Below are 115,343 nucleotides of genomic sequence, written 5' to 3' on the forward strand. Positions count from 1 at the left end.
GCAGGTGAAAGCCTGGTATTGTATCCACAGCGCAGGCATCGGGGTGTGGGGGTGTTTCCGCCAGATTTAAAATTCTACTGGGTACATTTTGATGTCCATGATGTGCCCGCTTCTGTGGGGTTGCCTCAGGCGAAAATTTCGCTGCCCCAGCACAGCAAGGTTCCCGACCCTGAACAAGTGATAACCTTGTTTCGCCAGTTTCTCACTGAGCAGGAAAATATCACCCGCAGTTGTGCGCTGGAGTTGTTATTACTGCTGATTTTGCAAAAAATCTCCCTGACTGCACCGGCCCGGGATGCACAGACCCGCAGTGGTATTGCTCTGGCCTGGCGGGCACAGCAATGCATCCGTACCCAGTACCATCAGGCAATTTCTACTTCATCACTGGCGCAAAACCTGCACTGTAGCGCGGATTACCTGGGGCGGGTTTACCGGCGCGTGTTCCACCTGACAATTACTGATGCCATCCATCGCCAGCGGGTGGTCGCCGCGCAGAAACTTCTGCTCAGTGATTCACTGGCGCTGGTAGAGGTGGCAGCGCGCTGTGGGTTTCAGGATGTGGGCTATTTCCGGCAAATTTTTCGTAAACAAACGGGCCTGACTCCTGCGGCCTGGCAGCGACGTTACTGCAAAGAACATATCAATTCAGACTAATTTCCCGGCATTCAGACAATTGCCTGAATTTCACGGCCATTCTCAGGAAATCATGCCGTTACCTTGTGGGATCAAAGCTGTTGGCCGCCGGTTCGCATAGGCTGTTACTTCCGCGCCTGGCGGGTAACGCATTATTAAGGGAAATCTCATGCACCGTTTTATTCTGGCCGATGCCACCCAATGTATTGGTTGCCGTACCTGCGAAGTGGCCTGTGCCGTTTCTCACCAGGCGCAGGCAGATTGCGCAGCGTTGTCGCCAGCAACGTTTCAGGCGCGGCTACAGGTGGAGAAAACCGCCAGTGTGTCTGTACCAGTGATGTGCCGGCAATGTGAAGATGCGCCCTGTGCCCGTGTTTGCCCGACCGGAACGCTGGTGCATGGTACGGATTATGTTGCAGTTACCCAGGCGGCGTGTATTGGCTGCAAAACCTGTATGGTGGTGTGCCCTTACGGTGCGATACGTATTGCTACGGGCGAAGAGAGCCGGGTGAACCCACAAGTGTTGAAATGTGACTTATGCCAGGGGCGTGACGCCGGTCCTGCCTGCGTGGAAGCTTGCCCAACGGGAGCATTACGGTGTGTGAGTGGTGAAGCGCTGGAAGCGTTAACTCGCCAGCGCCGTTTACAGGCGGCCGCCAGCCCACTGTCCTGGTAAGTGTGGCTCTGGCGGTTACACCGGGTAACGCTTTACTGTACTTCGTGCCAGGCGCGTTCCACTTCTTCCGCCAGGATTTTTACCCCGGCTTCAATTTTTTCTGGTTCCGGTACATAGTTCATCCGCATGCACTGCTGGGTATGCGGCCAGGGTTTATCCAGCCCCGGGAAGAAAAAGTGCCCGGGCACCATCAGAACTCCGCGTTTTTTCAGGCGCTGGTACAGTACTTCGGTGCTGATGGGCAGGTCCTTAAACCACAACCACAGGAAAATAGCCCCTTCTGGTTTATGGATTAGGCAGCGTTCTTCCGGCAAATAGCGGCGAATTGTGGCGATAGTTTCAGTAACGCGTTGCAAATAGAACGGGCGAATAACGGTTTCAGACAGGCGCAGCAAGTCGTTGCGTTTAATCATTTCACTTGCGATAGCCGGGCCGGTACCGCCTGGCGCGAGGCTGATAATGCCGTTCATATTGCTGATAGCAGAGATTATTTTTTCGTTGGCAATGATAATACCGCAACGGCTGCCGGGCAGGCCCAGTTTAGACAGGCTCATGCACAACACAATATTGGGGTTCCATAACGGGCGGGCTTCACTGAAGATAATACCCGGGAAAGGAACACCGTAAGCGTTATCAATAACCAGTGGAATACCGTGCTGGTTTGCCAGCACATCGAGCTTCATCAGCTCGTCATCTGTAATGACATTCCCGGTGGGGTTAGTAGGGCGCGACACACAAATCATGCCGGTATCTTCGCCAATATGCAGGTGTTCGAAGTCTACATGGTATTTAAACTGCCCTTCCGGGAGCAGTTCTATATTTGGGCGGGCAGAGACAAACAGTGATTCTTCCAGCCCTGCGTCAGCGTAGCCCAGGTATTCTGGTGCCAGCGGGAAAAGCACCTTTTTGGTGCGCCCGTCAGCACGACGCCCTGCGAATAAATTGAATAAGTAGAAAAATGCACTCTGGCTACCGTTTGTCAGTGCAATATTCTGTGGCTCAATATCCCAGCCAAATTCATCGTGCAGCATGCCTGCCAGCGCATCAAGTAGCTCGCTTTTGCCCTGCGGGCCATCATAATTACAAAGCGCATCAGTGAGTTTGCCACTTTTCAGCATATCCGCGAGGAGTTGTTGAAAGTAATCCTGCATAGCGGGGATTTGTGCCGGGTTCCCGCCCCCTAACATAATGGCTCCAGGCGTTCTCAGGCCATCGTTAAGGTCCTCCATCAGGCGTGTAATGCCGGAATGGCGGGTAAATTTGTCGCCGAAAAGTGAAAACGTCATAGCAGTAAAAGTGTTGTAGGTCTGTTAAAGATGCTAACCATAGCGCCACAGATATCGATGTGCAAACCAGATAACTCTGTTGTCAGGTGAAATAAATGCCAGGGAAGTGTAAACAGGCAGCATAATATATTGCTGCCCATTTTTTTTAACAAATTTGCTATATCTTTTCTGGTGTCTGTTTGGTGGCTCTGACTCGGGGAAAAAAACCGGGACGGGTACTTGCCAGCCCGGGTATCGCCTTGCACCAGGTTATTGATTACCGGCCCAAACCACCATCACTTTGTCATCACCCAGAACACGGTTAAAACTGTAACCCTGCGCCTGGTGGAGGGTGGTTTGCACTCCTGCGCCAATTGCCGGGTGGCGGGCGCGAAATTGCCCCAGTTTTTGCCAGTGCGCCAGGGTCAGCGCCTCTTTGCCGTTAATATCCTGCCAGTTCATTTGTGAACGCGTGCCCTGCAGTGGGTCTGAACCGGTCGGGCCGAAGGGGCGCTCGGTTTCATCGCCATAGAAAATTTGTACGGCACCCGGCGCCAGCAGTAGCAGTTCTGCATTGCGCTGGCCTGCTTCACGGAACAGGCGAGTGTCATGGGAAGACAGATAACTCAGCACATTAAAGTTCTGCAGTTTTGCGGCCATGTTCTGCCAGGTCATATCCATAAATGCCAGGCAGTCTTTGGCACTGGATGCCTGATCCTGGTAGTCGAAGTTGATCATGGCATCGAAGCCGTGGCGGTAATAATCACTTTGCATGACGCCGTGACCCCAGGCTTCACCAGTCATCCAGAAAGGTGCGTCATCGATTTTTTTCGTCGGGTTAGCCTGTTTCCAGGCCTTGAGCGCGTTGGTCGCCTGGTCTTTAAGTTGCTGCCAGGCGGCCATCTCTACGTGTTTGGCGGTATCGACCCGGAAACCATCAATACCATAATCACGTACCCACTGGCTGAGCCAGTGGGTCAGGTAGTCGCGTGGTGTATAACCGGCAATGGCTTTGGCGTGGGTATCCGGTTTATGTGCATAGAAAACGGGTAACCCGGAAGGCGTGGTGGATTCCGTCTTGATATCGGGTAGAAAAGCCAGTGACATGGTCAGGTCGTCATAACCCGGGCTGTCGTAATCGCCAATATCTGTACGCACCCAGGCTTTTCCCCACCATTTTTGCCAGGCAGTTTTATCGCTGAAATTGATGTAGTCATTAAAGCTGTGCCAGGTCTGCCCGGGGCCGGGCGTCCAGTCGGTCCAGTTTTTACCCAGAATTTTATCCCGCTCCGCTCCTTTCAGATACAGTGCGCCGAACTGGTATTGCTGCATATCCGCAAGAGTTGCATAGCCAGTGTGATTCATCACCACATCAAACAGCACCCGAATACCACGCCGATGGGCACCGTCGACCAGGCGGCGTAAGTCCTCTTCTGTGCCCATATTGGCATCCAGCCTGGTCCAGTCCATGGTGTAGTAGCCATGATAGGCATAATGCGGGAAATCGCCTTTGGTTCCACCACCCACCCAGCCATGGATTTGCTCCAGCGGTGAGCTTATCCACAGTGCATTCACACCCAGTTTTTGTAAATAATCGAGCTTGCTGGTCAACCCTTTCAGGTCGCCGCCGTGGAAGGTGCCAATTTCCTGCATGCCATCGGATTTGCGCCCGTAGCTGTGATCATTGCTGGGGTCACCATTAACATAGCGGTCAGTCAGCACAAAGTAGACAGTTGCGTTATGCCAGGAAAAAGGCGCTGCATGGCGTGTTTCTGCGCTTTCCAGCAGAAGCAGGCCGTTACTGTTTGCTGCAGGCATCAGGGTGATATGCCCCTGGTGTACAATAGCTGTGTCGCCACTATAGAAATCTCGCACGGTTGAGCCTTCCGGGAACGTACTGCTGACATCAACGGTGAGTGGCTTACCATCCCAGCGCGGGCATTGCCGGGTGACATTCTGTGGCGCAGCGGTGGTGCTGTCGACACTGAGCAACAGGGTGGGTGTGCCAGAGCGAGTATCTATCTGCACATGATAAGTACCGTCACGAAACAGACGCCATTGTGGTGGCGTGCCTTTGCAGGGCTCCAGCGACAGGGTTTGGTTGAGCTTGATACTTTCAGCCGGTTGCCAGCACTGGTCCCCCAGGTGCAGGGCAAGAGGCAGCGCGCCTTTTTTCAACGCGCCCTGGCTCTGAAACTGGCCTGGGTGTGTTTCCTTAAATTCAGGCAAGCCGGGGGCATTCCAGCCTGCCAGAGCACTGGTGGCCGGGAAAAGCAGTAGGGCAAGGTATTTTATGTTCATCGGAATGTCCTGGTTTTTTCTGCTCAGTCTGGCATGGCGAAAAAAACGACGGTTCATCCTGAAGTAAACGTGAAGGGGGAGGAGAAGGAGGGGGGAGAACAACAGACACAATTTTTTGCTATTTCTGCGAACTGCCGCCATTTTTTCCCTATTTTTTTCTGCGATAAGATTATTCCTCATAATAACCTTTCGGATTTGTACTATTCCCGGAAGGTGCAAAATTGCGCTATTTTTGCTAAAATTCGCTGCTGATTGTTTATTTATTTTAAAAAATAAGGTGTTGGGAAAATGATATCCGACCTGGAGACCTGATGATGTCGACACGTATACGACGATACGGGGCGACGATTCTGATGTGTTTCACCCTGGGATTTTCCGGCGGGGTTCTGGCAAAGAAACATGAAACAACAACGAATCATAAGCCTCATGTAACAAAGGTTCATGGCAGTAAGCAGGCGGTTAGTAGTAAACAAGAGTATTCTCGCAATAGTGCAAGCAGTTCACTTCCTGATTTGCGAAAATACCCTTCCGGAGCAGCAAGAAAAAAAGCATTTCTCCGGACTGTAATGCCGTATATCAACCGCCAGAATGACGTAATTCTTGCTGACCGTGAATGGTTGCAGCAAAAACGCTATGCCGGGCACTGGACGGCTGCTGAGCGTGCTCGCCTGAAAGGGCTGCTTCGCCAGTACAATGTGTCCTGGCGTGGCGATACGCGCCATGTGCCGTGGAACACATTGCTGGAACGCGTTGATATTATTCCGACCAACATGGTGGCAACGATGGCTGCGGCGGAAAGCGGCTGGGGTACATCAAAGCTGGCGCGTGTGAACAATAACCTGTTTGGTATGAAGTGTGGGCGTAGTTGCTCAGGCAGCAACGGTAAAGTAAAAGGGTATTCACAATTTTCGTCTGTAGGCGAATCTGTGCAGGCTTATGTCCATAACCTGAATACGCACCCGGCTTATGCCTCATTCCGCGAGTCGCGTTCGCAGTTACGCCGGGCCGACCAGGAGTTAACCGCAGCGAACATGATTCACAAGCTGGAAGGTTACTCCACGAAAGGCAGTCATTATAACAACTACCTGTTTGCTATGTTCCAGAGTAACAAGCAGTTGCTGAATACTTACTGATAACCGGTAAAAACAGCACTGGTGTGTGACAATGCCAGCCTCACTGTAATGTAGGCTGGCATTTTCTTTATGTTCACCCGTTAAGCCCCGTTCAGCATATTTCGCTGTGCACATCCCGGTACTCTTTAGGCGTGGTGTCGTAGCCCTTTTTAAATACGGAATAAAAATACTGCAGCGATGGGTAACCACATACCTGGGAAATTTCGTTAATCGACAGGCTGGTCGAGATCAGCAATGTCCGGGCCTTTTCCAGCTTTTCACTGTGAATCACCGAGTGGATAGTTTCCCCCACTTCTTCTTTAAAGCGTTTTTCCAGGTTCGAACGGGAAATGCCGACTGCATCCAGCACCTGTTCAACTTTAATGCCCTTGCAGGCATGGTTACGAATGTAATGCATGGCCTGAATGACGGCCGGGTCGTGCAGTGAACGGAAATCGGTTGACCGCCGGGCAATAACCCGCACCGGAGGTACCAGGATACGTTGCAGAGGCGGTGTTTCGTGGTCGAGCAGGCGGTGCAGTACCCGGGCTGCCTGGTAACCCATTTGCCGGGTTCCCTGGGCAACGGATGACAATCCCACGCGCGACAAATAACGTGTCAGCTCTTCGTTATCAATGCCAATCACACACAATTTTTCCGGTACCGGAATATGCAGGTGTTCACAGGCCTGGAGCAGGTGGCGGGCGCGGGCGTCGGTAACGGCAATAATCCCGGTTTGTGGCGGCAGAGTTTGTAACCAGTCTGCCAGCCTGTTTTGCGCGTGTTGCCAGTTTTCGGGTGCGGTTTCCAGCCCCTGGTATATGACACCGCGGTATTGCTCTTTTTGCACTAACTGGCGAAAGGCATATTCCCGTTCACTGGCCCAGCGTTTACCGCTGGATGCAGGTAAACCATAAAAAGCAAAACGGTTCACTCCGCGCTCTTTAAGGTGCAGAAAGGCCTGTTCCACCAGAGCGTAGTTATCTGTGGCAATATAGTGTACCGGAGGGTATTGCGCCGGGTCATGGTAAGAGCCGCCCACACCCACAATGGGCACCGTGGTGCCCGCCAGTAATGTTTCAATTTCCGGGTCGTCGAAGTCAGCGATGACACCATCGCCCAGCCAGTCTTTAATGTTATCGATGCGGGTACGGAAATCCTCTTCGATAAAAATATCCCATTCAGATTGAGAGGCCTGCAGATATTCACCCACACCTTCGACAACCTGGCGGTCGTAGGCTTTATTGGCATTGAATAACAGCGTAATGCGATGACGTTTCTCAAACATTTTCGTTGTTCCTGATGATAAGTCTTTCCCTGAATATCATAAGACACACAAAGCCGGGGTGAATGCCCTGGCTTTGTGTGATCCTTTGCAGATTAATAAAGTTATGCGCGGCGTTTCGTTGCTGAATCCATCCATACAGCCAGCAGTAAAATGGCGCCTTTAACGATGTACTGCCAGAATGTCGGTACATCCATCATACTCATGCCGTTATCCAGTGCAGACATAATAAATGCCCCCATCACCGCGCCTGCCACACTGCCAATCCCGCCAGCCAGACTGGTACCGCCAATAACGCAGGCCGCAATGGCATCGAGCTCAGCAATATTCCCGGCGGAAGGTGAACCTGCCCCGAGCCTGGCGCTCAGAATCAGGCCTGCAACCGCAACCATCAGGCCATTAATGGCAAACACGGCCATTTTGGTGCGCTCGACATTGATGCCAGACAGGCGCGCGGCTTCCAGGTTGCCACCAATTGCGTAAATCCGGCGACCAAAAGCGGTGCGGGTAGCCATGAACATGCCCGCCAGTAGTAGCAGGGCAAGCAACAGCACGGGTGTTGGCACACCACGGTAATCATTGAGCAGCCAGATAGCCCCCAACACAATAATTGCGGTGAACGCCTGGCGGCCCACCGCAGACGCCGATGCTGGTACACCGAGGCCCATAGACTGGCGACGCATACGCCCACGCCATTGCCAGGCGATAAATACCATCAGACCCAGGGTGCCGCAGATAAAGCCAATACCGTCGGGTAAATAGCTCTGGCCGATTTGTGACATAGCATGGCTGGTGGGTGCAACCGTTGTCCCGTTAGTGATCCCAATCAGGATGCCGCGAAAAGCCAGCATACCGGCCAGGGTGACAATAAACGACGGCACTTTGCGGTAGGCAACCCACCACCCGTTCCATGCCCCCAGCAGCAGACCCAGCACCAGTGTGGTGATAATCGTCAGTGGCAGAGGCCAGCCCAGCCAGACATCGCAAATTGCCGCCACACCGCCCAGTAAACCCATCATAGAGCCGACGGATAAATCAATTTCCGCCGAGATAATCACAAACACCATGCCAACCGCCAGAATACCGGTGATGGCGGTCTGGCGCAGCAGGTTAGAGATATTACGGGCGCTCATATATGCGCCATCCGTCATGGCAGTAAAGAACAGCATGATGACGATAATGGCGGCAATCATGACAAAGACTTGCAGGTTCAGTGATTTCAGCCCGGAGAAAGGGGATGAGCCCGGCGCCGTGAGTTTCATTTCAGACGAGTTGCTTTTCGACATGGTGGTCGCTCCTCAGTGCGGCTTCCATCACCTGTTCCTGTGTCAGGTTATGGTTAACCAGGTTTGCTTTGAGTTGCCCTTCATGCATGACCAGAACCCGGTCACTGAGACCGAGTACTTCAGGCAGTTCAGATGAGATAACAATGACGGCGATACCCTGTTGCACCAGATGATTAATCAGCTTGTAGATTTCATATTTGGCCCCGATATCAATGCCACGGGTGGGTTCATCCAGTATCAGAATGCGCGGATTGAGCAGCAGGCAGCGGGCAATAATCGCTTTTTGCTGGTTGCCGCCACTTAGCCGGCCAATAGCGAGTTCCACAGAAGAGGTTTTCACCTTCAGGCGTTTGATTGATTGTTCAACACAGTGCTGCTCTGCGGCGTCATTCAGGGTGGTAAGGGCGCCAGAAAACTGGCTGAGTGCTGCCAGGGTAATGTTTTGTCCTACCGCCATGACTGGCACGATGCCATCTTTTTTCCGGTCTTCCGGCACCATTGCAATGCCGTGGGCAATGGCCTGCTCGCAGCGGCGGATCGCCACTTTTTCCCCTTCAATATATATATCGCCCTGCCAGCGGCCAGGCCAGACGCCAAACAAACACTGCACGGCTTCTGTTCGCCCGGCACCAACCAGCCCGGCAATCCCTAATATTTCGCCTTTGTGCAGGCTGAAGGAAATATCATTCACCCGCTTAATATGGCGGTTTACCGGGTGCCAGGCAGTAAGGTGTTCAACCCTTAAAACTTCGTCACCGGTCTGGTGTGGCTCACTGGGATAAAGTGCGGTGAGTTCCCGGCCAACCATCATGGCGATAATGTCGTTTTCTTCTACCTGGTCGGCATCACGGGTGGCAATATGCTGCCCGTCGCGAATCACACAAATAGTATCGGATATCGCTTTGACTTCATTCAGTTTGTGGGAAATATAAATACAGGCAATACCGTGGTTTTGCAGGTCGCGAATTATCTCCAGCAAAATGGCAGTTTCCTGCTCGGTCAGTGACGCTGTAGGTTCGTCCAGGATCAGCAGGCGCACTTGTTTATTCAGGGCCTTGGCAATTTCGACCAGTTGCTGCTGGCCTAACCCCAAATCCCCTACCCGGGTGTCAGGTGAAATAGCCAGGCTCACCTGGTTGAGTAATTTTTCACATTTGACCGTCATCGTGTCGTAATCCATTACGCCATGCTGTGTGATTTCATTACCCAAAAAGATGTTTTCCAGAACGGTCAGGTGTTTTACCAGCGCCAGTTCCTGGTGAATGATGGCAATCCCTTTCTGCTCAGTGTCGCGGATATGCGCTGGTTTGAGTTGCTCGCCAGCAAACCAGATTTCACCCTGCCAGGTGGGATGAGGATAAATACCGCACAGTACTTTCATTAATGTGGATTTCCCGGAGCCGTTTTCCCCACATAACGACATGATTTCGCCCGCATTGAGTGCCAGGCTGACGTTATCCACGGCTTTTACCGTACCGAACGCCTTGGTAATATTTTTCATTTCCAGCAAATAAGGCATAACGCTGTTCCTCAATATGCTTCCTCAGGCAAGAGCGGTTACCCGCGCATGCGCGGGCCCGGCGTTCAGAGATCGCTTTGTTTGTGGAAACCATCTTTTATAACTGTGTCTTCAATATTGCTTTTATTTACTGGAATTGGTGTTAATAAACGGGAAGGGACATCTTTCATGCCGTTGTTTAATGTGGCGTTTGATTGAGGTTGTTTACCATTACCCAGTTCGACGGCAATTTCTGCAGCGGTATTTGCCAGTTGCTTGATGGGTTTGTAAACCGTCATGGTTTGTGTGCCCGCCATTATACGTTTAACTGCGGCCAGGTCTGCATCCTGCCCGGAAATGGCAACTTTACCTGCCAGCCCTTGTGCAGCCAGTGCCTGAATGGCACCACCTGCAGTAGCGTCATTAGAAGCAACCACCGCGTCAATGTTATTTTTGTTGGCTGTCAGCGCATTTTCCATAATTTTCAGCGCGTTTTCCGGCAGCCAGCCATCTGCCCACTGGTCGCCAACAATGTGAATTTTCCCACTGTCAATAAAGGGTTTTAATACCTTCATCTGCCCGGCACGGAACATTTTGGCATTATTGTCTACCGGGGAGCCACCCATCAGGAAATAATTACCTTGGGGCACTTTATCCACCAGACTCTGTGCCTGTAATTCTCCTACTTTTTCATTATCAAAAGAGATGTAGAAATCAATATCGGCATTATTAATCATGCGGTCATAGGCTAAAACTTTAATGCCTTCTTGTTTCGCTTCGGCAACAACGTTGCTTAAGACTTTTCCGTTGTAGGGAATAATAACCAGTACGTCAACGCCACGATTTATCATGTTTTCAATTTGTGACATCTGTGTTTCTTCATTTCCGTTAGCGGATTGAACAAATACAGATGCACCAAGAGATTCTGCTTTTTTAACAAAGATATCGCGATCTTTTTGCCAGCGCTCCAGACGCAAATCGTCAATAGCCATGCCGATTTTTATCTCTTTCGCCAGGCTGTTAAGGCTGGTGGCCAGCAGTGCAGAAGCACAGATTGTTAGTAAAATGTTCTTTATCTTCATGGTCTTAATGCCTGTTTATGTATGTAGGTTTGAGGGATTTAAAGAATAATTAACATCTGCAGACGAAGGGAATTGTTATCGTGGAGGCACAAGCTTGCAATTATCTATTTTTATCTTGCTATTATGTTTTTTGGTTTAATTGTTGGTTTTATGATGGAGATCCTGTTTCATATATTCGCCATAATTATGTTTTCATTTGGAAATAAAAAATGGCTGGCAGGTGTTAATAAAATAGTGTTTTGAGAGCTGGCGCACAGTTGGGTATTCTCTTAATCGCAGTGTGAAATAACGTAATTGAGGAAGCTGTCTGGAGTAACCAGGATGAATGCATGGTTGTTAATACCTCCTTTACTTGATTACGGAGTCCACTATGCAGGCTTATTTCGACCAACTTGAACGAGTACGTTACGAAGGCCCTAAAACCACTAATCCTCTGGCTTTTCGCCACTATAACCCTGATGAGCTTGTATTAGGTAAGCGCATGGAAGACCACTTGCGTTTTGCTGCCTGCTACTGGCACACCTTCTGCTGGAATGGTGCAGATATGTTCGGTGTGGGGGCGTTTGACCGCCCATGGCAGCATCCCGGCGATGCACTGGCTGTGGCGCGCCAGAAAGCCGATGTCGCCTTCGAGTTTTTCCAAAAACTGGGTGTGCCTTACTACTGCTTCCATGATGTGGATGTGGTGTCGGAAGGTGATTCGCTCAAGACTTACCAGAGCAATTTCCAGCAAATGGTTGACGTGCTGGCGGAAAAACAGCAACAGAGCGGTGTGAAACTGCTGTGGGGCACTGCCAACTGCTTTACCAACCCGCGTTATGGTGCCGGTGCTGCCACCAACCCGGACCCGGAAGTCTTCGCCTGGGCAGCCACACAGGTTGTTAATGCCATGAACGCCACACACAAACTGGGCGGCGAAAACTATGTGTTGTGGGGCGGGCGTGAAGGCTACGAAACCCTGCTCAACACAGACTTACGCCAGGAGCGTGAACAAATTGGCCGTTTCATGCAACTGGTGGTGGAACATAAACATAAAATTGGTTTCCAGGGCACGTTGCTGATTGAACCTAAACCACAGGAACCCACCAAACACCAGTACGATTACGACGTGGCGACGGTATATGGCTTCCTCAAACAGTTTGGTCTGGAAAAAGAGATCAAAGTTAACATTGAAGCGAACCACGCCACACTGGCAGGCCACAGTTTCCACCATGAAATCGCGTCTGCCATTGCACTGGGTATTTTTGGCTCGGTGGATGCTAACCGTGGCGACGCGCAACTGGGCTGGGATACCGATCAGTTCCCGAACAGCGTGGAAGAGAATGCGCTGGTGATGTATGAAATTATCAAAGCGGGTGGCTTTACCACCGGTGGGCTGAACTTTGATGCCAAGGTACGCCGCCAGAGTACCGATAAATATGATTTGTTCTATGGACATATCGGCGCAATGGATACCATGGCGCTGGCGCTGAAAGTAGCGGCACGCATGGTTGAAGATGGTGAGCTGGATAAACGAGTTGCGAAACGTTATGCAGGCTGGAACAGTGAATTTGGCCAGCAAGTGCTGAAAGGCCAGCTCAGCCTGGAGCAAATTGCACAATATGCAGCACAGCATAACCTGGCACCACAACACCAGAGCGGCCACCAGGAACTGCTGGAAAACCTGGTGAATACCTGGTTGTTTGACCGTTAAGGGCCAGGGTGGCCAGAAAGCGCCCCGATAAAATCAGGCAGGAGGATACGCGGTTTATGTGCTGGCGTATCCTCTGTGCTATCTGCCTGGCGGGGATATGCACGTTGTTTATTGCCGGGAGGGTGTGGCGGAAATGTATATTGGTATTGATTTAGGTACATCCGGCGTTAAAGCCATTTTATTAAGTGAAGAAGGGACGCTGTTAGCAACCCAAACCGAGTCGCTGACAGTGTCGCGGCCACACCCGTTGTGGTCGGAACAGGATCCTCTGCAATGGTGGGCGGCAACCGACCGGGCGATGAAGATGCTGGCCAGGCAGCACGCTTTGCAGGGTGTAAAAGCAATCGGCCTGACAGGGCAAATGCACGGTGCAACCCTGCTGGATAACCAGCAAAACATTCTGCGCCCGGCAATTTTGTGGAACGATGGGCGCTGTGCCGCAGAGTGCGCGCAACTGGAGCAGGCGGTACCAGCTTCCCGCAAAATTACCGGCAACCTGATGATGCCGGGGTTTACTGCACCCAAGCTGTTGTGGGTGAAAAACCATGAACCAGAAATTTTTCGTCAGATAGACAAGGTACTGTTGCCCAAAGACTATTTACGCCTGTGTATGACAGGTGATTATGCCAGCGATATGTCTGACGCAGCAGGGACCATGTGGCTGGATGTCGCACGGCGTGACTGGAGTGATGAACTGCTGGCAGCCTGTGGCCTGACGCGCGATAACATGCCCGCATTGTATGAAGGCAATGAGATTACCGGGCAACTCCATGCCGGGCTGGCTGATGCCTGGCAAATGCCGGTAGTCCCCGTTATTGCGGGTGGTGGTGACAATGCCGCAGGGGCTGTCGGTGTCGGTATGGTGGATGCCGGGCAGGCGATGCTGTCATTAGGCACGTCGGGGGTTTACTTTGCTGTCAGTGAAGGTTTCCTGAGTAAACCAGAAAGCGCAGTGCACAGCTTTTGCCATGCCTTGCCGGAACGCTGGCACTTAATGTCAGTTATGCTGAGTGCTGCTTCCTGCCTTGACTGGGCGGCAAAACTAACCGGGCAGCCTTCAGTACCTGCTTTACTGGCTGCGGCAGAACAGGCCGATGATACGGCCGGCGCGCTGTGGTTTTTACCTTACCTTTCCGGCGAACGTACTCCACATAATAATCCTGCTGCCAAAGGTGTCTTTTTTGGCCTGACGCACCAGCATGGCCCGGAGGAACTGGCGCGGGCAGTGCTGGAAGGTGTGGGATATGCCCTGGCTGATGGTATGGATGTGGTGCACAGTTGTGGGCTGAGCCCGGAAAGCATCACCCTGATTGGCGGTGGTGCGCGCAGTCCTTACTGGCGGCAGATGCTGGCAGATATCAGTGGTCAGGTGCTGGATTACCGCACCGGGGGTGATGTTGGCCCGGCTTTGGGTGCAGCAAGGCTGGCACAGGTGGCGTTAAACCCGCATGTGCCGTTATCCGCATTATTGCCGCAGTTACCCCTGGAGCAGCGCCACCACCCGGATGTAACGCGTAACCGGCAGTATGCAGCACGCAGAGAAACTTTCCGCCAGATTTACCGGCAACTTGCACCACTGATGGTGTGACTATGTCAGACTTCTGAGCATAACCGGCGGTGCCGGGCGAATTCAGCCCTGTGCCGCCGTTTTTTCATGCGGGTTTCGCTGTTGTATCCGCCTTGTCCGCCCGTATCCCTGTTCTGTCCGTTTTTGGTATTCGCCAGGCCATTTTTTCTTGCCAGAATGGCTTCAGGTTTCCACATGAGGCGAATCACCATGGCACGTAGCGCATTACTGAATATCGATACCCAATGTTCCTTTTTCCAGCGTGATTTCTGGGAAGACAGTAATTTTGCTGATTTTTCCCGGAACATGAATACCCTGATTTCGGGTTGCTCCGAGCGCCAGATCCCGGTGGTGGATATTTTCCATGTCGATGAAAGCGGGCCGTTCTCAATTGCGTCCGGTTTTGTCACACCGATGCCGTTTTTAACCCATAAACCCACCACAACTTTTCATAAACATGTGCATAATGCTTTTACTGATACCGGGCTGGATAACTGGCTGCGTCGCCAGAATATCGACCATGTGATTATCTGCGGCATGCGTACCGAACAGTGCTGTGAAACTACGGCCCGGGTAGCATCCGACCTTGGCTATCAAGTGACCTTTGTCAGTGAAGCTACGCTGACATTTGCTATGACCTGGCAAGGGGTTACGCTGGACAGCGATGCGTTACACCACCGTACGGAGACGGTGTTAACCGGGCGTTTTGCCACAATAAGCACAGTTGCAGAGTGTCTCGCGGGTTTAACTATGCAGGAGTAATGACAATGGCGGTGGATGTCTGGTTTGTGGTGCTGCCCGGGGTACTGGCGTTAGATTTAACTGGCCCGGCGGAAACCTTTGGGCTGGCAGGGGATGCGTTTCGTCTGCACTATATTGGGCCGCAACCGGAAGTGGTCAGTTCTATAGGGTTGACACTGGGTGGTATCGCGCCATTGCCAGATGCCCTGCCGCCTGGCAGCCTGCTGGTTATTCCCGGCGTGACGGACTCCTCACAGCATTTCGCCACCCCGGAGGCAGAGCAGGTCCGGCGCTGGCTGACTCGCCTGCAACCCGCCATTCATCACCAGCAACTGGCGCTGTTATGTATTTGTTCCGGGGCATTAATGGCCGCCAGGGCCGGGTTATTACACCAGCGCCAGTGCACCACTCATCATGACGTGATAGCGCGCCTGAAACAGGCGGCACCGGACGCACAGGTGAAAACCAACCGGATTTTTGTTGCAGACCGGGGTATCTGGACCAGTGCCGGCATTACTTCGGGTATTGATGTCAGCCTGCATTTAATCAGCCACCTGTGCGGCCCACATCAGGCGCTGGAAGTTGCCCGTGAAATGGTGGTGTGGTTCCGGCGCGCCGGAGATGACCCGCAACTCTCGCCCTGGCTGCGTTACCGCAACCACCTTCACCCGGCATTGCACCAGGCTCAGGATTTGTTGTCTTCTGCGCCACAACAGCCGTGGTCGGTTCCTGCCCTTGCGCAACAGGTTCATGTCAGCGCTCGCCATCTGGCTCGCCTGTTTCAACTGCATCTTGGCGTAACGGTACGGGATTATATTGAACAGTTGCGCCTGGCGCTGGCAGAACAATACCTGCGCCAGGGGTTGCATGGTGAGCAGGTGGCGCTCAAAGCGGGTTTTTCATCCCGCCGCCAGTGGCAGCGGGCATTACTTCGTGTACCGGCTAACTCACCCATCGTTTACGATCCACCCACTGGGTAACTGTTGCCAGAGCCAGGCTGCCGGCAAGTGTCGCGCTGAATATCCACAACATGTCCAGCAGTGGATAGCGGGTAATTTCGATACCCCGGGTGCGCAGAAAATGGATGAAAAAGGCGTGGAAACCATAAATGCCCAGTGAATAGCGTGCAATGGTGGCAAGGCCGGGTACCGGACCACTGCCCAGCGTATTTTTTACCAGGATAAACAGGCTGATTGCGGCGAGCAGCACCAGCGGGCTGGCATAACGATACCAGGTGTCCGCGAAATTGCCATGGGTATGTAAGGCATGTTGCGTCCCTTTAATAATCCCCACCACACAGGCGATAAAACCTGCCAGTGCCAGCAAAGTAACCCAGCCCCGTTCAGTTTGTAGCTGCCCCAGTGAATAACCCAGCACACCGTACAAAATGTAGTAGAACACATCGCCCTGAATATAGAGGTCGACAGGCAACAGGCGGGTATGCCAGCCATAAACGGACAGCATATTGGGGTTGGCAATGACACCTAACACAGCAATCAGCAGAAGCAGAGCCGGCGCACTGATTTGCCGGGCGTTGATTAATGGTGACAGCAGGTAGAGAACGAACAGCGCGTAGAAAAACCACAGATGATAAAACACGGGTTTTTGCAGAATATGCAGCCATGCCTGCCAGGCGTTAATACGTGTGAGTGTGCTCATGTAAAGCAGCGCAATGGCACTGTAAAACACCAGACACAAGAATAAACGAACGATATGCCGGGGCTGGGCGCTTCGTTCACCAAAGAACAGGTAACCTGAAATCATGAAGAATAGCGGCACACAGACCCTTGATGCAGAGTTCAGGACATTGGCAACATCCCAGGTCATCAGGCTGACTTTATCGACATTGGTGAGATACCAGGTTGTGGTGTGAATAACGATAACCATCAGGCAGGCAATACCGCGCAAGTTGTCAATCCAGGCGACTTTTTGGTTCATCCGGTCCTCAGTTTCTGTGAATGTACAGCCAGTGTGTTGGTTGAAGCCAGTTTTGCCTCCAGGAAAAAACTGAGTTTCCTGTGGGTGGCTTGCATCAGTCAACCTCGCCCTGCACACTGGTGAACTATTACTGACATAGTGATGCGACTGGGCAGAAAACCCGGCCTGTGGTTACCTGCGCTCCATACCCTTTCGCGGCTGGCCGTGTGTAGTTTGTTGGCACGAGGCGCGTCGCATGAACCAACCGTTTTGATAAAGAATTTATGATGACTGCGCTTTTTAGACGGCCCGTGGCCGGGTTGCTATTGCCCGTTTGCCTGCTTCTGGCAGGATGCCAGAGTGCTTCCCGGCCTGACCACACATCGTCTCGCCACTTTACGCCAGTTCCGGTTGAAATGATGGCGGCACAATGCCTGGGTCAGGTCACCAGGCGTTACAACACACGGCCCGACACTGTTATATTCGATGCTCCGGAAGCTTTCCAGCGTAGTTATGAGATTCGTGGCGCTACTCAACGCCATGAGCGTTTTACCTGCACTTTTGACGATACCGGGAAGTTTGTGTCGTTATCTATGCGTTGATCGCCCGGTTAAGCAGGAAAAGTGCGCATAACGCGTTGTTCTTTGTACGGTACAGATGATGTGTAAGGTTTTGTCGGAGGATTTGGGCTGTATATCTTGCGCCCAACGGGTATACTGACCGCTTCTTTATAAACCCACTCGTATCGCGTGCGAAATCAACATGCAAAAGTTTGATACCAGGACCTTTCAGGGCCTTATCCTTACATTACAGGATTACTGGGCTCGCCAGGGCTGTACCATTGTTCAACCGTTGGACATGGAAGTTGGTGCAGGCACTTCTCACCCAATGACTTGCCTGCGGGCACTGGGGCCAGAGCCCATTGCCGCCGCTTACGTACAGCCTTCTCGTCGTCCTACTGATGGGCGTTATGGCGAAAACCCGAACCGCTTACAGCACTATTATCAGTTCCAGGTGATAATCAAACCGTCACCGGACAACATTCAGGAACTCTACCTTGGCTCGCTGAAAGAGCTGGGCATGGATCCCACTATTCACGATATCCGCTTTGTTGAAGATAACTGGGAAAACCCGACACTGGGTGCCTGGGGGCTGGGCTGGGAAGTTTGGCTCAATGGGATGGAAGTGACTCAGTTCACTTACTTCCAGCAAGTGGGTGGCCTTGAGTGTAAACCGGTTACCGGGGAAATTACTTACGGCCTGGAACGCCTGGCGATGTATATCCAGGGCGTTGACAGCGTATATGACCTGGTGTGGAGCGATGGCCCGCTGGGGAAAACCACTTACGGCGATGTATTCCATCAGAACGAAGTAGAACAATCTACCTACAACTTTGAATACGCCGATGTGGATTTCCTGTTTACCTGCTTCGAGCAGTATGAAAAAGAAGCGCAGCAACTGCTGGCACTGGAAAAACCGCTGCCATTACCTGCCTATGAACGTATTCTCAAAGCGGCTCACAGTTTTAACCTGCTGGATGCCCGTAAGGCCATCTCGGTGACGGAGCGCCAGCGCTATATTCTGCGTATCCGTACTCTGACTAAAGCTGTGGCTGAAGCCTACTACGCTTCTCGTGAAGCGCTGGGTTTCCCTATGTGTAACAAGGACAAGTAAGAGGCTGCCATGTCTGAAAAAACCTTTCTGGTGGAACTTGGCACTGAAGAGTTGCCACCAAAAGCCCTGCGCAGCCTGGCCGAGTCTTTTGCTGCGAATTTTACCGCTGAACTGGATGCGGCTAATTTAGCCCATGGTGAAGTTCAGTGGTTTGCTGCACCGCGCCGCCTGGCGCTAAAAGTTGTGGCCCTTGCGGCGACACAACCCGATCGCGAGCTGGAAAAACGCGGCCCGGCAATTGCTCAGGCCTTTGATGCCGAAGGTAAGCCGAGTAAAGCGGCTGAAGGCTGGGCCCGGGGTTGTGGTATTACGGTTGATCAGGCTGAACGCCTGGTGACTGATAAAGGCGAGTGGTTGTTATACCGTGCTCATGTGAAAGGCGAAACCGCAGAGAAATTATTGCCTGCGATGGTCAGCAATGCGCTGTCTAAGCTGCCTATCCCTAAACTGATGCGTTGGGGTGCTTCTGACGTGCAGTTTGTGCGCCCGGTGCATACGCTTACGCTGCTGTTGGGCGATACCGTGGTGCCTGCCACCATTTTGGGTATCGACTCTGGCCGAGTGATTCGTGGTCACCGCTTTATGGGCGAGCCAGAATTCACTATTGATAATGCCGACCAGTATCCGCAAATTCTGTTGGAGCGCGGCAAAGTCATGGCGGATTACGCAATGCGTAAGGCCAAAATTAAGCAAGATGCCCAGGCTGCAGCCAGCCAGATTGGCGGTAACGCCGACCTGAGCGAAAGCCTGTTGGAAGAAGTGGCTTCTCTGGTGGAATGGCCGGTTGTGCTGACCGCGAAATTTGAAGAAAAATTCCTCGCGGTGCCTGCCGAAGCGCTGGTTTACACCATGAAAGGCGACCAGAAGTATTTCCCGGTGTATGACAACGACGGGAAACTGTTGCCCAATTTCATTTTCGTGGCAAACATTGAATCCAAAGACCCGCAGCAAATTATCGCCGGTAACGAGAAGGTAGTTCGTCCTCGCCTGGCGGATGCGGAGTTCTTCTTCAATACTGACCGCAAAAAACGCCTTGAAGATAACCTGCCACGCCTTGAAACCGTGCTGTTCCAGAAACAATTGGGTACGCTGCGTGACAAAACTGACCGTATTGAAGCGTTATCTGGCTGGATTGCTCGCCAGATTGGCGCGGATGTCACCCATGCTACGCGTGCGGGTTTGCTGTCCAAGTGTGACCTGATGACCAACATGGTGTTCGAATTCACCGATACGCAGGGCGTAATGGGGATGCACTATGCGCGTCATGACGGTGAAGCGGAAGATGTGGCTGTTGCCCTGAACGAACAGTATATGCCGCGGTTTGCCGGTGATGACCTGCCGTCAAGCCTGGTTGCCTGTGCTGTGGCTATCGCCGACAAAATGGACACACTGGCTGGTATTTTCGGTATTGGTCAGCACCCGAAAGGTGATAAAGACCCGTTTGCTCTGCGCCGTGCTGCACTGGGCGTACTGCGCATTATCGTTGAGAAAAACCTGCCTCTTGATCTGCAAACACTGGCTGAAGAAGCGGTACGTTTGTATGGCGATAAACTCACCAACGCGCAAGTGGTGGATGATGTTATCGACTTTATGCTGGGCCGTTTCCGCGCCTGGTATCAGGAAGAAGGCCATGCGGTTGATACCATTCAGGCTGTTCTGGCGCGCCGCCCGACACGCCCTGCTGATTTCGATGCCCGCATGAAAGCTGTTTCTCACTTCCGAACGCTGGATGCGGCACAAAGCCTGGCTGCGGCCAACAAGCGTGTGTCCAATATTCTGGCAAAAACCGATGAGCCGCTGAATGAGCGGGTGAATGCATCGGTGCTGAAAGAAGATGAAGAAATTCGTCTGGCTATGCAGGTAACTGTATTGCGTGACAAGCTGGAACCCTATTTCGCAGAAGGCCGTTACCAGGAAGCGCTGGTGGAGCTGGCTGAACTGCGTGACACCGTGGATGCTTTCTTTGACAAAGTCATGGTCATGGATGAAGACCCGGCGCTACGCGTTAACCGTTTGACACTGTTAGAGAAATTGCGTGAGCTTTTCCTTCAGGTTGCGGATATTTCCTTACTGCAGTAAGGTTCTGGTCTGTTAAAAAACAAAAACCCGCCTCAAATATGGCGGGTTTTTTGTCACAGTTCAGGGTTTACAGGGAAAGGTAAAACAACACGTAATGTTTTATTGCAGTAGCGTTTTTTTTGCCTGAATCAGGCGCATTAATTTTAACTCGGTTGCGGTAGGTTGTGTACGCCGCTCTTCCCACTCCAGCACATGGGCAAGGGTAACTCCCATTGCACTGGCAAAATCATCAAGTTGCAGACCTGTGCCCTGACGTAATTGTTCGTATTCAGAAAAAATGCTGTTCCGGGTTGTCAGGCTGGCCTGAGGCATATCTTTAAAAATCATTTGCTCAAGGCTTGTTAGCAGTTCAGCTCCAGGGTCTTTTAATTCCATTGAGAACTCCTCAAATCTCATAGCGGAAATGGCATGCCTGTGGCACAGGGAATGAGCAAAAACAACGTGCATTTTCCGGGGCCGCATTTTTAATAATAGACGGAAAATTGCGTTCAACAGCACAATTCATGAACGAAAAATGCGTATCGGTTTTGTGGCTCTCAATGCGTCTGTCTGGCGAAGAAATTCGTCTGATTCATAAGGAAAGGCTATTCAGTGCGCGCTGTCTGGACTATCCTTGTGAACGTTGAATTTACGGTCGCGCTTGCGCGTTTTTAGGGTGTAAGGAGTAGAAAATGGCGACAGGAAAGTCCTGCTCTCGCTGGTTTGCGCCGTTTCTGGCGTTATTGATGGTGGTCAGTTTGAGTGGGTGTTTTGATAAAGAAGCTGATCAGCGTAAGGCATTCATTGATTTTCTGCAGAATACAGTGATGCGTAGTGGTGAGCACTTACCTACATTAACCACTGATCAGAAAAAACAGTTTGGTAACTTTGTTTCTGACTACGCCATTCTGTATGGCTTTTCCCAGCAGATGAACCAGGCGATGGATTCCGGTATTAAACCGCTGGTGGACAGCATCAATGGAATTCGTGCGCCGCAGGATTACATGACGAATCGCGATACGTTGCGCCAGATTAACGGTTCTCTTGGTGTATTAAGCCAGCAAATTCAGAATGCAAAAATGCAGGCTGACTCAGCACGTTCCGGATTGCAATTGGCTGATGACCTGAGACCGGTGTTTGACCAGGCGTACCAGAAAGTGGTTACGGCACCATCCAGTGCGGTCGCGGCACTCATTCCGGCGGCACAGGTCTTGTCTCAGCAACTGGTTCAGGTGGGGGATTTTGTGCAGCAGCAGGGCGAAAAAGTGAGCTTTGTGGCGAACGGTATTCAGTTCCCAACCACAGAGCAGGCCAACCAGTATAATTCATTGATTGGGCCGCTTACCGCACAACACCAGGCATTCAGCCAGGCATATTCCAGCGCGATGAGCGCAATGCAGTAAATTGCTTTTCCGCTCTGTGCCATAAACACAGAGCGGTTATTCCTGCCTTGTTTTCCTCAGGCCTGTTTTGCAACAGCCGGGTTCACGCAGTTTTTCTCAACCTTACCTTCCAGCGCATTAAGCAGGTTTTCCACTGCGGTGGCCGCCATATTGTAACGTGTTTCATGGGTGGCCGAACCAATATGTGGCAGGGCGACAACATTGGGCAGGCTCAGAAGTGGGGAATCCACCGGCAGAGGCTCCTGTTCGAACACATCCAACCCGGCTGCATGAATTTTGCCACTTTTCAGGGCATCAACCAGTGCAGGTTCGTCAATGACCGGGCCACGACCCGCGTTGATCAAAATGGCGGAAGGCTTCATCAGCGCCAGTTTTTCTGCATTCAGCACATGGTAAGTTTCATCGGTTAGCGGCAGGATACTGCACACAAAATCTGCTTCACTCAGCAGTGTATCAAGGTCGCAATAGCGGGCGCCAAAGCGCGATTCTGCTTCTGTGTGATGGCGGCGTGCGTTATACAACACCGGCATACCAAACCCAAAGTGCGCGCGTTGTGCCAGCGCCATACCAATGCGACCCATGCCAATAATACCGATAGTTTTATGGTGCACATCCACGCCGTACCAGTCTGGCCCAATACTGCTGGTCCATTCACCTTTTTTTACCCGCTCAGCCACTTCCAGTACCCGACGGGCCGTTGCCAGAACCAGTGTCATCAGCGTATCTGCCACAGTTTCGGTCAACTCGGTTGGTGTGTGCATCAGCAGGACATTACGTTGAGTGAGCGCATCGACATCAAAGTTATCGTAACCCACTGAAACAGTTGAAGCTGCGCGTAAAGCAGGCATGGCAGTCAACAGTGCTCCGTCCACTTTTCCCCCTGCACCTAACAAACCTGCAGCGCTGGCAAAAGCATCAGCATTGGCCTGAACAGTTTCCGGGCTCAGGTTCTTCACCTGGATAACGTCCACTTTTTCTTTCAGGCGGGCAACCAGGTTTTCGGGCAGTGTTTTATAGAGAATAATGGACGGCTTCATACAGGTCTCCGTGTTAATTGGGAATACAATCAGGCATGTTTCGCGCCAACGGGCAGTGGCTGAGGTTGCTCAGGCTTTACTATAAGAGTTAGCCATACTGAAACGAAAAGTGCCACTGCCATAAAGATGAATGAGGCTGACGGGCCACCAGTTACTCCATTGAGGTAACCCACAAACCATGAGCCACAGAAAGAGCCCAGTGCGCCCATGCTGTTAATCAGAGCCATTGCTCCGCCTGCGACATTGCGTGGCAACATTTCTGGAATAATGGCGAAGAACGGTCCATAAGGTGCGTACATGGCAGCACCTGCAACAACCAATAATCCCCAGGATACCCAGAAGTGATGGGAGCCAACAGCCCAGGAGCCGAGAAATGCCAGTCCGCCAATCAGCAGCAATGGCCAGACAAATAATTTCCGGTTACGCAGTTTGTCAGAGGCCCATGAGACAGCGATCATTGCCAGTGTCGCAGCCAGGTAAGGTACGGCAGACAACCAGCCAACTTCGACCATGCCCATATTTGTGCCAGCACTACGAATAATGGATGGCAGCCACAATACAAAACCATACACCCCAATACTCCAGGTGAAGTATTGCATGCACAGCAGAATGACATTGCGGGAACGGAAGGCTTCACTATAGTTACGAACTGCTTTGATATTCCGTTGTTCTTTATCTAACTGTGCCTGGAGTGCCTGTTTTTCATTATTTGTTAACCAGGTTACCTGGGCAGGTTTATCTTTTGCCAGCACCCACCAACAGAAGGCCCAGATAACCGCAGGGATCCCTTCAAGAATAAACATTTCACGCCAGCCGAATGACTGAATCAAATAGCCGGAGACCACAGACATCCACAGAACGGTTACCGGGTTCCCGAGGATTAAAAACGTATTAGCCCGTGAGCGCTCAGACTGAGTAAACCAGTTACTGATGTATATCAGCATGGCGGGCATCACCGCAGCTTCCACCACACCAAGAATAAAGCGAATGGCGGCCAGGGCTGGAATATTGGTAATGATGCCAGTGAGTGAAGCGCATACGCCCCAGAGAACCAGACAGGTGAAGATTAATTTGCGGACACTACGCCGTTCAGCGTAGATAGCGCCCGGAATTTGAAAGAAAAAATATCCGAGGAAAAACAGTGCGCCCAGTAATGACGAGATCCCTTTGGTGATACCCAGATCTTCAGTGATCCCGGCGGCAGACGCAAAGCTGAAGTTTGCCCGGTCCAGATAGGCCAGGCTGTAGGTAATAAATACTACTGGCATGATACAGAGCCAGCGTTTGGTTGCATTTGTCGGGCTGTTCATACGCGTTCCTCTTCGGTTTTACGCTGAGACATATTCACCCTGTTGTGTAGGGTACAGGGTGGCAGGGTTTGACGACTAAATTACGGCTCCCTGAGCTGATTTCGGGTTGGCAATCCTTCACTGTCTCCCTGAACCTGTATTGCCATTGCACCAATACGATTACCACGCAATACCGCCTGAGCTACCTCTTTTCCTTCCAGTAGTGCGCTTACGGCACCTGTTGCGAAGCCATCTCCGGCACCTACCGTATCAACGACTTTTTCTACAAATACTGGCGGAACAGCACCCTGCTCATCGTTAGCTGTTTTGTACCAGGCGCCGTCTGCCCCGGTTTTAATCATGACTATTTTGACGCCATGATTGAGATAAAAATCGGCAATGGCTTCCGGTGAGGTGGCACCCGTGAGGCAAATACCCTCTTTCAGCCCGGGTAAAAACCAGTCGGACTGAAATGCCAGTTGATTAATTTGCTTTACCATTTCAGCTTTGTTGGGCCACAGTACCGGGCGCAGGTTCGGGTCGAAGGAGACTGTTTTTCCAGCCTCTTTCATGACGCGGGAGGCGTGATGTAGCAGTTCCAGTGAACTTACAGATAGCGCCGCAGCAACGCCGGTAAGGTGAAGGTGGCGGGCACTGAGAAAATAGTCTGGCGAGAAGTCAGCCAGGCTCAGGTGGCTTGCGGCGGAATTTTTGCGAAAATATTCCACGATGGGATCGGTTCCATTTTCGGCCAGCGATTTCACCTGAAACCCTGTAGCATGAGATGCGTCCTGAGTGACATGCTGGCTGTCGATACCTTCTTTAGCCAGTTGCTGCAGGATAAAACGCCCAAAACTGTCAGCGCCCACCCGGCTGACCCAGCCAACACGCAAACCGAGGCGAGCCAGGCCCGTTGCGACATTAAGTTCAGCTCCAGCCACGCGTTTGATAAAGTGTTCTGCTGTGGATAAATCTCCGGCCTCGCGGGCCACAAACATCGCCATCGCTTCACCGATAGTGACCACATCCAGTGCAGTATTCATTTAAACCTCCCGTAATTGCGCGACATAGTGGCGTGTTACAGCAGCCAGATCTTTCCCGGCAAGTGGGAACTCAATACCGCGTGGTACATCTGACGGTAGTTGGCGCAGCAGAGCCATCCAGTCTGGTGAAGCTTCATCCGGCGCGATAGCACGATACCGGTTGTGATGGAGAATGGCTGCTTTGACATGGATATAACTCACGCCATTTGCCAGGAACTGTGCTGCTATTGCAGGCGTTTCACCTGTCCATAACCAGTTGGCCATATCGAAAGTCAGGCGGACAGGAAGATGTTCTGCCTGAGCGGCTTGCCAGAATGATTGCATTGGTGCGAGCTTACCTGCACTTGTCTGGTCATTTTCAACAACAACAGGGACTGGCGAGCCTGCCAGTTGGCTGTTGAGCCCGCTAAGAGATATGCCGGGTTGGTACTCACCCAGTGAAAATTTGATCCAGCGAGCCTGTAATTGCCGGGCTTCGAGTAAAAATGTAGGAAGTTGTGGATTAACTTGCCCACCAGAAGTGAACAGGCCGTGCGGAACGGAATAACAGGCAAACAGGCCTTGTGCGGTAATCGAATGAGCTAACTGGCTTAATGTATCCAGTTCCTGAGGGGAGAGTAATTCCCGGCGTATTTCAATGCCGTCTGCACCCGCTGCGGCGATAGTAGGTAATAACCCGCTTTGCCCTCCGGCTTGCCTGACCTGGTCCTGACCGTAGGCTGAGGCCACTACGATTATCTCTCTTGCCATTGTGTTGTCCCATTCCAGCGTGTTCTGTTGTTATAACGCTAAATGGAACCGGTTCCATATGGAAGTTTGTGACTGCTAATTTATGATCTCAGTCACGAACAAAATTTCAGCAGGAGGTGGACCCCCGGATGATAAGTACGCCATCAAAGGTGCTTTCTTTGATGGATGATTTATCGCCTTCGATGCGGCTAATAACTTGATTTAACGCACAATACCCCATGTCCCAGGTGGGTTGTTTGAGGGTGGAGATCCCGACACCTGCCAGTTCTGCCCACTCCAGTTCATCAAAGCCTAACAGGCCGATATCACTGCCCCAGTTTAACCCTACGCGCCGAAGTGAGCGCGCAACCTGAAGAGTAAGTGAGCCATTCGCGGAAATAATGGCTTTGCGCATTCCCCGGTAGCGGGAATGGAAATTACGCAGTATGTCATCGATTTGGCTGGCATCATGTAGTGGTGCCTGGGCATTTTCAGCGGCCACGCCCTGGTGCTGGCTGGTGGTTTGGCGAAAAGCATCAAGGCGTTCCCGGCGGGTATTGACTGTACCTGTAGGCTCACTGATAAATAAAATAGCTTCAAAGCCTTGCTGGATGAGGTGTTCGGTTGCCTCTTTGGTAGCTTTTGCGTTATTCAGACCCACAACATCACAGGCAAAACCGGGAATTTTTCTGTCGATTAATACCATGGGCAGGGCCGATTGCTGCAGGCGGTTAAGCCCTTCTTCGTTCATACCCACCGCATTAACTACAATTCCTTCAACCTGGTAGCTTTGCAGTAAGTCGAGATAATGCTGCTCCTGGTCCAGTTCATTGTTGGTATTACACATCAGCAGGGTAAACCCTTTTTCCCGGCAGGCTGCTTCAATTCCGCTGAGAATATCTACTGAATAAGGATTAGTAATATCTGCAATGATCAACCCAATTAACCGGGTACGCCCGCGTTTAAGGCCGCGTGCCATTTGGCTGGGGCGGTAATCGAGCTGTTTTATTGCAAATTCGATGCGTGCTTTCAGGTCGTCAGACAAGAGGTGTTGTTCGCCATTGAGGTAACGCGACACACTGGTTTTCCCTGTTTTGGCCGCTTTTGCTACATCGCTAATGGTTGCCCGCGCCACCCTGGTATTCATACAAACGCATCCTCGTTGAGGTGAAAACACTGATGATGGCACAACGACCGGGTTTGGGGGGAGAGAAAATGAAGGTTGTGAACCACTTACCAGAATTTATTGCGGCACACATTTCTTACTTCATGCCTGTAACCCCAGGAGAAACCACAGTGTTCTCCTGGGGGTTAACGCCAACAGAATCACTGCAACGGCGACAACGTAATTTCTACCCGGCGGTTTTGTGCTTTACCTTCCGCGGTTGTGTTGCTGGCGACAGGGTTGGCCGGACCCATACCCGATGTATGCACCCGGTTACCTGCAACACCCTGTGTAATCAGCGCACTGCCAACACTGTCTGCGCGCTGCTGGGAAAGGCGCATATTCAGGTCATGCCCACCTGTACTGTCTGTATAACCGACTACATTAACGGCAGTTTTCGGGTACTCTTTCAGCACCATAGCGACGCCCGTTAGCGTATTAGCCCCGGCAGGTTTCAATACAGCACTGTTACTGTCAAAGGTGACATTATTGGGCATATTCAGCACAATGTTATCGCCCTGGCGCGTAACGCTCACCCCGGTTCCCTGCATTTTTTGCCGCAGTTTTGCTTCCTGGGCATCCATGTAGTAGCCAATACCGCCGCCCAGTGCAGCACCTGCGGCAGCGCCAATCAACGCGCCTTTACCCCGGTCACTTTTTGATGACGATAATACACCCACACCGGCACCGACCAGCGAGCCAATACCTGCACCAATGCCCGATTTCGCGGCCTGACTTTCACCGGTATAAGGGTTTGTTGTACAACCGGAAATGACGAGTATGGCGCATACTAAACTGGCTAGCATAACCTGATGTTTTTTCATGTTATATCCTTATGCCGAAATTGAATTGCCGTAATGCAGATGGCGGTAGATTATGGCGGTTTTACCGAAAGAAAAATTCGTTGAATAGTCTGATTTTTGTAAAATGCGCCCACAGAGCGCGGCAAAACAATAACACTTAACACCTGCAAAGATTCCGGAGCCCATAGTGGATAAAAAAAGATACCAGGTACTGACAGCAGCCCACTGGGGGCCGGTGTTGGTCGAAACTGATGGCGAAACGGTATTTTCGTCTCGCGGTGCCCTCGACACCTTGCACGAAAATACGCTCCAGACCGTTGTGGCAGACCAGGTTCACAGCCCAACCCGGGTGCGTTACCCCATGGTGCGGAAAGGCTTCCTGGCATCACCGGACAATCCTCAGGGGGTGCGTGGGCAGGATGAATTTGTCCGGGTCACCTGGGAGGAAGCGCTGGCACTGATTGACCGCCAGCACCGCCGCATTCGCCAAACCTGGGGAGCGTCGTCAATTTTTGCCGGTTCATATGGCTGGCGTTCTAATGGCGTAATGCACAAAGCCGCCACACTGTTACAGCGCTACATGAGTCTGGCAGGCGGATATACCGGGCATCTTGGCGATTACTCTACCGGAGCAGCCCAGGTGATAATGCCGTATGTTGTGGGTGGCAATGAAGTTTACCAGCAGCAAACCAGCTGGCCTCTGGTTCTGGAATACAGCGATGTGGTGGTCATGTGGAGTGCCAACCCACTCAATACCCTGAAAATTGCCTGGAACGCCAGCGATGAGCAAGGTATGAAGTATTACGAGTCGCTGAAAAAGAGCGGCAAGCGCCTGATTTGTATTGATCCGATGCGTTCAGAAACCCACGATTTCTTTGGCGAACAGATGACCTGGCTGGCCCCGCATATGGGAACGGATGTCGCGATGATGTTGGGCATCGCTACAACGTTGCTGGAAAATCAGTGGCATGACAGTGCTTTCCTGGACAAATACACCAGCGGGTTCGCGACTTTCCAGAATTACCTGTTGGGTGAGCAGGATGGCATCAGAAAAGACGCCGACTGGGCAGCGGCGATTTGCGGCATACCGGCACAAACGCTACGCGAACTGGCCGAGTTGTTCAGCCATAACCGCACCATGCTGATGGCCGGGTGGGGCATGCAACGCCAGCAATATGGTGAGCAGAAGCACTGGATGCTGGTGACGCTGGCAGCAATGTTGGGGCAGATTGGCTTGCCCGGCGGTGGTTTTGGGTTGTCTTATCATTTTGCCAATGGGGGTAACCCGACCCGGCGTGCTGCAGTGCTGGCTTCCATGCAGGGGAGCGTGGCGGGCGGAACTGACGCGGTGGATAAAGTGCCGGTCGCCCGAATTGTCGAAGCGCTGGAAAACCCAGGCGGCGCTTACCAGCACAATGGTGAAGACCGCATATTCCCGAATGTGAAAATGATTTGGTGGGCAGGTGGCGCCAATTTTACTCACCATCAGGATACCAACCGCCTGATTCGGGCGTGGCAAAAACCTGAGCTTATTGTTATTTCAGAATGCTTCTGGACGGGAGCGGCGAAGCATGCCGATATCGTTTTGCCAGTGACAACGAGTTATGAACGTAATGATCTGACCATGACCGGGGATTACAGCCAGCAGCACCTGGTTCCCATGAAGCAGGTTGTACCACCCCAATATGAAGCGCGTGACGATTTCACTATTTTTGCCGAGCTGAGTGAATACTGGGAAAGCGGCGGAAAGCAGCGTTTTACGGAAGGCAAAGATGAAATGGCCTGGCTGGAAACGTTTTATCAAATGGCTGCGGCACGGGGAGCTGCAAACCAGGTATCGTTAATTCCTTTTGCGACCTTCTGGGAGCAGAACCAGCTTATCGAAATGCCAGAAAACCCGGCGAACAGCCAGTTTGTGCGGTTTGGTGATTTCCGGGCAGACCCACTGGCGCATCCACTGAAAACCGAAACCGGTAAAATTGTGATTCATTCAGAGCGAATTGCCAGTTATGGCTACCCTGATTGCCCGGGGCACCCCACCTGGCTTGCGCCTGATGAGTGGCACGGTAATGCGCAACCGGAACAATTGCAGTTGTTATCTGCTCACCCTGCTCACCGCCTGCACAGCCAGTTGAATTACAGCCGGTTGCGTGAACGCTATCAGATTGCCGGAAGAGAACCTGTGACACTCAATACGGCTGATGCACAGGCGCGCGGAATTCGCCATGGCGATGTTGTGCGGGTGTGGAATAACCGTGGGCAAGTGCTTGCCGGGGCGCATGTGACCGACGGCATTAAACCCGGCGTGATTTGTATTCACCAGGGTGCCTGGCCGGACCTACAGGATGGCGAAGGCAGTCTGTGCAAACACGGCGCGGTCAATATGCTGACGAAAGATATACCTTCATCGCGCCTGGGGAATGGTTGTGCCGCGAATACTTCACTGGTATGGATGGAGAAATTTACCGATGAATTGCCAGTGGTAACGGCGTTTACCCCGCCTGCCAGCTCATGATCCAGGTGGGTTCCTGAGTATCGTCCTGCCAGGCGCTCTCAATAATACGGAAGCCCTGAGCATGGTAAAAGCTCACTGCCCGGCTGTTTTTCTGGTACACCTCCAGGCTTAACAGCGGGTAGCGATGCTTGACGTGACTGAGTAATTCTCGCCCAATTCCATGACCTACTGAATGGGGTGCGATAAACAGCGCCCCAATAAAACGTGATTCCAGTACACTGACAAATCCTTGTAATTCTCCCTGCTCATGGTAAACCCAGGTAGTGGCATGGGGCAGGTAAATATCCCGGACGACAGGCACACTGGCCTGCCAGTAACTGACCGGAATAAATTCGTGGGCTGCCGTTGTGCTGGCAAGCCAGAGTGACAGAAGTTCCGGCATGTCTCGTGCGCGGCTGCGACGAATCATCTGCCAGCCTCCGGATGGCAGGCGCAACTGACGACATGGTCATTCACCAGCCCGCAAGCTTGCATAAACGCATAGCAAATGGTCGAACCGACAAATTTGAACCCCCGTTTTTTCAATGCCTTAGACATGGCTTCTGATACAGGTGTACTGGCCGGAACCCCGGATAATGTCTCCGGGCTGTTAATCACTGGTTGGTGGTTCACAAAACCCCAGATAAAATCTGAAAATGACTCGCCATTTTGTTCCATCGCCACCCACGCCCGGGCGTTCGTTATGATGGCTTCAATCTTACCCCGGTGGCGAATAATACCGGCATTCTGCAGCAGTTTTTCTACGTCTTCCGCCTGCATTTCGGCGACCTTTTGTGGGTTGAACTGGTGGAATGCTGCACGGTAATTTTCCCGTTTTTTCAACACAGTAATCCACGACAAACCGGCCTGTTGGCCTTCAAGGCACAACATTTCGAATAATTTCTCGCCTGATTTTTGCGGTATGCCCCATTCATTGTCATGATAATCAATATAAAGTGAATCCTGGGTAACCCAACCGCAACGTTGCATGGTGCCAGTCCTTATTGTGATGTGGTAAATCGTTATTATCGGCTATACGCTTAAAATATATACCCCGCGTTTTTAACATTGTTCAGGTAACGCGCAGGTAAGCGGGAAAACTGGACGAATATCACACCATCCCGTGAAGTCCGTGGCAATCTCGGCACGTAAATAAATTCTGTCGCGGTTGTGTTGTACATAAAAAAAATACCGATAAAGAAAAAATAAAACCGAATGTTTGCAGGCATCCACCATGAACAGCATCTCCTTTAGCAGTGGCAAAGCAGTGAGTTATGCAGCCTGTTGTGGGTTGTGTTGGCTTTATTCGTCGGTGGCACTGGCGCTGGATACGCATAGTGATAGTATCGCTACGGCTCCGGTAGCCACACCACAGAGCGCCGCCCGGGTGGATTACAACACAATTCTGGCACAGCAAATCAATGCGTCTCATGCACCAATGGGGAACATGGTCATGTGGCGTGACCCGTCGTTACCCGGTGAGCAGTCTGTAAACACGCACTGGCAATTCCCGTTAAACAATAATTTTGCCACAGGCCCTGTTGCCGGATGGGATCAATACCGTGCGCCCTGGTCTGGTTCGTCTGCTGAGACGGCAAATGTGAGCCGTATTGGCTGGCGGCTGGACTATGCCTGGGGAGCGTTCCAGCCCTGGGCGCAGGTTGATCTTATTTCAGGTTCATCCTCATGGTCTGAACCTTATACTGCCCAGAGCGGCCAGCAGGATGAGAAAATTGGCTTCTCAATGGGAGCGAATCTCCCAATAAATCAAAATATTGCTGCTTATGCCCGGTTATCTCAGGGAAGCACCCAGCCTGGCAATGACCTGACTACCTGGCAACTGGGGCTGGACGTCGCGTTTTAAGCCAGGCCCGGAAATGGTGCGGCCTTATTTTGCCTCTGAACTCTGCGCACTAAAAGAGTGCATTTCTCGCTTTCCGCGTTTCAGCATCTTGCCTGTTCCTGATTAACTCAGTGACTTTATGGGTATTTAAGAACTGGTACACACTTTGCAACACCTTCGCCAGTTGCGTTTATTTTTGGTTAACTTTATGGCGAGGTCGTTATGTCTGAACAACCGACAACATTAAAACGCTCACTGGGGAGCTTCCGGTTATGGGGCATCGCTGTTGGGCTGGTGATTTCAGGTGAATATTTTGGCTGGAGTTATGGCTGGTCTGCGGCGGGAACCCTGGGGTTTCTGATAGTCGCTGTGCTGATTGCCGCCATGTACTGCGCGTTTATTTTTAGTTTTACTGAACTGACAACCGCGATTCCGCACGCCGGTGGGCCATTTGCTTACGCTTTTCGCGCCTTCGGGCCAACCGGTGGCTTTATTGCCGGGTTTGCAACCCTGGTCGAGTTTGTTTTTGCGCCACCGGCCATTGCGATGGCGATTGGCGCCTACCTGAATGTGCAATTCCCTTCACTGGATCCTAAATGGGTCGCCTGTGGTGCCTATCTGGTGTTTATGGCGCTGAATATTTTGGGGGTTGGCATTGCGGCAACCTTTGAACTGTTCGTCACGCTGCTGGCGATTTTTGAACTGCTGGTCTTCATGGGTGTGGTGGCACCGGGTTTTCAGTGGAGTAATTTTGCCAGCCACGGCTGGGCAGGTAGTGATACGTTCTCTTCCGTAGCGCTTTCTGGCATGTTTGCCGCCATTCCTTTTGCTATTTGGTTCTTCCTGGCTATTGAAGGTGCGTCAATGGCGGCTGAAGAAGCAAAAAACCCGCGTCATACCATTCCTCGCGCCCTTGGCGGTGGAATTATTACTCTGACTGTACTGGCTGTAGGCGTAATGGTTTTTGCCGGTGGTGTGGGTGACTGGCGTGCATTATCCAACATTAATGACCCATTACCTCAGGCAATGAAACTGCAGGTAGGTGGCAGTAGTGGTTGGTTACATATGCTGGTCTGGCTGGGGCTGTTCGGCCTGGTCGCCTCGTTCCATGGCATTATCATGGGGTATTCCCGGCAGATTTTCTCCCTGGCCCGTGCCGGGTACCTGCCCGCTTCTTTGGCGCGGGTTAACCGCCGGACACAAACGCCTGTTCTGGCAATCCTTGCCGGTGGTGTGATTGGTATCGCCGCTATTTTTTCCGACTCCCTGATTACGATTAATGGCATGCCGCTGACTGCCAGCATCGTTACCATGTCTGTATTTGGCGCAATTGTTATGTACATCACATCGATGGCGGCACTGTTCAGGCTGCGTCGCACGGAACCTGAGCTGGAACGCCCCTTCAAAGCACCGGGATTCCCGGTGGTTCCGGCATTTGCACTGGCTGTATCGGTACTCTGCCTGGTGGCGATGGTGTACTACAATTTTGAACTGGCGGTGATTTTCGCCGTCATGATGCTGGCCGGTTATGTATGGTTCCGAATGACCGCAACCGCTCGTGCCCGCGCTGCGCTGGATCCGCAACTTACAGTGATGTAATAAAGGTTATCCCATGTATAAAACCACTCTGGCGCACAACACATGGACATTCGCCAGTCTGACAGAGGTTATGGCTAAGGCTTCCCCGGCCCGTTCCGGGGATCAACTGGCCGGGGTCGCAGCGGCAAGTGCGGAAGAGCGCATGGCTGCGAAATTCGTGCTGGCGGATTTACCGTTAACGACATTTCTGAACCAGGCGCTGGTGCCTTATGAAGAAGATGAAGTTACCCGGCTTATTATGGACACCCATGACCGCGAGGCGTTCGCGCCCATCAGCCATCTGACGGTAGGGGAATTTCGTGACTGGTTACTGGAAGATGGTACGGATCATACGCTGTTAACCCAGGTTGCTCGGGGGATTACGCCAGAAATGGCTGCGGCAGTCAGTAAACTGATGCGTAACCAGGATTTAATCCTGGCGGCCAGCAAATGCCAGGTTATCACCCGGTTTCGCAACACCATTGGCTTGCCAGGCCACTTAAGCGTGCGCCTGCAACCGAATCACCCCACCGATGACCTGCAGGGTATTGCCGCCAGTATGCTGGATGGCCTGCTGTACGGTAGTGGAGACGCAGTGGTGGGAATCAACCCGGCAAGCGACAGCCTGCCAGTACTTGAGCGGCTGAATTACATGCTGGACGATGTCATCAGCCGTTTTGAGATCCCCACGCAGTCTTGTGTGCTGACCCATGTGACCAATACGCTGCAGTTAATGGAGCGTGGTGCGCCAGTCGACCTGGTGTTTCAGTCGGTTGCCGGTACACAGGCCGCGAATACCGGTTTTGGTATTGACCTGGCGATGCTGGGTGAGGCGCGTGACGCTGCATTGTCACTCAAGCGCGGTACGCTGGGCGAGAATGTGATGTACTTTGAGACCGGGCAGGGAAGTTGCCTGTCGGCGGATGCCCATCATGGTGTTGATCAGCAAACCTGTGAAGCCCGTGCTTACGCGGTTGCACGCCACTTTAAACCCCTGCTGGTTAATACGGTCGTTGGGTTTATCGGCCCGGAATATTTGTACGATGGTAAGCAAATTATTCGAGCCGGGCTGGAAGACCATTTTTGCGGTAAATTACTTGGCCTGCCACTGGGGTGCGATGTGTGCTACACCAACCATGCCGAAGCCGACCAGGATGACATGGATACTCTGCTGACATTGCTGGCAACTGCCGGGCTGACCTTTCTGATAGGGGTGCCGGGGGCTGATGACATTATGCTTAATTACCAGAGCACATCATTTCATGATGCGCTCTATATTCGGCGCTTACTGGGGCTTAAACATGCACCAGAGTTTGCCGCCTGGTTAGAGCGAATGCAGATTATTGATACTTCAGGTCAATTACGCCTGACCGGTGCGAGCCACCCGCTGCTGAGTGCGTTACCCAAAGGAGAAGTGGCATGACATTACCGGATGCCTGGCGCTCCCTCACGCAATTTACCGATGCCCGTATTGCGCTCGGGCGCAGTGGGGCAAGTTTACCTACCCGCGAAGTACTGAAATTTGGCCTGGCGCATGCGCAGGCCCGGGATGCGATTCATCAGCCTTTCGACAGCAACAAAGTAGCTCAAGGCCTTGAGTGTTTAGGGCTGAAAACCCTGACGGTGCACAGTGCTGCGCCTGACAGACACAGTTTTCTCCAGCGACCGGATTTGGGCCGTCAGCTTAGTCTTGAAAGCCGAAACCAGCTCACCCAACTGCGTAATGATTCACCTGACCTGGTACTGGTCGTGGGAGATGGTCTGTCGTCATGGGCAGTGCATCGCCAGGCCTGTGAATTGATTCGCGCATTACTGCCTTATCTCTCTGAACTGAGTCTTTCACTGGGGCCAGTGGTTCTGGCTCACCAGGCGCGTGTTGCACTGGCTGACGATGTTGGTGAGTGCTTACATGCAAAAGCGGTCGCCATGTTGATTGGTGAGCGCCCGGGCCTGTCTTCACCAGACAGCCTTGGGGTGTACATGACCTGGTCACCCAGTCGCGGGCGGCGCGACGCCGAGCGGAACTGCATTTCTAATGTGCGCCCGGAAGGGCTTAACTGGGATGCCGCTGCGTTTAAGCTGGCGTGGTTACTGGAGCAGGCATTTATTCGCCGCCTGTCGGGGGTTAAGTTAAAAGATGAAAGTGATAACCCGGCTTTGTATGGCCGTGTTAAACCTCATCTGACCCAGGTTAACGCCTTACGCGAGAAGTGAAAATTGTGATCTGTATCAAGGACAGTTTTCACAATTGATATACAGGAGTGGCGCGTAATACAGGGATAGTGAATACTCACATTTTAGGTTTGTGTTACGTGCCGTTCATGCATTTAAAGGCTGTTTATACCGCCTGAGATGCAATTCATTCCGCACTCAGTGCATTTCATGCCGTTTTTCCCTGCAATTCCCTCCCTGAGAGTAAGGTTACAGGCAGATAACTACCTTCCCTTATTCAGTAATGCAGGACATCTGCCATGAAAACATCAATTTCAAACCAAACGCGCTGGTTGACACTTGTGGGTACCATCGTAACTCAGTTCGCCCTGGGCTCGGTTTATACCTGGAGCCTGTTTAATGGCCCGCTTTCTGAAAAACTTAATGAACCTGTCAGCCAGGTGGCATTCTCTTTCGGCCTGTTAAGTCTGGGCCTGGCGCTGGCTTCTTCTGTGGCCGGTAAGCTCCAGGAACGTTTTGGTGTCCGCCGTGTCACCATCGCTTCCGGGGTGTTATTAGGGCTGGGGCTGTTCCTGACGGCACATTCCCATAACCTGCTGATGCTCTGGCTGAGTGCCGGTGTGCTGGTTGGCCTGGCGGATGGGGCGGGTTATCTGCTGACGTTATCGAACTGTGTGAAATGGTTCCCTGAACGTAAGGGCCTGATTTCCGCCTTCTCTATTGGTGCTTATGGGTTGGGTAGCCTGGGGTTTAAATTTATCGATTCTCAGTTACTGGCTTCCTTTGGCCTGGATAAGACCTTCATTATTTGGGGCGGTATTGCACTGGTTATGATTGTGTTTGGTGCATTACTAATGAAAGACGCACCGGTACAGGCAGTGAACCGGAGCAATGGTGCCAGTAACAGTGATTTCACTCTGGCGGAATCCATGCGCAAACCACAGTACTGGATGCTGGCGCTGATGTTCCTTACTGCCTGCATGAGTGGTTTGTATGTTATTGGTGTGGCGAAAGATATTGCTCAGAGCCTGGCGCATCTGGATGTCATGACTGCGGCCAACGCTGTGACAGTCATTGCCATTGCCAACCTGAGTGGTCGCCTGATAATGGGGACTCTGTCCGACAGAGTGACCCGCATCCGCGTGATTACTTTTGGCCAGATTATTGCGCTGGTGGGGATGGCGGCATTGCTGTTCGCACCGCTGAATGCGATGACCTTCTTTGCGGCCATTGCCTGTATTGCCTTTAATTTTGGCGGCACCATCACCGTTTATCCTTCACTGGTCAGCGATTTCTTTGGTCTGAACAACCTGGCGAAAAACTATGGTGTGATTTACCTTGGCTTCGGGGTTGGCAGTATCTGTGGCTCCATCATTGCATCGCTGTTTGGTGGCTTCCATGTAACTTTCCTGGTCATTTTCGCACTGTTGATTGTTTCTCTGGCGCTCTCTTCAACCATTCGCCAGCCTAAAGCAGATATTTATGACGGTGATGCAGCACATTCTCACGCCTGATGTAATGAACAGAGTTCAGTTAAATACAGTTGATTGCATCTGAAACCAACGACAACCTCGGTGCCTCCCTGGTTGTCGTTGGTTTTATCTGGTCACGCAGGTTAACTTCAGCGTATTTCCCCCACAACACCGGCCAGCAAAGCAGCCCTTCTTATTTCCCGGGGTGCCCGGCAACTGGCGGAAAGATTTGATTTTGTGGCGCAGGTAGTATTTCTGCCCTGGTCATTACCAACTTGTGCTGAACTTCGTCACCTGACCAGAGTCAGAATCCTGAATATGGTTGCTCTGGATTGGTGAATGAAGATTTCTCGTCGTATTACCCAGGTACAGCTCAGTTGCTTTCTTGCATTGTACATTGGGCTATTTCTGAACTGTTCGGTGTTCTGGCGGCGTCTACATGAGACGATGGATATCACACCGTTCTTCAAAGCCTTTGCGCTGACAACCGAGGTATTTGCTACTGTTCTGGCAAGTTTCTTTGTGTTGCGCCTTTTTTCCCTTGGCGGGCGGCGTGCCTGGCAGGTATTAAGCTCATTTTTGGTGCTCTGTTCTGTTGCGGCCAGCTACTACATGGCGGTAATGAATATCACCATTGGCTACGGCATTATTGCGTCTGTGATGACGACCGATATTGATCTGACCAAAGAAGTGGTGGGCTGGCGTTTCTATTTATGGGTGTTGTTAGTCGGCTTGCCACCGCTGTGGTTTATCTGGCGTAACCAGGGGCAGGATTCATTGATAAGACAACTGTCAACGAGGCAGTCTGCATTGCCTCACCTGGGCGTGTTGCTTCTGGTGGCACTGGTGGTGTGGGGGCCAGTTCGTTTTTTGGGAAACGTCCAGAAACACCACGAAAGAGGATCGCGGGAAGACTTGCCCAGTTATGGCGGTGTGGTGACCAGTGCTTATTTACCCGCGAACTGGCTCTCTTCTTTGGGGTTGTATGTGTGGGCTAAGGCGGATGAAGCGTTGGATAGCCGCTCTCTCATCAACCCCGCAACCCGTAATCACTGGAACGTGCCCGCAAACCTGAATGATGTGCAGGTGGTGTTTATTATTGGGGAGACCACCCGCTGGGACCATATGGGCTTGTTTGGCTACTCAAGGGATACTACACCCAGGCTGGCTCAGGAGAGGAATCTGGTGGCATTTCGCGGCGAATCTTGTGATACCGCGACCAAACTCTCTTTGCGTTGCATGTTTGTCGGTGCCGGTGGTGTCATGGATAACCCACAGCGTACCTTACTGGAGCAAAATGTCTTCGCGGTGTTGAAACAACTGGGGTTCTCCAGTGACTTGTATGCGATGCAAAGTGAAATGTGGTTCTACAGTAATACGATGGCCGATACCATTGCCTGGCGGGAGCAAATTGGTGCGGAGAGCCATAATCAGGGCAAAACTGTTGATGACATGTTGCTGTTGAATGAGATGAGGCGCTCGCAGGTGCAGCATGTGCAGGGCAAACATCTGGTTATTCTGCATACCAAAGGGTCGCATTATTCGTATGTTCAGCGTTACCCCCGTGAATTTGCTGTCTGGCAGCCAGAATGTATGGGCATTAACAAACACTGTTCAGCGCAAACGCTGATCAACGCATATGATAATTCAGTGCGCTATGTAGACAGTTTTATCAGCAGGGTTATCGACCAGGTGCGTGATAAAAACGCGATTGTGTTCTATGCGGCTGACCATGGTGAATCAATTAGTGACAGCCTGCATTTACACGGCACACCGCGTAACATTGCACCACCTGAACAATTCCGGGTACCTCTACTGGTCTGGGCTTCTGATAAGTTTCTGGAGACGCCGGAAAATGCGCAGCGTTTTGGGCAATTGCAACAGCAGGCAAAAGAAGGTGTAGTGCATAAACATACCGAATTATTTGACTCAGTGTTAGGGTGCCTGGGGATAACGTCTTCGGATGGTGGAATTGATGCTTCCCGTAACTGGTGCGCACTGCAAAATACCAGGGATAAAAGTGAATCCACACTATGATGCTGGCTTTTCAGGCGATCAGAAGTCTTTTTTTAATAAGGGATTGACGCGATGCGGTGCCGGCAGTAATATGCGCCCCGCATTCGGCGAGTAGCGCAGCCTGGTAGCGCAACACGTTCGGGACGTGTGGGTCGGAGGTTCAAATCCTCTCTCGCCGACCAAATTCAGGCCCGCAGTGATATCACTGCGGGTTTTTTGTATTTGGAACAATTTAAAACCATCCGAAAAGTTCTTAAATAACGTCTTTGCCGTAGTACAACGCACAAGCGCCTTATTTTCCCCTGTTTTCTATCACATTTTGTTATCTTTACCGCAAGGTTATTTTTATTGTCTTATGGATAACAACAGCATTTTTTACTGAAATGTCCATTATCGGCACTATTTTTTGTTCATATATTCACCATTCAGCCAAAAAGTTGTCATAAATCACATTGGTCTATTGAACTGCTTGTGATTCATTTGTTGGTTTTTTGTTTTGGTATTATTGCCATAGCATAAATTTATGTGCTGTAAATAACACAAACTCCTTTTTTTCATCTTTGTTTTCACTTTCTCACATTCCGTGTAAATACCCGTTACGTATATTGACGTTTGGCTCATCAGTTGACAGATTGTAGGGCGTGAGAGGCCATTTACGGACAGTCTGTCCTGCGAGACAGTGGCCCTTGTGGAAGGATTCCCCATCCTCATCAAGCCTTACAGGCTTGCCCGAGCGAACCGGGTAAAAAATAAGAAAGGTTCGCCGGTTTAACACAACACATATCACATTGGAGCAGAAGAATGAGTATTTCCTTGAAGAAGTCAGGGATGCTGAAGCTTGGTCTGAGCCTGGTGGCTTTGACGGTTGCAGCAAGTGTTCAGGCAAAAACCCTGGTTTACTGTTCAGAAGGCTCGCCAGAAGGCTTTAACCCGCAGTTGTTCACTTCCGGTACTACCTATGATGCCAGCTCAGTGCCGATCTACAACAGACTGGTTGAATTTAAGATTGGCACCACCGAAGTGATCCCGGGCCTTGCTGAGAAGTGGGATGTCAGCGCTGACGGGAAAGTGTATACCTTCCATTTGCGTAAAGGCGTTAAATGGCAGAGTAACAAAGAGTTCAAACCGACTCGTGACCTGAATGCCGACGACGTTGTATTCTCCTTCGACCGCCAGAAAAACCCTAAAAACCCTTACCACAATGTCTCTGGCGGCAGCTACGAGTACTTTGAAGGTATGGGCTTGCCTGACCTGATAACTGACATCAAGAAAGTCGATGATTACACCGTTCAGTTTGTTCTGGCTCGCCCTGAAGCACCTTTCCTTGCTGATATGGCAATGGATTTCGCCTCTATCATGTCTAAAGAATATGCTGATGACATGATGAAAGCGGGTACGCCGGAAAAAATTGACCTTGATCCTATCGGTACAGGGCCGTTCCAGCTGGTTCAGTACCAGAAAGATTCCCGTATTCTGTATAAAGCGTTCCCGGGCTACTGGGGTACTAAACCTAAGATTGATCGCCTGGTCTTCTCTATTACTCCCGATGCTTCTGTTCGTTACGCAAAACTGGAAAAAAATGAATGCCAGATTATGCCGTACCCGAACCCGGCTGATCTTGCGCGCATGAAGAAAGACCCCAAAATCAACCTGCTGGAACAGCCTGGCCTGAACGTTGGCTATCTGTCCTTCAACGTTGAGAAGAAACCACTGGATAACGTGAAAGTACGCCAGGCGTTGACCATGGCTGTTAACAAAGAAGCGATTATCAAAGCGGTTTACCAGGGCGCTGGCCAGGCTGCTAAAAACCTGATCCCGCCGACCATGTGGGGTTACAACGATGCGGTGAAAGATTATCCGTATGATCCCGCTAAAGCCAAAGAGCTGCTGAAAGAAGCCGGCCTGCCGGATGGCTTCAGCATTGATCTGTGGGCTATGCCGGTTCAGCGCCCGTATAACCCGAATGCCCGCCGTATGGCGGAAATGATCCAGGCTGACTGGGCGAAAATTGGCGTGAAAGCCAAAATCGTGACCTACGAATGGGGTGAGTACCTCAAACGTGCCAAAGCCGGTGAACACCAGACCGTGATGATGGGCTGGACCGGGGATAACGGGGATCCGGATAACTTCTTCGCCACACTGTTCAGCTGTGATGCGGCGAAAGACGGTTCTAACTACTCTCGTTGGTGCTACAAACCGTTTGAAGACTTGATCCAACCTGCTCGTGCGACAGAAGACCACAACAAACGTGTGGAACTCTACAAGCAGGCTCAGGTTGTGATGCATGATCAGGCTCCTGCTCTGATTATTGCTCACTCCACAGTTTACGAGCCGGTGCGCAAAGAAGTGAAAGGCTATGTGGTGGATCCGTTAGGCAAACATCACTTCGAGAACGTATCCTTAGAGTGATACACCCGCGTGCCTTTCTGCGGTAATGGGTGCCGATGGCTTGTTGACCCGTTACCGGAAAGGCCCGGATGTATTCCTGATATTTCAGCCGGCGAAACACACATGTGTGCCAGCCACCTGAAATATGAAGGGTATAAGACCGGACTTGTTCTGCCAGCACCCCTCTCCCGGAGGGAGGGGGTCAGGGTGAGGGAACATATACCATGTACCTCACCCTTGCTGTCTGTAATGTGGGCTGATTTCCCCGTTGCGGCAGAACCGATGTACGTTGTGAGCAATACATTTCGCTGCCACCTGGTAGCGGAAGATGATAGAGAATCCGGCTAATGTTGCAGTTCATTCTCCGACGTCTGGGATTGGTTATCCCAACGTTTATAGGTATAACCCTTGTTACTTTCGCTTTCGTCCACATGATTCCGGGAGATCCGGTGATGATCATGGCGGGTGAGCGCGGGATTTCCCCCGAACGCCATGCTCAACTGCTGGCCCAATTAGGGTTAAACAAACCACTCTGGCAGCAATACGTCACCTATATCTGGAACGTATTGCACGGGGATTTGGGTATCTCCCTGAAAAGCCGTCTGCCTGTCTGGCAAGAATTTGTTCCTCGTTTCAAAGCGACTCTGGAACTGGGTGTGTGCGCCATGATTTTTGCTGTTGCTGTAGGTATTCCTGTTGGGGTACTGGCGGCGGTAAAACGCGGTTCGATTTTTGACCATACCGCTATTGGCCTGGCACTGACAGGTTATTCCATGCCAATTTTCTGGTGGGGGATGATGCTGATTATGTTGGTGTCTGTGCACTGGAACCTGACGCCTGTTTCCGGGCGTATAGGCGACACGGTCTTCCTTGACGATTCGCTACCTCTGACCGGGTTTATGCTGATAGATACCGCAATCTGGGGGCAACCGGGTGATTTTATTGACGCCGTGGCACATATGATTCTGCCTGCCATTGTGTTGGGGACCATCCCGCTGGCGGTCATTGTGCGTATGACCCGTTCCGCTATGCTGGAAGTGCTGGGTGAGGATTATATTCGCACTGCCCGGGCCAAAGGCCTGAGCCGCCTGCGTGTGATTGTGGTGCATGCTTTGCGGAATGCCATGCTGCCGGTGGTGACGGTTATTGGTCTGCAGGTCGGTACATTGCTGGCGGGTGCGATATTGACCGAAACCATTTTCTCCTGGCCTGGCCTTGGTCGCTGGTTGATTGAAGCACTGCAACGACGGGATTACCCGGTGGTGCAGGGTGGTGTGTTGTTGGTCGCGACACTGATTATTCTGGTGAACCTGATTGTCGACCTGTTGTACGGCGTGGTGAACCCGCGTATCCGGCATAAGAAGTAAGGGGTTATCATGACGCAAGTAACTGAAAACAACGTGGTGACAGCCCCGGTGCCGATGACACCGTTTCAGGAGTTCTGGCACTACTTTAAACGTAATAAAGGTGCAGTGATTGGGTTGGTCTACGTCACCCTGATGCTGCTTATCGCGCTGTTCGCTAATTTTGTCGCCCCTCATGACCCGGCAATGCAGTTCCGCGATGCATTGTTGCATCCACCTGTCTGGGCGGACGGTGGCAGCTGGAAGTTTATTCTGGGCACTGATGATGTGGGCCGCGATATTCTTTCCCGCCTGATGTACGGCGCGCGTTTATCCCTGCTGGTAGGGTGCATGGTCGTTCTGCTGTCTCTGGTTATGGGGATTGTACTGGGCCTGGTGGCTGGCTATTTTGGCGGTACAGTGGATACCATCATCATGCGTGTGGTGGATATTATGCTGGCTCTGCCAAGCTTGCTGCTGGCGCTGGTGCTGGTGGCGATTTTTGGCCCATCAATAGTGAATGCTTCCATGGCACTGGCTTTCGTCGCCTTACCACACTATGTGCGCTTAACCCGTGCGGCAGTGCTGGTCGAAGTGAACCGCGACTATGTAACTGCTTCCCGTGTGGCCGGTGCGGGTGCAATGCGCCAAATGTTCGTCAATATTTTCCCTAACTGCCTGGCACCGTTAATTGTGCAGGCATCAATGGGCTTCTCTAACGCCATTCTGGATATGGCTGCGTTGGGTTTCCTGGGTATGGGGGCTCAACCACCAACACCAGAATGGGGCACCATGCTTGCTGACGTTTTGCAATTTGCGCAAAGCGCCTGGTGGGTGGTGACCTTCCCGGGGCTGGCGATTTTGCTGGCCGTGCTGGCTTTCAACCTGATGGGTGATGGCCTGCGTGATGCACTTGACCCCAAACTCAAGCAGTAAGAGGCACCCGATGGCGTTATTGAATGTAGACAGTTTATCGGTGCACTTCGGTGAAGAAGATGCGCCATTCCGTGCCGTTGACCGCATTAGCTATAGTGTGAGTCAGGGGCAAGTCGTGGGGATTGTCGGTGAGTCCGGTTCGGGCAAATCCGTCAGTTCTCTGGCAATTATGGGCCTGATTGATTTTCCTGGCCGGGTAATGGCGGACAGCCTGGAATTTAATGGCCGTGACTTACGGAAAATTTCCGAGCGCGAGCGTCGCCAGTTAGTGGGCTCAGAAGTGGCGATGATCTTCCAGGATCCGATGACCAGCCTGAACCCGTGTTACACCGTTGGCTACCAGATAATGGAAGCCATTAAGGTGCACCAGGGGGGCAATAAAAAAACCCGTCGCCAGCGGGCAATCGACCTGTTGGATCAGGTGGGCATCCCGGACCCGGCATCACGTCTGGATGTGTATCCACACCAGCTTTCCGGGGGGATGAGCCAGCGTGTAATGATAGCCATGGCGATAGCCTGCCGGCCAAAATTGTTGATTGCGGATGAACCAACGACTGCGCTGGATGTGACCATTCAGGCGCAGATTATTGAACTGCTTCTGGAATTGCAGCAACAGGAAAACATGGCGCTGGTGCTTATCACCCATGACCTGGCGCTGGTTGCTGAGGCGGCGCATAAAATCATCGTGATGTATGCCGGCCAGGTGGTTGAAGCGGCCAGTGCGAAGGATATTTTCCGCGCACCCCGTCACCCATACACCCAGGCTTTATTGCGTGCCTTACCCGAGTTTGCTCAGGACAAGGCGCGCCTTGAGTCGCTTCCCGGTGTGGTTCCCGGCAAATATGACCGCCCGCAAGGCTGCCTGCTTAACCCGCGTTGCCCTTATGCCACGGATAAATGCCGGGCTGAGGAGCCGTCTTTGCACGAACTGGAACACGGGCGTCAGTCTAAATGCCACTATCCCCTTGATGATGCCGGGAGGCCGACAGTATGAGTACCCATGAGGCCGACGCGCAACAGCACTTGTTGCAGGCTATCGATTTAAAAAAACACTACCCGGTGAAGAAGGGGATGTTTGCCCAGGAGCAACTGGTCAAGGCGCTTGATGGTGTCTCTTTCACACTGGAAAGAGGCAAAACGCTGGCTATCGTCGGTGAATCCGGTTGTGGTAAATCCACCCTTGGCCGCCTGTTGACGATGATAGAAACCCCTTCCGGTGGGCAACTGTATTACAAAGGTCAGGATTTACTTAAACCAGACCCTCATGCACAGAAGCTGCGCCGCCAGAAAATTCAGATTGTGTTCCAGAACCCTTACGCATCATTAAACCCGCGTAAGAAAGTGGGGCAGATTCTGGAAGAGCCTTTGCTTATCAATACTGATTTGTCAAAGCAGGAACGGCGCGAGAAAGCCTTGTCGATGATGGCGAAAGTTGGCCTGAAAACCGAACACTATGATCGTTATCCACATATGTTTTCTGGTGGTCAGCGTCAGCGTATTGCCATTGCCCGTGGTCTGATGCTGGACCCGGATGTAGTGATTGCCGATGAACCTGTGTCTGCATTGGATGTTTCTGTACGCGCGCAGGTACTGAACCTGATGATGGATTTACAGCAGGAAATGGGGCTGTCTTATGTCTTTATTTCACACGACTTGTCTGTGGTTGAACACATTGCTGATGAAGTGATGGTGATGTACCTCGGGCGTTGTGTGGAAAAAGGCAGCAAAGATGCTATTTTTGATAACCCCCGGCACCCTTACACTCAGGCATTACTGTCTGCCACCCCGCGTCTTCACCCGGAATCACGGCGCGAGCGTATTAAGTTGACGGGAGAACTACCCAGCCCGCTCAGCCCACCTCCGGGCTGTGCGTTTAATGCGCGTTGCACCCGCCGCTTTGGTCAGTGCACACAGCTACAGCCACATTTGAAAGATTATCGTGGTCAGTTGGTTGCCTGCTTCGCGGTTGACCAGGATGAAAATGCGCACACAGTTTAAGTGATGTGTTACAGGCAGGCTCGCTGTACAGATGAGCCTGCCTGTCTTCTGTAACCTTTTTCTTACGTTATTTTTCTTTCCTGACTTCGCTTTCTGGTACGCACCTGGCGTGTTACTTCACATGCACGTACAAAATTGCCATTCCTTTGGCATTTTATGCTGTCGTTATTTATAGCTATCAGTAGGTTGTTAGTATAACCATGGTTATGATGGCAGGTTGTATGCTTTTAATGGCAAATTTTCTGTGAATATACCGTTATAAGGCTTATCTGAAACTTGGCCTACAAAAACTGGTAGGGAGCAGTATCGGGATGCAATTAAACTGTTCAGGAATCATCTTTAGGGTGTTTTATTGATAGAGAAATTATATTTCTAAATATTTCTCTGGGTAACATTTAATGTACAAAGCACAAAGTGTTAATAGTTTTAAATGCTGAATATAAAATATAAATTAGTGTTATTTGCTGATTAATGTGTTAAAAATCAATATTAAATACGATATTATTTGTATTTTGTGGTCATAAAAAATTTGTGGTTTTTGTGCTAAAAAAAAGATAGCGCGATGACAGTGAGAGTCGATATATTAACGCTAAATATCGGCGCAATTTTTGAACAGCGCGTTCTTGCTCAAAATGACGCAGGTTATTACGCATATTTCCTCTCTGCGCTCTACTCATAATCATAATATGTATGTCAGGTTTCGTTGTTATCCTGATATGAATACACTTGCAACTTAGAGTACTCCTATGAACAGCTATGATGATCTGCAGCGATTTAAAGATAAAACCCATACTGGTTCTATCGATTTTAAAGATATGTCAGCTGAGAAACAGGGGCTCGGTGCGGGAAGCAATGTGATTTTTAGCCAGCTGACACAGGGAAGTAGTGATGGTGCCCAGGACTCGCCATTTCGTGGCGCGGGCCATACTTCTGTTACTGCACCGGATGCAGTTAAACCGGGTACGTTTGATGTACCAGCTGGTTCCCGTGCTGCAGTAACACCGACAAATTCATTACCACCTGTGACCTGGACTACTGAGGTTGTCAACACTGCGCCTCGCCCGGTGGATGAATCTGCACCTTCTTTACTGAAAGAAATGGCGATGATGCCTAAAGTTGTGTCAGTAAAAGTCCCGGCTAACGCAATATCACCGGTGGTACCCACTAAACCTGTTGCACCGCAACCACAGGGCATTGCCCCTGACCCTGTACCGGAAAATGCACCAGCGGTACAACCACTGGAAACTGATGCTCCCATTATGGCGGCTCTTGCCGGCACACCACCAGGCGATGCGCTGGTGAACTCACCTGACGCTATGGCTGAACCTCGGGTGGTGCGGCCATCTGTTCGCCACCCTGAACCTGTTTCTGCCCCACCTTCCTCTGACGGGAAGATTAACTTTGCTCAGCTGTTTGCGCCGTCTTCTGCGGGCAACACACCACGCTCAGCGGTTAAAGAAATGCCATTAAAACCTTTGCTGGAAAGGATAGCCTCATGCCGTTAATTTGCGTCTGCTCGCCTAAAGGCGGTGTCGGTAAGACCACCGTAGCAGCGAATTTGTCTTATGCCCTGGCACGTTCAGGCATCAAAGTTCTGGCTATTGATTTTGACGTACAAAATGCGCTGCGCCTGCATTTTGGTGTGCCGTTGTCCGACGGGCGTGGTTATGTTGCCAAATCAATGGAAAACCCTGACTGGAGCCAGTATGTGCTTACAACAGGTGGAAATATTTTTGTGCTGCCATATGGCGACAGCACAGAAGAGCAACGTGTTGCATTTGAAGACCGTCTGGCGAATGACGAACATTTTCTGGCGCGAGGCCTGAGCACTCTGCTGAATTACCCCGGGCTTGTGGTTGTTGCTGATTTTCCTCCGGGCCCCGGGCCTGCATTGAAAGCGATTGCCTCTATCGCTGATCTCAATTTAGTCACCATGCTGGCGGATACAGCTTCGTTGTCGCTGCTTCCCCAGGTTGAGAATCAGCGCATGATTGGCGGGCCGCTGAATCACCGTGCTGGCCACTATTTTTTAATTAACCAGGCTGATACGCGCCGCCATATTAGCCGTGATGTTACTTCCTTTATGGAGGAGCGGCTGGGTGAACGTTTGTTGGGTGTGGTCCACCGTGATGAAAGCGTTGTGGAAGCGCATGCAGCGCAAAAATCGATTTTCGAGTTCAGCCCGGCATCAGCAGCAGCGTTTGACATCGAAATCATTAGTAAAAAAGTCGCCAGTATTTTGGGTGTCAAAGTCGGGGATGGTGAAGTTCACGCCAGCCCCAAACTATCGGGCTATTAATTACCCTCGGGATTTGCCATGAAAAAGTTCCAGTTTTATCTGCTGCTACTTGTGTTGGCACCAGTAGCGGTACTGATCATTATTACGCCTATGGATAGCCAGAAGCAGTATATCTTTGGCCTGATCAGTATGGCGTGCCTGTTTGTTTTAGGATGGTTGAGTAAGAAGCGCGGTATTTCGATTGTACTGGTGCTGGCATCAATTTTGATGTCTACCCGTTATATCTATTTCCGGGCGACACAAACGTTGCACTTTAATTCTGAAATTGAAGCTATCTTAGGGATTGGCCTGTTTTTGGCCGAACTCTATACCTGGGTGATGTTGCTGCTCAGCTATCTGCAAACCATGTTTCCCCTTGAGCGCAAAATTGTGCCATTGCCGGAAGATGAATCGCTGTGGCCGACGGTTGATGTCTATGTACCTACATACAATGAAAGTCTGGAAGTGGTACGGGATACCGTCCTGGCTGCACAATGTCTTGATTATCCTAAAGATAAAATAAAAATCTATTTACTGGATGATGGGAAGCGTAGCGAATTTGCGGTGTTTGCGGCTGATGTCGGCGTGGGTTATATCACTCGTACCAACAACGCCCATGCCAAAGCGGGTAACCTGAACCATGCAATGAAACTGACCAATGGTGAGCTGATTTGCGTATTTGACTGTGACCATGTCGCCACCCGTGTCTTTTTGCAGGCAACAGTTGGTTCATTCCTGCAGGATCCGAGACTGGCGCTGTTACAGACACCACACTATTTTTACTCCCCGGATCCATTTGAACGTAATCTGTCACGCGGCCTGAATATCCCCAACGAGGGGTCGTTATTTTATGGCCCGATTCAGAAGGGCAATGATAACTGGAATGCGACATTCTTCTGCGGCTCTTGTGCGGTTATCCGCCGTAGCGCACTGGAAGAAATTGGTGGTTTTGCTGTTGAGACGGTAACGGAAGATGCCCATACGGCGCTGAAAATGCAGCGTCTGGGGTGGAAATCGGCTTTTCTGGGGATTCCTCTGGCCGCTGGCCTGGCAACGGAACGTCTGGTTCTGCATGTGATTCAGCGTACTCGCTGGGCGCGCGGTATGACGCAGATTTTTCGTCTTGATAACCCGTTGTGGGGGCGTGGGCTGCACTGGCAACAACGGCTGTGTTATTTGAGTGCGATGCTCTACTTCCAGTTTGCGCTACCGCGTATTGCGTTTCTAACTGCGCCGCTGGCCTACTTGTTGTTTAACCTGAATATTATTCACTCTTCCGCCAGCCTGATTTTTGCTTATGCGTTGCCGCATTTGCTGATTTCTATTTTTGTCAGTTCGCGTCTTAATGGCCGCTTCCGTTACAGCTTCTGGGGCGAAATATACGACCTGGTGCTGGCGTTCCATATTGCCTTGCCAACGATGATTACCATGATTTTCCCCAAACGAGGCAAATTTAACGTAACGGACAAAGGCGGGTTGCTGAACGTCGGTTATTTCGATTTCAGCATTGTTCGCCCTCACGTCATTATCGCTATTTTGCTGGCGATTGCCGTCGTAGCAGGCATTGTGCGTGCTGTGGCATTTAACTATTTTACCGTGGACCCGAACGTTATTGCCCTGAACGTGGGGTGGGGGTTATACAGCCTGTTCTTCCTGATGGGCGCGATTGCGGTTGCGCGTGAAACGCGCCAAACCCGTAAAACGATTCGCCTGGATGTGACTATTCCGGCGGTTATTCACTATGCCAGTGGTGTTTCTTCCCGGACAGAAACCCGGGATCTTTCTATGGGGGGATGCCGCCTTGTGGCACCAGATAACCGGCATCTGAATGATGAAATAGAGGAAGTGGAACTGCAGTTGAACTCCGGGGCGATAAGTATTCCAGTACGCGTGATTTCTTCTGAAGACCACCAGGATAACGATATTCGCCTCATGTTTGATGACATTCCTTTAGCACGTCGCCGGGAGTTGGTGCGGGTGGTGCTTTCCCGTGCCGATGCCTGGGTACAGCCACCGAAACCGCAGGATAACCCGTTCCGTTCTCTGGCGACGATTGCCCGTTGTGTCTTTGATTTGTTCTGGTTCACCTGGAAAGACCGCCAAAAAATGCGTCGGGAAAAGAAACTGGCGAGAATGGCGGATCATGAGGAGGAGAGCGCAGTATGAAATGGATGCGATGGTATGCGCTTTCACTGTGTGTGGTGTTGTCGGGTTCGTTGCGTGCGGCTGAACAGGCGTCCACATCTTCTGGGCCCACGGCAACACAAAGCGCTTCAGCACCGTTAGAATCCGGCGCCACAGGTGCGCCAGGTTCTGATGTGAGTGCTCTGCCACTGGATTTACCAGCACCGACACCAGCTACGACAGACGCCCCAGATATGGCGGCGGGCAGTATTACTCAGGCAACGGTCAGCAATATTACGCTGGCACAAATGGGGCAGCCTTTGGGGCTGGCTTTGAGTGGCGGTCAGTTGCAGGCCGGGATTAACTTCACGCTGCCCAGCGACGAAGTGATAACTACGGCGCAATTGGTTCTCAACCTGAAAGTTTCGCCCGCACTGGCAGCGCGTAACACGACGCTGCAACTGATGATGAATGGACAACCATTGGGTACGGTGCCTTTGGGCTCGGCGCAATCGGATGATACGACTTACCAGATGGATGTTCCGGCAGCACTGGTGGTGTCGAGTAACAACCTCAGTTTTAAAATCAATGATGGTGATGCCTTATTATGCCAGCGTGAGTTGACGGATAAATATCAGGTAACGATATTGCCAACCACACATCTGGAGCTGGAAGGACAGCAACTGAATATCGGCTCGGATTTAAGCCACTTTCCACGTCCTTTCTTCGATACGATGCAGATGACACCGGCTTCTATCTCCATCGCTTTCCCCGAGAAATTTACCCCGGATGAAGTGAGTGCGGCAGCATTGATTGCTTCCTGGATGGGGATTCAGGCAGATTATCGTGGTGTTTCTTTTGATGTGCAGACCAATACATTGCCAGAAAAGAACGGCATTCTGATTGGCGCGCCGGGGGATATTATCGCCGGGGTGCAACTGCCGCAAAGTAATGGCCCTCTGCTGCAAGTTATTGATAACCCGGGCAACCCGGTTTACAAATTGTTGCTGGTGGTAGGTAAGGACGACAGCCAGTTGCGGGCTGCCGCCTGGCGCCTGACGCGCGGGCAATTTAAACCGCAAACGGCGTCTTTGGCAGTGAAACCCCAGGCTATTCCGGTCAGCAAGCCTTATGACGCGCCACGCTGGATAACCACTGCACGCCCTGTACGCCTGAGTGAGCTGATTCGTAAAGATCAGAGCATGACCGTTACCGGCATTTGGCATGATGTGCTGCGGGTGGCTTTCCGTGCGGCACCGGATCTATTCCTGTGGGATGGCGATACCATTCCGATGCGCATTAGCTACCGTTTCCCGTCGGAAAACTGGATTGATGAAGATAAGTCTTACCTGAACCTGACGTTCAACAACACGTTCCTGCATAACCTGCCAGTTAACAAGCAGGGGATCCTGGAAAGTTTGTGGCACAAACTGGGCGGGGACGCGCGTCAGGAGCGGGCTGATATCCCTCTGGAACCTTATATGATCTATGGGGATAACCAGTTATCGCTCTATTTTAATATCACGCCGAAAGCCAGTGCGCCTTGTGGTGTGTTGTTAAACAATAATATTAAGAGCCGCATAGACGAAGATTCATGGATTGATTTGAGCCATACGCGCCACTTTGCGCAGTTACCCAATCTCTCATATTTCGTTGGTGCGTCCTTCCCGTTCACTCGCCTGGCGGATTATTCGCAAACGGCGTTATTACTGCCGTCGTATCCGAATGATGCGCAAATAGCAACACTGCTGGATCTGGCGGCCCGTTCAGGTAACGCGACGGGAACAGCACTGAACCATAACCGGGTGCTGTTTGGTCTGCCTGAAGGCGGCGCGAATAAAGCCTGGCTCGATTCCCGGGATATCCTGGCCGTTTCCACACTGGGTGAAGAAGCTTTTAACCGTGCCGTTTTGGCAGACTCGCCGTTTATGACCAGTGACCATACGTTGGGGGTGCGTGAACCCTCTCACTGGCAAAAAATTAAGCGCTGGGTAGAAGGCAACTGGAATCTGAATGGCCTGGAGGCAGACCGCTACTTTTCATCAAACGAAGCATGGCGTGGGTTTGTCAGTTATCGCTCCCCATGGAATGACCAGCGTGTTGTGGTGATGGCGATTGGCAGTAACGATGATCAGCTTTCCCGTCTGCATACCGATTTGATGTCGGCAAAAATCAATGCTGCCATTCGTGGGGATGCGGCAGTGATTACCGACGAAAATGGCGTGCGCAGTTTCCGTGTCGGGCCTCAATTCCCAAGCGGCCAGTTACCCTGGTATATGAGGATTATCTGGTACGCCAACCAGCACAGCGCCATGTTGGCTATTTTGGGGTTGATTCTGAGTATGGTGGTGGGACTTGCGCTGTACAGCGCACTGAAACGCCGTGCCCGTAATCGTCTTAATCCGGAGTCTGATTCGTGAAAACAGTGGGTAAAAAAATGAATCATAAAACAGCCCAGGTGCTATCGACTTTCTGCCTGTCCGGGGTGTTAAGCCTTGGTATGGCAGTTGACCAGGCACAGGCGGATGCTAACAGCCCGGCGTTAAAAGCCTTGTTTGATCAGGCCAATTACTGGCATGAAAAATCCCATGATGATCTGGCAATGCAGTCGCTTAATAAAGTGTTGATGGTGGATGCCAACAACACTCAGGCACTGTACCTGATGGCATTATGGTCCCAACAAAACGGTAACCTGAAAGCATCTGCGCAATGGCGTGCGCGGTTGGCGAAAGCTGACCCGGCCGCGCCACAGCTTCAGGCGCTGGATAATGCCCGCCAATTGCAACAAGTCCCTCAGGGGCAACTGGCATTAGCTCGCCAGCAGGCGCGCAGCGGCAACATTTCTGCTGCGTTATCCACCTGGCGCGGCTTATTTAATGGCAATGAACCACCCGCGAGCCTTGCTCCAGAGTACTATCTGACAATGGCGGGGGATAAATCGCTGTACCCGCAGGCCGTTGCCGGGTTGCGCCAGTTAACGGCTGAACACCCGCAGGATAACGCAGCTCGCGTGGCGTTGGGTAAGGTGCTGACTTACCGTGATGACACGCGCCGTGACGGGATTGATTTGCTCGAAGAGATGGCCAGTGGTAACAAAGAGGCCGACAGCAGCCTGCGTCAGGCGCTGTTGTGGCTTGGGCCGAAAGCGGGTGACGAACACTATTATCAAACCTGGATGCAACGCCACCCGAAAGACAGCGATGTGCTGGCTTATTACCGTAAAAATGTAGGGGGGGCGGCGAAAGGTGCGGGCTTTACTGATTTGAACAGCGGTAATCTGGCTGCTGCCCAAAGCCAGTTTGAAAAAGTGCTGCAGGCCAACCCGACCGATGCAGATGCGCTGGCCGGGATGGGCTATGTTGCTCAGCGTCAGGGAAATTACCAGGCAGCGGCACAATACCTGAAACGGGCAGCTGAACAAGGCGGTGATGCATCTGCGGAGCGCCAGAAGCAAGGGGAGGATGCCGCATTTTATGGGCAACTTGCCGAAGCTCAACAGGCGTTTAAACAGGGTAATACTGCTCAGGCGCTGGCCCTGAGTGCACCCCTGGCGCAACAGAGCGGAGACAAAGGTATGGCAGCGAAGCTGTTCCGTGCCGATGTGTTACGCCGTACCAAAGATTATGCTCAGGCTGAGCAAACGCTGCGGGATATTCTGACCAGCTCTCCGGGCAATGCCGCTGCCAGAGAAAATCTCTATTACGTTCTGCGTGATCAGAATAAAACGGGCGAAGCGCAGGCTATGCTGCAAAGCCTGCCGGCATCACTCCAGGCGAAACTGCAGCCCAAAGGTGGGTACGGTTCGCCAGCGGATCCGATTCGCCGCCAGGCTCAGCAGGCGCTGGCCCGGGGCGATGCGACGCAGGCCATTTCTATTTTGCGCCAGGGGATCAACCGCCTGCCGTCTAACCCCTGGTTACGGCTTGATCTGGCGCGGATCCTGGACAAACAAGGGAATAATGCCGCGGCAAACGATGTGATGGCGCCATTATACCGGGCTGGCTCAGGTACCGAGTCTCTGTATGCGGCTGCGTTGTTCGCCAGTGATCAGGGCGCCTGGCAACAGGTACAAACGCTGATAGGCCGCGTGCCAGCTTCCGCACGTAACCGTGAGATGCGGGATTTGTCGCAAAGGGCGAATTTCAACCTGCAAATGGCGACCGCAGAAAGTTACCTGGCTTCCGGCAATCAGGTGGCTGCTGCCAACACCCTGAAAGCGCTGTCGGGCCAGGTGCCGGACAGCCCGGCAGATGCCGGGAAACTGGCGCGTTTGATGGCACAAAGTGGAGACATGACCTCGGCAGTCGCGGTCGTGCGCAGCAGCATTGCTCAGGGTGTCAAAGGCAATGCTGGCGACTATGCAGACCAGGTTGCGGTGTTAAACCAGGCGGGCTTGCGTAGCGAAGCACAAACACTGTTATCCAACCCTGAACTGCAGGCTAACAGCACACCAACGCAACTGGCCGGGATCCGTAATGGCTACGTTATCAATGAAGCGGATAAATTACGTGAACAGGGTAATTATGCGGCAGCATATGACAAGCTGATCCGTGCCTTGCAGCAGGATCCGCAAAATACCGATCTGATGTTCGCTATGGCGCGGTTGTATCAGTCGGGCAAAATGAACAAAGAAGCGGGTGTGGTCTATGACTACCTGATGACCAGAGATACCCCGAAACAGGATGCGCGTGTTGGCGCAATTGATGTGGCGCTGAGCAGTGGCGATGTCAAAAAGGCTCGTTCGCTGGCAAATGGATTACGCGATACGCAAACACCTGACCGGTTATTGTTAATGGCGCGATTGTCCGAAGCTGAAGGTAATCATCAACAAGCGCTGGCCTACCTGCGCAATGCTCGCGGGCAACTGGTAGGCTTGCAGCCAGGAGGTTCGTCAACATCGCCCATGATTGGCGGGTTAGTGCTGGCGGATAATCCATTTAACGGAACTTCACCAACGCCTTATGCCGACACCTCTTCATCATTGTATGGTTCAGCTATGCCATGGCAGGTGGCGCAGATGGGGCGCAATCCACAGACTGCGCCAGTGAATACCGTGCGCCCTGATTTGCCAGTGGAATCCGCACAAAGTAGTACGCTGCGGCAGGTCGATGAAATGATGCAACAGCTTGATGATAAAACGTCAACCTGGGTGCAGGGCGATTTGGCCGTTCGTGGTCGTGATGGCGAAAGTGGCCTGAGCAAACTGACGGAAGTGAAAACACCGCTCCAGTGGTCTACGGTGCCTTTCGGCGATGCCCGTCTTGATTTGAACGTCACACCCGTCTCTCTGGATGCCGGTAGTTCATCTGTTGATGCCAGCCGCCGCTTTGGCACTGGCGCGCTAATTCAGGGACAAGTCGCACAGGCGAACGGGATATCGTCACTTGCCGGGAATACTCTGCCAGATGTAGCTTCCCAGGGCTCACAGAGCGATTCTGGCGTTGAAGTTGGTATGGCGTTGAGTGGTGACAGCTATAAGCTGGATGTGGGAACCACTCCTTTGGGGCCAAACCTGAACACCGTGGTAGGTGGTATTCAGTGGTCGCCACAATTGACGGATTACCTGAAAGTTATCTTTAAAGGTGAACGCAGGGCGATGACAGACAGCCTCCTGTCTTATGTTGGCGCTCTGGATAAATATTCCGGTAAGCACTGGGGGCAGGTCACTAAAAATGGTGGCACGGTACAACTCAGCTATGATGACGGTGATGTGGGCTTTTATTTTGGCGGTGGTGGCTGGAGCTATATAGGTACCAATGTTGCCAGTAATACCAGTGTGGAAGGTTCCGCTGGTTTCTATTTGCGGCCACTGCGGGCAGACGACCGTGAACTGAAAACCGGGGTTAATATCGGTTACATGGATTTTTCCAAAAACCTGAGTTACTACACCTATGGTCAGGGTGGGTATTTCAGTCCACAAAATTATATCAGTGTTTCCTTCCCGGTTGATTATACCCAGCGGTTCAGTAACTGGAAAATGTCTGTAGGAGCGGCATTGGGTTACCAGTCCTACAGTCAGGATAATAGTGCATACTTCCCGAATAACCCGGACTTGCAATCCCAACTGGAAGGTTATGTGGCCGCAGGGCAGGCGAAAGAAGCGTACTACGGTGGCAAGAGCCAAAATGGTATGGGCTACAACCTGCACGCAGATGTCGACTATAACATTAACAAAGATATGACTGTCGGCGGTCGTGTCGGTTATGACACTTTCGGCAGTTACAACGAAAGCACCGCACAGGTGTGGTTCCGCTATATGTTGGGAGAGCGTTAATAATGGCGTTGAATGAACAAAATTCTGCTGTTCTGAGGTATTTCCAGCAACAGCAGACTCCGGCAGGCTGGTTTGACATGCTGACCATTATGGTCGATGGCATGGTACGTAATGTCGGTGAGAAAGACAGCCATCCGTTCCTGACACAAATGGGTATCTCTTTCGGGCAGGCATTCCCTCTGCCCGAAGCGGAGACCGTTGGTGAGCTGGAAGCGCATATCAATAACCGTCTGGCACAATTTAACTGGGGGATTGTGGATATTGATGTGGAGGATAACGCGATGGTTATCCGCCACCAGGCGTTGCCGGTAGCACGTCATGATCGTGAACAGAACAGATGGTGTAACGCATTTTGCGCTATGATGGAAGGCGTATATGCGAGTTGGATGCGTCAACAGGGCGGTAAAGACAGTGTAGCCCTGTGGCGCGACCAGTCCTGGTCATTGACCGATGTTCAGTTCCGTTATCAGGGACGTTTTTAAGGAAAACTATGTTACAGCGGGGTTTAGCACTGGTGGCGCTGATGGCGTCACTGGTGATGTCGTCGTTCGCACATGCCGATGTGGACTGGGGGCATTTTAAAGCGCGTTTTTTAATGGCAGATGGGCGAATCATTGACACCGGAAATCATAATGTCAGCCATACCGAAGGCCAGGGGTTCGGTATGTTGTTTGCAGTGGCAGGAAATGACCGGGGCAGTTTCGATAAAATGTGGACCTGGACCAATACACACCTTAAGAACCCAAAAAACGGGTTGTTTTACTGGCGTTATAATCCGGTGGCACCCGATCCTGTTGAAGATAAAAACGATGCTACCGATGGGGATGCGTTGATTGCCTGGGCCTTACTGAAGGCTGGGGAAAAGTGGGGTGATCCTGCTTATTTTAAGGCTTCAGATGCCATTACCAACGCACTGATAAAGCACACCGTTATTGATTTCGCCGGGCAGAAAGTTATGTTACCCGGAGCCAGTGGTTTCAATCTCAATAGTTATGTCAACCTGAACCCATCTTACTTTATATTCCCGGCCTGGCGTGCGTTTGCCAAACGCAGCCATCTGGCAGTGTGGACGCAACTTATTAATGACGGGCAAAGTTTGCTGAAAAAAATGGATCTGGGTGAAGCTAAGCTACCGACAGACTGGGTTTCTCTGTATGCCGATGGGCATACAGAACCCGCCAAACAGTGGCCTGCGCGCATGAGCTACGATGCTATACGTATCCCGGTTTACATTGGCTGGGATCAGCCTGACAGTGCGTTACTGATGCCCTGGCGTACCTGGTTTGGCCGTTTCGACCGTCTGCATACCCCTGCCTGGGTGAATGTGAATGATAACCAGCAAGCTCCCTACAATATGCAGGGTGGATTGCTGGCAGTACGTGACCTGACAATGGGAACCCTTACCAGTATGGAAACGAAAGTCACCAGTCAGGATGATTATTACTCTGCCAGCCTGAAATTGCTGTCTGCAATGGCCGCGCAAGGGATGTAGTCACCAGGTACTCAGTTATTCTTAACTGGTTACCACCACAGCCAGTTTACGTGCCCGCACAGCCGGGCACGTTTCAATGATTCAGATACCACACCCGCCTGTAATCCCGCAGCAACAAACAAATAAAGACATATCAGGCACAAATCCAACAGCCACTCAGCACAACACAAAAAACCCCGCTACTTGCAGCGGGGACAGTTCGCGTAAAACCGGTGAACCGGAGAAAGGAAGACAAGGTTATTCCGCCCGGATGGCGGAATAAGGCGAACCGAGGCATGGATGCCGAGTCGAGCCGGCCGCAGGCTGACTGCCCGGAGGTGAACGCAGTGCGCAGCACCGGTCGCCCGCGAAAACGGGGATTGCAAAGGGGGCGAGCCCCCTTTAGCCCGTTCACAGGCTGTGAAGCCACATTGAGCGCATCACTTCAGGTGAACGGAACCTTCACCACACTGACACAGTGAAAAGTAAACACAACAGTCACCGCAGTAACAGTAATCTGCCAGTACTGAGCAAATTGCGCGCCGTACCCATCACACTGCTTCCTCTCACCCACTGCGCCCGGCGCCCGCAGGGGGCACTGGCCCCCTGCACCCCCTTTTGTGGCCGGCAAAATCGCCGCTTCGCGGACATTCGGCTTACCCCGGCGGCCTGTTCGGGTACCGCTCCGAGTCGGCATCCTGCCTCCCGTCGCTCTGCCTGCGTCCTGCAGGCAGCCCCGGCCCGCCAGGCACGCCTCAACGATTTAGAGGCCACCCAAACCCACCCGCCTGTCATATCTCAGCAAAAACATCAAAAAGACATACCAGACACAGAACATACAGCCACACCAAACCACACAAAAATCCCCACTACTTGCAGCGAGGCCTGTTCGCGTAAGATCGGTGAACCGGAGAAAGGAAGACAAGGTTATTCCGCCCGGACGGCGGAATAAGGCGAAACGAGGCATGGATGCCGAGTCGAGCCGGCCGCAGGCTGACTGCCCGGAGGTGAACGCAGTGCGCAGCACCGGTCGCCCGCGAAAACGGGGATTGCAAAGGGGGCGAGCCCCCTTAGCCCGTTCACAGGCTGTGGAGCCGCATTGAGCGCATCACTTCAGGTGAACGGAAACAACCACCCCCGGTGAGCGTACCACACTGCACCGGTCGCCCGCGAAAACGGGGATTGCAAAGGGGGCGAGCCCCCTTTAGCCCGTTCACAGGCTGTGAAGCCACATTAGCCACCTCACTTCAGGTGAACGGAACCTTCACATCAGTCCAGGTGAACGGAAACAGCCACACTGCAGGTGAACGGAAACAACTACACATGACACTATGCAAAGTGAACGGAAACAACCCCACCCCCCACTTACTGCGGATAAGGCACCCAATCCCCACCATTCAACCTGACCCATGGCTTATTCTGGTACTCAACCACAACCGCATTCGCGTTTTCAGATACCGGTGCAGTCTGTGGCAAACCACTGGTCAGCGCATTCCAGTCCACATGGTCAGCAACAAAGTTTTTGCCATCTAACGAACGCACTACCAGCTCAGATATGGCCAGATAGCTACTGGGGCTGTTGATCTCAATTGGCGCACCCTGATGTGGGTCCTTCATTCCAATAAATTTTACGCCTACTGGTACATGAGTGATAGATGGGCTGGGAATATCGCGCAGGCCGGACACCTGCATTTTATCGCCTCTGAGCGCAGCACCATGTTCGGGTACAACAATAACCATAACCCGACGGTTTGATTTCTCCAGTTGGGTGAGAAACGCATCCAGCTCATCAAAGAGTTTTTGGGCACGTAGCTTGTAGTCTGCTGTTTTGCTGTTACCCTGGAAATGGTTTCCGTCATGCAATGGCAACAAGTTAAAGAAGGTGGCGTTACGTTCATTACCCGGAACAGTATTCATCCAGCGTTCTAACACCGCAGTATCATCGTAAATGGGTGAATTATCAAAAGAGAGCAGATTGACCGGCAATTTGCTTTGATCCATCAGTGGAACAGAAACCCCGCCATTTTCCTGAACTTCTTTCAGGAAACCACCAAACTGACCGTTGTGGTCAAGCATCAGATGCATTGGGAAGCCGAGTTTCGCCAGGTTATCAAACAAGTAGCACTGTTCACCCGCTGGTTGGTACAGATTTTTATGGGCGCTTTGCCCACAACTGGCACGTAACAGGCGAATCGCTGCCGGACCACTGTATGAGGTAGCCGAGTTAAAGTTCTTAAACAGGATATCGAAATGCGACCACAGCGGATGCGCGGTAAGCCCTGTCTCTTCAATATCGGACCACGCCAGCGAACAAATATTGATAATCAACACCTGGAAAGGCTGTGAATCTTCAGGTAACGACGCCGGGAAAGGCGTTTTACGTTTTGCTTCACTGCTGTAAAACGTGTTGAGCCAGTCGCTGATATTGGCAGAGTTGGCAGGCGCGGTTTGTGCAGGGATATCGCCAATTATCACTGGGGAACCCGAAGCTGAAGCGCTGGCCCGAACCGCCGCAGCGGGCGCTGTGGTGCCTGCTGCCGTCGCCGGAAACAATGAGATAGCAGGGCCGGCAATATTCAGCACATTGAGCCACACCATCGCCAGTACCACAAACACGGTGACGCGAATCCACTGTGAAAGGAAAAGCCAGCCAACAAAGAGCACGAAAAACGCGCCGACCATATCCCAGTTAATAAAGCGTGTCACCAGATCCAGAATGTAATCGGTACTGAATCCTGCTACTTGTGAACCCTGGCTAAGGATGCTTTCCGGGCCGGGTAACCAGGTGTCGTGCCAGAACAAACCAAAACCAATAGGAATGGCAACCCACTGGCGGATGCGATGCAGGCGGTCAGATTTTATGGGCAGTAATAAAAAAACAAGAAATGCCAGATTTTTTAGCTCATGGAAATTCAGGTAACCCGCCCACAGCAAGCCAAATTTAACTAAAAAATAGAAGTTCCATGCCCCCGGCCCTCGCCAGGCTTGCCAGTAAGAAGAAAAAGAGGACGATGGTGTTTTATTTGTCATGTTTGTCTGCCCTGACAGGTGTATTACGGCGTAAAACCCCAACAGGTTTTACGTAACGCGGCTTGCCCATAATCTGGCGTACGCGTAAATGAAGAACAGGTAACCAGCGCCTGGCACTGTAGCCCAGAGGCAGAAAAATGATGGCACACAGCACAATTAATTGAAAAATATCAGCAAGGCTCATCATGAGCTCTGGCCCTCCGTACTGGGTTGTAACAGGTCCAGTGGCACTGGGACTCGCCGCCACATGCGGCCAGAGTGCTCAGCATTGACTGGCGAAGGCGTATTGTCATGGGGTGATATCGGTGTTTGCCAGTCGGTTTCAGGGATGGTGCGCATTTGTGTCAGTTCTGCGGCAATGTCGTTATCTTCGAACCAAACCACGCGGTTGGAGATAATATCGCCAACGGGTAGCGGGAAAATATGGCGCAGGGCAACATCCAGATCATTGATGCGGCAATAGGATAAAAACAACATTAGCCGGTTATTACCCAGAGTAACAAAATCGCCCATGCGGTTTGTTTTGCATAAGGTTAATAATTGCTCAACCCGCAACCCAGGCACCGGGCGCAGGGCTACCAGTACACCTTTACTGTCGTTGGGTGACATGGGGTTACTCAGTGCCGATTTAACAGCGTTGCAGAATTTATCCCATGGTTGAAAACCACGCAGGTTGAGTGGACGCAGGCTTGCGGTTAGTAATGAAATATCATCGGGTACATCGCGGGTAAAAAACTGCCCCTGAACACTTTCTATCATGTTCAGGCAGCGCGACAACGGGGCGTTATAAGGCACAATAATATTCGCGCCACAGGCCATTAACAGGCGCTCATCGGTGGCCCGTAACCCCGGATGGGTTTCACGAACAATGAGTTTTATCACACTACCGCGTTGTTTACGCAGCGTATGAATACAGCTTGCCAGGTGGTCAATTTGCTGGTTATTTTCCAGTGCAAAGATAGCGGTGGCTGCATGGTGATGGCGGGCTTCGGTGAATACGGCTTCGTTGTCAGCAAACAGTGACCAGTATTCAGATAATATGGGGGCGCCTTCCAGAACTGCGCTATGGCTCAATATTTGCCGCTCATCACTACGCTGTTGCGGTTCATGCTTCTCTGTAAGTTTTACTGACCAGGCACGTTCACCTTTATTCAACGCAATACGTTGCCTGGCACTAACACCCATCCTGTTTAGCCAGAAAGTGACATCAAAAATATATTCTCCCTGCTCCTGGCGAACTGATGCAATTCCCGAAAGGCTTTGATGCTGATTAGAGAGTAATGATGTGGCTTTATCTGAATTATTGTCCGGGTTGATGATGAGTAGTGCACAGTTATTCGTTTTGACCCAGCGCTTCATATTGGCAAGCCATTGTTTAATGGCGTCACCAGAAATACTCCGCCAGAAACCTTCCTTTGCAAGAAAAATGAATAAGTAGTTATCAGGAACGACTGAGCAAAGGAGATCAGAAGATAAAGAGTATAGACTATTCTTATTTGCTGGCATGCTGAATAATTGGATTTTTTCAGGACCGTGATGTTGATCTAATTCAATAACTGAGGATGCGTTTTCACCCATAGTGATAACTGCGGCCAGAGTCTGGTTACTCTGGGCTGCAAGGGTACTATTGGCAACAAGTTGCGCGTCTTCAGCCCGGTCTGTATTTACCCACCAGATTCCACCCGTGGTCATTTGTCGCAACTCATCCCAAAGTGCATGTATGCCAAATGAAAATAGTGATTCCATGGCGTCTCTCTTGAATCGAAGTGGTTACTTTCACAGTGTGCTAGCGCAGGCCTGAAAATAAACCTAACATTGAAAATAAACGGCATCAGATTTAGCATTGTAATTCAATGTCTCTCTGTGGTCATTATCTTACGCGTTTTCCAGAGAATTCAATCGGGGAATACAACAAATGTGTCCAGACGAACAAAGTCGTGAGGCAAAAGAAAAGTATCAGGTTAATGCGTTTCAAAACGATATTCAGTCTCTATGTAAGACTTTTTCATTACCTGAGTTTGATTATTCCGATATTTCCCAAAAGGAACGTTTAGCGGCAGCAATCAAACGCTGGCCTTTGCTTGCCGAATTAGCGAAACAAACCGGGAGTGTTTAATGGCCATTATTGGCTTACAAGGATTGCGCGGTGGCGTTGGGACCACGTCAGTGACAACAGGGCTCGCCTGGGCGTTACAACAGCTTGAAGAATCTGTTCTGGTGATTGATTGTTCGCCAGACAATATGCTGCGCTTGTTTTTCAATGTTGAATTCACTCATCCGGGTGGTTGGGCGCGCGCGTTACTGGATAAAAGCGTATGGTCAGAAACGGCCTGGCGCTACACTTCCCATCTGGATATATTGCCGTTTGGGCAATTGTCTCGTGAAGAGCAACAACTACTTGCCGCACAACCCGCTTATGCACAAGCGGCCGGGCAAATTATTGACAGCCTGGTAAGCCGGAATGCATGGCGCTGGATTCTGTTGGATTTACCCGCTACAGACACACCTTTCACTGAAGTTCTGACTGCACGCGTTAATCACCACCTGGTGGTTGTGAACCCGGAAGTGAATTGCCACGTTCGTCTGCATCAGCAGGCTGTTCCGGATGGTTCACATATTTTGGTGAATAACTTGCTGGTCGCCAGCCAGATACAGGATGACATTTGGCAGATGTGGTTAAAAAGCCAGTTGGCGCTGGTTCCAATAGTACTGCATCGGGATGAGTCGATGGGGGAAACCCTGGGCGTCAGGCAACCTGTGGGCGAATACCGCCAGGAAGCGCTCATCACGGAAGAGCTAAATACCCTGGCAAACTGGTGCCTGCTGAATTTTTCCGGGAGTGCCTGATGAGCCGCCTGTTAAGCTGTGTCTTAACCACGCCTGCAGCGGGTGCATTAAGTGCGCAGTATCGCCATTATCGCGCACACCGCACATCCCCTTTTAGTGCGGTTATTGGGTGTTTTTGGTTAAGTCTGGCGTGGTGTTTTTTCCCGTTGGAAAACGCAAACTGGCAAAGAGTACGCAGTAACTTTCGCCGTTGGTTTCCCCAGGTTAACCCGGATAAGCCGGGCCCACTGGATGTCATTCGTATCCTGATTCAGGGTTGCTGGTTGGTGGTGTTGGTGCCCGGGCATCTGTCAGGGAAGTCTGTGCAGAAATATCTGAGCCGGGCCGCGGCCTGGCGCAAGGACTATCATGACTGGTTAACGGCATTACCCGACAGAGTAAAAGCCCGGACTGAAAGCCAGTCGCAACGCCATGAGCTACGGCACATTTCACCACGGATTCGCCGTATTGCGCTGGGTGTGGTGGTGCTATTTTCTTTGACGCTGTCGATTGTGTGCATTACCCAGCCCTTTACCCCTCTGGCCCAGTTTGTCTTTTTGTTGTTGCTCTGGGGCATTGCCCTGGTCGTAAGGCGTATTCCGGGGCGCTTTCCATCACTGATGCTGATTGTGTTGTCGTTGACGGTTTCCTGCCGTTACATTTGGTGGCGTTATACCTCAACATTGAACTGGAACGACCCGTTAAGCCTGATGTTCGGCCTGATTTTGCTGTTTGCCGAGACTTATGCTTGGTTGGTTCTGGTTATGGGGTATTTCCAGATTGCCTGGCCGCTCAATCGCCACCCGGTTCCTTTACCAAAAGACGAAAGTCAGTGGCCGGTGGTGGATATTTTTGTTCCCACCTATAACGAAGACTTAAGTGTAGTGGAAGGCACCATTTATGCTTCGTTGGGCATAGACTGGCCAAAAGATAAACTGAATATTTGGATCCTGGATGATGGCGGCCGTGAATCATTCCGGGCCTTTGCCCAGAAAGTTGGGGTGAGATACATCGCCCGTACGTCACACGAGCATGCCAAAGCAGGGAACATTAACAATGCCCTGAAGTATGCCAAAGGCGACTTTGTGGCAATTTTTGACTGCGACCACGTACCCACCCGTTCTTTCCTGCAACTGACAGTTGGCTGGTTCTTTAAAGACAAGAAACTGGCCATGATGCAGACTCCGCACCACTTTTTCTCCCCGGACCCCTTTGAACGTAACCTGGGACGTTTCCGTAAAACGCCAAATGAAGGCACGTTATTTTACGGGCTGGTGCAGGATGGCAATGATATGTGGGATGCAACCTTCTTCTGCGGTTCCTGTGCGGTGATTCGCCGTGGACCACTGGATGAAATAGGCGGCATTGCTGTTGAAACAGTCACCGAAGACGCGCACACCTCATTGCGCCTGCATCGCCAGGGTTATACCTCTGCTTATATGCGTATTCCGCAGGCTGCTGGCCTGGCGACAGAAAGTTTATCTGCGCATATCGGGCAACGTATTCGTTGGGCTCGGGGGATGATCCAAATTTTCCGAATGGATAATCCGTTGTTTGGTAAAGGCCTGAAACTGGCGCAACGGTTATGTTATGCCAATGCCATGTTGCATTTCTTATCGGGCATTCCGAGGTTAATCTTCCTGACGGCGCCGCTGGCCTTCCTGTTATTTCATGCCTATATCATTTTCGCGCCTGCACTGATGATTGCGCTCTTTGTTCTGCCTCATATGGTGCATGCCAGCCTGACCAACTCCCGTATTCAGGGGAAATATCGCCACTCTTTCTGGAGCGAAATCTATGAAACCGTACTGGCCTGGTATATTGCGCCGCCAACGGTGGTGGCACTGATTAACCCTCATAAAGGGAAGTTCAACGTCACCGCCAAAGGTGGGCTGGTGGAAGAAGAGTATGTGGACTGGGTAATTACCCGGCCTTATCTCTGGTTAGTCATGGTTAACCTGTTGGGTGTGGCTGTTGGGATATGGCGCATGTTCTATGGCCCTGAACATGAAGTGCTGACAGTGGTAGTCAGTCTTGCGTGGGTATTCTACAACCTGATTATTTTGGGGGGAGCTGTTGCTGTGTCGGTGGAAAGCAAACAAGTTCGCCGGGCACACCGTGTTGAAATTGCCATGCCCGCCGCTATCGCCCGGGATGACGGGCATTTATTTGCCTGTACAGTGCGCGATTATTCTGGCGGTGGGTTAGGTATTCACTTGCAGGGAACGGTGGCATTTTTGAATGACCAAAAAGTGAACCTGCTACTTAACCGCGGTGACCAGGAATTTTTCTTTCCGGCCCGGGTGGTGCGGGTGAATGGCCAGGAACTGGGGATACAGCTCAGTGGCCTGACAACACAACAGCATATCGATTTTATTCAATGCACATTTGCCCGTGCTGATACCTGGGCCCTCTGGCAGGACAGTTTTCCTCAGGACAAACCAATGGAAAGCCTGCTGGATATCCTCAAACTGGGGTTTCGCGGGTACAGGCATCTGGCGGAGTTCACTCCGTCAGGCATGAAGGTGGTATTTCGTTCTGTAACTACGCTGGTTGACTGGATTGTGTCGTTTATTCCACGTCGCCCCGACGCGGTAAATGAGGACGCGCGTCAGGACTCTGCTGGCTCAACAATGATGACAATGCGATGAAAAGAAGATTATCGTGGCTGTATGCAGTGGCCGTCGGAATAGGGATGTTACCCGGGTTCACCGCGCAGGCGGTACCAGGTAAAACTCAAATTCAGGCTGGTATTGAAGATAACGCACAAGCTGTACCTGAAAATGCAGGGCAGCCGGAAACCGTGGGTGTGGTTGAACCGGGCGTTGATCATGCGGGCGCGCCGGTTGTTGCGATTAATGCGCCAACGCGGGACGTCAAACTGGATTTCGCCCGTATCGCGCCGCCGCCGGGCAGCATGGTGTTACGTGGTGTCAATCCTGACGGGTCGGTCGAATTCGGTATGCGTAGCGACGAAGTGGTGAACAAGGCGATGTTACACCTTGAGTACACCCCATCGCCGTCGCTGATTCCGGTTGAGTCGCAAGTGAAGGTGTACCTGAATGATGAACTGATGGATGTTTTACCCATCACGAAAGAGCAGCTTGGTAAGAAAACTCAGGCTGTCGTGCCTGTCGACCCGTTGTTTATCACCGATTTTAACCGGGTTCGTCTTGAATTTATCGGCCATTACCGTGATGTGTGTGAAAACCCGGCAAATACCACACTTTGGCTGGATGTTGCCAGGAGCAGTTATCTTGCTCTGACTTACCAAAAACTGGCTGTGCAGAATGATTTGTCACATTTCCCGGTGCCTTTCTTTGACCCGCGCGACAGCCGCCCTCTGAACTTGCCAATGGTATTTGCGCATGAGCCGGATATTGCCCAACAGCAGGCTGCCGGGATCATCGCCAGTTGGTTTGGTTCTCGCGCTGGCTGGCGGGGAAATAACTTCCCGGTGCTGTATAACGCACTGCCTGAAACAAACGCGATTGTGTTTGCCACCAATAAAGACAGGCCGGATTTTCTGAAAGATCACCCATCGGTGAAAGCGCCGGTGATTGAAATGATTAATCACCCGGATAACCCTTATGTAAAATTGCTGGTGGTGTTTGGCCGTGACGATAAAGACTTATTGCTGGCGGCAAAAGCTATCGCACAAGGAAGCCTGTTGTTCCGGGGGGACCATGTGGTGGTCGATGGGGTAACACCACTGTTACCGCGCAAACCTTATGACGCGCCGAACTGGGTGCGCACTGACAGCCCGGTGACATTTGGCGAACTGAAAACCTACGACGAGCAACTGCAATCGACTGGCATTGAGCCTGGCCCGGTAACCGTCAATCTTAACCTGCCGCCCGATCTTTACCTGTTGCGCAGCACCGGTATTGATATGGATCTGAAATACCGGTATACCGCACCCCCCATGCAGGACAGCTCGCGGATGGATATTAGCCTGAATAACCAGTTCTTGCAGGCGTTTAACCTTGAGCCAAAAGATAAGAGCGGTAAGTTGCTGCTGCGTTTGCCGGTTGTTCAGGGCTTGCTGGACCGCTCGCAGGATGTCTCTATTCCGGCGTTAAAACTCGGTGCCACTAACCAGTTACGTTTCGACTTCCAGTACATGAACCCTATTCCTGGTGGAACCGTCGAAAACTGTATTACCTTCCAGCCAGTGCGTAACAGTGTGGTCATTGATGATGACTCTACCATTGATTTCTCTCACTATTACCACTTTATTGCAATGCCGGATCTACGGGCATTTGCTAATGCCAGTTTCCCGTTCAGCCGCATGGCAGACCTCTCGCAAACCCTGGTGTTTGTTCCTGCTAAACCGACACCGGAACAGGTCACTACGTTGCTGGATGCACTGGGAACAGTCGGGGCGCAAACCGGGCTGCCTGCGGTGAATGTGCGCCTGACTGATGATGCCGGTGCCCTGAGTAAGGCGGATGACGACATCCTGCTGATTGGTCATTTGCCGGATAAGTTCAATGACGATAAACAGGTCGACTTGCTGGTCAAAGCAACCCAAAGTTGGGTGAAAACACCGCGGCGTAATAGCCGGGATGGCTTTATTTACAATGCGGATGACCGCGCGGCTGATGTAAAAACGGATATCTCGTCGCCGGGGCCTGTGGCCGCCATTATTGGATTCCAGTCGCCGTTTAATAGCCAGCGTAGTGTAGTGGCAATGTTGGCAGACAGCCCGCGTGGTTACACGTTACTCAACAACGCTCTCAACGACAGTGGTAAACGCGCCGCAATGTTTGGTTCTGTTGCGGTGATTCGTGAGTCAGGAGTAAACAGCCTGCGCGTGGGTGATGTCTATTATGTTGGCCATTTACCCTGGTTTGAACGCATTTGGTTCGCGTTGTCGAATCACCCGATTCTGCTGGCTATATTTGCCGCTATTAGTGTGCTGTTACTCGGTTGGGTATTGTGGCGGTTGTTGCGCATTATGAGCCGAAAACGCCTTGAACCGGATGACGAATAATGTTCAACCGGCCATTTTGGGGTTTATTGATGGCCAGTGTGTTGTTCATCTGCAGGCCGCTTTATGCGGCCTGTGAGTGGCCCGCCTGGACTCAGTTTAAGCAAGATTATATTCGTACCGACGGTCGTGTCGTGGATCCCAGCGATGCCCGGAAAATTACCACCTCTGAAGGGCAAAGTTATGCGCTGTTCTTCGCTTTGGTTGCTAATGATCGCGCCGCGTTTAACCAGGTGCTGGGCTGGACGCAAAATAATCTCTCTGCTGGTGCCTTAACACGCCATTTACCTGCCTGGTTGTGGGGAAAAAAAGATGATGGCAGTTGGGGCGTTTTGGACCGTAATGCCGCCTCCGATGCTGATCTCTGGATAGCCTGGACGTTACTTGAGGCGGGTCGCCTCTGGCAACAACCCAGGTTTTCGGCAACGGGCAGAGCCTTGTTACGGCGTATTGCAGATGATGAAGTCGCCTGGCTCCCCGGCTTTGGTTTTCTGTTATTGCCGGGTAACAATGGCTTTACCAGTGACAACCGCTGGCGGCTTAACCCCAGCTATCTTCCACCACAAGTGATTCAACGCTTTGCCCGTTATGGTGAGCCGTGGCGCTCGATGAACGCCAGTATGGTGTCTTTTTTACAGGGGAGTTCACCAGCAGGTATTGCGCCGGACTGGGTTGACTGGGTGGTCGATAAGGGGTGGCAACCCGCAGGAGAGCCACAGGAAAACAGTGAATATAACGCGATTCGGGTTTACCTGTGGGTGGGCATGATGAGTGATGCAGACCCACGAAAGCAAACGCTGCTTACCCACTTTTCACCCGTCGCGGACATCATGCAACAGCGGGCGTTACCGCCAGAAAGTATCAACACCCGAACAGGCAAGCCCTCGGGCAATGGGCCTGTCGGTTTTTCCGCAGCTCTGCTGCCATTTTTGTCCGGCCAGGCTCAGGAAGCACAGCGCCAACGGACAGCATCCGCGTTTCCAGGCGCGGATGCATATTATAGTTATGTGCTGACGCTGTTCGGTCAGGGATGGGATCAGCACCGTTTCCGGTTTACTTCGCAAGGTGAGTTATCACCTGTTTGGGGGCGGTTATGCGCAACTTCTCACTAAATTTTATTGCGCTGTCTTTAGGGATGGCTCTGACCTTTCAGGCTCAGGCCGCGGTATCGGCACAACAGCAATTGCTGGAGCAGGTACGGATTGGCGAAGCGACGAACCGTGATGATCTGGTTCGCCAGTCACTCTACCGTCTTGAGCTTATCGCTCCCGACGACCCACAAGTCGTTGCCGCAAAAATGCGCTATGAATTGCGTCGTGGCGACAGTTCGGCAGCAAAAAAGGATTTGGAACGGCTGGCACAGTTGTCTCCGGGGTCTGATTTATATTACCAGGCAGTAAACAGTATGGCGCTGGCCAGTAGCGCAGGGCGTCAGCAATTGCAGGAAGCGCGGTTACTCGCTGCCGCAGGTAAAACCAGTGAAGCGATAGCAGCCTACAAAAAACTGTTTAACGGCCACCCGCCACAAGGCGATATGGCTGTGGAATACTGGAGTGTGGTTTCCAGTGAACCGGCGCAGCGTAATCAGGCCATCAAAGCACTCAGTGCGCTTAATCAGCAGTATCCCAGCACTCAACTACGCAGCAAGCTGGCGCAACTGTTACTGGCGAATGGCCACCGTGAAGAAGGCTTCAAAGTACTGGAGCAAATGGCCCGTTCCCGGGATGGCCGCAGTGAAGCGTCTGGTCTTTGGTACGATCAAATAGCATCACTTCCTCCATCAAGCAGTGCGGTTCAGGCACTGCAACGTTACCTTGCCATTTTTACTGACGGTGATAATGCCGATAAGGCGCGTAGCCAACTGGCGGATATGCAGCACAAACTGGCTGATCCGGCATTTCGCCAACGCGCCAATGCGCTGGCTGAGGTGAACAGTGGCGATGCCGCCAGGGCATTGCCAGCATTGCAGAAAGCAGCTGCCCAGCCACAATCCGATGGCGAAGTGATGGGCGCATTGGGTGAAGCCTGGTCGCAAAAAGGTAACCGGGCAAGAGCAGTGCAGTCTTTTGAGCAGGCGCTGCGCCTGGAGCCCAAAGGGCCAAATAGTGACCGCTGGAAAGGGTTGCTTGCCATGAATCGCTACTGGTTGTTGATTCAGCAAGGGGATGATGCACTCAAAGCGCAAAATACCGACCTGGCACAGCGCAAATACCAGCAGGCCCGCAATACCGATAACACAGACAGTTATGCTGTGTTGGGGCTGGGAGATGTCGCGGTTGCCCGTAAAGATGATGCTTTGGCGGAGCGCTATTATCAGCAGGCACTGCGTATGGACAGAGGTAACAGTAACGCGGTGCGTGGCCTGGCGAATATTTACCGCCGCCAGTCGCCGGAAAAAGCCAGCGCCTTCCTCAATAGCCTGTCTGCGGCACAACGCCGTAGTGTCGATGACATCGAACGTAGCCTGCGCGATGAGCAACTGGCTGACCGGGCTCAGGCTCTGGAAGAGCAGGGGCAGTGGAATCAGGCAGCAGAACTCCACCGCCAGCGCCTGGCAATGGATCCAGAAAGTGTCTGGATAACCTACCGCCTGGCAAAAGACTTGTATGCGGCAGGCCGGCATGAAGAAGCGGATACCTTATTCCGTAACCTTGCCCGTCGCCGCCCTGATGACCCGGAGCAGGTTTATGCCATGGGGCTCTATTTGTCTGCCAATGACCAGGACAACGCGGCACTGGCTCATCTTGATACACTGCCCCGTAACCAGTGGACAGACAATATCCATGAACTGGCAAACCGACTGAATACCAATAAAGTGATGGCCGATGCCAATCGCCTGAGGGATAGTGGCCAGGAAAAACAGGCGGTTGCTTTACTGGAGCAGCAAACACCTTCAGCACGCATTTCGCTGACTCTGGCTGAGTGGGCCGCAGCCAGGGGAGACCGCGCGGAAGCACAACGCCGTTATGAAAGCCTTATTCAGCAGGAGCCGGATAACCTGGATGCCCGCCTCGGCCTGGCAGAATTATTTATCAGTGAAGGTGAAAAAACAGCTGCACATCAGCAAATTACTGCTGTAGAACAAGCGAAAGAAACCGCACCTCTGTCATTAAATACTCAACGCCGCCTGGCTGGCGCGCTGAATGCAACGGATGAAACGGCGAAGGCCAACGCTTTGTGGAAAAAAATTATTCCGGAGGCAAAAGCGTTGCCGCCTTCGATGGAAAGTGCCCTGGTGCTGCGCGATGCTGCGCGCGCTCAGGCGAAAAACGGCGAACCTGGCCAGGCCCTGGATACCTGGCGTGATGCGATGGTGGCGGCGGATATCACTCCTGTCCGGCCAGTGGATAACGACACCTTCACCCGGCTGACGCGCAACAATGCCAGTGATGACTGGCTCAAGCGTGGTGTGCGCAGTGATGCTGCAGACCTCTACCGCCAGCAGGATGTGAATGTTTCGCTGGATTATGACTATTGGGGTTCCAGCGGAACACCAGGGTATTCAGACCTGACTGCGCACACCACAATGTTACAGGTGGATGCGCCGTTATCTGACGGGCGGATGTTGTTCCGTACCGATATGGTGCATATGGATGCCGGTAGTTTCCAGACCGATGCTAATGGCAACTATGACCCGCGCTGGGGGACTTGTGATGCACGCAATAGTCATTCAGACTCCTATCAGGGGAGCCTGATGCCATGTAGTGGCAGCCGTAACCAGACTGCAACCGGAGTTAGTGTCGCTGTGGGCTGGCGTAACGATACCTGGGCGATGGACCTGGGGACAACACCAATGGGCTTCCCGGTTGTGGATGTTGTTGGGAGCCTGAGTTACAGCAACAAAGTGGGCGTTATTGGTTATACCGTGGATGCGCACCGGCGGCCTGTATCCAGTTCTTTGCTGGCGTTTGCCGGGCAAACGGATGCTAAAAATACCGTTGATTCAAATGATGGAAAACATACTGGCGTCACCTGGGGTGGTGTGCGTGCCAATGGCGGCGGCGTCAGCCTGAGTTACGACCAGGGGAAAGCGAACGGTGTCTGGTCCAGCCTGAGTGCAGACCAGCTCACGGGGAAAAATGTCGCAGATAACTGGCGGGTACGCTGGATGACGGGTTACTACTACAAGCTTATCAATGAAGATAATCGCCGGGTCACCGTGGGTCTGACCAACATGCTGTGGCATTACGATAAAGACCTCAGTGCATATACCCTGGGGCAGGGCGGTTACTACAGTCCTCAAAAATATGTGTCCTTCGCCTTGCCTGTTACCTGGCGCCAGCGTACCGAAAATTGGTCCTGGGAACTGGGTGGTTCAGTATCCTGGTCTCACTCCCAATCCAATTCACAGCGGCGCTACCCCATTAGTGGTTTGATCCCGGATTATTATGCAGATAAATACGACGATATCAGCGGAGGCAGCAGTAACGGTGTCGGATATACAGCCCGGGCAATTATAGAGCGCCGCCTCACCTCCCACTGGTCACTGGGACTGGGTATCGATATCCAGGAAGCGAAAGATTACACCCCAAGCCACGCCATGCTCTTCGCGCGTTACTCACTGGCCGGGTGGCAGGGCGATATGAACATGCCGCCGCAGCCTTTAGTTCCATATGCTGACTGGTAACCTGCGTGTCACTGCGCGTCATACTTCGCGCTGCAGCGGTGTTGGCCGCCTCAGCGCGCCCCGGTCACTTACTCGTGTAAGCTCCCGGGGACTTGCCTCGTTGCCGCCTTGCTGCAACACGAATTATTTAGCGCAGGTGGGCAGGTGGTGGGTTAATTTTACGCGATGGCAGTGTTGGCTGCCTGTCAGTTATCTGTTAGTTCGGGGTAACTTGCGCGCCGTGTCAGCCACACAGCTTCCTCTCACCAGCCGCGCCCGGCGCCCGCAGGGGGCACTGGCCCCCTGCACCCCCTTTCGTGGCCGGCAAAATCGCCGCTTCGCGGACATTCGGCTTACCCCGGCGGCCTGTTCGGGTACCGCTCCGAGTCGGCATCCTGCCTCCCGTCGCTCTGCCTGCGTCCTGCAGGCAGCCCCGGCCCGCCAGACACGCCTCAACGATTTAGAGGCCACCCAAACCCACCCGTTTGTAAACCAGAAGCCGCAGCAAAAAACAGACAAAGACATATCAGGCACAAATCCCACAGCCACTCAGCACAACACAAAAAGCCCCGCCACTTGCAGCGGGGACAGTTCGCGTAAAACCGGTGAACCGGAGAAAGGAAGACAAGGTTATTCCGCCCGGATGGCGGAATAAGGCGAACCGAGGCATGGATGCCGAGTCGAGCCGGCCGCAGGCTGACTGCCCGGAGGTGAACGCAGTGCGCAGCACCGGTTGCCCGCGAAAACGGGGATTGCAAAGGGGGCGAGCCCCCTTTAGCCCGTTCACAGGCTGTGAAGCCACATTGAGCGCATCACTTCAGGTGAACGGAACCTTCACATCAGTCCAGGTGAACAGAAACAGCCACACTGCAGGTGAACGGAACCTTCACATCAGTCCAGACGAACGGAAACAATCACACTGGAAGTGAACAAAACTAACTCCCCCCACTTTTCAGACTCAAACTCACCGAATACGCCTAAATCATCCACCTGGAAACAATAAAAAGTCATCACAATGCAGTATAATCGGCAGGCTAAATGAGGATAACGTGGTGGGAAAAGTAAAGCGTGAATTTGCGAGTTAGCCGGTCATTAACAATAAAACAAATGGCGATGGTGGCCTGCGTCGCCATCTTTTTTATTGCTATTTTTACGCTTGTCTTACTGTTCCATCTGGTACAGCAGCACCGGCATGATACTGTTATGCAAATGGAAAATATTGCCAGGTCTGTGCGCCAGCCATTGTCTGGGGCCATTCTCAGAGCGGATATTCCAGAGGCTGAGTCAATTCTTAAGCATATAACGCCATCTGGCATTATCAGCCGTGCCGATGTGGTATTACCTAACCGCTTTCAGGCATTACGGGTGGTGTTTCAGACAGAGAAGCCCGTTCCTCTTTGGATTGCCCGTGTGTTTGAATTACCTGCACAAATATCGTTACCACTTTATTCGCTGGAACGCCCTGCCAATCCACAACCTCTGGCTTATTTAGTAATACAGTCCGACGCCTGGCGAATGTATCGTTACATCATCAGCGTTATTTCAACGCTGATTACGACATTTTTGCTCTTGTCGCTGATGATATCGGTCGCTGTCACATGGTGTATTAACCGTCTGGTAGTGCACCCATTAAGGGATATTGCCAGCTCGCTGGCTTCTGCCGCCGCATCTGAAGAGATAGAACATCAATTGACTGTACCACCGCAGCATGCTGACGATGAAATCGGGTTGTTGGTTAAAACTTATAACCGTAATCAAAACCGGATAATACAGCTCCATGAACATATGCACCGGCTCAGTACACGTTTCCCGATAAGCGAATTACCCAATAAAGACCTCTTTCTTGCGTTGCTGGAAAATGTGATGAGTGAGCCTCGTCCGTGCTTTATTCTGGCTGTTTCCTGCCAGACATTGCAGGATTCTGATGGTGTATTACATGAGTCTCAGCGAGAAGCGTTGTTACTCATGCTGGTGGATAAACTTCGCAACGCGCTGGGGCAGCATGCTTTCCTTGCACAAATAAATACCACTGATTTTGTTGCTCTGGTTCAGGGAGTAGATAAACCCTGGGTTGCGATGACATTAAGTAACCAGGTGCTGAATGCGTTAAGTGACTCGCTCAATCTCGGTTCCCTGCAGTTACGCCCTTCAGCCAGCATTGGTATTGCCATGCAAAAAGAAGGCGAGAATGACGCGCTGTTATTTTTCCAGCGGGCGCTGTCTGCCAGCCAAAGTGCACGCCGCGCGGGGAAAAACCAGGTGGAATTTTATGATCCCGGCCAGCATGCGATTGCGTTACAACGCCTTACTGAAGAAAACGATATCCTCAATGCAATGGAAAACCGGCAATTTGCAATTTGGCTGCAACCTCAGGTTGATATGCGCACTGGGGCTGTGCTGAGTGCGGAAGTCTTGTTGCGAATGCGTCAGCCGGACGGTAGCTGGGATTTACCCGAAGGCCTGATTGAGCGAATTGAAGCCTGTGGCTTAATGGTAAAAGTGGGGCGCTGGGTAATGGAAGAATCACTGGCTCTGCTTGCACAGTGGCAAAACCGCGGAATTAATTTGCCATTGAGCGTGAATCTTTCGGCATTGCAATTGCTTGACAGTAATATGATCCCCAATATGCTGTCTTTACTGCGTCATTACAAAATTCAGCCCGGCACACTGATTCTGGAAATAACGGAAAGCCGCCGTATTGATGACCCACAAGAAGCGGTCAATATTTTGCGTCCCCTGCATGATGCCGGGATCCTGATTGCACTGGATGATTTCGGTATGGGCTATGCCAGCCTGAATCATTTACATCACATTAAAGCTGTGCCTATTGATATCCTGAAAATTGATAAAGGGTTTGTGAGTAGCTTGCCTGAAGACAGTAATATGGTGTCCGTTATCCTCTCCCTTGCCAAGACACTGGGATTAAAAATCGTGGCTGAAGGTGTGGAAACGGAAATACAGCGTCAGTGGCTGGAAAATGCCGGTGTTGCGGTAGGGCAAGGGTTCTTGTTCGGTAAAGCCGTTAGTCTTGAGGTATTTTCCCGCGACTATCTGGCGGCTAACGATGCCCGCTGATTATTCTGTTCATCTGATAATGCTGCCGGCTATTCCGGCGGCCTGATTTTCTCCGCGTAATAATGATTTTCTTCGTTTTCTGCTTTCAGCAACCTGCTTTGTTTCTGCCGAAAATGTGCAGCACGCCCTTATGTAACTATTGTTATTGCGATTCTGTTCTTGTCTTGTTGAATGTGTGATGCGCGTTAGTTTTTAAAATGTTTCTCAGGTGTTAATTTCCAGCGTCAGTTTTCCATTTGCCATGTGGATTATATTCAAGGACACCTTATGAAAACATCGTTGTTTAAAAGCCTCTATTTTCAGGTCCTGGCCGCAATAGCCGTCGGGGTTATTCTGGGACACTTCTGGCCTGAGCTGGGTGCACAGATGAAACCTTTTGGTGATGCTTTTGTTAAATTAATCAAAATGATCATTGCCCCTGTCATCTTTTGTACCGTTGTTACGGGTATTGCCGGGATGGAAAGTATGAAATCCGTAGGCCGTACCGGAGCAGTGGCATTGCTCTATTTTGAAGTGGTCAGTACCGTGGCATTAATTATCGGTCTGGTGGTGGTGAATATATTGCAACCTGGCGCAGGTATGAATGTTGATCCATCCTCGCTGGATGCCAGCGCTGTTGCGGCCTGGACGCAGCAGGCGGAAAAAACCGGTGTGGTTTCTTTCTTACTGGATGTGATTCCTCACAGTGTAATTGGCGCATTCGCCAGTGGAAATATCTTACAAGTATTATTATTTTCCGTGCTGTTTGGTTTCGCTTTACACCGGCTGGGGCAAAAAGGTCAGGTGATTTTTAATGTGATTGAAAGCTTTTCTGGTGTGATTTTTGGCATCATCAATATGATTATGCGCCTGGCACCAGTGGGTGCATTTGGGGCAATGGCATTTACCATTGGTAAATATGGTGTAGGGTCATTGTTGCAATTAGGGCAGTTAATTATCTGTTTTTATATCACCTGCCTGCTGTTTGTATTTCTGGTTCTGGGAAGTATTGCCCGCTATACCGGGTTCAGCATCTTTAAGTTTATTCGCTATATCAAAGAAGAATTACTGATTGTTCTTGGTACGTCATCCTCTGAATCAGCATTACCGCGCATGCTGGATAAAATGGAAAAACTGGGATGTCGTAAATCTGTCGTCGGTTTAGTTATTCCTACCGGGTACTCTTTTAACCTGGATGGCACGGCTATTTACCTGACAATGGCGGCGGTATTTATCGCCCAGGCAACGAACAGCCATATGGATATTATGCACCAGATTACATTACTGGTGGTGTTGTTGTTGTCATCTAAAGGGGCTGCGGGGGTGACCGGCAGTGGCTTTATTGTTCTGGCCGCCACTATTTCAGCGGTCGGTCACTTACCTGTTGCCGGACTGGCGTTAATTTTGGGTATTGACCGTTTTATGTCGGAAGCCCGAGCCCTGACCAACCTGGTTGGTAATGGTGTGGCAACCATCTTTGTTGCCAAACAAGTGAATGAGCTGGATGAAAAACAACTCGTTGAGGTGCTCTCAGGCGCTGCGAGTGATAAAAAAACCCAAAAAATTACTTCCTGACAGGTTTAATTCCCCGCGGTGACTTGCCCTTGCCGCGGGCTCTTGCGCATAATTGGCTTTTAATTTCACATCATTGCGTGACGTTTGGCCTTTTTTGCTGTCAAAGCAACATGCCTGAACGTTATGTCTGGATGGCTCAGGCCATCAGTGTTTTTTTACCAGGAATGTTGAGCAGGGGTATACATGCAGGGCAACAGAATTCGACTTTTAGCCAGTGGGTTGTTGATGCTGACAGCCTCTGGTTTTGCGCAGGCGGATGCACTACAGCCCGATCCCGCATGGCAGGAAGGGAAGCTGCCTAACGGTCTGAAATGGCAAATTCTTCAGACTCCGCAGCGCCCCAGTGACCGCATTGAGATTCGCCTTTCAATAAATACAGGATCTCTGGCAGAAACTGCTCAGCAGAGTGGTTTCACTGCATTTATTCCGCGTATTGCGCTAACGCAAAGCGGCAGCCTGCCCGCGCTTCAGGCGCGCTCCTTATGGCAACAAAGTATTGATCCAAATCGTCCCGCTCCTCCTGCTCTGGTATCGTACAACTTTACGATGTACGACATGAGCCTGCCGAATAACCGTGACGATTTGTTGAAAGAAGCGTTGTCCTGGCTGGCTGGTGCCAGTGGTAAGCTGGCGATTACCCAGGAAAGTATTGATAAAGCGCTGTCGACAGAAAATATGGTTAAAACCTGGCCTGCTAACCCGCAGGACGCCTGGTGGCGCTACCGCTTACAGGGCTCCGCAATGCTGTCCCATGCGCCCGGTACCTCGCTGGAGCAACCCGTTGATATGGCCGCATTGAAGAGCTTTTACTCAAAATGGTACACCCCTGATGCCATGACACTGATAATTGTTGGCAATATTGACAGCCGCAGTGTGTCTGAGCAAATTGCCAAAATTTTTGGCTCACTTACTGGAAAGCGCACGACCCCGGCTACACTCCCTACATTACAGCCGCTCAAGTCTGATGCAGTAAGCCTGATAAGTAACCACCTGCAGCAAGATCGGCTTTCTGTGATGTGGGATACCCCCTGGGAACCTATTCGTGATTCGGCGGCACTGCTCCATTACTGGCGCGCTGATCTGGCTCGTGAAGCACTTTTCTGGCATGTTCAGCAGGCCATGGAAAAGCGTAAAGTGAAAGATATTGGCCTTGGTTTCGACTGCCGTGTGCTTTATCAACGTGCCCAGTGTGGGCTGAATCTGGACACATCGGGTGACACGTTAGAAAAAAACATGGCGCTTTTGAGTGAAGAACTGGCGAATGTCCGGGAAAAAGGGTTGCCACAAGAAAGTGTGGATGCGCTGATAGAACAGAAGCGCAAAGAGCTGCAAACGCTGTTTGCCACCTACGCTCGTACTGACACTGGGGTACTAATGAATCAGCGCCTGCGTTCACTACAAAACCAGGTGGTGGATATTGCACCCGAGCAATATCAGAAGTTGCGCGCCGCTTTTTTGGGGTCAGTGACTATTGCTGAAATTAATCAGGAATTGCGCCAGATGCTCTCGCAGGATATGGCACTGGTATTGCTCCAGCCTCAGGGCGAGGCTGAGGTTAACCCGAAAACACTACGCGAAATCTGGGGTAAGCATATGCCGGTTGACGTGCCGGCTTCATCTGTAACACCAGACGCGCCAGAAACACCCGCAGCACCCGACGCAGGCAGTAATACATCAGGGAAGTGAAACTGCCTGAACGGCAAAGTTTAGCGAAAAGAACGCGTTGTAACGGATAGGGAAACACTCTCCCGGAGACCCGGGAGAGCTGGCAGGAATCAGTCAGGCATCGCTTCGCGAGGGATAATCGCGCCGCGGTACTGAATAACTGTACTGGCTGTCAGGTGGCCGCGTTTTGCTGCATCTTCGGCACTGGCTCCGGTGAGGCGAACCGCCAGGTAGCCCGCGCTAAAGGAGTCGCCTGCTGCAGTGGTATCAACCACTTTGTCTTTGGGCAGTTTCACGGCCGGAACATTAATCGTTGCCTGCCCCTGAATAGCCACCAGGCAACTGTCGGCACCGCGTTTAATTACGACTTCGCGTACACCAGCCTCCTGGGTGCGGCGAATCACTTCCTCTACAGGTTTTTCCCCCCATAAAGCGTCTTCATCATCCAGCGTCAGGAAGGCAATGTCTGTACAGGTCAGCATTTGGTGATAAACCTGCTGAGTCTCTTCTTTGCTGCGCCATAAACGGGGGCGATAGTTATTATCGAAAATAACTTTCCCACCATTTTCACGACACTGGCGTAACAGGTTCAGCAATTTTTCACGGCTTTCCGGGCTGAGGATCGCAAGACTGATACCGCTCAGGTACAGATAGTCGAACTGGGCCAGTTGCTGGCAAATGGCGTCTGCCTGGTCGCTCTCCAGCCAGTAACGGGCTGCGGCTTCGTTACGCCAGTAGTAAAACGTACGCTCGCCAGTGTCATCGGTCTCGATGTAATAGAGCCCTGGCAGGCGGTTTTCCATTTGTTGTATCAGACTCGTTTTTACATTTTCCTGCTGCCATGCATTCAGCATTTGCTGACTGAAGCTGTCTGTGCCCAGTGCGGTGATGTAGTGTACTGACAACGCAGCCTCATCAACCTGACGGGCTATATAAACAGACGTGTTCAGGGTGTCGCCGCCAAAACCGCGATGAACATCAGCGCCTTTTTGCGACAACTCAATCATACATTCGCCAATAACGGCAATTTTTTTGGTCGGCATAATTCTGGAACCTGATTGGAGAGACTGTCTTTAGTGTGCGGCTCGTTTGAAAATCAGTCAAACATTTTAAAACAACGTTTCGATAAAAATTTGACATCGCACAGTATTGAGGCTACCACGGATGCGTGTCCTGCATCACTTGCCTGGAAAACGCGCGTAAAGTTATCCCGTGCCCCGCCGATAACCGAGTGACAAGGCTTTGCCTTTATACTCGTTTATACAGGATGTCATTAGCAATGAACTTAAAGCAAATCACCCACCGGCTGTATACGCCTGAAGCGAATATAGAAAGCGGACAGGCTCAACGCTTGTGGTCGGCGTGTGAACGTGCTTACACTTTTCAACCGATTTACCGGACTTCGGGTCGGTTGATGGCGGTTGAAATGTTAACGGCAATCACTGACCTGGAAGATGTATCAAGGCGTGTTCGTCCGGACCACTATTTTGCTGCAATTACCACAGCGCAACGGGTTGAGGTTGTACGGGAACAGTTGAGCCTGCTGGAACACCTGGAGAGTCTTTTCCTGCGATTTAATATTCTGGCTTCAGTTAATATTGATGGACCTACCTTGCTGGCTATTCGCCAGGAGCCTGCAATGCTGGCGCGCATAGCCCGCCTGCCGTGGGTTCGCTTTGAGCTGGTTGAACATATTCGCTTGCCCAGCAATGCCTCTTTGGCGGGGATGCCGGAGTTTGGCCCTCTGTGGCTGGATGATTTTGGTACTGGCATGGCAAACTTCTCTTCACTCAGTGAAGTGCGTTACGACTACATTAAAGTAGCGCGTGAACTGTTCATTATGCTGCGCAAAACAGCAGAAGGCCGCAATCTGTTCACTCTCTTACTGCAACTGATGAATCGCTATTGTAATGGTGTGATTGTTGAAGGCGTGGAAACAGCAGAGGAGTGGCGGGCGATACAGGCTTCTCCGGCGATGGCTGCGCAAGGCTACTTCCTTTCCCGGCCTCAGCCTTTCAATAACCTGGAGCATGTGCTCTTACAACTGGTCTGATTCAGCCGCAGCGCAGGAAAGCGTTGCTGCGGCTTGTCTTACTATCAGAGTGACTGGTGGCGTGTTTCCTTCGTGAGGATCAGGGCAAGCAGTGTCAGTACGGCCATCGTCGCCAGGTAGAAACCAACATACAGCAAACCATAATTAGCCTGTAACCAGGTGGCAATATAAGGTGCTACCGATGCGCCAAGAATGGAAGAGACGTTATAAGAGAAAGACGCCCCGGTATAACGCACTTCGGTTGGGAACAGTTCAGGCAGTAATGCCCCCATCGGCCCAAAGGTTAACCCCATCAGGCTCAGCCCGAGGAACAAATACAGCATTACCAGCGATTCATTGCCAGAACCCAGAAGTTTTGGGAACACGAACAGCGCAAACAGAATTATCAGGCTGGTAATGACAATCATACTGTTACGGCGCCCGTATTTATCTGCAATGAGCCCGGCGACAGGAATCATCAGGCCGAAACCAATTACCGCCATCATCAGCATCCACAGTACATCATTACGCGGGAAACCAAGGCCTGCGGGTACTGGTGAAGTGCTGAATGTCATTGAATACACTGTCATGATGTAAAACAGTGTGTAGGTTGCCAGCATGATGAATGTGCCAAGAATGGTCGCCTTGAGGTGTTTGCTCAGCAGGCGCCCTAGTGGCACTTTCACTTGTTTCCCCGCTTTGGCTATTTTGGAGAAGACTGGCGTTTCATGTAATGAAACACGTACATACAGGCCAATCAACACCAGCACAGCCGAGAAGATAAACGGAATACGCCATCCCCAGGCCATAAACTGTTCGTTGGTGAGCAACCAGGACAGCAGCAGGAAAGTACCGTTGGCAAAAAAGAAACCAATTGGCGCACCTAACTGGGGGAAAGAACCATAAAGTGCACGTTTCTTTGCCGGGGCGTTTTCTGTTGCCAGTAGTGCGGCTCCCCCCCATTCACCACCGAGCCCCAGGCCTTGCCCAAAACGCGCTAAAGCGAGCAGCAGCGGTGCCATCACCCCAATGCTGGCATAGCCAGGCAACAGGCCAATGAGTACCGTAGAAATACCCATCGTCAGTAGCGATGCAACCAGCGTTGCCTTGCGGCCAACACGGTCGCCAAAGTGGCCAAATAGCGCGGAACCAATCGGGCGGGCAATAAACGCAATGGCAAATGTTGCCAGTGATTGCAGTGTTGCTGCGGTCGGGTCACCCTGCGGAAAGAAAATATGTGGGAAGACGATTACGGCAGCGGTGGCATAAATATAGAAATCAAAGAATTCAATTGCAGTGCCAATAAGTGATGCAATGACCACTTTGCCGCGTGAGTTAACCGGTGTCTCCTGATTTTCAGTATCGATAGTAGTTGTGATGGAAGCTTGCATAATTTTTTCTTATTTACGACGAGTGAACAGCAATATTAGGCACAGCAAAAGTGACATTTCAACGGCGCGAAGGGTGGGGATTTGGTGAAAAAATAATCGAAAAGTGAATAATGTTTGGACTGGGAATAAATGTTATGTTACATGCTTTTCGATTTGTAAAAATCAGAATAAAAAACTGGATTCAGGTTAAATAAAAGTTACGGACTGGTGTTATCTGCTACTTTTCTTTCTTCCCACCATTTTTAGCTAAAAATGGTGGGGAAGGCAGCATTAATTTCGAGATTTCCCGGGCATTTGAGGATCATCTTTGTATTGTGCTGTAGCAATCCATGCGGCACAGAACAAGGTCAGACGGGCAAAGAAGTAAAAAAACGCCATTAAACCCAGCACGGAACCAAAAGCTGCTCCTGAAGGTGAACTGACCAGTTTCGGTAAGGTATACGTCATAATAATCTTCAGCACTTCAAAACCAACGGCGGCGATGAACGTACCGCGAATCAACGCTTTGCGGCGAGGGCGGTGGCGGGGTAATCGCCAGAATATCCAGAAAAATAACAAGTAGTTGGCGAAAATTGAAATGACCAGCCCAATCGCGCGCCAGGCGGGTTTAAGCCAGGTGAGTGCATCCAGGTGCAGCAGGTGAATAATCAACGTTTGTGCTGAACCCGCAACAGAGGTAATAAACAGCGTGACAACCAGTGCAATAATCAACCCCGTCAGTGCTGTGAAGTCACGTAAATATTTCACCCAAATTTTTTCTTTGTCCTGAGGATTGCGTTCCCAGACATCCCGCGACTGAGCCCTTACCGCTTCTCTCAGGTTACCCATCCAGTTAATCCCGGAATATAACGCAATCATCAAACCGACCAGACCGACGGTAGTGCGCTGTTGTACGGCAGTCTGAATAGTGTTTTTCAATGTACTGGCAAGGGTGGGATCACTGACGTTATTGAGGATCCGGGTGAAGATATCTTCCAGGAGAGTTGGGTGAGAAGCCAGTACATACCCGGCGACAGCAAACGACACCATCATTACCGGAATCAGTGATAGAAACGAAAAATAGGTGATTGCCGCGCCAAACTGATTGCCCATGCGGTCATTAAAACGTTCAGCAGCACGCAGAAAGTGAGCTACCACTGGGTTACGGCTTGCCTGGTTTACTGCAGAAATTGCTTTATCAACAGCGCCGTTAGCCGCATTGGTGGAGGATTTTTTGTGAGATGAATCGCCGTTACCTGGGCGGTTTTCCGGTGCAGACATGTGTTTCCCTTCAATTAATAACTTCACTAAATGTGTGAGCCCGGCCGGTCGGACTCATTGGTTGTAGTATAGCTCAGGGCTGTTCCAGATAACTTTTCATAACTTCGCTTAACCAGTTCATAAACAGGTGTACCCTGCGTGAAAGGTTGCGCCGGTGCGGGTAAATCAAGGATACAGGCATGGGTTCAGCACGATATTGTGGAAGAATCTCAATTAATGTTCCCTGGCGTAAAAATTCTCTCACGCCAACCCGGGGGACCTGAATAATCCCCAGGCCTGCCAGGCAGGCATCTTTATATGCCTGGGTGCTGTTTACCGTCAGAATACCGCCCGTCCTGGCCTGATGTACCTGCTTGTCATCAACATATTCAAAACCGGTGGGGCGAGTGCCCAGATTCACTGTGTAATGAATCAATGCATGGTTGCTGAGGTCTTCCAGTGTTGAAGGGTAACCGAATCGGGCCAGATAATCCGGGCTGGCGCAGTTAACAATCATCATTTTTCCCAGTGATCGCGCAACCAGCCCTGAATCTTTGAGCCCGCCAACCCGTAACACGCAATCAAAACCTTCACGAATGACATCCACCAGGCGGTCACTGCTGCTGAGTTCCAGTTCAATACCGGGATATTGTTGTAAAAAACCAGGCAGGTGAGGGATAACCACCTTACTGGCGATATCTACGGGTAAATCCACGCGCAAGCGCCCGCTAATGCTGCGTGGATCATGCTGGAACATACCGTCCATTTCATCAAGGTTTGCCAGAACATCCCGACAACGTTCGTAGTAAACCATGCCGTCCTGGGTGAGGCTGACGCGGCGTGTTGTACGGTGCAGTAATTGGGTGCCCAGTTGATTTTCCAGCGCCTGAATCTGGCGGGATACACTACCTTTAGGCAAACCAAGTGTGTCTGCGGCGCGGGTAAAACTCTCGAGTTCCGCGACCCGCAGGAACAATTGCATTGCGTGAATTTTATCCATATTTTTGCTCTATTGTTGTTGTATGTGAAACAGTGATGTGTATCTCCTTACCTTTATTGTTTTTATAGCAGCTAATAAGCTGTACTTCGACACCATGACAGACAAAGATGAGGTTTATGATGACACAACGTATTGCTTTGATTACCGGTGGTAGCCGTGGTTTGGGGAAAAACGCCGCGCTGAAGCTTGCCAGTGCCGGAATTGATATTATTTTTACCTGGCATAGTAACCAACAGGCTGCAGAAGAAACTGTTCAGGAGATAGCCGAAAAAGGCGTCAAGGTTAAGGCTATTCAGTTAGATGTTGGCCAAAGTTCTCAATTTCCTGCCTTTGTCGAAACCCTGGCCGGGGCGCTTCAATCGCAATGGCAGTGCTCACATATTGATTATTTAATCAACAATGCCGGAACTGGCAGTAGCGCGCCTTTTGGCGAGTTTACTGAGGCGGTTTTTGATGGACTGATGGCGCTACACTTGAAAGGCCCATTTTTCCTGAGCCAGGCGCTGTTACCCATCATCCGTGATGGTGGCGCTATTCTGAACGTCTCCAGTGGGCTGGCGCGTTTTTCTGTGCCGGGCTATTCCGCTTATGCCACCATGAAAGGCGGTATAGAAGTGCTGACCCGCTATATGGCAAAAGAGCTGGGGCCACGCCGTATTCGTGTTAACTGTATTGCCCCCGGTGCGATTGAAACCGACTTTGAAGGTGGCGGCGTGCGTGATAACAGCGATATGAACCGGTTTTTAGCCAGCCAGACTGCTCTGGGCCGGGTGGGTTTACCCGATGATATCGGGGATGCCATTGTTGCTTTGCTGAGTGATTCTCTGGCCTGGATGACAGCGCAGCGTGTTGAAGTATCTGGCGGCATGTTCCTGTAATTCAGGGTGTTGCCCTCTGGTAAAAGACTCAGAGGGCAGCCTCCCGGGCCAGCAACCCAAACAGCCAGTCATCGCGCCATTCTCCTGCCAGCCAATAGCTTTCCCGCAGTGTTCCCTCCAGGCGAAAACCTGCTTTTTCTAACAGCGCCCGGCTTCCCTGATTACCGGCGGTAACCGTTGCGGTTAACTTATGTAACCCGAGGGTGGTAAACCCGTATTTCACCACTGCCTGAAGTGATTCATAGCCATAACCCTGTCTGTGCCAGTCCGGGCTGAGCATAAAACCTACTTCAGCCTGTGCTTTCCCATCAGGTAAAAAGCCAGTAAGCCCGACAGGGACGCCAGAATCGCGCTGCATAATAACAAGGCACAACCAGTGCTCGCTGCCAGGCTGCCAGGGCGGAAGACGGCTGTCAAAACCGGCCCGAATCGCCTCTTCATTGCGGATATCACTAATGAACTGCATGACTGCCGGGTTGGATTGCAGGGATAAGTAAAATGGCCAGTCGGCAGCATTGATCTGCCGCATTTCCAGCCGGGAGGTTGGGATAACCAGCGGGTCAGGATAAGAAACCGACATAGAAAATACGCCTTTTCCAGAAGTTTTGTGGAATATATGACTCTACTTCTCCCCTGTTTCTGGGGCGATTTCAATATGGTGCCATTCAATCTGCCATGAATAGTGTTCCAGGCCCCACAGTTTTTCTGTTTGGCTATGAATAAACCTGAACAAATACCGATAACCTTTATTTAGGCCTGACTTGGGCTCTGGTTTTACACTAAGGACGATTATGACAACCCCATCCCCACAAGCGCTGAAAGATACACTGACTCACTGCCTGGCCATCTCTGACGAAGCGGCGGTGCAAATCTTCGCTTTATTGAACTATACCCCTGTAGCGGGTAGTGGCCCTGAATGGTTCTTTGAAGAGCTTGAACAGGCGCGCGCCAGCCTGGGCAGTTGGGCGGAGATCGGTAAGCGCCTGAAACTTAACGATGCCGGGATGTCACAGTTCACACTGCTACTACGCCACTTCCAGCAGTTGGTACCTGGCAGCGAAAGTGCGCAATCGGCAACACCGCACCAGGTGATTGCCGCCCTGCGTTATGTTTCCTGGCTGGAGAAAATGCGTGAGAAACAACCCGCATTGAAATGGACTGCGTCCTTACCAGCCAGTGATGCAGAAAGCCAGTTTCAGGGAAAAGCGCAGATTCGTGCTGTGGAACTGATGCTGCGCCAGCTCATCAGCCGGGCCTGGCCGGACAAAGCTAAACTCTCCACGCATTTGACTACATTACTGGGAGTGAGTGCAGTGAAACGCAGCCAGTCGAAGGGAGAGAAAGGCGACATTATTAGTGGCCTGATGTTCAGTGAGCTGGCATCTGTATTGGTGGATAAACGGGAGTTTAACCGGTTTTATGCCCCGGTTTTTAACTCGTCCTCACAGGGTTTTTTGGTTGACCAGCGCAAGACATTACAGGCTTTTCTTGATGAAATCCGCCTGATGCGCAACCAGGTGGTTTCCCGACAACCTCTGTCGGCTGTCCAGCTTGCATTGCTGGAAAATTACGTGCACGAAATCACTGAGCCGGTACAGAAGGCTTACCGGGAGGGGCGTACGAAAGTTGACCCTTCCGCTTTTCAGCACGCCGACCCGGCAGAGCTTGGGCAGTTCTTCCAAAAAAACGGCACTGATACCGGTGCTGTGCAGGACAGTCTGCAAAAAGAGCAGTACAAAGCCCCGGATGAGGTATCTGAGCCCGTCAATTTGCTGGCGACCGTGTTGTGGTCTGCCGTGGCTGTTGCATTAGTGGCGATATTTGGTGTGGGTATTTATTTGCTTACCCATCTCAATCGCGATACCCCGAACGACGGTAAGCTTATGGGGGAGCACTATGTGGGATTCATGAAAAATGCGCCCACAGGTGATGTTACTGGCCCGCGTCTGGAACTACAACACCAGGGTATAGACTGGACCCCGGAAAATTTTCGTTCGGCTATTATGCGTGGTGACCGCAAAGTGGTGCGGCAGTTCCTTGAAGGCGGTATGACCTGGCAGGCTTCATGGGCTGAGCAGCCACTGGCAAGGGATCAACAAGATGTACTGGAGCTGTTAATTAACTTTCGTTCGCAAATGGATGAGCCGGAACCTTGTCGACGGATGATTAGCACTATCAGTGATGCAATGGCGCGGGGAGAATCACTGACCTCCATGCGTAAAACCTTCCTCGAAACCTTCTGTTGGCAAAGTGATGTTGTTGAACAGGAGCGTCAGGCATGGCAGCAGGCATTGCAGCGTGAAAAATCCGGAGTGGGTGGCGCTGTTAAGTGGTCAGATATTCATGAGCAAATTTATGACACTATTCGTTAAGCTCTAACTCTCTGGCGAGGTGCGCGAATAGCACGCCTCGCTGCTTGCTTTCTTGCCTCTTTTTTCCAAATGGCTGTGGCATTCAGCTAACCCATACATTTTATGCTCATCATACTTCGCTAAAAATGAATTGATTTGCTAAACCGGTTTAATTTAATGTTTAGCCAGCACAGTTTATGAGGATAAAACATGTCTGGAAAAGTATGGGTGCTGGGCGATGCCGTCGTTGACCTGCTGCCCGATGGAGCTGGTCGTTTATTACAGTGCCCGGGCGGTGCGCCTGCCAATGTTGCGGTAGGTATCGCCAGGCTCGGAGGGATAAGCGCTTTCATTGGCCGGGTGGGTGATGACCCGTTCGGTCATTTTATGGCGCAGACACTGCAGGCGGAACAGGTTGATACCCGGTACCTCACATTCGACCCACAGCAACGCACCTCAACCGTTGTGGTTGCTCTGGATGAGCAGGGTGAACGCACTTTCACCTTTATGGTCAGGCCCAGTGCGGATCTTTTTCTTGCGCAGAGTGATGTTCCTGTGATGGCCGGTGGTGAGTGGCTCCATGTCTGTTCCATTGCACTTTCCGCTGAACCCAGCCGTAGCACAGCATTTGCGGCAATGTCACAAATTCGCCAGGCGGGAGGTAAGGTCAGCTTTGATCCTAATATTCGCGAAGATTTGTGGTCTGACCCGGTTTTATTGCGCGAATGCCTTGGCAAAGCATTAGCACTGGCCGACGTGGTTAAGCTTTCCGAAGAGGAGCTGGCGTTTATTATGGCTTCACCTGGTGCGCCAGCGAGCCTGGAAGCGTTGGCTGCGCATTACCACATTCCATTGCTGTTGGTGACTCAGGGCCGGGCTGGTGTTATGGCCTGCTTTGAGGGAGCGGTACAGCATTATCCGGCAGAGGCTGTGGAAAGCATTGATACCACTGGCGCAGGTGATGCTTTTGTTGCCGGGTTACTGTGGGGACTGGCACGCGATGGTTTCCCGCAAACTATGCCACAACTGGCACCATTAATGGCGACAGCTCAACGTTGTGGGGCCCTGGCGACAACCGCTAAGGGGGCCATGACCGCATTACCTTTCCGTCACTGTCTGTAAACCGGGTTTCCTGGGGACTTCTGCGGGCTGTCTGTCAGCCCGATTTGCGAAGCTTGTCACAATGACTAAAACGGTTTAGCAGAATATGTTGCATGGCAAATTCTGACATGATTATGATTCAAGCCTAAACCGGTTTAGCAAGTTAGCAAAAAATGATGATACCTCTCTTTCAGGAAAGCCTCACCATGATGAAAAAAAGCATTCTTGCAATAAGCATTGGCTTGCTAATCGGCTCTCAGACCGCTTTCGCCGATACGGACTTAACCAGCATTGAAGCTCGTCTTGCCGCAATGGAGCAGCGGTTACAGGCTGCAGAACACCGTGCGGATATTGCTGAACACCGGGCTGAGGCCGCAGAACAACAGGTGAAAAACCTGGCGGCATCCCAACAAAAAACTCAGGCAACGGTTGTACAGGCTCAGGCGGTTGCTCAACAAACGGAGCAACGCACCGCTCGTCTGGAAGAAAAAACCAACGCCAGTGATGGCTTTGAATTTCATGGCTATGCACGTTCTGGCTTGTTGATGAATGATTCTGCGGCGAAAACCCAGGGAGGCCCAACCTTCACGCCTGCAGGGGAAACGGGTGGCCATGTGGGGCGTCTCGGCAATGAGCCGGATACCTATCTGGAAATGAATCTTGAGCACAAGCAGACCCTCGCCAATGGTGCAACCACGCGTTTTAAAGTGATGCTGGCTGACGGGCAAAGAACCTATAACGACTGGACTGCTTCCTCCAGCGACCTGAATGTGCGCCAGGCTTTTACCGAACTCGGCCATTTGCCTACGTTCACTGGCGCGTTCAAAAACAGCACGGTGTGGGCCGGTAAACGCTTTGACCGCGATAACTTTGACATCCACTGGATTGACTCTGATGTCGTGTTCCTTGCCGGGACTGGTGCCGGTATTTATGACATGGCATGGAGCGACAATGCGCGCAGTAACTTCTCCTTGTATGGCCGCACTTTTGGCGATATTGAGAACAGCGAAAACACAGCGCAGAACTATATCCTGACCCTGAACAACTATATCGGGCCGGTGCAGTTAATGGTTAGTGGTATGCGGGCAAAAGACAATAATGAACGGCGCGATATTGATGATAACCTGGTGAAGAAAGACGCTGCCAATACCGGTGTCCATGCTTTACTGGGTTTACATAACGACAGCTTCTACGGTCTGCGGGATGGCACATCAAAAACAGCATTGCTGTACGGCCACGGTCTGGGTGCGGAAGTAAAAACAGTCGGGGCCGATGGCGCGCTATTGCCAGAAGCGAATACCTGGCGGCTGGCAAGCTACGGGATGACCTCTTTAGGTGATGGCTGGCACATCGCGCCTGCGGTGCTGGCGCAAACCAGTAAAGACCGTTATGTCAAAGGTGACAGCTACCAGTGGGCAACACTTAACCTGCGTTTTATTCAGGAATTTACCCAAAACTTTGAAATGCAATACGAAACTACTTACCAGTATATGGACTTACGCCCGCAAGGCTATAACAGCCGTAATGCCGTAAGTGGCAACTTCTACAAACTGACAGTGGCACCAACGCTGAAAGCCAGTGATGTCGGTGAGTTTCTCAAACGCCCTGAATTGCGCCTGTTCGCAACATGGATGGACTGGGATCATCGGCTGGATAACTATTCCAGCAGTGACAGCTTTGGCAGCAATGGCTTTACCGCCGGTGGTGAGTGGAACTTCGGCGTGCAGATGGAAACCTGGTTCTGACAGGCATGGGCCTTCGGGATGACGTTCAGCCTGAAGGCCTTAAACCACAATTAACAACAATAAACACAGAGGTCATCATGGACTTTGAACAGATTGCCCGATCATTACTCCCCTTGATCGGCGGCAAGGAAAACATCGCCAGTGCGGCTCATTGTGCAACACGCCTGCGGCTGGTTCTGGCTGATGACGCCAAAGCCGATACATCCGCTATTGAGAAAGTTGATGGTGTAAAAGGGTGTTTTCGCAATGCCGGGCAGTTGCAGATTATTTTTGGCACTGGCGTAGTCAACAAGGTTTATGCCGCATTTGTTACCGTTGCCGGAGTCAGTGAATCCAGCAAATCAGAAGCAGCGACACTGGCCGCCAAAAAATTAAATCCTTTCCAGCGTATTGCCCGCCTGTTATCCAATATTTTTGTGCCTATCATCCCTGCCATTGTTGCTTCTGGTTTGTTGATGGGGCTTCTGGGGATGGTGAAAACCTACGGCTGGGTTCAGCCCGATAACGCGCTGTATATCATGCTGGATATGTTCAGCTCAGCAGCCTTTATCATTCTGCCAATTTTAATCGGTTTTACCGCAGCCCGTGAGTTTGGCGGCAACCCATATCTGGGGGCCACCCTTGGCGGGATACTGACTCACCCTGCGCTCACTAATGCCTGGGGTGTGGCTGCCGGTTTCCATACCATGAATTTCTTCGGCCTGGAAATAGCAATGATTGGCTACCAGGGTACCGTGTTCCCGGTATTACTGGCGGTGTGGTTTATGAGTATGCTGGAGAAACAGTTACGCCGGGTGATTCCGGATGCACTGGACCTTATTCTCACTCCTTTCCTGACAGTGATTATCTCGGGTTTTGTTGCGCTGTTGCTTATCGGTCCGGCAGGCCGCGCACTGGGTGACGGCATTACTTTCGTCCTCACCACCCTGATAGCCCACGCCGGGTGGCTGGCAGGTTTAGTCTTCGGCGGGCTCTATTCTATTATTGTGATTACCGGTATTCACCACAGTTTCCACGCCATTGAAGCCGGTCTGTTAGGTAACCCGTCTGTTGGGGTCAACTTCCTGTTGCCCATTTGGGCAATGTCCAATGTGGCTCAGGGCGGTGCCTGCCTTGCAGTGTGGTTTAAAACCCGCGATGCAAAAATTAAAGCCATCACTCTCCCTTCCGCTTTTTCCGCAATCCTGGGTATTACTGAAGCGGCTATCTTCGGGATTAACCTGCGCTTTGTGAAGCCGTTTATTGCCGGGCTGATTGGTGGTGCGCTGGGTGGTGCGTGGGTGGTTTCCGTGCATGTTTACATGACTGCGGTAGGCCTGACAGGTCTGCCGGGGATGGCAATTGTGCAGGCCGGTTCTTTGCTCAATTATATTATTGGGATGGCTATCGCATTTGCCAGTGCGTTCCTGGTGTCCTTGTTACTGAAATACAAAACGGACTCACAATAATGACTTCTTCTTCTCTACTGCCTGCGTTTTTGCAGGCAGTAATGCAGGGCCAGCCCCGGGCACTGAAAGACCCCCACTACCCGGGCTGGCACCTTGCGCCAGTTACCGGGCTGATGAACGACCCAAACGGGTTTATCCATTTTCAGGGTGAATACCACTTGTTCTACCAGTGGAACCCTTTAGGTTGCAGCCACCAGAATAAAAGCTGGGGGCACTGGCGTTCGCAGGATTTGGTGCACTGGCAGCATGCTCCCATCGCCCTGATCCCCGGGGAAGACTATGACCGCAGTGGGTGTTATTCCGGCAGTGCTGTGGATAACCAGGGCCAGTTAACCCTGTGCTACACCGGTAACGTAAAGTTTGACGACGGCAGCCGTACTGCCTGGCAGTGCCTGGCGGTAGAAAATGCCCAGGGCGGGTTTGATAAAACGGGCCCGGTTCTGGCGTTGCCTGAAGGGTATACCGGGCATGTACGCGACCCGAAAGTTTGGCGGCAGGGTGAAACCTGGTACATGGTGCTGGGAGCGCAGGATAAACAAAAGCAAGGCAAGGTGCTGTTATTCCACTCAGGTAACCTCACTGACTGGACGCTGGCCGGTGAAATTGCTGGCAGTGGCCTGGGGGGGCTGGGCGAAGCAGGTTATATGTGGGAATGCCCGGACCTGTTTCACCTCGATGGGCAGGATGTGTTAATCGCCTGCCCGCAGGGTGTCACAAAGCAGGAAAAACGCTTTCTGAATACTTACCCTGTAACATGGTTGTGCGGCACCCTGCAGGCAGACGGCGCAACTTTCCACCATGGCCCACTGGCAGAGCTGGACGCCGGTTTTGAGTTCTATGCCCCACAAACTGCACTGGCGGAAGACGGGCGGCGGCTGTTAATTGGCTGGATGGGCGTTCCTGATGGCGAAGAGATGCTGCAGCCAACGGTGAAAAATGGCTGGATCCACCAGATGACCTGCCCGCGCCAGCTTTCTCTGAAGCAAGGGCGGTTATTCCAACAGCCGGTAACTGAATTGCAGATGTTGCGCGAAACGGAATCTGGCTGGCAAGGGCTGGCGTCGCAGGCTCCCGAAATTCCAGCTGAGCGGCTGGAGATCTTGTTGACCCGTCCCCCGGGGAAGAGTGCCACCCTGCATTTTGGCAATGACGACCTGGTGCTGACCTGGAGTGACTGTGAATTATGCCTCGCCCGGCGTAGCCTGGAAAACGGTGAGTGGCAGTACCGTTACTGGGATGCCCCAGCCACCGGGTTGCAGATTCTGTGCGACCATTCAAGCATTGAGATTTTTATTAATCAGGGTGAAGGTGTGATGAGTAGCCGTTATTTCCCGGCGCAGCCTGCCACACTCTCTTTTTCCGGCGAAGCAGAACTGCAGGTACGCTACTGGTCGTTACGCGCCTGCATGGTAGAATAGGGTTTTACATCAACCAATTCGCTGCCGTGAGAAAAACCAAACGTATTACCATCAGTGATATTGCCAGCCTGGCAGGTGTCTCGAAAGCGACTGCCAGCCTGGTGCTTAATGGCCGGGGCAAGGAGTTGCGTGTTGCACAGGAAACACGCGAACGTGTGCTGTCTGTTGCCCAGCAACACCATTACCAACCCAGCATTCACGCCCGCCTGCTACGCGACAGCCGCAGCCACACTCTGGGCCTGGTGGTGCCGGAAATCACCAACTACGGCTTCGCTGTTTTTTCTTATGAACTGGAAACCCTGTGCCGTGAAGCCGGGTTGCAGTTGCTTATCTCTTGTACCGATGAAAACCCCGGCCAGGAAGCGGTGGTGGTGAGTAACCTGGTGGCACGCCAGGTGGATGGCATCATTGTGGCTTCCAGCATGCTCAACGATGCGGATTACCTAAAACTGAGTGAGCAGTTACCGGTTGTACTTTTTGACCGCCATATGAGTGACACCACCCTGCCACTGGTAATGACTGATTCTGTCTCGCCCACAGCGGAGCTGGTTGCCCGGGTGGCAGGTAAGTATGCCGACGAGTTTTATTTCCTTGGCGGGCAGCCGCGTTTGTCCCCAACCAAAGACCGGCTGGAGGGGTTCTGTAAAGGGCTGGAACAGGCTGGTGTGGAACTGCGCCCGGAATGGATTATTCATGGTAATTACCACCCCAGCAGCGGTTATGAAATGTTTGCCACGCTGTGCGCCCGGCTGGGAAGGCCGCCGAAGGCCTTGTTCGTTGCTGCCTGTGGTTTGCTCGAAGGGGTGCTGCGTTATATGAGCCAGCATAATTTGCTGGACAGTGATATTTACCTGGCCAGTTTCGATGACCACTACCTGTATGATTCTCTTTCAGTGCGCATCGATACCATTCAACAGGATTGCCGCCAACTGGCGGGTGACTGTTTTGAAATGATCACGCAGTTAGTAGACAACCAGGAGCCCACACCACACCAGCGACGCCTGCCTGCATCTATTCAGTGGCGGCACAGTTAGTGGCAGTGCGCCCGGCAACCAGCGGGCGCCACATCACGCAACGTTTATTTCTGGTGTGAACAGAAAACTCGCTGGTCAGTAATTCCGTGTTAGACTACATTCAATATACCCCCATCCCGTATAGGAGAGCCTGTGCCACATTCACCTGAAGATAAAAAACGTGCTCTTAACCGTATTAAGCGTATTCAGGGGCAGTGCGAAGGCATTCAACGTTCACTGGAAGCAGGCGCCGATTGCGCACCAATACTGATGCAAATGGCCGCTGTGCGTGGGGCAATGAACAGCCTGATGGCCGAAATTTTGGACAGTTATATTCGTGAGGAATTTGCCGGGAAACTGCGTGAGGAGAGTGAAAATGGGGCTGATATTGATGAGCTGGCAAAGCTTGTGCGCTCTTATTTTAAATAATTTTCCTTAAATATAAGTATGTTGTATTCTTTTTGTTAATGCTTCTCTTGTAATGTATATACCCGGTAGGGGTATATGTTCTATACTCCCCTCATCATGCGATAGCCTGGCTATCCTTTCTTGTGTCGCAGCCATTAATAACGATATCCGGGCTGTTTTGCAGCGCTACGCTGTGCCTTTTTGATAAGTGGAGTTCCTACATGAAATCTCGTGCCGCTGTTGCTTTTGGTCCTGGTAAACCGCTGGAAATTGTTGAGCTGGATGTGGCTCCACCGCGTGCAGGCGAAGTGATGATCAAAATTACCCATACCGGTGTTTGCCATACCGATGCCTTTACGCTTTCTGGTGATGATCCGGAAGGGGTTTTCCCGGTTGTACTGGGCCACGAAGGTGCCGGTGTAGTGGTTGAAGTGGGTGAGGGGGTGACCAGTGTGCAGCCTGGCGACCACGTTATTCCACTGTACACTGCAGAATGTGGCGAGTGCCTGTTCTGTAAATCCGGTAAAACCAACCTGTGTACGGCTGTACGCGCCACTCAGGGTAAAGGGCTGATGCCAGATGGTACTACCCGTTTTTCCTATAATGGCGAACCGGTTTATCACTACATGGGGTGCTCCACATTCAGTGAGTACACTGTTGTGGCTGAGGTTTCTCTCGCAAAAATTAACCCGCAGGCCAACCATGAGCAGGTGTGCCTGTTAGGTTGTGGTGTGACTACCGGAATTGGTGCTGTACATAACACGGCTAAAGTTCAGCCGGGTGATTCTGTGGCTGTGTTTGGCCTGGGCGGTATCGGTCTTGCGGTTCTGCAGGGCGCACGCCAGGCGCAGGCCGGGCGGATTATCGCTATTGATACCAACCCGGCTAAATTCGAGCTGGCTAAGGAGTTCGGTGCCACAGAGTGCATCAACCCTAACGATTACGATAAGCCCATTCAGGACGTGATCATTGAAATGACCGGCTGGGGTGTTGACCACTCTTTTGAATGCATTGGTAACGTAAAAGTGATGCGTGCTGCGCTGGAATGTGCACACCGTGGTTGGGGCCAGTCTGTGATTATTGGTGTGGCTGGCGCGGGCCAGGAGATCTCTACTCGCCCATTCCAGTTAGTTACCGGCCGCCAGTGGAAAGGCTCTGCCTTTGGTGGGGTGAAAGGGCGTAGCCAGCTGCCTGGCATGGTTGAAGATGCAATGCGCGGTAAAATCGCACTGAAACCGTTTGTCACCCACACGATGCCGCTGGACGAAATCAATACTGCTTTCGACCTGATGCATGAAGGGAAATCTATCCGTTCTGTTATTCATTACGATTAATGCACCTGTCTGGCGGGCGGTTAACAGCCTCCCGCCGGCTGCTGACATCACGGAAACAGGAGAAAACGGATGCAAAAAGTTGAAGAACACTGGGTGTGTGGCGGTTTACAGCAAGTGTGGCGCCACGATTCGCACACCCTGAATTGTGCCATGCAGTTCGCGGTATTTGTGCCTCCTCAGGCAAGCCAGGCTCCTTGCCCGGTGCTGTACTGGCTTTCCGGGCTGACATGCAACGAGCAGAATTTTATTACCAAGGCAGGTGCGCAGCGTTATGCCGCTGAGCATGGTGTGGTGCTGGTAGCACCAGATACCAGCCCCCGCGGTGAAGGCGTTGCCGATGATGCTGCCTGGGATTTAGGGCAGGGCGCCGGGTTCTACCTCAATGCGACCGAGTCGCCCTGGAAGCCCCATTACCAGATGTATGACTATGTGCTTAATGAACTGCATGCGCTGGTGCTGGCTTCCTTCCCGGTAGTGGATAAACGCAGTGTGTCTGGTCACTCAATGGGTGGGCATGGTGCGTTAGTGCTGGCATTACGCAACCCGCACGCCTTTTGCAGTGTGTCTGCCTTTGCGCCCATTGTTGCTCCCACACAGGTTCCCTGGGGTGAGAAAGCGTTCTCCGCCTACCTGGGGGAAGACCGGGCAGCCTGGCAGCAGTATGACGCGGTGGCGTTAATCAACAGCGGCCATCGGGTGAAAGACCTGCTGGTGGACCAGGGGCTGGGCGATAACTTCTATGAAGAGCAACTGAAAACCGGGTTGTTAAAAACCGCTTGTGAACAGCAAAACCTGCCGCATACGATTCGCCTGCAGGGCGGGTATGACCATAGTTATTACTTTATCGCCACGTTTGTTGGTGAGCATATCGCCTGGCATGCGAAGCATTTGTGCCAGTAGTGGGCATGGTGCAGTAAAGGCAGGCAATTTAATTGTCCTGCCTTTACTTTATGCTGGTACCGAACGCCGGTAATTAGTCATTACGCTCTTGAAGGCCATACTGGTTTTTCAGGCGGGCAATAATGCGGTCCATGGCACTGGTTTCTTTGGCAAACGTACGTGCATGGCGTTTTTTGCCCTGCATGGCGAGCATGGGGCGCCAGAGTTGTGGCGGGTTGTTTTCGGGGCCTTTACTGACCGGGTCGTCTTCAGCCACCTGGCAGGCCGCCATGATGTCAGCAGGCCAGCAGGGTATTTTACTGGTGAGCATCACCAGCCAGCGCACAAGGCTGACGGCCAGAAAAAGGGGTATCAGGGGAATATGAACTGACCATCCCATTCTGGAAACTTGTGTACTGATATAGAGCAGGCCAAACAGCCAGCCCTCTTTTTGCTGGTCAACGGGCGGGCACCAGGGAATGGTATCGGCCAGGTCCGGCAGGTATTCGTCGCCTTCTTCCATATAGCAGCGAATAAATTCCCAGTATGCATCGATAAATTCCTTACCCCAGTTTAATTCAACAGATAACGGAATGATCTGGGTGATGGTATTGCCGTCTTTCTCAGTTAGGCAACCAATCAAAGACCAGTCTTTTGAACATTGTCCTTTTTCTCCGTAGAGAACAAAACGCATATCGCACCAGGGTACGGTCTGCACGTTACCGCCCGTCTGCCAGATATACACCATGCCAGTTTTACGGTTAAAGCGGATGGGGTAGTAGGTGCTGAAAAATATCTCAGAGATAAATGCCTTATATGAAAAGAATGAGATGGGTAACACGAAGATTAGCCATACAACAGCCATGATAAGAATACCGATTAACTCAACTTCTTCCAGCCAGATCATTTCATAAATAGGAATCAGGAAACACATAATAAATGCGGTACTAAAGATAACTCCCCCTCCGAGCGTCATTACTCCTCGCCAGTTATAGCCTCGGTCCACTACTTCAAGGTAGGTAGAATTAAGGCGTACCACACTGTCAAACCCGGACACTCCTCGCACATCGGGGTTGCTTTGAGTTTGCGAGTAGACTTTCAGTACGCTGTCATCACTGAGCTTGCTGAAAGAGGTATAAAACCGTAATGAGGGGTCGGCGGATACACGTTCAAAGGGATTAATCATGGGCATTTCCTTTGCCGGTTGGTGGGAGAGTGAAGTGTTGCATTATTTTTCGCCGCCATACTGGTTTTTCAGGCGTGCAATAATGCGGTCCATGGCACTGGTTTCTTTGGCAAACGTGCGTGCATGGCGCTTTTTGCCCTGCATGGCGAGCATGGGGCGCCAGAGTTGGGGCGGGTTGTCTTCCGGGCCTTTACTGACCGGGTCGTTTTCAGCCACCTGGCAGGCCGCCATGATGTCAGCAGGCCAGCGCGGTATTTTACTGGTGAGCATCACCAGCCAGCGCACAAGGCTGACGGCCAGAAAAATGGGTATCAGGGGGAAATTGACCAGTAAGCCAATACGGACAGGCTGTTTGCTGATATAGAGCAGGCCAAACAGCCAGCCCTCTTTTTGCTGGTCAACGGGCGGGCACCAGGGAATGGTATCGGCCAGGTCCGGCAGGTATTCGTCGCCTTCTTCCATATAGCAGCGAATAAACTCCCAGTACATATCAATAACTTCCGGGGTCCAGTCTAAATTAATTGATAGCGGAATCGCCTGGGTAACGGTATTACCGTCTTCGGCAGTGAGGCAGCCAATCAGGGACCACTCTTTTGAACGAAATTTCTTTTCTTCGTAGAGGACAAAACGGATATCGCGCCAGGGGATGGTCTGCACTTTTCCACCGGCCTGCCAGATATACACCATGCCTGTTTTACGGTTAAAGCGGATGGGGTAGTAGGTGCTGAAAAACATCTCGGCCAGTAATACCTTATATGACAGAAGTGATACGGGTAATATCAATACCACCCACACCACAGCCATGATAAGAATACCGGCTAATTCAAACGCTCCCAGCCAGATCATTTTATAAACCGGGATGAGAAAGTTAAGTATAAATGTAAGACTAAAGATAAATCCACCTAACAGGGTCATTCCTCCCCGATAGTCATAGCAGCGGTCCACCATTTCCATATAGGTGGAATTAAGGCGTACCACACTGTCAAACCCGGACACTGCCTTCACATCGGGGTTGCCTTCAGTCTGTGAGTAGACTTTCAGTACGCTGTCATCACTGAGCTTGCTAAAAGTGGTATAAAACCGGAATGAAGGATCGTAAGGTGTGCGTTTAAACTGATTAATCATGCTTCCCTCCCTGTACTGAACAGGGCGCTATAAGCCTCAAGTTCCATTTGGCTGTTGGGGAACATAGCAGGAATTTTCTTTTCCCCGGGCGGGATACACCGCCATTTGGTACTGAGTAACCAGGTTTGCACATTGTTGCGGTTCTGGCTTACCAGCCAGATACCGGAGCCAATCACCAGCAGTATGCCGATAAAGAGCGCGGCCTTGCTAAAGAAGATGGCGGCCAGGGCTGAGCCGCTGATTGCTAATGAGGACACCCTCATAACCAGCAGCAAACGGACTATAATGTCCTTACTGGTATTGATGGTGATTATCCCCACACCAGCGCCATTTAGCAGGTGGGCAATACCGGTATCATATTTTTTCCGCTCAAAATCAGATACACCCTCTGTTATCTCTATTACTGAGTACAACGCTCCTCCGCCAAACCCCAGCCATTTCCAGAAATTATGCCCCGCTACTCTCAGAACGAAATCTCTGATTCTGGCAGGAATGGAGGGCATCTCCAGCATTGCCAATGGTGCCAGAACCATTCGGAGTGACTCTGCAGATGTCGCCACCGCCATACTGGCATTGGCAACCAGACGGGCCTGTTCTTCCGATGTCGCCGGGAGGCCGCTTTCGTTAAGCCCTTTAAACAGCACCACCCACTGGAAGTAAGCCGAAAATGATGTGCCGCCCCACTTTACGGCGTTTACCGTTATTTTCTCGGCAAGCTTGTTACCAGACTGGCCCTGAATATGTGCCAGTGTTGAACCAAGAGAACGTGGAAACAGCTTCCGCGCCAGTTCATCTTCTCGCAGCAGTGCGGTATTGAGTTTCGCCAGCCGTTCCTTGACTGGCATTTCGCGTAACTTAGCCACTTCACCCACATCGATAATTCTTGGCAGCACCATTCGTTTTGAACTGGTTTCAGGCAGGTCTGCGACCAGTTTGTCTGCCATTTTTTGCATAGCGGAATACAGCCTGCCACCACTTCTGCCACTCATTTCCAGCAACTCACCCATGCCGATAGTCATGGCCCTGACAAAGTTTTTGGTGCCCGGTGCAGCCGTTACCACAGAAAACGCCTTGCCCTGCATGGCCAGCATGGCGACAGAAAAACGCACCGGTACGGCTTTCAGCATCAGATCAATGGACTTCATCATGGCGTTTGACCAAAGCAGGCTAAGCTTTTCCAGCCCGGATAAAATGGCGGGAGCATATTGACCGCTGGATGCCGCTGCGGCATCTCCCAGTCTGTCCCAACTGACATCAAACCACCAGTCCTGCCCACTGACCTGGAGGCTGGCATTTACTTGCTCAATCCAGTTATCGTTGTTAAAAAATGCGGCCCGTTGAATATAATTTCCCCGGGTCAGGTCAGCATGATTTAACTGCTCATTGATAAGCTCAATAACACCGCCTTTGTCCTCCATGCCTTTAAGTACTTTGTGGACCGTATCAATATAGCGTGCGCCACTGCGGGCACAGGTGGCATCAAAGTGTTGGATAAAATAACTCACCATTTCCGGGCTTTTTAGCCAGGCAAGATACATGCGGGTAAGGGGAACAAGAGTCTGCTCATTAAATGCTAACAACCATGCATCAAACTCTTTGCCAAAAGCATCAACCTGTTCACGGTCAATGTATTTCTCATAATTTCTCTGCCAGGTGTTATCTACCCTTCCTGCCCGGCTGCCATCACTGACTCGGCGCATTTCGTCTGCAAGTTTAGGCATGGGTATTTGTGGGCCAGCCGGAGAATGCCAGCCATAGCGTAATTTTTGTTCGCTACGAGAGTCACTTTCCTTAGCGTACATGTAAAAATAGTTACGCATTGACTCTTCCAGGTTATTAACCATTACATACAATGCGGTATCTCGTTGTAGTTTCGGGTCGCTATTAATTGCTTCGGCCATTTTATGGTGCGCCAGTGCTGATATTTCAGTAGCGATGCCTGCCGGGTCGGGGAGTACCAGAATAGCGCCGTTGCCTGCACTCAGCGTTTCAGCGGCCTGGTGCAAGTCTGCCGCCGAGTGGGAGCCCGGTGCTTTCAGCGGGGAAGGTGCCCATTTTTTTAGTGTACTGTTGCGTAATGCCGGGGAATATTCTGCGACTGTGCCGGTAAGTTGGCTGAGCGGTACCGCCTGCTGCCCACCACGAGTGATAAGCCATGCGTCCATATCAAAGGGTTGCATATGCAGGCTGCGCCAGGCGGCATCCTCATGTTGCTGGCGCACTGCGGGCGTCCATTGTTCTTCTGACCAGGCAAACCAGAATATGCCATTGGGCATGCCGCCATGCCTTACTGGTAGTGTGATTAATGAAGCAGTTGCCAGTTCTTGTGGGCGGGTGATACAGGGAGTTATTTCGCCACTGGCAATGCGTGGTAATACACTGCCATCTTCGGGTAACGGGTAAAAATAATTGCCATCTGTTACATAATAATTGATCCAGCGCCGGAACTGTTCTGCCCAAATATACAAAAAACCCTGGCGCAACAGCCGGGTGGTATAAACAGCTCCACTCTCTGGATCAACCGGAACTGAAATATTACCGGGAAGCGGAGGAAGACAGTCACTCTCTTCCATAACAGACGGGCGGACAGGTAACAGCGGCAGGCCATAACGGCGGCAAAATTTGCATCCATTCTCACTATTCATCACGATCCTGTGTTTATCGGTAAGCGTTACATTAATGTCTTAGTAAATAAAAGTATTTACCTGGTGGTTATTTGGCCATTATACGCAATTAAAAGAGAATTAAAATTATTTCCCGTCTTTATGGGTGCGCGTTAAATATCATTTTTTATATGAATGGATTGCTTAGAATATTCTGATTTATTTTTCTTATTTCCGTGGCTGGGGGAATGACTTGTGGAGTTAATTATTCTCTCAGGTCTGCGCAGGTGTTGTGTTTTTATTAAAAAATATCAGGTGGGATATTATTAATTAGTCAAAAAAAAACGTTCAGTGTGTGGCTGAACGCTTTTTTAACAGTAAGACTCAGACCGTGTTTTAACGCATCGTCACAAACTCTTCAGACGCTGTTGGGTGAATGGCAACAGTGTTATCGAAGTCCTGCTTGGTGGCACCCATTTTCAGGGCGACAGCGAAGCCTTGCAGAATTTCATCCATACCAAAACCAATGCCGTGAATACCAACGATTTTTTCTTCTGCTCCCACGCAGACTAACTTCATGCGGCACGGTTGGCGGTGCTGTGTTACCGCGGTATACATAGCGGTGAAACCGGATTTATACACTTTCACCTGGTCGTCGCCATATTGCTCACGCGCCTGTGGCTCGGTTAGCCCGACAGTACCAATGGGTGGATGGCTGAAGACGACGGTAGGCACATTGGTGTAATCCAGGTGCTCATCGGGCTTGTTGTTAAACAGGCGTTCAGACAGGCGGCGGCCAGCAGCAACGGCAACGGGTGTCAGTTCGACATGGCCGGTGTTGTCGCCCACAGCATAGATACCTGGCACACTGGTGTTCTGCCATTTATCCACTTTAATGTAGCCTTTTGCATCGGTTTCCACGCCGGTAACGGCCAAATTAAAGGTATCTGTCGCCGGTTCACGGCCAATGGCCCAAATCAGGCAGTCAACTTCGCAACTGCGGCCATCTTCAAGGTGCAGTGTCAGGCTGCCATCGCTGTTTTTCTGCACCGATTTGGGAATGGCCTGGGTGTGCAGTTGCGGCCCTTCGGCGGCCATCACTTCAACCAACGTTTCCACGATGGTTGGGTCAAAGCTGCGCAGTGGTGCGTGTTTGCGTACAAACAGGTGGGTTTCAGCACCCAGCCCGTTCAGCACACCGGCAATTTCTACGGCAATATAACCGGCACCCACCACAGCAACCCGTCTGGGCAGTGCTTTGAGCTCAAAGAACCCGTTGGAATCAATACCGTATTCCACGCCAGGAATTTCCGGGTAGCTCGGGCGGCCGCCTGTGGCAATCAGAATGTGGTCTGCCGTATAAGTTTCGCCATTGACCTCTACGGTTTTGGCATCAACAAAACGGGCAAAACCGTGAATCACATCGACTTTGTTTTTTGATAAACCCGAGTCGTAAGCGGCATGAATACGGTCAATATAAGCACTACGGCTGGCAAGGAGTTTTTGCCAGTCGAAGTTATTCACTGTGGTATCAAACCCATAATCCGGGCCGTACTGGTGAATGGCCTCTGCGATTTGCGCGGCGTGCCACATCACTTTTTTGGGGACACAACCCACGTTCACACACGTTCCGCCCAACGCTTTTGCTTCAATCAGGGCACATTTCTGGCCGTACATAGCGGCGCGGTTAATGGATGCGATACCGCCGCTGCCGCCGCCGATCGCGATGTAGTCGTAATGTTTGCTCATGGGGTTCCTTAGTTTAGTGCGCGGTTATGCCTGCGCAGTGAAAACAGGCCAACAGTATCCGTTTGGACCTGCAATGATGCCACCAATCACTCCAATCAGTGATTATTCGGGCACAATCCAGTTCAGTGCCGTGTGACCAGTACCTTCCGGCACCAGTTTGCCATGAAGCCAGGGCAGAATTTCTGCCATTTGCACTTCCAGCTTCCACGGCGGGTTTATCACTATCATACCTGATGCTGTCATGCCACGATGAGAGTTATCCGGACGCACAGCCAGCTCGATTTGCAAAATACGGCGAATGCCGGTTTCTTCCAGCGCGTGGACCATGCGTTTAATTTGCTGGCGCAGTACTACCGGGTACCACAACGCATACACCCCAGTGGCGAAGCGTTTGTAGCCTTCGGCAATACCTTCTACCACTGCCTGGTAATCCGTTTTAATTTCGTAAGGCGGGTCTATCAGCACCAGAGCACGGCGTGAAACGGGCGGTAATTTTGCTTTCAGTTGCTGGTAACCGTCGCCGCGCGCCACTCGCGCACGGTCATCTTTGCTGAATTCTGTACGTAACAGCGGGTAATCGCTGGGATGCAGCTCAGTCAGTTGCAGGCTGTCCTGCGGGCGCAGTAACTCACGGGCAATCAGTGGGGAACCCGGGTAATAGCGCAGGTTGCCGTTGGTGTTCAGCTGGCGAACTACGTTGATATAGGGTGCCATGGCTTCAGGCAAATCCGGGCAGTCCCACACGCGGGCAATCCCTTCCTGGTGTTCACCCGTGCGCTCCGCCTGTTCACTGTTAAGCAAATAGCGCCCGGCTCCGGCGTGGGTATCCAGGTACAGGAACGGTTTTTCTTTTTCTTTAAGCGACTCAATGATGAGGCTTTGAACCGTGTGTTTTAGCACATCGGCATGGTTGCCAGCGTGAAAGCTGTGGCGGTAACTAAGCATGATTGCGGGAGTCCAGGATGTCTGACAATAATCACTCAGTATACCGGAAAAGTGGTAGCGACGGGAAAGGTGCGGGCCAGCATTGAAATGAGCAGGTTACGCCCCCATGCTATACCTTAATGTATATCCTGATAATACCAGTGATTTGTAGCTCACCAGGCTGCTGGGTTATTTGAGATGTGGACCATTCAGGAACACCAGAGTGCGTGTGGAAACACGCCTCACTTTATTTGGGACTGCGCTATGACCAATCCATTACTTACCGATTTTACTCTTCCTCCGTTTTCTGCAATCAAGCCTGAACATGTTGTGCCAGCCGTGACCGATGCACTGGATGCCTGCCGTGCCGCAGTTGAGCAGGTGGTGGCGCATGGCGCGCCCTGGACATGGGATAACCTGTGCCAGCCTCTGGCGGAAACCGATGACAGGCTGGGGCGGATTTTCTCACCGGTAAGCCACCTCAATTCGGTCAAAAACAGCCCGGAATTGCGTGCAGCATATGAACAAACGCTGCCATTGTTATCCGAATACAGCACCTGGGTTGGGCAGCACGAAGGCCTGTACCAGGCGTATCGCAACCTGCGCGATGGCGAACATTACGCCAGCCTGAGCGTGGCACAGAAAAAAGCAGTGGATAACGCACTGCGAGACTTTGAATTGTCCGGTATTGGGCTGCCAAAAGACAAACAGAAACGCTATGGTGAGATTGCAGCGCGGTTGTCTGAACTGGGTTCGCTCTACAGCAATAATGTGCTGGATGCCACCATGGGCTGGAGCAAACTGATTACCGATGAATCCCAACTGGCGGGGATGCCGGAAAGCGCAATGGCAGCCGCCAAAGCTCAGGCAGAAGCGAAAGAGCAGGAAGGCTGGTTACTGACGCTGGATATCCCGAGCTACCTGCCAGTAATGACCTATTGTGATAACGCAGCGTTACGTGAAGAGATGTACCGCGCTTATAGCACGCGTGCTTCTGACCAGGGGCCAAATGCCGGTAAGTGGGATAACACGCCAGTCATGGAGGAGATCCTGGCGTTGCGCCACGAGCTGGCGGAGTTGCTGGGCTTTGGTAGTTATGCCGAGAAATCTCTGGCAACCAAAATGGCAGAAAACACCGGGCAGGTGCTGGATTTCCTGACCGATTTAGCCAAACGCGCGCGCCCACAAGGTGAAGCGGAACTGGCGCAATTGCGCGCTTTCGCCCGTGAGCATTATGGTGTGGATGAACTGAACCCGTGGGATCTCACCTGGTATGGCGAGAAGCAAAAACAGCACCTCTACAGTATCAGCGACGAACAGCTGCGCCCCTATTTTCCGGAGAGCAAGGCAGTAAATGGCCTGTTCGAAGTGGTAAAACGCATTTACGGCATTACCGCGAAAGAACGCCATGATGTGGACGTATGGAACCCGGATGTACGTTTCTTCGAGCTCTATGATGAGCAGGGCGACCTGCGCGGCAGTTTCTATCTCGACCTGTATGCCCGTGAGCACAAACGGGGTGGCGCATGGATGGATGACTGCGTGGGCCAGTTGCGTAAAGCCGACGGTTCGTTGCAAAAACCCGTTGCTTACCTGACCTGTAACTTTAACCGCCCGGTGAATGGCAAACCGGCACTGTTTACCCATGATGAAGTCACTACGTTGTTCCATGAGTTCGGGCACGGCCTGCACCATATGCTGACACGTATTGATACCGCGGGTGTTTCCGGAATCAACGGTGTGCCCTGGGATGCTGTTGAGCTGCCAAGCCAGTTTATGGAAAACTGGTGCTGGGAACCGGAAGCGCTGGCATTTATTTCTGGCCATTACGAAACCGGCGAACCGCTGCCACAGTCTCTGCTGGATAAAATGCTGGCGGCGAAAAATTACCAGGCAGCAATGTTTATTCTGCGCCAGCTTGAGTTTGGCCTGTTTGATTTCCGCCTGCATGCTGAGTTTTCTCCGCAACAGGGGGCAAAAATTCTCGAAACACTGGCAGAAATCAAAAAACAGGTGGCTGTGGTGCCTTCTCCGGCGTGGGGGCGTTTCCCGCATGCCTTCAGCCATATCTTTGCTGGCGGCTATGCTGCGGGCTATTACAGCTACCTGTGGGCCGATGTCCTGGCAGCGGATGCGTTTTCCCGGTTCGAGGAAGAGGGTATTTTCAACCGTGAAACAGGCTTATCCTTCCTGGATAACATCTTAAGCCGTGGCGGTTCCGAAGAGCCGATGACACTGTTCAAACGCTTCCGTGGCCGTGAACCACAACTGGATGCCATGCTGCACCATTACGGCATTCAGGGCTGAAGTTAACCGTGAACATATGTTTGTTAGCTGAAACAGGCGCCGATCCCGGCGCCTTATCTGTTCTGGCGGCGCGCTGGGGGCTAACCCACGATGAAAATAACGCCATGGCACTGGTACTGACCGCTTCTCAACTGGAATTACGCAAGCGGGATGAGCCAAAGCTCGGTGGTATTTATGTCGACTTTGTCGCTGGCGCGATGGCTCACCGGCGCAAGTTTGGCGGTGGGCGAGGGGAAGCGGTTGTAAAGGCGGTTGGCGTGAAAGGCGAGTATTTACCTGATGTGGTGGATGCGACGGCAGGGCTTGGACGCGATGCCTTTGTGCTGGCCTCTGTAGGCTGCCATGTAAGGATGCTGGAACGTCATCCGGTAGTGGCCGCTTTACTGGAAGATGGCCTGAATCGTGGTTACCAGGACCCGGAAATTGGTGGCTGGCTGCGGGAACGGCTGGCACTGATTCACGGTTCGAGCCTGACAGCGCTGGAAGGGCTGGAACCCCGCCCGCAGGTGGTTTACCTCGACCCGATGTATCCCCATAAGCAAAAAAGTGCGCTGGTGAAAAAAGAGATGCGGGTGTTTCAGTCACTGGTTGGGGCTGATGACGATGCTGATGCACTTCTGGCACCGGCACAACGCCTGGCAACTAAGCGGGTGGTCGTGAAACGCCCGGATTATGCACCGGCGCTGGCGGGTGTCGAAACCCGTTCGGCTATCACCACCAAAAACCACCGTTTTGATATTTACCCCGGCACACCACACGCCTGAAATGAAACACCCTTGCCGCGTTGGCAAGGGTGTGCTTTGTGTTTACCGCACAGAGTGCCTGCGCTGTGCTTACTGCTCTTATTCTTCGTCGTCGTCATTGAGCGGCACAATCAGCATATCAACATGAACCGTATTGATAAGCTGGCGCGCTGAAGACATCAGTTTGCTCCAGAAGTCCTGATGATGGCCGCATACCACAAGGTCAACGTCATATTTACGAATGGCATCCACCAGAACCTGGCCCAGATCTCCACTACCACTCAGGGTTTCAGTAATTGGGTAGTTTGCGCCCGTAGATAACTCTGTCAGTGCGTGATGGGTTTCTTCGGAGATACGTTTCTGCATATCACCCAGATTCACATCAATAAGACCGGTATACAGGTCTGAATAGTTTACGTCGACGTGGATCAGCGAAATTTTCGCATTATATGGGCGGGCCATGGAGACCGCTTTTTCAACCAGAACTTTGCTTTCCGGGGAAAGATCTACCGCAATCAGAATATGTTTGTAAGCCATAATGTTATTCCTTCCATAAGCTGTCGATGAACACATGGACAGGAGAACAACCCAGGCAATTTTGGTCTCCTGTGTGCCCGTATCAGCAAAGCTGGTTTACGGGAACGACTTCCAGCGTAATGACCTCAGGTACTGAATTCCTGTCTACATTATAGCGCGACAGGCGCGCAGTCAATTTGCGCCAGGTTGATATATAACAATCAATTACCTGTTTTGTGCAGTTGTTATCGGTTTGTTGTATGGAAAAAAAAACCACCTGCGACCTACACTATTTAATAAGGCAAGCCGATAAACTTATTATGGCTGGGTGCCTTTAGCTCACTGACCCTTTTGCTGACTGTCTGTTTTGGGGAGCGATGTTATCCGGAGTGGCCGGAAAATCGCCGGGGAGGATGTATGATCAGCACCATTGCGTTGTTTTGGGCGTTGTGTGTCGTATGTGTCATCAATATGGCGCGTTACTTCTCATCGTTACGTGCGTTACTGGTGGTGCTACGAGGTTGTGATCCTTTACTGTATCAGTATGTCGATGGTGGTGGCTTTTTCACATCACATGGTCAACCCAGCAAACAAATGCGCCTGGTAAGATACATTTATGCTAAGCGGTATTCAGACCATCATGATGATGAATTTATTCGCCGTTGTGAACGTGTGCGGCGCCAGTTCATTCTGACAAGTTCATTGTGTGGGTTAGTGATTGTGAGCCTGGTGGGCCTGGCTATCTGGCACTGAGCTGAATGGAATGTGCGCTGAAAAGGTAAGATTAAGCGGGCCTTACAGCCCGCTTATGGTCGATGACAATCCTCACTTTCGCACAGAACCAGAGGGTGTCACCCAATCAAAAACAAGGAAAATCAATTCATTGATTTTCGGCTACTCACTAAAAAGAAGGGAAAACCACGTTTTTCCCTTCTTTTTCATCAATATGAAGCGGGCTTTACAGCCCGCTTATGGTGAAATTTGCAAATCAGATCAGGTGCAATGACAACCAGTACAGGCAGCCGGAAAGCAGAATGGCAGCAGGAAGAGTAAATATCCATGCCATCAGAATGCTTTTAACCGTGCGGCTTTGTAACCCGCCGCCATCAACCAGCATGGTACCGGCCACAGAAGACGACAACACATGGGTGGTGGACACTGGCATGCCGGTGTAGCTGGCAATACCGATAGAAACCGCAGCAGTCATCTGTGCAGACATCCCTTGTGCGTAAGTCATGCCTTTCTTACCAATTTTCTCACCAATAGTGGTGGCAACGCGGCGCCAGCCAATCATCGTACCGATACCCAGGGCCAGCGCAACCGCCATAATAATCCAGATGGGCGCGTATTCGATGGTGCTCAGCATGTCGCCTTTGAGTTTCTTGAGGTACCGTTTATCGTCGGAGTTGGTTTCCGGCAGATTAGCGACTTTGTCTGTCGTATCGGCAATACACAGCATCATACGGCGTAAATGACTGCGTTGCTCCAGGCTCAACTTTTCATAGCTGTCGAGGTTGGCTAACAGGCCTTTGGCAGTATCCAGCGCAAACACAGCACGGCTGGCATCGCAATGGAACTCATGCGCTTCACCCGGAACGGGTGCCAGGTTAGCCGGTGGCGACATATCAATGACATGTTTAACTGCTTCACCATGCTGCTGGAAATAGAGTTCGACGTTCGTCACGGCATCCCGTGTGCGGGTAATGTCGTAACCTGTTGAACTCATGTTTACCACGAAACCGGCGGGTGCCACGCCAATTAATACCAGCATAATCAGCCCGATACCTTTCTGCCCGTCATTCGCGCCGTGGGAGAAGCTGACACCAATGGCAGAAACAATCAGGGCAATACGCGTCCAGAATGGCGGCCTTTTTTTACCATCCTGTTTTTCGCGCTCAGCAGGTGTTAAGTGGACGCGACGGCGTTTTTTGGTGCCGTTCCAGTAGCGGCGCAACAGATACACCAGTCCACCCGCCAGCACCATGCCGACAATCGGAGAAACGATTAGAGAGGCAAAAATATTGATGACTTTTGGAATGTTGAGTGCTTCCACGACGGATGTGCCAGTCATCAGGGCGTTCGTCAGGGCGATACCGATGATAGCGCCAATCAGCGTATGAGAACTGGAGGCCGGCAAACCAAAGTACCAGGTGCCAAGGTTCCAGATAATGGCGGCAAGCAACATGGAAAACACCATGGCAAGACCGTGTGCGGAACCGACATTCAACAATAAGTCTGTTGGCAGCATGTGAACGATGGCATACGCAACACTCAGCCCGCCCAACAGGACACCGAAGAAGTTAAATACAGCAGCCATTACAACAGCCAGTTGTGAGCGCATCGCACGCGTATAAATGACGGTAGCGACAGCGTTTGCTGTATCGTGAAAACCATTGATGGCTTCGTAGAACAACACAAAAGCCAGTGCGAGAACCAATAACAACCCGGTATGCAAATCCAGGTCTGCAAAGAGATGTAGCATAGACGTTAAGCCATTCTGTGGACATGAACGCGGCGCATTATCCAGGACAACTGCGCCGGGGGCAAAGTGAAAATAGACTTTTTTTGATTTAAATTGCGTCGCTTTTCTTACTGATTGTCATTAATTTGTAATAATTCAATGGGATACCTGAAAGATTGGCTTTTGTGCTGGTGTGATTCACGGACTATCTTTACAATTCGCCGCCAGATAAAACAGGGGGAAAGTGTGGAACAATTCGATGTGGTGGTGATTGGCGCGGGTGCGGCCGGGTTATTTTGTGCGGCACAGGCCGGGCAGGCGGGTTTGCGCGTCATGGTACTGGACAACGGGAAAAAACCAGGCAGAAAAATTCTTATGTCTGGTGGTGGTCGTTGCAACTTTACTAACCTTTATATCGAACCTGCGGCCTATTTGAGCTCAAACCCTCATTTTTGCAAATCTGCCCTGGCACGCTATACCCAATGGGATTTTATCGACATGGTTTCCCGCCATGGTATTGCCTGGCATGAAAAAACACTGGGACAGTTGTTTTGTGATGATTCAGCAGAACAAATTGTCACCATGTTGATGGACGAGTGCCAGCAGGGTAACGTGACATTGCGGTTGCGTAGCGAAGTGTTAACTATTGAGCGCAATGAGCAGGGCTATACGTTGCAGCTTAATGGCGCGGAAATTCACGCTAACAAGCTGGTGATTGCCAGTGGCGGCTTGTCTATGCCCGGTCTGGGCGCCTCACCTTTTGGCTATAAAGTGGCTGAGCAGTTTGGCCTCCCCGTATTACCTACCCGGGCAGGCCTGGTACCATTCACGCTGCATAAACCCTTGCTGGAACAGTTGCAAACGTTGTCAGGTGTATCGCTACCCGCCATTGTCACCGCTCAGGATGGCACCCAATTTCGTGAAAATATTCTGTTCACACACCGTGGCATGTCTGGCCCGGCAGTACTGCAAATTTCCAGTTACTGGCGGGCAGGTGAGCCGGTTGTGGTTAACCTGGCTCCAGATGGTGGCGTGGATGCGTTACTGGACGAACAACGCCAGGCACACCCGAACCAGAGCCTGAAAAACACCCTGGCCTTGTTATTGCCTAAGCGGTTAATTGAGGTGCTGATGTCTCTGGGATTCGTGCCAGATGTCACTCTGAAACAGCTTAACGCTCGCCAGCAGGCTGACCTGGTTGCACGCCTGTCACAGTGGGAGGTGGTGCCAAATGGCACAGAAGGCTACCGCACTGCCGAAGTGACGCTTGGCGGTGTCGATACCCATGCGCTTTCTTCCCGGACCATGGAAGCCCGCACGGTGCCAGGGCTCTATTTTATTGGTGAAGTGGTTGATGTCACCGGCTGGCTGGGTGGTTACAACTTCCAGTGGGCCTGGAGCTCCGCCTGGGCGTGTGCTCAGGCGCTGGCTTCTTAATCGCCCGGTGGCGTTGGAGCATGGTGATAAATACTGCCCGTCAGAAAATCAGGCCAGTTTTTTTCAAAGAACAGAGTACTAAGGTCCTCCAGTGGTCGCAGACCCTGCACTCTTACCCTGAAGTCGCCATCTAACCAGCGCACAACCAATTGTTGTTGCCTGTGTTGCGGGTTTTCCGCTAAAAAACGGTAGGCCGTCAGTGCTCCAGTACGAGCTGAAGGGACTTGATCGCCGTCAGGGGAGCAAAGCACCCGTGCTCCACGGCTGCCACCACCCTGTTCAATATAGAAATTCAACGCGGTTAATAATGCTTCGCAAGCCAGAGCCATTTGCTGCCACTGGAAGCGCTGTGCGGTTTGGTTGGGATGTGTAATGGCGATGCCATGCTGAGTTATCTGTTCATTGAGACGCCTGGCCGCTGCCAGTGCTTCAGGAACCTGGTCTGTGTGGCAAATGAATCCGGCAACGTCGCTCATACGTTGTTGTATTTCTGTTTTAACGGCCTCAATAGTGGGGGCCTGCGACGTTGTGCTGTCACGCAGAATGGTATTGATGAGTGCCGACACTTCGTTGGTGAAGCAGGAATCCGTTTTATTCCGGCTTGTCGCCTTAATGTGTTTGGCACAACGTAATCCAAAAACCTGGCCTGCATTCAGTGCAGCTCCGCCCGGGCGCGTCACGCCATGTGTACCTGCCGCCTCGCCAATGGCATAACACCCGGATAAAGACGTTTGCCCCCAGGTATCGACAGCAATACCACCATTCATATGTTGGTGGTTAACGTTAAAAGCCAGTGGGTGCTTTGTCAGGTCATGACCATTGTGTTTGTACAATTCAATCGCCAGAGGGTTCATGTGTCGCAGGCGTTCGATGGGGAGTGCCAGGTTAGCGTCATTGTTTGTCAGGTACGCCCGGACATCGTCATCCAGGTCCTCCAGAGAGAAATCCGGCGAGCCTTCAACAGGTAACGGGTTACGATTAAAGTCCATAAAGATGGTGTTGCCCTGTTGTGCTTCACTGTAAATTGCCAGATCAACCAGGCTGGAACCGAAATCCAGCATCCGGCTGGCGTGAACCGGCCATTGGTAGCCTTTACGGAAAATATTGGAAGCGAGTTCCCTGGTGGTGCGGTAATAGCGTGCAAGAAAGTTATGTTCCTGGCCCTGAGTATCTACGGAATAGATGTAGGGCATGCTTTGCATATAGGTGCCAGATAAGTTCCAGGGGAATTCATCACGGCGTGTCCCGATACCAAATTGATGCTCGGTGAGATTGACGGTTTCCAGCCCGGTAGCCAGTGCTAACCCCAGGGACCCAAAACAGCGCTTCGGATAAACACTGTCACGAAATAGTTCACCAGGCCCTCCAGCCGCAAGAACCACGGCACTGGCGCGTATTACACATAGTCCCCATGGGTTGTCCGGGCAACGCGCCCCTTTTACTATGGCGACAGCGCCCACAATATGGCGGGATGCTCCTTCGCCTTCCGTCAGCAAGCGTATAACGGTTGCATGGTCGATAAAGAGGGTATTGAGTAAGATAGCCTCTTCTGCTAATACCTTGACCATCAACCGTGAAGTACGTGGCCCGCAGCTGGTGGCACGGCCAGCTTCGTCGTGATCTGTCTGGTAGCGTAAAACGGCACCGTAACGGTCTTCCGGT

86 protein-coding genes, 1 tRNA gene and 1 pseudogene (2 of these 88 cut by a window edge) are annotated in these 115,343 nt (G+C 51.7%); 55 read left to right on the forward strand and 33 right to left on the reverse strand.

Going from position 1 to position 115,343, the window contains the following annotated elements; translation table 11 throughout:
- Together A9B99_RS11610 and A9B99_RS11615 are read left to right on the forward strand one after the other, a co-directional pair.
- Positions 1-654 carry the 3' portion of an AraC family transcriptional regulator gene (locus A9B99_RS11610; protein WP_064598037.1) on the forward strand. Its footprint begins 168 nt before the window's first position, so the window shows 654 of its 822 coding nt (coding positions 169-822); the start codon falls outside the window, past its left edge; its stop codon occupies positions 652-654.
- A gap of 148 nt (positions 655-802) precedes the next feature.
- Positions 803-1,309, forward strand: coding sequence for a 4Fe-4S dicluster domain-containing protein (locus A9B99_RS11615; protein ID WP_064597652.1), 507 nt, complete (start codon positions 803-805; stop codon positions 1,307-1,309).
- Positions 1,310-1,341: 32 nt separating this feature from the next.
- On the opposite strand, the gene avtA is transcribed toward A9B99_RS11615, so the two are convergent.
- Positions 1,342-2,595: a valine--pyruvate transaminase gene (avtA, locus tag A9B99_RS11620; RefSeq protein WP_064597654.1), complete on the reverse strand. Its 1,254-nt coding sequence runs from the start codon at positions 2,593-2,595 to the stop codon at positions 1,342-1,344.
- Positions 2,596-2,844: 249 nt separating this feature from the next.
- A complete protein-coding gene (locus A9B99_RS11625; protein WP_064597656.1) occupies positions 2,845-4,875 on the reverse strand; it encodes an alpha-amylase in 2,031 nt (676 codons plus the stop codon).
- Between the two features lie 311 nt (positions 4,876-5,186).
- Between A9B99_RS11625 and A9B99_RS11635 the strand changes: the two genes are divergently transcribed.
- On the forward strand, positions 5,187-6,008 hold the full coding sequence (locus A9B99_RS11635; protein ID WP_074388795.1) for a protein bax: 822 nt from the start codon (positions 5,187-5,189) through the stop codon (positions 6,006-6,008).
- A gap of 91 nt (positions 6,009-6,099) precedes the next feature.
- On the opposite strand, the gene xylR is transcribed toward A9B99_RS11635, so the two are convergent.
- The 4 genes from xylR to xylF all read right to left on the reverse strand — a co-directional run bounded on the left by xylR (position 6,100) and on the right by xylF (position 11,138).
- The gene (gene xylR, locus A9B99_RS11640; RefSeq protein WP_064597661.1) at positions 6,100-7,275 is read right to left on the reverse strand and encodes a D-xylose utilization transcriptional activator XylR; all 1,176 of its coding nucleotides are present in this window, start codon (positions 7,273-7,275) and stop codon (positions 6,100-6,102) included.
- 101 nt (positions 7,276-7,376) lie between these two features.
- The gene (gene xylH / locus A9B99_RS11645) at positions 7,377-8,558 is read right to left on the reverse strand and encodes a xylose ABC transporter permease XylH (RefSeq protein ID WP_064597662.1); all 1,182 of its coding nucleotides are present in this window, start codon (positions 8,556-8,558) and stop codon (positions 7,377-7,379) included.
- Complete coding sequence (locus A9B99_RS11650) at positions 8,536-10,077, reverse strand: xylose ABC transporter ATP-binding protein (protein ID WP_064597663.1); 1,542 nt, start codon at positions 10,075-10,077, stop codon at positions 8,536-8,538. The genes xylH and A9B99_RS11650 overlap by 23 nt, the downstream gene beginning before the upstream one ends.
- Positions 10,078-10,142: 65 nt before the next feature.
- A complete protein-coding gene (gene xylF, locus A9B99_RS11655) occupies positions 10,143-11,138 on the reverse strand; it encodes a D-xylose ABC transporter substrate-binding protein (protein ID WP_064597665.1) in 996 nt (331 codons plus the stop codon).
- A gap of 370 nt (positions 11,139-11,508) precedes the next feature.
- On the opposite strand from xylF, the gene xylA reads away from it, so the two are divergent.
- The 4 genes from xylA to A9B99_RS11675 all read left to right on the forward strand — a co-directional run bounded on the left by xylA (position 11,509) and on the right by A9B99_RS11675 (position 16,119).
- Positions 11,509-12,831: a xylose isomerase gene (gene xylA, locus A9B99_RS11660; protein WP_064597667.1), complete on the forward strand. Its 1,323-nt coding sequence runs from the start codon at positions 11,509-11,511 to the stop codon at positions 12,829-12,831.
- 133 nt (positions 12,832-12,964) lie between these two features.
- Complete coding sequence (gene xylB, locus A9B99_RS11665) at positions 12,965-14,419, forward strand: xylulokinase (protein WP_064598039.1); 1,455 nt, start codon at positions 12,965-12,967, stop codon at positions 14,417-14,419.
- Positions 14,420-14,608: 189 nt separating this feature from the next.
- The gene (locus A9B99_RS11670) at positions 14,609-15,160 is read left to right on the forward strand and encodes a cysteine hydrolase family protein (RefSeq protein WP_064597669.1); all 552 of its coding nucleotides are present in this window, start codon (positions 14,609-14,611) and stop codon (positions 15,158-15,160) included.
- Between the two features lie 5 nt (positions 15,161-15,165).
- On the forward strand, positions 15,166-16,119 hold the full coding sequence (locus A9B99_RS11675) for a GlxA family transcriptional regulator (RefSeq protein WP_064597671.1): 954 nt from the start codon (positions 15,166-15,168) through the stop codon (positions 16,117-16,119).
- Here the strand turns inward: A9B99_RS11675 and A9B99_RS11680 are convergent.
- Positions 16,082-17,077, reverse strand: a complete 996-nt coding sequence (locus A9B99_RS11680) for an acyltransferase (RefSeq protein WP_064598041.1) — start codon at positions 17,075-17,077, stop codon at positions 16,082-16,084. The genes A9B99_RS11675 and A9B99_RS11680 overlap by 38 nt on opposite strands.
- Before the next feature lie 263 nt (positions 17,078-17,340).
- Here A9B99_RS11680 and A9B99_RS23850 point away from each other — a divergent pair, with 263 nt between their 5' ends.
- From A9B99_RS23850 to glyS, 3 genes are all read left to right on the forward strand, one after another.
- On the forward strand, positions 17,341-17,658 hold the full coding sequence (locus A9B99_RS23850) for a YsaB family lipoprotein (RefSeq protein WP_197499270.1): 318 nt from the start codon (positions 17,341-17,343) through the stop codon (positions 17,656-17,658).
- A gap of 160 nt (positions 17,659-17,818) precedes the next feature.
- The gene (gene glyQ, locus A9B99_RS11690; protein WP_036107088.1) at positions 17,819-18,730 is read left to right on the forward strand and encodes a glycine--tRNA ligase subunit alpha; all 912 of its coding nucleotides are present in this window, start codon (positions 17,819-17,821) and stop codon (positions 18,728-18,730) included.
- Between the two features lie 9 nt (positions 18,731-18,739).
- On the forward strand, positions 18,740-20,809 hold the full coding sequence (gene glyS / locus A9B99_RS11695; RefSeq protein WP_064597674.1) for a glycine--tRNA ligase subunit beta: 2,070 nt from the start codon (positions 18,740-18,742) through the stop codon (positions 20,807-20,809).
- A 99-nt stretch (positions 20,810-20,908) separates the two neighbouring features.
- On the opposite strand, the gene A9B99_RS11700 is transcribed toward glyS, so the two are convergent.
- A complete protein-coding gene (locus A9B99_RS11700) occupies positions 20,909-21,184 on the reverse strand; it encodes an HTH-type transcriptional regulator (RefSeq protein ID WP_064597676.1) in 276 nt (91 codons plus the stop codon).
- Between the two features lie 296 nt (positions 21,185-21,480).
- Here A9B99_RS11700 and A9B99_RS11705 point away from each other — a divergent pair, with 296 nt between their 5' ends.
- Complete coding sequence (locus A9B99_RS11705) at positions 21,481-22,191, forward strand: DUF3053 domain-containing protein (protein ID WP_064597678.1); 711 nt, start codon at positions 21,481-21,483, stop codon at positions 22,189-22,191.
- Positions 22,192-22,247: 56 nt separating this feature from the next.
- Here A9B99_RS11705 and ghrB read toward each other — a convergent pair whose 3' ends face one another.
- From ghrB to A9B99_RS11735, 6 genes are all read right to left on the reverse strand, one after another.
- Positions 22,248-23,228: a glyoxylate/hydroxypyruvate reductase GhrB gene (gene ghrB, locus A9B99_RS11710; RefSeq protein ID WP_064597681.1), complete on the reverse strand. Its 981-nt coding sequence runs from the start codon at positions 23,226-23,228 to the stop codon at positions 22,248-22,250.
- Positions 23,229-23,257: 29 nt separating this feature from the next.
- Entirely contained in the window at positions 23,258-24,538 is a 1,281-nt protein-coding gene (locus A9B99_RS11715; RefSeq protein ID WP_064597683.1) for an MFS transporter, read from the reverse strand.
- An 80-nt stretch (positions 24,539-24,618) separates the two neighbouring features.
- A complete protein-coding gene (locus tag A9B99_RS11720) occupies positions 24,619-25,560 on the reverse strand; it encodes a sugar kinase (protein ID WP_064597684.1) in 942 nt (313 codons plus the stop codon).
- Positions 25,561-26,310: a sugar phosphate isomerase/epimerase family protein gene (locus tag A9B99_RS11725; protein ID WP_064597685.1), complete on the reverse strand. Its 750-nt coding sequence runs from the start codon at positions 26,308-26,310 to the stop codon at positions 25,561-25,563.
- A 106-nt stretch (positions 26,311-26,416) separates the two neighbouring features.
- Positions 26,417-27,436, reverse strand: a complete 1,020-nt coding sequence (locus tag A9B99_RS11730) for a LacI family DNA-binding transcriptional regulator (RefSeq protein WP_064597686.1) — start codon at positions 27,434-27,436, stop codon at positions 26,417-26,419.
- 179 nt (positions 27,437-27,615) lie between these two features.
- A complete protein-coding gene (locus tag A9B99_RS11735) occupies positions 27,616-28,278 on the reverse strand; it encodes an OmpA family lipoprotein (RefSeq protein WP_064597687.1) in 663 nt (220 codons plus the stop codon).
- A gap of 166 nt (positions 28,279-28,444) precedes the next feature.
- On the opposite strand from A9B99_RS11735, the gene A9B99_RS11740 reads away from it, so the two are divergent.
- Entirely contained in the window at positions 28,445-30,772 is a 2,328-nt protein-coding gene (locus A9B99_RS11740; RefSeq protein ID WP_064597688.1) for a molybdopterin guanine dinucleotide-containing S/N-oxide reductase, read from the forward strand.
- Here A9B99_RS11740 and A9B99_RS11745 read toward each other — a convergent pair.
- Both A9B99_RS11745 and tag read right to left on the reverse strand, forming a co-directional pair.
- Positions 30,750-31,181: an N-acetyltransferase gene (locus tag A9B99_RS11745; protein WP_064597690.1), complete on the reverse strand. Its 432-nt coding sequence runs from the start codon at positions 31,179-31,181 to the stop codon at positions 30,750-30,752. The genes A9B99_RS11740 and A9B99_RS11745 overlap by 23 nt on opposite strands.
- Complete coding sequence (tag, locus tag A9B99_RS11750; RefSeq protein ID WP_064597692.1) at positions 31,178-31,741, reverse strand: DNA-3-methyladenine glycosylase I; 564 nt, start codon at positions 31,739-31,741, stop codon at positions 31,178-31,180. The genes A9B99_RS11745 and tag overlap by 4 nt, the downstream gene beginning before the upstream one ends.
- 244 nt (positions 31,742-31,985) lie before the next feature.
- Between tag and A9B99_RS11760 the strand changes: the two genes are divergently transcribed.
- From A9B99_RS11760 to A9B99_RS11850, 19 genes are all read left to right on the forward strand, one after another.
- Positions 31,986-32,615, forward strand: a complete 630-nt coding sequence (locus A9B99_RS11760; RefSeq protein WP_064597696.1) for a hypothetical protein — start codon at positions 31,986-31,988, stop codon at positions 32,613-32,615.
- A gap of 201 nt (positions 32,616-32,816) precedes the next feature.
- On the forward strand, positions 32,817-34,193 hold the full coding sequence (eat, locus tag A9B99_RS11765; protein ID WP_064597698.1) for an ethanolamine permease: 1,377 nt from the start codon (positions 32,817-32,819) through the stop codon (positions 34,191-34,193).
- A 13-nt stretch (positions 34,194-34,206) separates the two neighbouring features.
- Positions 34,207-35,595: an ethanolamine ammonia-lyase subunit EutB gene (locus A9B99_RS11770; protein ID WP_064597700.1), complete on the forward strand. Its 1,389-nt coding sequence runs from the start codon at positions 34,207-34,209 to the stop codon at positions 35,593-35,595.
- On the forward strand, positions 35,592-36,386 hold the full coding sequence (eutC, locus tag A9B99_RS11775) for an ethanolamine ammonia-lyase subunit EutC (RefSeq protein ID WP_064597702.1): 795 nt from the start codon (positions 35,592-35,594) through the stop codon (positions 36,384-36,386). The genes A9B99_RS11770 and eutC overlap by 4 nt, the downstream gene beginning before the upstream one ends.
- Positions 36,387-36,643: 257 nt before the next feature.
- Positions 36,644-37,858, forward strand: a complete 1,215-nt coding sequence (locus A9B99_RS11780) for an L-lactate MFS transporter (RefSeq protein ID WP_064597704.1) — start codon at positions 36,644-36,646, stop codon at positions 37,856-37,858.
- A gap of 297 nt (positions 37,859-38,155) precedes the next feature.
- Complete coding sequence (gene eptB, locus A9B99_RS11785) at positions 38,156-39,853, forward strand: kdo(2)-lipid A phosphoethanolamine 7''-transferase (RefSeq protein WP_064597706.1); 1,698 nt, start codon at positions 38,156-38,158, stop codon at positions 39,851-39,853.
- Between the two features lie 84 nt (positions 39,854-39,937).
- Positions 39,938-40,014 (forward strand) — tRNA-Pro (locus A9B99_RS11790).
- A gap of 619 nt (positions 40,015-40,633) precedes the next feature.
- Positions 40,634-42,241, forward strand: a complete 1,608-nt coding sequence (dppA, locus tag A9B99_RS11795; protein WP_064597708.1) for a dipeptide ABC transporter periplasmic-binding protein DppA — start codon at positions 40,634-40,636, stop codon at positions 42,239-42,241.
- A 326-nt stretch (positions 42,242-42,567) separates the two neighbouring features.
- Positions 42,568-43,587, forward strand: a complete 1,020-nt coding sequence (dppB, locus tag A9B99_RS11800; RefSeq protein ID WP_064597710.1) for a dipeptide ABC transporter permease DppB — start codon at positions 42,568-42,570, stop codon at positions 43,585-43,587.
- Positions 43,588-43,596: 9 nt separating this feature from the next.
- Positions 43,597-44,499, forward strand: a complete 903-nt coding sequence (dppC, locus tag A9B99_RS11805) for a dipeptide ABC transporter permease DppC (RefSeq protein ID WP_064597711.1) — start codon at positions 43,597-43,599, stop codon at positions 44,497-44,499.
- A 10-nt stretch (positions 44,500-44,509) separates the two neighbouring features.
- Positions 44,510-45,493, forward strand: coding sequence for a dipeptide ABC transporter ATP-binding protein (gene dppD / locus A9B99_RS11810; protein ID WP_064597713.1), 984 nt, complete (start codon positions 44,510-44,512; stop codon positions 45,491-45,493).
- Complete coding sequence (dppF, locus tag A9B99_RS11815; RefSeq protein ID WP_064597715.1) at positions 45,490-46,497, forward strand: dipeptide ABC transporter ATP-binding subunit DppF; 1,008 nt, start codon at positions 45,490-45,492, stop codon at positions 46,495-46,497. Before dppD ends, dppF begins: the two co-directional genes overlap by 4 nt.
- Positions 46,498-47,243: 746 nt before the next feature.
- The gene (gene bcsO, locus A9B99_RS11820; protein ID WP_064597717.1) at positions 47,244-48,002 is read left to right on the forward strand and encodes a cellulose biosynthesis protein BcsO; all 759 of its coding nucleotides are present in this window, start codon (positions 47,244-47,246) and stop codon (positions 48,000-48,002) included.
- Complete coding sequence (gene bcsQ, locus A9B99_RS11825; protein WP_064597720.1) at positions 47,993-48,796, forward strand: cellulose biosynthesis protein BcsQ; 804 nt, start codon at positions 47,993-47,995, stop codon at positions 48,794-48,796. Before bcsO ends, bcsQ (A9B99_RS11825) begins: the two co-directional genes overlap by 10 nt.
- Positions 48,797-48,814: 18 nt before the next feature.
- The gene (gene bcsA, locus A9B99_RS11830; RefSeq protein WP_064597722.1) at positions 48,815-50,941 is read left to right on the forward strand and encodes a UDP-forming cellulose synthase catalytic subunit; all 2,127 of its coding nucleotides are present in this window, start codon (positions 48,815-48,817) and stop codon (positions 50,939-50,941) included.
- A complete protein-coding gene (gene bcsB, locus A9B99_RS11835; RefSeq protein ID WP_074388797.1) occupies positions 50,938-53,319 on the forward strand; it encodes a cellulose biosynthesis cyclic di-GMP-binding regulatory protein BcsB in 2,382 nt (793 codons plus the stop codon). Before bcsA (A9B99_RS11830) ends, bcsB (A9B99_RS11835) begins: the two co-directional genes overlap by 4 nt.
- Positions 53,320-53,336: 17 nt before the next feature.
- A complete protein-coding gene (locus A9B99_RS11840; protein WP_064598043.1) occupies positions 53,337-57,173 on the forward strand; it encodes a cellulose biosynthesis protein BcsC in 3,837 nt (1,278 codons plus the stop codon).
- Between the two features lie 2 nt (positions 57,174-57,175).
- Positions 57,176-57,655: a cellulose biosynthesis protein BcsD gene (gene bcsD, locus A9B99_RS11845; protein WP_064597724.1), complete on the forward strand. Its 480-nt coding sequence runs from the start codon at positions 57,176-57,178 to the stop codon at positions 57,653-57,655.
- Between the two features lie 8 nt (positions 57,656-57,663).
- Positions 57,664-58,665 carry a glycosyl hydrolase family 8 gene (locus tag A9B99_RS11850; protein ID WP_064597726.1) on the forward strand — a complete coding sequence of 334 codons (1,002 nt, stop codon included), beginning with the start codon at positions 57,664-57,666 and terminating at the stop codon, positions 58,663-58,665.
- A 424-nt stretch (positions 58,666-59,089) separates the two neighbouring features.
- Here A9B99_RS11850 and A9B99_RS11855 read toward each other — a convergent pair whose 3' ends face one another.
- The 4 genes from A9B99_RS11855 to bcsE all read right to left on the reverse strand — a co-directional run bounded on the left by A9B99_RS11855 (position 59,090) and on the right by bcsE (position 63,420).
- A complete protein-coding gene (locus A9B99_RS11855; RefSeq protein ID WP_064597728.1) occupies positions 59,090-59,341 on the reverse strand; it encodes a hypothetical protein in 252 nt (83 codons plus the stop codon).
- A gap of 668 nt (positions 59,342-60,009) precedes the next feature.
- Positions 60,010-61,674, reverse strand: a complete 1,665-nt coding sequence (bcsG, locus tag A9B99_RS11860; protein WP_064597730.1) for a cellulose biosynthesis protein BcsG — start codon at positions 61,672-61,674, stop codon at positions 60,010-60,012.
- Positions 61,664-61,861, reverse strand: coding sequence for a cellulose biosynthesis protein BcsF (gene bcsF / locus A9B99_RS11865; protein WP_064597732.1), 198 nt, complete (start codon positions 61,859-61,861; stop codon positions 61,664-61,666). Before bcsF ends, bcsG begins: the two co-directional genes overlap by 11 nt.
- On the reverse strand, positions 61,858-63,420 hold the full coding sequence (gene bcsE, locus A9B99_RS11870) for a cellulose biosynthesis protein BcsE (protein WP_064597734.1): 1,563 nt from the start codon (positions 63,418-63,420) through the stop codon (positions 61,858-61,860). Before bcsE ends, bcsF begins: the two co-directional genes overlap by 4 nt.
- Before the next feature lie 169 nt (positions 63,421-63,589).
- On the opposite strand from bcsE, the gene bcsR reads away from it, so the two are divergent.
- The 9 genes from bcsR (at position 63,590) to A9B99_RS11920 (ending at position 80,414) form a co-directional block, all read left to right on the forward strand.
- The gene (bcsR, locus tag A9B99_RS11875) at positions 63,590-63,790 is read left to right on the forward strand and encodes a cellulose biosynthesis protein BcsR (protein WP_064597735.1); all 201 of its coding nucleotides are present in this window, start codon (positions 63,590-63,592) and stop codon (positions 63,788-63,790) included.
- Positions 63,790-64,521 (forward strand): cellulose biosynthesis protein BcsQ, encoded by a 732-nt coding sequence (gene bcsQ / locus A9B99_RS11880; protein ID WP_064597736.1) that lies wholly within the window; start codon positions 63,790-63,792, stop codon positions 64,519-64,521. Before bcsR ends, bcsQ (A9B99_RS11880) begins: the two co-directional genes overlap by 1 nt.
- Positions 64,491-67,151, forward strand: a complete 2,661-nt coding sequence (bcsA, locus tag A9B99_RS11885) for a UDP-forming cellulose synthase catalytic subunit (protein WP_405027748.1) — start codon at positions 64,491-64,493, stop codon at positions 67,149-67,151. The genes bcsQ (A9B99_RS11880) and bcsA (A9B99_RS11885) overlap by 31 nt, the downstream gene beginning before the upstream one ends.
- Positions 67,148-69,496: a cellulose biosynthesis cyclic di-GMP-binding regulatory protein BcsB gene (gene bcsB / locus A9B99_RS11890; RefSeq protein ID WP_064597739.1), complete on the forward strand. Its 2,349-nt coding sequence runs from the start codon at positions 67,148-67,150 to the stop codon at positions 69,494-69,496. Before bcsA (A9B99_RS11885) ends, bcsB (A9B99_RS11890) begins: the two co-directional genes overlap by 4 nt.
- The gene (gene bcsZ, locus A9B99_RS11895; RefSeq protein WP_082917865.1) at positions 69,496-70,605 is read left to right on the forward strand and encodes a cellulose synthase complex periplasmic endoglucanase BcsZ; all 1,110 of its coding nucleotides are present in this window, start codon (positions 69,496-69,498) and stop codon (positions 70,603-70,605) included. Before bcsB (A9B99_RS11890) ends, bcsZ begins: the two co-directional genes overlap by 1 nt.
- A complete protein-coding gene (gene bcsC, locus A9B99_RS11900) occupies positions 70,587-74,120 on the forward strand; it encodes a cellulose synthase complex outer membrane protein BcsC (RefSeq protein WP_064597741.1) in 3,534 nt (1,177 codons plus the stop codon). Before bcsZ ends, bcsC begins: the two co-directional genes overlap by 19 nt.
- A gap of 1,053 nt (positions 74,121-75,173) precedes the next feature.
- Positions 75,174-77,174: a biofilm formation regulator HmsP gene (hmsP, locus tag A9B99_RS11910; protein ID WP_064598049.1), complete on the forward strand. Its 2,001-nt coding sequence runs from the start codon at positions 75,174-75,176 to the stop codon at positions 77,172-77,174.
- Between the two features lie 267 nt (positions 77,175-77,441).
- Positions 77,442-78,728: a dicarboxylate/amino acid:cation symporter gene (locus tag A9B99_RS11915; RefSeq protein ID WP_064597745.1), complete on the forward strand. Its 1,287-nt coding sequence runs from the start codon at positions 77,442-77,444 to the stop codon at positions 78,726-78,728.
- Positions 78,729-78,911: 183 nt separating this feature from the next.
- On the forward strand, positions 78,912-80,414 hold the full coding sequence (locus tag A9B99_RS11920) for a M16 family metallopeptidase (protein WP_064597747.1): 1,503 nt from the start codon (positions 78,912-78,914) through the stop codon (positions 80,412-80,414).
- 89 nt (positions 80,415-80,503) lie between these two features.
- On the opposite strand, the gene kdgK is transcribed toward A9B99_RS11920, so the two are convergent.
- Positions 80,504-81,436 carry a 2-dehydro-3-deoxygluconokinase gene (kdgK, locus tag A9B99_RS11925; RefSeq protein WP_064597749.1) on the reverse strand — a complete coding sequence of 311 codons (933 nt, stop codon included), beginning with the start codon at positions 81,434-81,436 and terminating at the stop codon, positions 80,504-80,506.
- Positions 81,437-81,672: 236 nt separating this feature from the next.
- Here kdgK and pdeH point away from each other — a divergent pair, with 236 nt between their 5' ends.
- Positions 81,673-82,446, forward strand: a complete 774-nt coding sequence (gene pdeH / locus A9B99_RS11930; protein WP_064597751.1) for a cyclic-guanylate-specific phosphodiesterase — start codon at positions 81,673-81,675, stop codon at positions 82,444-82,446.
- Positions 82,447-82,490: 44 nt separating this feature from the next.
- On the opposite strand, the gene A9B99_RS11935 is transcribed toward pdeH, so the two are convergent.
- From A9B99_RS11935 to A9B99_RS11945, 3 genes and pseudogenes are all read right to left on the reverse strand, one after another.
- Complete coding sequence (locus tag A9B99_RS11935; protein WP_064597752.1) at positions 82,491-83,816, reverse strand: MFS transporter; 1,326 nt, start codon at positions 83,814-83,816, stop codon at positions 82,491-82,493.
- Between the two features lie 270 nt (positions 83,817-84,086).
- Positions 84,087-84,962, reverse strand: a pseudogene (gene yhjD / locus A9B99_RS11940) (inner membrane protein YhjD); the annotation flags it as partial.
- Positions 84,963-85,149: 187 nt separating this feature from the next.
- Positions 85,150-86,055, reverse strand: a complete 906-nt coding sequence (locus A9B99_RS11945) for a LysR family transcriptional regulator (protein WP_064597754.1) — start codon at positions 86,053-86,055, stop codon at positions 85,150-85,152.
- Between the two features lie 119 nt (positions 86,056-86,174).
- Here A9B99_RS11945 and A9B99_RS11950 point away from each other — a divergent pair, with 119 nt between their 5' ends.
- Positions 86,175-86,933, forward strand: coding sequence for an SDR family NAD(P)-dependent oxidoreductase (locus tag A9B99_RS11950; protein WP_064598051.1), 759 nt, complete (start codon positions 86,175-86,177; stop codon positions 86,931-86,933).
- Between the two features lie 28 nt (positions 86,934-86,961).
- On the opposite strand, the gene A9B99_RS11955 is transcribed toward A9B99_RS11950, so the two are convergent.
- Positions 86,962-87,513: a GNAT family N-acetyltransferase gene (locus A9B99_RS11955; RefSeq protein ID WP_064597756.1), complete on the reverse strand. Its 552-nt coding sequence runs from the start codon at positions 87,511-87,513 to the stop codon at positions 86,962-86,964.
- 211 nt (positions 87,514-87,724) lie between these two features.
- Here A9B99_RS11955 and A9B99_RS11960 point away from each other — a divergent pair, with 211 nt between their 5' ends.
- The 9 genes from A9B99_RS11960 to fghA all read left to right on the forward strand — a co-directional run bounded on the left by A9B99_RS11960 (position 87,725) and on the right by fghA (position 98,651).
- Complete coding sequence (locus tag A9B99_RS11960; protein ID WP_064597758.1) at positions 87,725-89,305, forward strand: STY4199 family HEPN domain-containing protein; 1,581 nt, start codon at positions 87,725-87,727, stop codon at positions 89,303-89,305.
- A 189-nt stretch (positions 89,306-89,494) separates the two neighbouring features.
- On the forward strand, positions 89,495-90,406 hold the full coding sequence (locus A9B99_RS11965) for an aminoimidazole riboside kinase (RefSeq protein ID WP_064597760.1): 912 nt from the start codon (positions 89,495-89,497) through the stop codon (positions 90,404-90,406).
- A 188-nt stretch (positions 90,407-90,594) separates the two neighbouring features.
- Positions 90,595-92,130, forward strand: a complete 1,536-nt coding sequence (locus A9B99_RS11970; RefSeq protein ID WP_064598057.1) for a carbohydrate porin — start codon at positions 90,595-90,597, stop codon at positions 92,128-92,130.
- Positions 92,131-92,207: 77 nt separating this feature from the next.
- Positions 92,208-93,578 carry a sucrose-specific PTS transporter subunit IIBC gene (locus A9B99_RS11975; RefSeq protein ID WP_064598054.1) on the forward strand — a complete coding sequence of 457 codons (1,371 nt, stop codon included), beginning with the start codon at positions 92,208-92,210 and terminating at the stop codon, positions 93,576-93,578.
- Positions 93,578-94,996 (forward strand): sucrose-6-phosphate hydrolase, encoded by a 1,419-nt coding sequence (locus A9B99_RS11980; protein ID WP_064597761.1) that lies wholly within the window; start codon positions 93,578-93,580, stop codon positions 94,994-94,996. Before A9B99_RS11975 ends, A9B99_RS11980 begins: the two co-directional genes overlap by 1 nt.
- A gap of 26 nt (positions 94,997-95,022) precedes the next feature.
- The gene (locus A9B99_RS11985) at positions 95,023-96,030 is read left to right on the forward strand and encodes a substrate-binding domain-containing protein (protein ID WP_064597763.1); all 1,008 of its coding nucleotides are present in this window, start codon (positions 95,023-95,025) and stop codon (positions 96,028-96,030) included.
- Positions 96,031-96,162: 132 nt separating this feature from the next.
- Complete coding sequence (locus A9B99_RS11990; protein WP_064597765.1) at positions 96,163-96,438, forward strand: metal/formaldehyde-sensitive transcriptional repressor; 276 nt, start codon at positions 96,163-96,165, stop codon at positions 96,436-96,438.
- A 200-nt stretch (positions 96,439-96,638) separates the two neighbouring features.
- Positions 96,639-97,751: an S-(hydroxymethyl)glutathione dehydrogenase/class III alcohol dehydrogenase gene (locus A9B99_RS11995; RefSeq protein ID WP_064597767.1), complete on the forward strand. Its 1,113-nt coding sequence runs from the start codon at positions 96,639-96,641 to the stop codon at positions 97,749-97,751.
- A 69-nt stretch (positions 97,752-97,820) separates the two neighbouring features.
- Positions 97,821-98,651, forward strand: coding sequence for an S-formylglutathione hydrolase (gene fghA / locus A9B99_RS12000; RefSeq protein WP_064597769.1), 831 nt, complete (start codon positions 97,821-97,823; stop codon positions 98,649-98,651).
- 73 nt (positions 98,652-98,724) lie between these two features.
- On the opposite strand, the gene A9B99_RS12005 is transcribed toward fghA, so the two are convergent.
- From A9B99_RS12005 to A9B99_RS12025, 5 genes are all read right to left on the reverse strand, one after another.
- Positions 98,725-99,816 carry a DUF6708 domain-containing protein gene (locus tag A9B99_RS12005; RefSeq protein ID WP_064597771.1) on the reverse strand — a complete coding sequence of 364 codons (1,092 nt, stop codon included), beginning with the start codon at positions 99,814-99,816 and terminating at the stop codon, positions 98,725-98,727.
- A gap of 42 nt (positions 99,817-99,858) precedes the next feature.
- Positions 99,859-100,941, reverse strand: coding sequence for a DUF6708 domain-containing protein (locus tag A9B99_RS12010; RefSeq protein ID WP_064597772.1), 1,083 nt, complete (start codon positions 100,939-100,941; stop codon positions 99,859-99,861).
- Positions 100,938-103,586, reverse strand: coding sequence for a T6SS effector BTH_I2691 family protein (locus tag A9B99_RS12015; RefSeq protein ID WP_064597774.1), 2,649 nt, complete (start codon positions 103,584-103,586; stop codon positions 100,938-100,940). The genes A9B99_RS12010 and A9B99_RS12015 overlap by 4 nt, the downstream gene beginning before the upstream one ends.
- A gap of 354 nt (positions 103,587-103,940) precedes the next feature.
- A complete protein-coding gene (gorA, locus tag A9B99_RS12020) occupies positions 103,941-105,293 on the reverse strand; it encodes a glutathione-disulfide reductase (protein ID WP_064597776.1) in 1,353 nt (450 codons plus the stop codon).
- 102 nt (positions 105,294-105,395) lie between these two features.
- Positions 105,396-106,238 carry a 23S rRNA (adenine(2030)-N(6))-methyltransferase RlmJ gene (locus tag A9B99_RS12025; RefSeq protein WP_064597779.1) on the reverse strand — a complete coding sequence of 281 codons (843 nt, stop codon included), beginning with the start codon at positions 106,236-106,238 and terminating at the stop codon, positions 105,396-105,398.
- Between the two features lie 243 nt (positions 106,239-106,481).
- Here A9B99_RS12025 and prlC point away from each other — a divergent pair, with 243 nt between their 5' ends.
- Together prlC and rsmJ are read left to right on the forward strand one after the other, a co-directional pair.
- Complete coding sequence (gene prlC / locus A9B99_RS12030; protein WP_064598059.1) at positions 106,482-108,524, forward strand: oligopeptidase A; 2,043 nt, start codon at positions 106,482-106,484, stop codon at positions 108,522-108,524.
- Between the two features lie 8 nt (positions 108,525-108,532).
- The gene (gene rsmJ, locus A9B99_RS12035) at positions 108,533-109,288 is read left to right on the forward strand and encodes a 16S rRNA (guanine(1516)-N(2))-methyltransferase RsmJ (protein WP_064597781.1); all 756 of its coding nucleotides are present in this window, start codon (positions 108,533-108,535) and stop codon (positions 109,286-109,288) included.
- 78 nt (positions 109,289-109,366) lie between these two features.
- On the opposite strand, the gene uspA is transcribed toward rsmJ, so the two are convergent.
- A complete protein-coding gene (uspA, locus tag A9B99_RS12040; RefSeq protein WP_064597783.1) occupies positions 109,367-109,804 on the reverse strand; it encodes a universal stress protein UspA in 438 nt (145 codons plus the stop codon).
- 396 nt (positions 109,805-110,200) lie between these two features.
- Between uspA and uspB the strand changes: the two genes are divergently transcribed.
- Positions 110,201-110,536, forward strand: coding sequence for a universal stress protein UspB (gene uspB, locus A9B99_RS12045; RefSeq protein ID WP_064597785.1), 336 nt, complete (start codon positions 110,201-110,203; stop codon positions 110,534-110,536).
- Positions 110,537-110,771: 235 nt separating this feature from the next.
- Here uspB and pitA read toward each other — a convergent pair whose 3' ends face one another.
- Positions 110,772-112,265, reverse strand: coding sequence for an inorganic phosphate transporter PitA (pitA, locus tag A9B99_RS12050; protein ID WP_064597786.1), 1,494 nt, complete (start codon positions 112,263-112,265; stop codon positions 110,772-110,774).
- A 225-nt stretch (positions 112,266-112,490) separates the two neighbouring features.
- On the opposite strand from pitA, the gene A9B99_RS12055 reads away from it, so the two are divergent.
- A complete protein-coding gene (locus A9B99_RS12055) occupies positions 112,491-113,681 on the forward strand; it encodes a BaiN/RdsA family NAD(P)/FAD-dependent oxidoreductase (protein WP_064597787.1) in 1,191 nt (396 codons plus the stop codon).
- On the opposite strand, the gene A9B99_RS12060 is transcribed toward A9B99_RS12055, so the two are convergent.
- Positions 113,678-115,343 carry the 3' portion of an FAD-dependent oxidoreductase gene (locus A9B99_RS12060; protein ID WP_064597788.1) on the reverse strand. 422 nt of this gene lie beyond the right edge of the window, so the window shows 1,666 of its 2,088 coding nt (coding positions 423-2,088); its start codon lies beyond the right edge, outside the window — the gene reads right to left on this strand; its stop codon occupies positions 113,678-113,680. The two genes, A9B99_RS12055 and A9B99_RS12060, sit on opposite strands and share 4 nt — an antisense overlap.

Origin of the sequence: Mangrovibacter phragmitis, assembly GCF_001655675.1 — a bacterium.
Taxonomy (GTDB): Bacteria; Pseudomonadota; Gammaproteobacteria; order Enterobacterales; family Enterobacteriaceae; genus Mangrovibacter; species Mangrovibacter phragmitis.

Bases quoted from the DNA above. Each gene is read 5' to 3' on its own strand.
- uspA (WP_064597783.1), bottom strand. From the start codon at position 109,804: ATGGCTTACAAACATATTCTGATTGCGGTAGATCTTTCCCCGGAAAGC.
- A9B99_RS11935 (WP_064597752.1), bottom strand. From the start codon at position 83,816: ATGCAAGCTTCCATCACAACTACTATCGATACTGAAAATCAGGAGACA.
- A9B99_RS11745 (WP_064597690.1), bottom strand. From the start codon at position 31,181: ATGATTCGTCGCAGCCGCGCACGAGACATGCCGGAACTTCTGTCACTC.
- A9B99_RS11780 (WP_064597704.1), top strand. From the start codon at position 36,644: ATGAAAACATCAATTTCAAACCAAACGCGCTGGTTGACACTTGTGGGT.
- A9B99_RS12005 (WP_064597771.1), bottom strand. From the start codon at position 99,816: ATGATTAATCCCTTTGAACGTGTATCCGCCGACCCCTCATTACGGTTT.
- A9B99_RS11855 (WP_064597728.1), bottom strand. From the start codon at position 59,341: ATGCCGACTCGGAGCGGTACCCGAACAGGCCGCCGGGGTAAGCCGAAT.
- bcsB (WP_064597739.1), top strand. From the start codon at position 67,148: ATGAAAAGAAGATTATCGTGGCTGTATGCAGTGGCCGTCGGAATAGGG.
- A9B99_RS11730 (WP_064597686.1), bottom strand. From the start codon at position 27,436: ATGAATACCAGGGTGGCGCGGGCAACCATTAGCGATGTAGCAAAAGCG.
- A9B99_RS11715 (WP_064597683.1), bottom strand. From the start codon at position 24,538: ATGAACAGCCCGACAAATGCAACCAAACGCTGGCTCTGTATCATGCCA.
- eat (WP_064597698.1), top strand. From the start codon at position 32,817: ATGTCTGAACAACCGACAACATTAAAACGCTCACTGGGGAGCTTCCGG.
- bcsC (WP_064597741.1), top strand. From the start codon at position 70,587: ATGCGCAACTTCTCACTAAATTTTATTGCGCTGTCTTTAGGGATGGCT.
- bcsF (WP_064597732.1), bottom strand. From the start codon at position 61,861: ATGATGAGCCTTGCTGATATTTTTCAATTAATTGTGCTGTGTGCCATC.
- A9B99_RS11955 (WP_064597756.1), bottom strand. From the start codon at position 87,513: ATGTCGGTTTCTTATCCTGACCCGCTGGTTATCCCAACCTCCCGGCTG.
- A9B99_RS11915 (WP_064597745.1), top strand. From the start codon at position 77,442: ATGAAAACATCGTTGTTTAAAAGCCTCTATTTTCAGGTCCTGGCCGCA.
- bcsQ (WP_064597720.1), top strand. From the start codon at position 47,993: ATGCCGTTAATTTGCGTCTGCTCGCCTAAAGGCGGTGTCGGTAAGACC.
- pdeH (WP_064597751.1), top strand. From the start codon at position 81,673: ATGAACTTAAAGCAAATCACCCACCGGCTGTATACGCCTGAAGCGAAT.
- A9B99_RS11965 (WP_064597760.1), top strand. From the start codon at position 89,495: ATGTCTGGAAAAGTATGGGTGCTGGGCGATGCCGTCGTTGACCTGCTG.
- eptB (WP_064597706.1), top strand. From the start codon at position 38,156: ATGAAGATTTCTCGTCGTATTACCCAGGTACAGCTCAGTTGCTTTCTT.
- xylB (WP_064598039.1), top strand. From the start codon at position 12,965: ATGTATATTGGTATTGATTTAGGTACATCCGGCGTTAAAGCCATTTTA.
- A9B99_RS11680 (WP_064598041.1), bottom strand. From the start codon at position 17,077: ATGAACCAAAAAGTCGCCTGGATTGACAACTTGCGCGGTATTGCCTGC.
- A9B99_RS11920 (WP_064597747.1), top strand. From the start codon at position 78,912: ATGCAGGGCAACAGAATTCGACTTTTAGCCAGTGGGTTGTTGATGCTG.
- A9B99_RS11945 (WP_064597754.1), bottom strand. From the start codon at position 86,055: ATGGATAAAATTCACGCAATGCAATTGTTCCTGCGGGTCGCGGAACTC.
- A9B99_RS11760 (WP_064597696.1), top strand. From the start codon at position 31,986: ATGAACAGCATCTCCTTTAGCAGTGGCAAAGCAGTGAGTTATGCAGCC.
- dppD (WP_064597713.1), top strand. From the start codon at position 44,510: ATGGCGTTATTGAATGTAGACAGTTTATCGGTGCACTTCGGTGAAGAA.
- A9B99_RS12025 (WP_064597779.1), bottom strand. From the start codon at position 106,238: ATGCTTAGTTACCGCCACAGCTTTCACGCTGGCAACCATGCCGATGTG.
- xylR (WP_064597661.1), bottom strand. From the start codon at position 7,275: ATGTTTGAGAAACGTCATCGCATTACGCTGTTATTCAATGCCAATAAA.
- A9B99_RS11970 (WP_064598057.1), top strand. From the start codon at position 90,595: ATGAAAAAAAGCATTCTTGCAATAAGCATTGGCTTGCTAATCGGCTCT.
- A9B99_RS11980 (WP_064597761.1), top strand. From the start codon at position 93,578: ATGACTTCTTCTTCTCTACTGCCTGCGTTTTTGCAGGCAGTAATGCAG.
- bcsE (WP_064597734.1), bottom strand. From the start codon at position 63,420: ATGGAATCACTATTTTCATTTGGCATACATGCACTTTGGGATGAGTTG.
- bcsD (WP_064597724.1), top strand. From the start codon at position 57,176: ATGGCGTTGAATGAACAAAATTCTGCTGTTCTGAGGTATTTCCAGCAA.
- A9B99_RS11995 (WP_064597767.1), top strand. From the start codon at position 96,639: ATGAAATCTCGTGCCGCTGTTGCTTTTGGTCCTGGTAAACCGCTGGAA.
- dppB (WP_064597710.1), top strand. From the start codon at position 42,568: ATGTTGCAGTTCATTCTCCGACGTCTGGGATTGGTTATCCCAACGTTT.
- A9B99_RS11670 (WP_064597669.1), top strand. From the start codon at position 14,609: ATGGCACGTAGCGCATTACTGAATATCGATACCCAATGTTCCTTTTTC.
- A9B99_RS11705 (WP_064597678.1), top strand. From the start codon at position 21,481: ATGGCGACAGGAAAGTCCTGCTCTCGCTGGTTTGCGCCGTTTCTGGCG.
- ghrB (WP_064597681.1), bottom strand. From the start codon at position 23,228: ATGAAGCCGTCCATTATTCTCTATAAAACACTGCCCGAAAACCTGGTT.
- xylH (WP_064597662.1), bottom strand. From the start codon at position 8,558: ATGTCGAAAAGCAACTCGTCTGAAATGAAACTCACGGCGCCGGGCTCA.
- A9B99_RS11700 (WP_064597676.1), bottom strand. From the start codon at position 21,184: ATGGAATTAAAAGACCCTGGAGCTGAACTGCTAACAAGCCTTGAGCAA.
- A9B99_RS11675 (WP_064597671.1), top strand. From the start codon at position 15,166: ATGGCGGTGGATGTCTGGTTTGTGGTGCTGCCCGGGGTACTGGCGTTA.
- uspB (WP_064597785.1), top strand. From the start codon at position 110,201: ATGATCAGCACCATTGCGTTGTTTTGGGCGTTGTGTGTCGTATGTGTC.
- glyQ (WP_036107088.1), top strand. From the start codon at position 17,819: ATGCAAAAGTTTGATACCAGGACCTTTCAGGGCCTTATCCTTACATTA.
- A9B99_RS11650 (WP_064597663.1), bottom strand. From the start codon at position 10,077: ATGCCTTATTTGCTGGAAATGAAAAATATTACCAAGGCGTTCGGTACG.
- tag (WP_064597692.1), bottom strand. From the start codon at position 31,741: ATGCAACGTTGCGGTTGGGTTACCCAGGATTCACTTTATATTGATTAT.
- A9B99_RS11960 (WP_064597758.1), top strand. From the start codon at position 87,725: ATGACAACCCCATCCCCACAAGCGCTGAAAGATACACTGACTCACTGC.
- A9B99_RS11720 (WP_064597684.1), bottom strand. From the start codon at position 25,560: ATGAATACTGCACTGGATGTGGTCACTATCGGTGAAGCGATGGCGATG.
- A9B99_RS11950 (WP_064598051.1), top strand. From the start codon at position 86,175: ATGACACAACGTATTGCTTTGATTACCGGTGGTAGCCGTGGTTTGGGG.
- bcsB (WP_074388797.1), top strand. From the start codon at position 50,938: ATGAAATGGATGCGATGGTATGCGCTTTCACTGTGTGTGGTGTTGTCG.
- A9B99_RS11850 (WP_064597726.1), top strand. From the start codon at position 57,664: ATGTTACAGCGGGGTTTAGCACTGGTGGCGCTGATGGCGTCACTGGTG.
- bcsQ (WP_064597736.1), top strand. From the start codon at position 63,790: ATGGCCATTATTGGCTTACAAGGATTGCGCGGTGGCGTTGGGACCACG.
- A9B99_RS11840 (WP_064598043.1), top strand. From the start codon at position 53,337: ATGAATCATAAAACAGCCCAGGTGCTATCGACTTTCTGCCTGTCCGGG.
- A9B99_RS12015 (WP_064597774.1), bottom strand. From the start codon at position 103,586: ATGAATAGTGAGAATGGATGCAAATTTTGCCGCCGTTATGGCCTGCCG.
- A9B99_RS12010 (WP_064597772.1), bottom strand. From the start codon at position 100,941: ATGATTAATCAGTTTAAACGCACACCTTACGATCCTTCATTCCGGTTT.
- pitA (WP_064597786.1), bottom strand. From the start codon at position 112,265: ATGCTACATCTCTTTGCAGACCTGGATTTGCATACCGGGTTGTTATTG.
- prlC (WP_064598059.1), top strand. From the start codon at position 106,482: ATGACCAATCCATTACTTACCGATTTTACTCTTCCTCCGTTTTCTGCA.
- glyS (WP_064597674.1), top strand. From the start codon at position 18,740: ATGTCTGAAAAAACCTTTCTGGTGGAACTTGGCACTGAAGAGTTGCCA.
- gorA (WP_064597776.1), bottom strand. From the start codon at position 105,293: ATGAGCAAACATTACGACTACATCGCGATCGGCGGCGGCAGCGGCGGT.
- bcsO (WP_064597717.1), top strand. From the start codon at position 47,244: ATGAACAGCTATGATGATCTGCAGCGATTTAAAGATAAAACCCATACT.
- fghA (WP_064597769.1), top strand. From the start codon at position 97,821: ATGCAAAAAGTTGAAGAACACTGGGTGTGTGGCGGTTTACAGCAAGTG.
- xylA (WP_064597667.1), top strand. From the start codon at position 11,509: ATGCAGGCTTATTTCGACCAACTTGAACGAGTACGTTACGAAGGCCCT.
- A9B99_RS11625 (WP_064597656.1), bottom strand. From the start codon at position 4,875: ATGAACATAAAATACCTTGCCCTACTGCTTTTCCCGGCCACCAGTGCT.
- dppF (WP_064597715.1), top strand. From the start codon at position 45,490: ATGAGTACCCATGAGGCCGACGCGCAACAGCACTTGTTGCAGGCTATC.
- A9B99_RS11725 (WP_064597685.1), bottom strand. From the start codon at position 26,310: ATGGCAAGAGAGATAATCGTAGTGGCCTCAGCCTACGGTCAGGACCAG.
- eutC (WP_064597702.1), top strand. From the start codon at position 35,592: ATGACATTACCGGATGCCTGGCGCTCCCTCACGCAATTTACCGATGCC.
- dppA (WP_064597708.1), top strand. From the start codon at position 40,634: ATGAGTATTTCCTTGAAGAAGTCAGGGATGCTGAAGCTTGGTCTGAGC.
- xylF (WP_064597665.1), bottom strand. From the start codon at position 11,138: ATGAAGATAAAGAACATTTTACTAACAATCTGTGCTTCTGCACTGCTG.
- bcsG (WP_064597730.1), bottom strand. From the start codon at position 61,674: ATGACAAATAAAACACCATCGTCCTCTTTTTCTTCTTACTGGCAAGCC.
- kdgK (WP_064597749.1), bottom strand. From the start codon at position 81,436: ATGCCGACCAAAAAAATTGCCGTTATTGGCGAATGTATGATTGAGTTG.
- dppC (WP_064597711.1), top strand. From the start codon at position 43,597: ATGACGCAAGTAACTGAAAACAACGTGGTGACAGCCCCGGTGCCGATG.
- bcsA (WP_064597722.1), top strand. From the start codon at position 48,815: ATGAAAAAGTTCCAGTTTTATCTGCTGCTACTTGTGTTGGCACCAGTA.
- A9B99_RS11615 (WP_064597652.1), top strand. From the start codon at position 803: ATGCACCGTTTTATTCTGGCCGATGCCACCCAATGTATTGGTTGCCGT.
- A9B99_RS11735 (WP_064597687.1), bottom strand. From the start codon at position 28,278: ATGAAAAAACATCAGGTTATGCTAGCCAGTTTAGTATGCGCCATACTC.
- A9B99_RS11770 (WP_064597700.1), top strand. From the start codon at position 34,207: ATGTATAAAACCACTCTGGCGCACAACACATGGACATTCGCCAGTCTG.
- bcsR (WP_064597735.1), top strand. From the start codon at position 63,590: ATGTGTCCAGACGAACAAAGTCGTGAGGCAAAAGAAAAGTATCAGGTT.
- A9B99_RS11635 (WP_074388795.1), top strand. From the start codon at position 5,187: ATGATGTCGACACGTATACGACGATACGGGGCGACGATTCTGATGTGT.
- bcsZ (WP_082917865.1), top strand. From the start codon at position 69,496: ATGTTCAACCGGCCATTTTGGGGTTTATTGATGGCCAGTGTGTTGTTC.
- avtA (WP_064597654.1), bottom strand. From the start codon at position 2,595: ATGACGTTTTCACTTTTCGGCGACAAATTTACCCGCCATTCCGGCATT.
- A9B99_RS23850 (WP_197499270.1), top strand. From the start codon at position 17,341: ATGATGACTGCGCTTTTTAGACGGCCCGTGGCCGGGTTGCTATTGCCC.
- A9B99_RS11975 (WP_064598054.1), top strand. From the start codon at position 92,208: ATGGACTTTGAACAGATTGCCCGATCATTACTCCCCTTGATCGGCGGC.